The sequence below is a fragment of the Vibrio sp. T9 genome (assembly GCF_003123985.1).
In the GTDB taxonomy this organism is placed as follows: domain Bacteria; phylum Pseudomonadota; class Gammaproteobacteria; order Enterobacterales; family Vibrionaceae; genus Vibrio; species Vibrio diabolicus.
The window spans coordinates 57672-173014 of the sequence record NZ_NIGY01000008.1 but is presented as its reverse complement, the minus strand read 5'-3'; the positions used below and the strand labels follow the sequence as shown (position 1 = coordinate 173014).

The window sequence follows — 115343 nt, the reverse complement described above, 5'->3', positions numbered from 1 at the left end:
TCACGTCTAAAACTTCTTAGTTCCGACCTGTCACTACAAATCCGTAACAAGCCCTCTTTTGCTACCTAATGTTGTGCTATTTCGATTCAATAAGTCTCGATAAAAACCAATAACTCCCAATAAAAACGGACGCCTTGTTAAAGCCGCCCGTTTTATGTTGAATCCAAATTTATCCGTTATCAATAACACCGTGATTCAGCAATGACTCTACAATCTCATTGGAGCTAAGACCGTTGAAGTCTATCGATGTACCTAAGTTTTCCACCACAATGGTTTGCTGGACATTTGCATCCGTCGTAATGTTCAGAGAAACATTTTCTGTTGATGCGTCGTAATCGGCTTGAATGTGCGCAAGTAAATCATCAATACCCGCCGTTGGGTCATTCAAATCAGCGATCACGTCTTTGAGGTCAATGGTGTCCTCATTGACGCTAAAGTCAGTGATGGTGTCAATCGCACCATTATCCACCGTGTCTTCTGTCCATTTAAAGATATCGCTACCCGCACCACCAGTCAGAATATCAGAGCCTAGTCCGCCAATAAGCACGTCATCTCCATCTCCTCCTAGGATATAATCATCTCCCGTACCTGCTGCTAAAGTAATGCCTGCATCACTACCAATAAGATAGCTGTCTTCACTTTCAGCAGACTGATCAATATCTTGACTATTTAGCGTAACGTTTAGATTAATATCTAATGGCGTTGAATACGCTTGGTCACCATTTGATGCAGTAGAAACCGCAGTCAATGTAATATCGTAATCTCCCGGGATCGCATTATTGATGTGTAGCGTATCAATTTCATCTTCTGGAACAGTCCATGTTGTACCATCAAAGCTAATATTCGATGTTGTAGCTTCACTCGTGATCGTAGCTCCTCTTGGCACGCCTGTGAGCTCTAAGGCCAGTACTTCATCGACATCGGTCAACGCAGCCATAATACCCACCAGCGCGATGCCTTGACGGCTTGCACTTTGACTCGCACTAATTCTTTGAATGTAACTAAAGTTCTGATCAATGGCCAAGTTTGGTACGTCAGCGACAGGCGTTACGTTAATATCAAACGTTTCTGATGTTTGTAGTGAGGTACCCGTTAAGTTGTCATAGAAAATACCATTGTCATCAGCGGTAACGGTAAGCGCAATAGAATTGCTGTTCACATCACTGGCATCAATAAATACACCGACATCCGGATCCGTCGAAGCGAAAAGACTATTAAGCTGAGACAAGGTCCCCATCAGTACAGTTTCACCCGCTAAACCAACGCCTTGAGTAATGCCACTCCCAGCCGGGATAACGACACTTATATTACCCTCATCGATGCTGAGTGACACCGTCATGATTTCATTCTCATGAATACCTGCAAAATCAACATCGGTAATTTCGAAACCTGAGATTTTTTGATCCGATGACTCCATAATCGTATTTGTGACCATTGAGCCATCAATCTCCGGAGCATCGTTAATCGCCTGCACTGTCATCACGGCTGAGCCACTGACGGTCTTCGGATCCGAGACGCCATTGGTCATGCCATCATCCGTAATATCGTAATTAAAGCTTACATCCCCGTAAAAATCAGGAGCAGGTTCAAAGCTCCACTCCGTTGAGCTCAGTTGAGTAAGCGTCCCTGCTGCAGGGTCGACAAGCGTAACATTGCTAACGGTTAAATTGTCCGATTCAATATCAACCGCATTAACCAGCAAGTCCGCTGCGGTAACAATAACAGCACCGCTGTCTTCATCAATACTTGTCAGCGTCACTTCCGATGTTGTTGGCGCATCATTCACCTCTGTGACTTCAATTACAAATTGGCTGCTATTTGAATTGAGTGTTTCATCGACACCGCTAATCACAATCCCTTCGTTGCCTTGGTCATCGACAGAGATGTCGACATTGACGTTACCAAAGAAGTTAAGCGCTGGGTTAAACTCCACTAAACCATCAGCGATAGCGGCGTTAAGGTCAGATACGGTTCCTTTCAGTTCAATTGAACCCGTGCCGTCTCCAGAAACCGTCAATCCGTAATTGGCAATAATCGATGGATTGAGCGCCAAGTAACCGCTATCGACAGCAATATTCAAGACATACTCTGCGGTAGGATCATCAAGTACCGCATCCACATCCGAAATACCAAATGTATCCAGCAGGATAGCGTTGTCTTCTGGTGTTTCAACGTCAATGACATTCGCGAACTCCGGTCGATCATTCACCGCTTCAACATCAACAGCTACGTCAAACTCCTCGGCTGAACCTAAACTTTGGCGACCATCGAGCCCGGTATCAACCGCTTGCACTTTGAAATGCAGTGACCCACCCCATGAGTTATCGTTGCGATCACCAGAATTAAAGACCACTTGATCCAAATCTTGAGCATCGATTTCTAATACGAAGACGCCATTTCCTTGGTCAGTAAACACCGTTCCATCAGGTAATGAAACACTCGCCCCATCAGGGACATTTGAAATCTCAACTCTCAGCGTCTCTGGATCATTTTCCTGGTAGGTTGCGCCATCTCCGATGGACTCTTTGTTATCAACCACCAGCGCATTGACGTTGATAACAATATCTTCTCCCTCATTCCCCGCAGCTGAAGTATCAGGATTCACATCGACATCATCGCCAATAGGATTCACAACCAGCGTAAAGTTATTAGTTCGCTCTGTTGGTACTTGTAACAATTCTTCTTGGATGAACACGGTAATGCCAATCTCTGCCTCGCCACTGAAGTTTTTCGGCGGTTTGATTTGGATGTCACTCAAATCAACGGATGTCTGAGTAAGGTCTTTTAGCTGAATACTCCATTCTCCTCCGCCGTTGTTCTTAACAACATAATCAGAGGAATTGGATTGCACGACAAAATCATCAGGGATCCCTGTTAACTTGAGTGAAACGAAACTTTCAGAGCCATCATTATCGTTTAAGCTGATCGAAACCCCAGAGCCTGATTGATTCAACGAAATTAAAGTATCTTCGTCACCAACCACGGTAATTGGCTTCGTAGGATCGGCACCTGTAATCGTAATATCGTCCACCACTGGCGTAACTTCGAATGTCACGTCATCAGTAAAAGTTCTTATATCGATATTATCGCCAGGGTTATTTAGGATAGACTGATCAAATACAGCCTCGTCCGTGATCTCTCCTTCAATATTAATCTTGACGGTGTTTTGTCCCCCACCTACGGGATAATTCTCTTTCGGCTTAAACAGAACATTATCAAGCGCACCCGCTAAAATCTCAGCTTCATTAAACTCAATACTTGTCCCTAAGCTATTGCCATTTGCGTCAACAAACTCCCCCAGTGTTGTGTCATCGAGTGCTAACTTAATATTCGTTAGCGTTTCCTGACCACCTTGGATATTGTTATAACGGTCGGCAAAATCGACATTCAGATTAAGCTGGATTAAACCATCTTCATAACCCACACCATCCGCCGTTGGTACATCGTTATTTAGGTCATCAACGGGTTGTTTGTTCGCGTCTAAACCGAGAGTACCTGTGATATCCACTGTCACATTTGGTGTAACATCACCATCTAATGGCTGATCACCCGCCGAACTCGGAACATCTGCAATCGGTAAAACCTGAACTGGAATTCGCACGTTGTTTTCTTTTTCGTCGCCAGACTCTGTGTCTTTGGTGACAAACCTCACAGGCAATTCGAAATCACCAGCATAATCTTCTGCCAAGTGCATCGTTAAACCGTCCAAACCTGTGATATTGCCACTAGCATCAATATCTGCTTGGAAAACGTATTTACCATTGACAAAATCGATATCAGTGCCTGTTATCACCAAGCCTGGAGGAATACCGGGTGCGGATGGATCAATAACAACAGTCAAAACATCTTCCACACCATCCGCATTAATCGCATCGACTTTCGACGTCAATTGAGTGCCAAGGTCGATCGCATTATCTTCCGATGCTTCAATTTGGACGTCATCAGCCACCTGAATTTCAGCTGCAACACTTGTTTGCGGCGTGAGAACCGTCGGAAACTCAAGTGTCACGTCAGTTTCTCTTACTACTGTTGCGTCTTTTTCAACGGCATCTTCACCTAAATCGTTGACCTCGGCATAGATGGTTAACCCAATTTGAGATAGACCGCCGTTGTCACCATCATCGCTGTCGTCGTTTGGCGTTAAATCAAGACCCGAAGGCGCTTTAATCGAGAAGTTTTCTTCGTCAATGACTGTCCATCGACCGCCGCCTTCGTTCAATGCACCAACAATGACCAATTGATTGAGAATCTCAGGGTCGACATTGTGGAACTGAACAACAAGCTGAGTCACCACTTCATCTGAAGAGGCGTCAAACTCTTGGTATTTGATGATATTCGCACCAGACTCCCCACCCGTTGAAGTATTGATCGTAAAATCAATGTTCCCTTGACCGTCTGACTTCACGATGTCAGTGACAACGCCAGTGCTTTCAGTAACAAGCAAACGTGTCTGGGCGTCTAGCGATCCTGTTGTATTTTCTGGCTCAACGATTGGATTGACTTGGACATGCACCATGCCATTGATGGTTTTTTCTGCAATTCCCTGCCCTGGATTAGAAGCATCGACATATTCGTGGTCAATCTCTTTCACCGTCACCGTAGTATTCAAATCAAAGTCAGTACTAGAGTCTTGCTCTAATTGCACCTGGACATACCCGCTTTGAGAGATTCGAGCAGAAAAGTCTTGCTCCGACTCGTTCGCTAGTGGCGAAAGTGTTAATGTTCCAGAAACCAATGTTTGTGCTACGCCATCGACATAAACCGTGCTGCCTGGAGGAAATCCAGAAATCGTCACCTCACTAAAGAACTCGTCTGTATCAGGGCTTTGAGCCAACGTTGGCTTCCAATCAATATTAAAGCGTGTATCTTCATCACCTTCTGATTGAACCGTGTAGTTATCTTGCGCATCAATGACAGGAGCGACAATAATTCGGATCTCACCCGATGAGGTTCGACTGTGACCATCATTCTCTGTGACGATCGTCGTCGCTGTAATATGAATGTTCTCCGTCGATGACGCTTCCGGTTTAATAACAATTCCAGAATTAATATTCGCCGTGGTGATATTGGCTTCATAGATTGGCTGATTTTGCGCGTCATAGCCTACAAAGGTCAGATCGACGGATGCACCATCGCTATCAAATACCTCGACACCTGCCGGAATATTGGACAGCAGAACCGTAACCGACTCTGAGTGATCATTCGGGTTATCTGGTAACTCGCCAGAGATGACACTAAAGCCCAACTCTACTTGACCATTCTCATCGATATTAGTCTCAATACCTCTTACATTGCCGTCATTAAACTCATGCCAGATCCCTGATTTATCATTAAGCTCAATAAATGGTATGTCAGCTACGCCTTTCACACCGACGATCACTGTTTTGCTGCCTAGTGACAACATATCTTCGGCAACCCCACTAGATAACGATGCCGTATCTTTTACGATACCTTCAACGTTGAAAGTAAAGTCATCATTGCTGTGCAACGGAGGAAGCACTTCGACGTTGGCTAACTCAGATTCTGGCACTTCGTAATAGAGTACATTGCCGCTTGAATCGGTCACTTCCACTATTTGGCTTGGGTTTGCTGAATCAAGCCACACTAACGTAACGCCATCAATTGAGAAGTCAGAAATACGCACAAACAGTGCTTCAGAACCATCTAAATCCGCAGACGGCTTCATGGTAATCACTTCACTTAACTGAAGTGGATCATGATCCGTAACAGGATTGACGGTGTCTTGAGTTCGAGCGTTATCCTCAAAGACATTGATTCGGTTGACTGTAAAACTACCTGGGTCCGCGATTGGGTTAACATCAATGATGATAGTTTCTGTCTCTGAACGTGCCGTTTCCTTCCCTGATAACGGATTATTGTTTTCTGTTGTAATCGCGGTTACATCAATCTTGATTTCGCCCGAGAAATTATCGATTGGGTCAATTTGAACGTCACCAATTCGGCTGGCATCTACGAGATAAACACCACCAGTTTTTGGAATCGCGCTACCATCCGAATATACTAACTCTGCGTTATCTTCCCCTTGTGTAAAGATGAGCTCGTACACTATATCTTCAGGATTACTAGTATCCTGAGTTTCCGCCGTGATATTAAGTGCGACGTTGTTTCCGTCTTCATCGACAGAATAGTTGAACTCGCTGCTCGTCGTCCAAGTCGCAATATCTGCCACACTCTCAACTTGAATATTCAAATTACCATTAATAACGTGGTCAGCTGAGCCATTGTTCAGTATTTCAACGCGAATACGAGGATCAATACCTGAAACGTCAGTCGAGGTATGACGATCTGGGACAAAATACAAGTTATCTAAAGAGACCAGCTCGCCACTAAATGATTGCTCGACATTCGAGGCATCGAGAACAACCGTATCACCTACTGGTGTCAATTCAATGAAGTTCCCGCTGCCATCTCGGTAATAGAACGTACCGTTGTGCGTGCTTGCATCTCGAATAGTGATATCACCTAAGCTTTCGTTACGATCGATATCATGCAAATCGATAACCAAATCGACTTTCGCCGGCGTCACATCCAGCGTCGACAAGTTGTCCTGAGTATTTGCAGAGTCAACGCCCACAACGACACCATCACGCCCTTGGTCCTCGAACGCAGTAACGGTAGACGTGTCAATTTGCGCATTACGGTCTCTTATCGAGATATCCACATCGGCATCAGCAATGTCACCATCACCATCGGTTGCAACAACGTTGATGGTGAAATCAATCGAGTCGGTTTCTGTATGGTCAAGATCGTCATTCGGACGGAATGACACACGGCCATCAGTTCGAACAATCAGACGACCGATTTCAGTATCCACTCCGTCAAGAACCTTGTGAACGTACACAACTTGGTCACTGCCGTTCAAATCGACAGAATCGGAATCAACACCGTTTTGCTTAAAGTAAATGCCTGAATCATCAGCCGAAAATGAAGTTATTTGTGCGCCGTCAGCACCAAGATCGTCATCAGCTTCTACAGGGTCTTGGAATAAATAAACCGTGCGGCTGCCTTGCCCCTCAACACGCGAAATAGATGCATCGTACAAGGTTGGAACATCATCGGTAATCGTCACTGGTAAGTTAATACCGGCCGTATCGCCATCGACATCGGTCGCGAAGACTGGGAGATCAAGTATGAGTGTATCTTCGCCTTGGGTTGAGTGGTCTAGCGCCCCTTCAAGCGTAAACTTGTAAGAGCCGTCAGCGTTCAAAACTAGCGTGAACACTGAGTTACCATCAGGTGTTTGACCTTGATAAGTAAAGTTGTTGTTGCTTACCGCGGTTTGAACTAACGTCACCGCGAGGCCACCTGAAGTTACTCCTGGGATCGGGTTAGAAGTAAGATCCAACTGGTAAGAGACAACCGTATCTGCCCCTTCCACCGTATCGAAATTACCCGTTGCTTCTAGGCTGTCTTTATTGGTTGCCTGAGAGCCATTAGCAAGGTCATCCTCGTCAACAGCCAAAGGATCTGCTGATGTGATTTCAGGAATGTCATCAACAATGGTGATTGGAAGGTTCAATGATGATGACGTATCACCATCAAAATCTGTAACTGTAATTGGGATATCAATGACAAGGTTGTTTTCACCTTGAACAGCGTCATGGTCGATTGGTCCCAACAGTTCAAATTGGTAACTGTCGTTATTCGCATCAAGAGACAACGTGAAGATCTTAGTTGATGTGCCAGTGATCACCGCTTCGTAACTGGTTACACCACCAACCGAGCTCACCACATTCAACTCGATGCCGTTGCCGTTTGAAGTTAAGCCAGACACAACCGCATTGAGGTCAGAAACTTGGTAACTGACAATCTCATCCGCACCATCAACGACTTCAAATCCACCAGTTAATACCGTTGAATCGCCACTTGTCGTGTCTGAGCCACCAGCAAGGTCATCTTCATCGACTGTTTGTTGGCTAGAGTCTGTCAATTTCACAATCGCTGGAACATCGTCCACCACGGTGATCGGCAAGGTGATATTATTGGACACATCGCCGTCGAAATCGGTCGCGTTGACTGGGAAGTTGATGACTAACGAGTTTTCATCGTTACCCGCAGGATGATCAAGTGCACCCAACAGTTCAAATTCATAGCTGTCTGCTGAACCATTTAGCGTCAGTTTAAAGACGGTATCCGTCGTACCTTGTACATAGGCTCGGTACTCAATCACACCATTTGAATTTGAGAACTCAACCAATTCAAGCGGTTGACCACCTGAGGTAAGTCCAGAAACAGGCGACGTCAAGCTATCCAACTGGAAGCTAACGATAGAATCGGCACCATCCGTAACGTCAAAGTTGCCGCCAATGATATTGGATTCTGGCGTGTCGTCCGAACCTTGGCTTGGAATATCATCCTCATCCACAGACAAGGTACTACCAGAGCTAATAGCATCAATGGTTGGCTTGTCATCTACGATCGTCACTGGCAAGGTCGCAGTGATGGTATCGTTGTCGCCATCTGTAATCTTCACAGGTAGATTCAACAAAATCTCATCAGAGTTAACCGCGTGATCTAACTGACCAGATAACTCAAAGTCGTATTTACCATCTTGATGAAGTGTCAGCGTAAAAACAGTCACTCCGCTCGGAGTTTGTCCCACGTAAACAAGCGCGTCAGCAGTTGAAGCACTAACGTCTTGAGAAAGCGTGACGTCTTCCCCACCCGATTTCAGATTCGGGATAGGATTTGAGCTCAGATCCAATTCGAAAGCATCAATACCATCTGCGCTGGTTACTTCAAATTCACCCGATACCGTTAATGGCTCTTTAGTGCCATCAGAACCAAGAAGTAAGTCATCTTCGTCTACACGTAGACTTTCAATATTGGTAACAACTGGAACATCGTCCACAACGGTAATTGGCAATGTGAAGGCTGGTGAAGTATCACCATCATTATCTGTCGCCGTCACAGGGAGGTTAATAACAATCTCGTTTTGCTGATTACCATCTGGATGATCAAGCGGCTTCTGTAAATCGAACTCGTAGGTGTTGTTCGTTGCATCCAACGTCAGTTCGAACACCACTTCAGCAGGATTACCAGCGATACCTTGGTATACGTTCACGCCGTTTGCGCTAGAAGACAGAACTAAGCTGATAGCTTCACCATCTGAAGTCAGTGACGCAACAGGCGTGGTCAGGTCACTAAGCTGAATAGAAGCAACTTGGTCAGCACCTTCGGTGATATCAAAAGTACCTGAAATAACAGTATCTTCTGCACTTGCAGCATCAGTACCTGCTGGTAGGTCATCTTCATCAACGGTTTGTTCGCTGCCTGCTAGTAAACCATCAATGGTCGGAACATCATCCACAACCGTAATTGGTAAGGTGATGTCGTTCGACACGTCTCCATCAAAGTCAGTCGCGTTTATCGGCAAATTGATGACCAGTTCATTTTGGCCATCAGCATTTGGATGATCGAGAGGAGCCAGCAAATCGAACGTGTAGCTGTCATCAGAGGCATCGAGGGTCACACGGAATACTGGTGTCGTCGTGCCATCAATACGTGCTTCGTAAACTGAAACACCACCTGCGTTTGATACTTCAACCATAACCAATGATTGACCACCAGAGGCCAGGCCTTGTACTGGCGTCGTTAGGTCAGAAACGCCGTACTCCACAATGCCATCAGAGCCATCAGTCGCGATGAAGTTACCGGCAATGCTGTTCGCCTGCGTACCATCAGATCCCACTGTTGGGATATCGTCCTCGTCAACCGTTTGCACACTTGTTGCTTCGATGCCACCAAGCGTCGGCTTGTCATCAACGATCTTGACAGGAATTGTCTCAGCAGACGTGTCGCCATCAAAATCTGTTGCGATGATTGGGAAGTTGAGCGTTAACTCGTCGCTATCAACAGCATGGTCGATTGGCCCTTCAAGCGTGAAGTTGTAAGAGCCATCAGTATTCACCGCCAGCGTAAAGACTGCTTCTGTGCCTGCCGTTGCTTTGTAGGTAAAGCTGCCGTCGCCATTTGCGGTTTCAGTCAGCGTGACCGCCACGCCTTGTGATGTCAGACCATCCACTGGTGTTGCAGAAGCGTCGAGCTGATAGCTTACCACTCGGTCAGAGCCTTGTGTGGTGGTGAAGTTGCCATCGATTGAAATCGGGTCAGTTTGGTCTGAGCCAATCGTGCCTAAATCATCTTCATCAACGGTAATCGCATCGACATCGGTAATAGTTGGCTTATCATCGACGATGGTGACTGGGATCGTTTCTGTGGTGGTATCACCATCAAAATCTGTCGCGATGATTGGGAAGTTCAGCGTCAGCTCATCACTACCTGTTGCATGGTCAATTGGACCTTCAAGCGTGAAGTTGTAACTGCCGTCGCTGTTCACCGTCAAGGTAAATACGGCTTCTGATCCTGCGGTAGCGGTATAGGTAAAACTGCCATCCGCATTCGCGCTTTCCGTCATTGTCACCACTACCCCGTGTGAGGTTAAGCCATCAACAGGGTTAGAGGACGCGTCTAACTGATAACGCACAACATGATCAGAGCCCGTCGTGACAAAGTGACCATCAATCGACACGGACTCGTTTTGATCAGAGCCAATCGTCGCCAAGTCATCTTCATCCACGCTGATCGCATCAACATTAGTAATGCTTGGCTGATCATCAACAATAGTGACAGGCAGTATTTTAGTTGAAGTGTCGCCATCAAAGTCTGTTGCGATAATCGGGAAATCGATTTGTAGGCTGTCGCTATTCATCGCATGGTCTAGTGGACCTTGCAGAGTAAAGGTGTAGCTGCCATCTGGCTTCAGCACTAATTCAAATACGGCATTGCCATCTGCTGTGGCAGTGTAAGTAAAGCTACCATCACCGTTTGCCGTCTCAGCAAGCACAACAGGGTCACCTTGAGAAGTTAACCCTGCTAGAGGATCCGCGGTTGCATCAAGCTGGTATTTAACAACACTGTCCGAGCCTTCAGTTGTGCTGAAAGAACCCGACATAAACGCATCATCGTTTTGGTCTGAGCCAATTGTGGCGAGATCATCTTCGTCTACTGTCAGTGGAACAACGTTGTCGATGCTTGGAACGTCATCAGTAATCGTGACTGGAATGGTCGCCGTCGTCGTATCGCCATCAAAGTCTGTTGCAATGATTGGGAAGTTCAGAACTAATTCATCGCTGTTTAACGCGTGATCGACTGGCCCTTCCAGACGGAAGTTGTATGTTCCGTCAGCATTCACATTCATGGTGAAAACAGGATTGCCATCAGCGGTAGCCACGTAAGTAAAGCTGCCATCGGCATTCGCAGTCTCTACCAAAGTAACAGACTCACCTTGAGAAGTTAAACCTGCGACAGGATCAGAAGTTGAATCAAGTTGGTAGCTCACCACACGGTCTGAACCTTGGGTAGTGGTGAACGCGCCTTCCACAAACACTGCGTCGCTTTGGTCTGAGCCAATGCCTGATAAATCATCTTCGTCTACAGCCAGAGGCACAACATTATCGATGATTGGCGCATCATCCGCAATCGTAATTGGAATGGTTGCCGTGGTCGTATCACCATCAAAATCGGTGGCAACAATTGGGAAATCAATCGTTAGGCTGTCGCTATTAGCTGCATGGTCAATCGGGCCTTGAAGCGTAAAGTCATACGTACCATCAGTTGCGACGTTTAGGGTGAAAACAGGATTACCATCTGCGGTCGCGACATAGGTAAAGCTGCCGTCACCATTCGCGGTTTCAACTAAGGTAATCGCCTCGCCTTGAGACGTCAGGCCCGCAACAGGATCAGCGGTTGAATCCAGTTGATAGCTCACCACTCGGTCTGAGCCTTGAGTGGTGGTAAACGCGCCTTCAACAAACAGATCGCCGCCTGGGTCTGAACCCACACCGCTAAGGTCATCTTCATCGACACTTAACGCATCCACCGCTGTGATGGTCGGTACATCATCAACAATCGTGACTGGAATGGATTCAGTGACGGTGTCGCCATCAAAGTCGGTTGCGATAATTGGGAAGTTTAGTGTCAACTCATCACTATCAACCGCGTGATCAATTGGACCTTCTAACGTGAAGTTGTAAGAACCATCAGTGTTCACTGTCAGCGTAAAGACCGATTCAGTACCCGCTGTCGCCTCGTAAGTAAAGCTGCCATCACCATTTGCAGTTTCAGTTAGCGTGACCACTACACCTTGCGACGTTAAACCGTCAACTGGTGTTGATGAAGCATCGAGTTGGTAGCTCACCACACGGTCTGAGCCTTGCGTGGTGGTGAAGCTGCCATCAATAGAAATTAGATTACTTTGGTCTGAACCAATTGACGCTAGATCATCTTCATCAACCGTAATGGCATCTACGTCAGTGATAACTGGCTTATCGTCCACGATGGTGACAGGGATAGTCGCGTTTGTGGTGTCACCATCAAAGTCTGTTGCGATGATTGGAAAGTTGAGCGTTAACTCATCGCTATCGACAGCATGATCGATTGGGCCTTCAAGCGTAAAGTTATAGCTACCATCAGTATTCACTGTTAGCGTAAAGACCGCTTCAGTACCCGCTGTCGCCTCGTAAGTAAAGCTACCATCACCGTTTGCGGTTTCAGTTAATGTGACTGCCACGCCTTGAGATGTAAGGCCGTCAACTGGTGTTGCAGAAGCATCAAGCTGATAACTCACCACTCGGTCCGAGCCTTGTGTGGTGGTGAAGTTGCCATCGATTGAAATCGGGTCAGTCTGATCCGAACCAATCGTGCCTAAGTCATCTTCATCAACGGTAATCGCATCCACATCGGTAATGGTCGGTTTATCATCCACGATGGTGACTGGCAGTACAATTTGGCTTGTGTCACCATCGAAATCAGTAGCAATAACACTAAAATCAAGAGTTAAACTGTCGCTATTTGCCGCATGGTCGATTGGACCTTGCAGCTCAAAACTGTACGAGCCGTCGATATTCAAAATTAATGTGAAGACTGCGCTGCCATTTGCCGTTGCGCTGTAGGTGTAGCTGCCGTCTGCATTTTGCGTTTCGGCGATGGAGACGGTTTGCCCTTGAGATTGTAGGCCATTTAAAGGATCTGCATTTACATCCAACTGATACTGTACGACGCCATCAGAACCCTGAGTCGTCGTGAACTGATCTTCAACCAACGTTGGCTGTGATTGGTCGGAGCCGACCGAACTTAAGTCATCTTCATCGACGGTAAGAGCAACAACGTCGTTAATGGTTGGCACATCATCAGCAATGGTAACCGGTAGAACAAGTGAACTGGTGTCACCGTCAAAGTCCGTTGCGACAATAGTGAAGTCTAGAGTTAAGCTATCGCTACCCACAGCATGATCGATCGGGCCTTCAAGACTAAATGAATAAGAACCATCAGGGTTCACTTGTAAGGTGAAGATAGCGTCCCCTTCTGCCGTTGCAGAATAGGTAAAGCTGCCATCTGAGTTGACAGTTTCCGTCAGAGAGATAGATCGACCCTGTGATTCCAACCCATTGAGTGGATCAGTGCCGCTCTCTAATTGATAACTTACAACACGGTCTGAGCCCTGAGTCGTCGTGAAACTGCCTTGCGCGAGCACAGAATCGCTTTGATCGGAGCCGATGCTTGATAAATCGTCTTCATCGACGGCTAGCGCATCAACGCCATCAATCGTAGGAACGTCATCTTGAACTTGAATGACAATTTGCGCCGCTTCTGGTGTGTTCGAACCTTGGGTAATAGAGGAGCGATCGCCATCCGCATCTACCGCGTAAACTGGCAGTGAGAAAGTGAGCGCATCATCATTAGCACCCGTATGGTCGAGTTGTTCATACAAGTTGAATTGATATTCGCCCAATGCAGGGGCATCGATCGCCACATCAAATACGGTAATACGCACGCCATCCAGTTCGATGAAGCCTTCGTAAGTGCGCACGCCGTTACTCTCGGACGCGAGTTCCAGTTGAACAACCTGCCCTTGAGATTGGAGTTCTCCACCAACGTTAAACTCTGTAGGTTCCAACTCATAGTGGTCAATGATATCACTACCGACCGCTGTCGTGATCGACCCGGTACCACTTGTTACTGCCGCGCCTTCCTGTGAACCTTGGTCAACCCCCGCCTCGTCTAAAGACAATCCCGTCACGTTTTCAATCACTGGATTATCGCCATCAAGAATGGACATCGTAAAGGTATTGCTTGCCGTATCTTGGTCAAAGTCAACGATTGTGGTTGGTAAAGAGAGCTCAATCGTATCTTCACCGTTTGTTTGTTCTAACGGCTTAAATTGCTCAAATTGGTAGGTACCATCGGTGTTCAGACTGATGGTTAAGACGGTTTCATTCGAGCCAGCAATGGACAAGGTGATAGTACTGCCGTCTTCAGAGAGTACCGCTTCTGTCGCCTGATTATCACTTAGTAGGCCATCGAACTGACTAAGTCCTTCTTGATTAAACGTGACCGTTGCCAATTGATCACTACCAATATCAACAAAAGTGCCAGTGATTGGTGTAGAAGAAGATTCAACGTTTTCAAAAGTAACGTTTTGCGGCGAAGGATCATCGCCATCAATAACGGTTGTCGTAAAATCGATAGGCGCTTGAATGCTATTACCACCAATATCTGCGCCTGTAATGTCAAAAGCGATATTGATTTGATCACCGACGATAGATACTTGGCCATCAGCGATGGACGCCACATGGTCAATACCCTGGCTAATCGTGGTAACGACCTCTAACTCTAAATCACGGCCTAAAGATGTCGCTTCGATCTCGATACGAAGCACTTCGTTACCACCTTGAGTGCCGATAATGGCATTTTGCGCTTCGTCATAAACGAACGCCACTGGCTGACCACCAGAGGTAATGTCACTATTTAACTCGGTTAACAAAGACTCTAATGAGGACGTTTCAGGTACAAATGAAGCAGTATCAAGTGCGAGATCCCCTGCTTCAACCAGCACACTAGAAGAAATGGTTTGCGGGTAGCTAGATAGAGAAATTGAGCCTTCTATTACGCTAGATTGCAGTGACTGCCCACCATCAGAAAAAATCGTGACATTCAAACCGTCATCTTCGTCGCGATCATCTTCTCCGCTGCGAGTTGCAGACGTTTCAAAAAAAGTAGACGCGAGTACTTCCGGGTTATTATATTCAACCGTCACGTAGCCAGCATTGGCTGAGCCTTCAGCGCCAGCACCAGCAGCCGTTGCTTCCAAAATAGCAGTCGGGTCAGCACCATCTAAAATGGCCTGTTGGATAGCCGCGACATCATTAGCGTCAAAGTTAGCACCTTCGATAGATGTTGGATCGAAAGTAACCTGGCCATTCACTGGAGATTGCAGCAAGGTTTCTGGTTGTTCAAAAGAAGGTTCTGGAAGGCACGCGACACAATTAGCATCAACCAGATACAGCTCATTATGTATCTGTACATCAAGAGAAGCGTTATTTTCAGTAATGATCACTTCGCCAGATATTAACTCATCCCCCGCTTTTATAGACCTGACTTTTCCATCCAGACCTAAAACCAAGACTTCACCTTTAACAGCATTTACAATCGCGTTCTGCGGCACGGTTTGCGTACTCATCTGACCTCCGCTAATGGCCTACGTTTCCCATTAACCTTTTTAGATAGTTTTTAAATGATTTAGTGCGGCATACTGCACACCTTTAGACGATTAGACTAAGTATCAACTCATTAAACAATCGATAAATGGTGCACTAATGAGCAAAGTAAGTAAAACTTACTAGTAGTCACAGAAATGTGACACATGTCCTAACGCCGCAATATCGATTAATTATATGAAATTGATATCTTATTCCGTATAAGTGTAGTCGTTTTAAAAAAGAAGATAGATGAAAACGCTCAGCTAAACGCCAAACTACCGGTTGCAATCAATAATGGAAGAAAAGCAATAAGAATGTTGTATACACCTGAACGTGATGACAACTTAATCAATATTGGTGACGAGAAAAACGTGACGATTAAATATTGAATGACATAAATCGTTGGACAAAATATAACCATGAAAATGTGGCTCACAATATGAATTCCCGAGCACCACGAATTCGGCTTTGTCCTGATATACAGTAAAAAAAATACGAGCAAGCTAATAAGAAAATACATAAACATCACACTTGAAAATAATTATCATTTTCAATCATATGTAAATATTCCCCCACTTTCAATGATGTGAGAGCTATTAATACCATCGTTATTATCAATCAACACAATAAGTAAAATTATCAGTAATTCCCGTCCTAAACGTTTGCGTAATCGCTAACCTTCTCTTAACCTTGATTTGAGGCTTTTATCACGGTTTTTCCATTGATATAGTGCGTCCATACAACAAAAAAAGACCATTCGAGGCATGGAGCTTCCTCATTAATCTCAAGATGAGAAGAATTGGTACCGACAAAATTCGGCAGATTTTAAGAGGGTCAAAAAATGGACATGAATATGGTTGAGATTTTAGGTTATGCAGCTTCAATCATGGTCGCAATTTCGCTAACTATGAAAGATATTGTTAAGCTTCGTATCCTTAACTTTATTGGTTGTGCGCTATTTACTGCTTACGGACTAATGATTGATTCTTGGCCTGTAGTATTAACTAACGGCTTTATTGCTTGCGTTAATATCTACTTCCTAGCAAAAATGCAACAGGAAAAAAAAAGCCTAGAATCTAGAGCCTAAAAAGCAATAGCATTCGAACAATAAAAGCCCGCGAATGATAAGATCGCGGGCTTTTTGCTTTTTAATGCGCTCTCATTTTCTGCCCATTCATCAATAGCTCTAGCGAACCCAGTTAAGTGCTAATGTTTCTCGACGAGAGAACATGTCTACATGCGATGAGATTATCGCCTTCACTGTGCTCAGTTTCTCTTCTGAATCCGCCTCACAAATAATGGTCAAGCTAGACTCGCAAAGAGCAAACTCCGCTTTTCCCGTCGGGAATGTCACCAAACCGCTGTTTTCATTCCAAGTAGCAGGAACCTTTCGTCCAAAATGCCGACAAAGCGTCACTAAATATTTGTCAGCATGTTCGCTATCTATTCGGGTGCTTTCTTTAATCATGAATTTACTCGTGTTTTGAAGCGCCCCCTCTCGGGAGCCCTATTAGAATTGATAAGCAGCAGAAAGTTTGAAGTTGCGACCAGGCTCGTAGTCATCAAGCGTGAAGCCACGTGCAGTACCCGAACGAGACGCATGAGAGCTGTACAACTCGTCAAATACATTATCAATACCAAAGGTCACCGACAGTCCATCAATATCAGACGGCACCCATTGAGCATATAGATTATGTACATCATAGCTTGCTTTCTTTGGCTGACCATCAAAGACGTTGTCTTCCTCTAGAACAAACATTGAGTTCCACCCGAAGATCGTTTCTAAAGCGTCTGACTGGTAATCCAAAGTTAGAGCAATACTATCACCCATATCAATGCTACGCCCATTACCCCCAGCAACAGGGCCACCAGTATTCTTGTTTTTGGTGTCCGACTTAGAGTAAGAAAGTTTGCTGTTAAACTTGTCGTAGCCATAAGAAGCACTTGCCTCAAAGCCTTTAATCTCGACATCACCTAAGTTGTAAATCAGGTAAGTTTGAGTCGCGTTTTGGTACTGGTCTGCAATGTAATCATCAATTTCCGTTTGGAATGCCGTAATATTCGCTCCAAAGAAATGCTTATCAAAGGTTTTATCAAAACGGACACCACCCTGTGTGTTCAACCCCGTTTCTGGCTTTAGTCCATCCTCTAAAAATGCAACGTCTTGGTAAGCAATAAAGGTTTCCATCAGCTCAGGGCCTTTGAATAGAGAGCGTGCGCTCGCAAACAACGTCCAATCCTGAGTGACTGCCCATTCTACCGCTAGGGCCCAGGTCACATCATCATAGTTACTCGTCCCCGTTTCAGCTTCACGTTTGTAATCATCAAAACGCATACCTGCGGTAACAAAGAAAGCATCAGAGAAGAAGAACTGGTCTTCTACAAACAATGCGGTTGAAATGGCCGATTCATCCATGAACTTACGACTACCGTAGTAACTTGAAGATGTCTTATCCATGTAGTCGAAACCATAGGTGATTCGATTATCAAACTCACCTAACATAACATCCGACTGGAACTTACCATTCAAACCAAAGTTTTGGTTTTTAGCGGTGTTCTTCGATAAACGGTTCGAAGGCCAGCGAGGAGCCATAACGCTCTCATCCCGTTTAATTTCTGTCTCGGTATTATAAAGTGTGACGTTACCTTTATGCTGTTCGCCTCGCAGCTCGTAACTCAAGGTAACGGTATCTCGGTCATAATCCGTAGGAATAAGTAACGTGCTCGATAAGCCATTGTTCGCACTACCCGACATATCAGGACGCGGACTGTAATCACCACTGTCTCGGTACATGTCATAAGAGAGCTCAAAACGATGGATGTCGTTTAGTTCATACCCCAACTTAGCCAGAATGTTGTAAACATCACCCGCAGCGCCATAGGTTTTGTTGCCGTCACCATCTTCAAAGTCATCGCGCGTAACGTAATGGCCATAAACCATCGCATCAATGTTTTCGGACAAAAGCCCGTACAGTGTCAACGAGCCTTGTTGGTTGTCGTTGGATGCATAACCGCCATAAACACGAGCGCCAAACGTTTCATCGTAACGAAGTAAATCGCGAGCGTCTTTCGTTTCAAAATAAACCGAGCCGCCTAAGCCATTTTGAGTCACAGAGTTATTACCTACCTGGATATCGGCAGATTTGAGAATGTCAGGGTTTAGCGTCAAGTTACCAATGTGATGGAACATGCTCGCATGCTGAGAAGCACCATCAAGACGAATGTCCAAATCGGTTTCGCTCAAACCACGAATGGTAATACGTTGATTCACAGAGTGTGTTCCACCAACATCCACACCGGGAATATCGCGCAGTAAATCAGACATATGATCCGCTTGCTTCAGTGACATGTCGTCCGCAAACATCGACTCAGTATTGCTAGAAACTTTTGTTCCCCATACAACGACTTCTTCAAAATGTGACTCGGTATCTTGAGCTAAAACAGGGTTTGATAGCGCCATTCCCACTGCAAGGCAAAGGCTTGAAAGCTTGATAGATGAACAAGCAGGGCTTTCCATAACTTCATTCCTAAATATTAATGATAATAATTCTCAGGTATAATAAGCATGAGTTTTATAAATACAAAGGCGATTTGATTATGCGAAATCGCACAAGTGTTATGAGGAAGTGTCAAATGCGGGAAGTCACACCAAAACGAACTAGAATTGCCAAGATCGCTTTAACCCAAAAACTGGAAGCCACAGAAAAGCAGTGGATCGTCACGCAAGGTCAACCTTGTCAAACTCAACTGGCAGAAGGCAAATTCCTATCATATCAGTACAATGATCAAATCTTTATTCATGGTGGACGTTGCCTAGAGCTTGTTGATTCACATATTGTTTCTACTGCCCACGCCTCACTGTTGGTCACTATTCTTTTAGAAGGTAAGCTCTCGTTTGGCTATGACGATTTGCAATTTGATTTAGACGCAGGCGACGGCCCTAAAGGTGTCGTGGTGAACCTACTCAAACCTGCAAACTTTCGTCGCTCACTGCTCAAAGATAACCTCATTAATAAGATCAACATATTGGTTAAGCCCCAGTGGCTAGAGGCTCGCCTTGACCAAACCTGTCGTCATCGGTCCTTTTTTAACTCTCATCAGGCGTTTCATCCTCTAGAGCTTAATCAGGCGTTATGCGAACTAGCTGAAACGCTGACAAGCCGAGAATCACCACAAGAATTCCAAGATAAGTTGGAAGTTGAAAGCTTGATCTATCAAATTTTGCATCAAGCGACTGAGCAAATCCCCAAGAACTTCAGTGCTAATAAAAATAACCTTGAACGGCACACAGATGGTCGAATAGAGGATATTGTTAGCTATATAGAAACTCACCTTGAGCAAGAACTAGGCTTAGAAAAGTTGGCAAGCGTGTTTTCAATGAGTGTTTCAAACCTGCAGCGCCGATTTAAACAATCACTGAATATGACCGTAAATGGTTATATTCGCTTTCGTCGCCTTGAGATTGCGAGGCAACATTTGGAACGTGGCCTAGTGACGATCACGGAAGCTGCTTATGAAGCCGGATACCACCACCCTTCCAACTTCACCTGCGCTTTCAAAAAGGTATTTGGTGTACCACCGCATGAAGTGATAAAAGAGTAAAGAGGCCCTAGGTAACTAACTGTTATTTAGGAGTGTCTTATCTACAACATCGGTATATACTCGCCTTAAACGTTATGGAGGTTAAACATGAATATTGGTGCTGTTGCAAAGCTTACTGGGCTTTCATCTAAGTCGATTCGATTGTATGAAGACAAAGGGATCATATCTCCACCAGCGCGCAGCGACTCTGGCTATCGAGAATATTCAGATAATCATATTCAAGAGCTTAACTTAGTATCACGCGCAAAAAACGCTGGCTTTTCACTGCAAGAATGCAAAGAGTTTGTGCAGCTTGCCCATAATCCCAACCGAAAAAGCAGCGAAGTAAAAGCAAAAACCATGGATAAGCTGAGAGAGGTTGAAGAAAAAATCGCGCACCTTATGGAGATCAAAACGCAACTTGAAGGTTGGGTTTCTTCTTGTCCGGGAGACGCTGAAAGCCGATGCCCAATCATAGACGAGCTCACCAAGTAAACTCGCCTATCTATCCTCATTGAGGAATCGCTTTCATTAAGCCTTGAGGTTGGATTAGTGGTAAGTACACATGCGCTTGCCGTTTAATTCGATAATATTAAACGGCGTTTCGTAGATATCCTCTAGCGTAGACGCCTGAATCACCTCTTCCACCGCACCACTTGCCACAACTTTGCCTTGCTTAAGCGCCAATATGACATCCGAGTAGCACGCTGCGAAATTAATATCATGAATTACCACCACCATGGCTTTGTTCATGTCATGAGCTAACTGCTGCACGACTTTCATGATCTGAAGAGAGTGTTTGATATCTAGATTGTTAAGTGGTTCATCAAGAAAAACGTAGTCTGTATCTTGTGCAATCACCATGGCAATAAACGCAAGCTGTCGCTGACCACCACTTAATTCATCCAAATATTTGTCTTGTATACCTTGTAAATCTAGATAGTCGATCGCTTGTTCAATCACCGCATGATCTTCTTTGGTCAGATTTCCTTTGGAGTATGGGAAACGGCCAAAAGAGACCAACTCCTTCACGGTAAATCGCATGGTAATAGAGTTGGCTTGACGAAGTACCGCCAGCTTTTTCGCTAACTCTTTAGTGTCCCATTCCGCAATTTCCTTACAATCAATGATAACACCACCACCATCCCGCTCCGTTAAGCGCGAAGCCATAGATAACAGCGTGCTCTTTCCCGCGCCATTCGGGCCAATAATCGATGTTACCTTGCCCTTTTCAAACTGAGTATTGGCCTCATCAACTACTTTGTTTGAACCGAAGGCCTTCGTTAATTTGTCTATCACTATCATATTTATACAACTTTGTTTTTCAGTAGTAGGTATAAGAAATACGCACCACCAATAAAGTTAATAACGACACTCAACGTCGTCTCAAAACTGAACACGTTCTCGATAATCCATTGCCCAGCCAGTAACGAGCTGATGGAGAGAAACGAACAACCAACCAGTAGCGTTTTGTGTTGGTAACTTCGGAACATTTCTCGGCTTAAGTTGGTCACCAGCAAACCAAAGAACATAATTGGTCCCACTAGAGCCGTAGAAATAGCAATCAGAACCGCCGAGATAATGAATACATTTCGCGTCACCTTAGGTACGTCGACGCCCAAACTTTTCGCATTGTCTTGGTCGAGCCAAAACACATCTAAAGTGCGATGCATATTAAATAGCAACCAACATGCAAACACCAAAGCTGGTGCACTAAAGTAAACCAAATTCACTTTGACATTATTAAAGCTGGCGTAAAGTTTCGATTGAACGATTGCAAACGTATTTGGGTCCATCAGCAAAGAGAAAAATGACGCCGCATTGGAAAATAGCTGACCAAAGATCAAGCCGACCAATAGCAACGTAATCAAGTTCTTGCTTCCTTTAGAAAAGTAAAAACCAAACAACAATAACGAAAACGACACCATTACAATTACGGCAATCGCGAAATTGACGTACAAGTTAAGAACTAAAGTACTCAAACCACCAAAAATCAGCACGATCAAAATTTGCGTCAACACATACAACGCATCAAACCCCATGATACTAGGCGTTAAAATTCGGTTGTGAGTAATGGTTTGAAATACAAGTGAAGACTGAGCAATTGCCACACCCGCTAGCACTATCGCCAATACTTTAGGAACTCTACGAGATAAAAAATACTGGTAGTTGTCAGCCGTTAGCCCAATACCAATAAACAAACATGCAAAAAGTACCGCAATGCCACCTAGCAGTAGGATTTTCGTTGAATCACGCATGTTGCTTACCTCGCAACAACATAGCGATGAATACCACGCCACCCAATATGCTGATCACGATAGAGATTGGCATTTCATGAGGGAAGATAATCAAACGACTCACCAAGTCGCAACACAGCACTAAAGTCGCCCCATACATGGCAGTAAGCGGGATGTTCTTTTTGAGGTTATCACCATAAAAGTGACTAACGAGATTTGGCACAATCAGACCCAGGAATGGCAGTTGCCCAATAATCATCACGACACTTGCCGACATGATGGACACCAACAGCACGCCAATCGTCACAACCTGCTGATAATTTAACCCCAAGTTAACCGCAAAATCTTTTCCGATACCCACGGCTGAAATCCGTGCGGCAAAAAGATAGCTGAGAATAGCCATTGGTACCGCGATGTACAGCAGTTCAAAGTCACCACGTAAGATGTTGGCAAAATTCGCTACCGTCCACGCATTTAGACTTTGTAACGCATCGTATTTGTAAGCGATAAACGTGGTCATGGATTGGATGACATTGCCGAAAATAATTCCGACAAGAGGCACAAAAACCACACTCTTAAATTGAATGCGCTGAATAAAGAAAATAAACGCCAGCGTCCCGAACACCGAGATACCAAAGACAAGCCATAGGTGATTGTCGTTTCCAAAGAAAACCACGCTCAGTACGTAGCCCAGCATGGCGCATTCGATCGTACCGGTTGTAGAAGGTGCAGCAAATCGGTTCTGGCTGATTTGCTGCATAATAAGGCCTGCAATACTTAAGCCTGCACCAGCAAGCAGTATGGCGAATAAACGTGGTATACGGCTGGTAAAGAAAAGCTCTAACGCTTTCTCATCACCCGAAAATAACTGTTGGGGCGTCATGTTTGCCACCCCAACAAATAACGAAACCGTACTTAAAACCACAAGGGTTAGCAATAACTTTTTCAAAGTTAACCTCTGCTATCTTGGATTACAGTTCAACGGTTTGCTTGATCTCACTGACCATTTTTTCTGTTGCAGTCACACCAGACATCGACAAGTACCACGCGTCCACATCTAAATAAGTGATTTTGTGATTCTTATATGCGGCGGTTGCTTTGACTAAGTCGTTATCCATGGACTTACGAATATCGTTATCTGGCGTGCCTTTCAGCGAATTGCGGTCAACTACGAGTATATTTTTCGGGTTAGCTTCACGAATAAATTCATAAGAAATAATATCTCCGTGAGTGCCCGTTTTCACGTGTTCAACCGTTTCCAAGAAACCGAAATCGTTATAAATCACACCAAATCGCGATTGAGCTCCAAACGCACTGATGTTGTCACCCATGCTTAAAATCGTTAACGCATCATTGTTATTTGATTGATTGTAGTTACGGATTGCTTTGAATTGAGCATCTAGCGCTTCAATTTTCTGCTCTACTTTTTCTTCGATATCGAAGATTTTACCAATATTGCGCCACTGTGCTTGCGTACCTTCCCAGTAACCTTGATTCTCTTTCGCAGCAAAAACGACCGTAGGAGCAATTTCACTCAGCTCTTCATATTTCGCAGACGCTCGCGGACCAACCAATATCAAATCCGGTTTTTGCATGTAAATGGTTTCAAAGTCAGGTTCAAACAAACTACCCGCAGAGGTGTAGTTATCTTTGCTGTATTTTGAAAGGTAGCTAGGCAGATTAGAAGAGTTAGAGACTGCAACAGGATCGATACCAAAGTTGTCCAGCGCATCTAGCGGACCAAAGCCAATCACAACCACGCGCTCTGGTGATTGCTCTAGCTCGGTTTGCCCCATGTAATGGTCAATCACAACCTTAGCAGCGAAAGAAGGAGAAACAGTAAATAGCGACAGTATAGCCGCACCGACGAATTTTTTCATTTTGTTAAGCCTTAATGAGATCTATTATCATGCGCGTTCGCAATATAACGTTACTCTTTACTGCATTCAACAAAATTTAAGGTACTTTACATTAGTTACGCTTATTCGAGCTCCAACTATATCAAAGACTTATAAAAACCATTCATTGCAATATCTAGGTGTATCATTCATGCGCTTCGATAAATGCTTTGAGTGCAAGCTCATCAATAATCTCCAACCCGTTTTCCGTTTTTGCAATCAATCCCTTTTCAATCAAATCTTTAACTGCACGTCGATAAACACGACCAGAAGTACCAAATCGCTCAGCTTCTTGATTCACTTTGTCAAAGCCACCGAGCAATGTGTTGGTTTGATTACGGACGAAAAGATCATACGCAATATTATAAGTAATGGGATGCAATAACCGATTGGTATAGATATCCATAGAATCTTGATAATCTTCGGCCAACGCTGAAGCAAAGAACACCATCATTTCTGGATGCTTTTGTAGCGCTTCAGTTAGTTTTTGGATGCAGATGACATCAACCTGCATGTGCTCGTCTGCAATCACGTTCCATTGGCAAGGAGTCTGAGTGAAGTACTCCATTTCACCATAGATATGGTAGTCGCAGTTTGCCTCTCCTAATTGAAAGCGTCGCCCATTCGCGGCCAATATGCTCATTGAAACTCGACCTACCGGCACAACATATAAGTACTGAAGTTGCTCACCTTGACGGAGAATTTCTTCCCCAGCATCAAAGTAACGCGTACTAATTTGACACTGATAGATCATCTCACGAAAGGCAACGCTCTTTTTTTCAAGGTATGTTTTGAAGCGGCCAGTTGGATACGGGCTGATTTTCATTCTCTGCTCTCTCGGAAAAGTTACTGATAACTATCTCAGGTGGATTGTACCCCGTAACACCAAATAAAAAAGCGACAGTGGCCTGTCGCTTTACATTCATTGATTTATAAGAGTTACTGAAGTTAGTACGGACTATCTCTGAGCAATCAGCGCTTCTAACGCCGTCATTGCAGCAAGCTTCTCACCTTGCATCATTACTTTCGCTTCATCAACGTACTGGCCAACCCCTTCTTTCACATCTTGTTGATACAAAACGACGTTATTTAAGATCGAAGCCACATGAAGGCCACGTAATCGGCCAACGGCAAACAGAGCTGAGGTTTCCATATCGGCACCTAAGACGCCCTTCTTGTTCCAGTATTGGCATATCGCATCTTCGTCATCGGTATAGAAACTGTCGTGAGAACGTACCACACCGAAATGATAACGCGCCTCTTGTATTGACAGGTAACGCTCAACTTCCTTTAATAAGGAAAAGCTTGCGTACGCCGGATAAGCCGAATCCACATACGCTTTGGAGCCGCCTTCATCTCTTACCGCACCTTCGGCAATGATTAGCTCGCCAAGCTGAATGCCTGATTGCATCGCACCGGCCGATCCAACACGTACTACATGAGTGACACCGCACTGTTTTAGCTCTTCAACTGCGATGATCATCGATGGGGCGCCGATGCCTGTGCTGCATACTGAAACAGGCTGGTCTTTGTATTTGCCAGTAAAAACACGGTACTCGCGATTTTCCGAGATCATTTCTGCATCATCCAATAATGCGGCAATACGATTAGCTCGGTCTGGCTCACCACATACAATGACGAGAGGAGCGACTTGTGTTTCATCAACACCAATATGAGGTTGTTTCGCCATTTTTCGTTCCTTAAGCTGCAGCTTGAGCTAAGGTTTTATCGCCATTGCGCTTGGCGCTACGGGCCCATTCACGCGTACCATTGGCAGCAATGAACATCAAAATCGCATACTGAACAGACATCGCATAAACACCCTGTGTCGCGTAGATGCCAACACTGATGATGTTAATCACAACCCAAAGAATCCAGTTTTCCACATATTTACGTGTCATCAGAATTTGTGCAACAACAGAAAGTACTGTCATGGTTGCATCCCAAAACGGGAACGCATCAGGTTCAAGTACCGGATCAGCCAAACCTGCACCAAAGAGATTCAAGCTATCAACAGCAATGTTTGCTAATGCAAAGAAAAAAGGGTCGATGTAGATGGTTAACAACGCGATAGACACAACGCTAATAGAAGCAGTGGCGATGAGTTTCTGTTTGTTTAACCAGCGTACTTCCAGCGTTTCACCTTCCGCGTTTGGACGAGTCCACGCATACCAACCGTAAATGTTCGCACAGAAGAAAAACAGTTGAAGAAGTAATAATCCGTATAACTGAATTTGGAAAAAGATAACGGCAAAAAGAGTGACATTCAGCAAACCGAATAAGTAGTTGATGGTTTTTTCTTGGCTAGCAAACCAAATGCAAAGCAATCCAAAAACCGTACCGAAAGCTTCGATCCAACTCATTGCGTAACCGCCGCCAATTGGAATGTTAACCAGGGTGTTGTTTATATCGAGTAAGGCAAGTAGGTCCATGTCGATGTCCTTTATTATTTTGTTTGGGAATATGCCTATATTAGGGCGTGACACCTAACAAAAAGGAGGACATTTGTCCCCCTCTTGATGCACTCGATCATAATTCAGTTCAATATTTGCTTGAAAGCAATAAATGACTCAATTGAACCGCTTGAAAATTAACACGCCTAAGAATCCAAACCTAAATAGCGCTTTTTGAATGCGGAAGCTGATGCAAATAAAGCTGACGCCAAAAGTGTAATAACAAACCCAATTGCGTACTCGAATGCTTCATTCACCAAGAGCTGATAACAGCTCACAAAAAAAATCAGTATGACCGCAATAACATTAACTCGGTGAAACCAAGGATGCTTTACGGAGAACTTAGCGTAACCTTTTGATAACATTTAACTAATCCGCCAGACAACAATTAATATTTTTATTTATAATCAATGGTGATAGTAAGGCTTTATAGTATAAAGAGAAACGACTTTTTTGATTTTTTAGCTCAACATCACAGGTCATCTAGTGCTGCTTGACTTTAATATCTTGACACTTTTTCGTTCAACTAAGGTAGGTTCTAATTGCACGACTTGCGCTTCTGTTGATTTATCATCCAATTTTCGGACAAGCGTTTCCACGGCAGCTTGCCCAAGACGGTATTTAGGCTGGTGAATTGTGGTGAGTGATGGCGACATGAACTTCGCGATATGTATGTCATCGTAACCGATGATTGAAATCTGTTCCGGGACTTTAATATTGAGCTCATTTGCGGCGTTAATCACCCCCATCGCCATCATATCATTGGAAACGAAAATCGAGCTGGGTAAGGTGCCTCGCTGCGCCATTTTCATAAATGCTTGATATCCGCCTTCACATTCGAAGTCCGATTCAATGATCCAGTTGGCATTAAATTCCAAGCCTGCTTCGTTCATCGCACGTTTGTAACCTTCGTATCGCATTTGCGCTTGGTGTTTAATCAAAGGGCCAGTGATACATCCTATTTCTGTGTGGCCACAATCAATCAGGTATTTCGCCGCTAGGTAACCGCCACGAAGCGAGTTATCTTGAATTTTATCGCTCGTAAACAGCATCGGCCCCCAATCCATCACCACGACAGGGATATCAGGATAACGCTCAAATACATCGATACGCTCCCCTTCTAGCGAGGAGCACATCAAGATCAAACCATCGACACGCTTTTGCAAAAGCGTATTAATGGACTGGCGCATGCGTTCGTTGTCACCTTCGGTGTTACATAGAATGAGACTATAGCCTTTGTGATAGCAACTGCGTTCGACGCCTTTTACGACTTCGCCAAAGAATGGGTTAGTTGAGGTTGTCACTAGCATACCAATGGTTTTGGTACGATTGACTTTGAGGCTACGCGCCAAAGCTGATGGCGCATAGTAGTTGAGTTCTTTTGCGGCATTATTGACGCGTTCGGAGATCTCTTCACTCACAAAACGCGTCTTGTTAATAACATGGCTCACTGTTGAAGTGGAAACCCCTGCCAGTTTTGCGATGTCTTTCATCGTCGCCATGTTATTACTCCTAATTGATGAAGCGTTTAAGCCCTATTGTGCAGCGAGAAACGCGTCCACCTCTTCGCGAGTTGGGATCGACGTCTGCGCGCCAAAGCGGGTCACAGAAATTGCAGCCGCCGCATGTGCAAACTTAACTGCTGATTCTAAAGGTAAATCCTCTAACAGGCCAGTGACGAATGCCCCATTAAACGTATCCCCTGCTGCGGTGGTATCAGTCGCGTCAACACGGAACCCCGGGATGAGCTCACCTCTACCATTTTGACTTAACCAAACACCCTTCGCACCGAGAGTGATCATGACAATTTCGATACCTTTGCTATGAAGCACATTCGCCGCTTCTTGCGCGCTGTCATTATCCGTTACCGTTACCCCCGTCAACACTTCAGCTTCGGTTTCATTTGGTGTAATAACATCAATACAAGCAAGCAGTTCGTCTGACAGTTCACGAGCAGGGGCAGGGTTTAAAATGACGTTAGTTTTTGCATCTTTCGCCACTCGCGCGGCTTTCTCAATGCCGCACATCGGCGTTTCCAATTGCATCAGCAGGTAATCCGCTTGGCGAATGCGATCTAAATCTGGCTCAATCGCTTCTGCTGTCAATTTGGCATTCGCTTCTGCTGAAATACAAATGCTGTTTTCACCACTATCCGACACTTGAATCATCGCAATACCAGTTGGGCAGTTTGGTTGCATCTTCACACCTGTGATGTCGATGCCGTCCATATTGAAGTTTTCACGAATATTGATGCCGAACGAGTCATCGCCTACACAAGCAATAAAGCCAATATCAGCCTTGAGTCGAGCTGCAGCAACAGCTTGGTTGGCACCTTTGCCACCTGGGATAACTTGATAGTTGCGACCATGTAGCGTTTCGCCAGGGCGAGGGAAAGAAGGCACTTGAAGAACATGGTCAGCGTTTACACTACCTAACACCACTAACTTATTCATACGGTTATCCTCGGTTCTGAATGAACCCTTTTTTTGAAAAACTATTTTGGAAAATACATTAGATGACTTTAACTTCTCTTCCTAACGAAGGAGTCACGATAAAAAGTCAAAGGCATCTATACCCTGCATTTTTAAGTCTCTTGGGTATGTTTGCCCTCTCCTCCTAAACGACAGATATAAACGGAGGAGAGAGCAAAAATTAGGACGTTTTATTGAACGTCAGACTTATTTAGTCACTACTTTTAGTGGTACCGGAATGTATTCTTCTACTTTTTCACCTTTCAAGACTTTGTCAGCCGTTTCAACACCTAAAGCACCGATAAGATCTGGTTGCTGTGCGATGGTTGCTGCTAGCTTGCCACGGTTAACTGCGGCAATGCCGTCTTCCGTGCCATCAAAACCAACGATAACGACGTCTTTGCCAGAAGCTTGAACGGCGCGAAGTGCACCTAGCGCCATTTCATCATTCTGTGCGAACACCGCTTGTACATCAGGGTTAGCCGCGAGTAGGTTTTCCATCACGTTTAGGCCTTTAGTACGGTCAAAGTCTGCTGGCTGGCTGGCAAGAAGATCCATATCGCTCCCCTTCACGGCATTCATGAAACCTTCACCACGCTCGCGCGCCGCCGATGTGCCCGCAATACCTTCAAGCTGAATTACTTTTGCTTTTTCGCCAACTTTTTCCATGATGTAGTGGCCTGCCATTTCACCACCGATCACGTTGTCGGACGCGATGTGACTCACGACTTCACCACGGCTTGCGCCACGGTCTAGTGTCAATACAGGGATCTTAGAACGGTTCGCCATACGAATCGCATTAGACACAGCATCAGAATCCGTTGGGTTGATAAGAATAGCTTTTACGCCGCGAATACTTAAATCCTCGATGTTCGACAGTTCTTTGCTCGGGTCATTTTGCGAGTCCAGTACAATTAAGTCGTACCCCAATTCTTTCGCTTTAGCTTCCGCACCGTCTTTCATCGTTACGAAGAACGGGTTGTTTAGCGTCGAAACCACAATCGCCATCGTATCTTGGGCTTGTGCCGCTACTGATACAGTGGAAGAAAGAAGTGCAGCAGAGATAAGAGTTGCAAGTTTTTTCATCGTTCTAGTCCTTTGTGTAGGGTGAGCCAGCACACGCCCACTGGCTCGGTTTGTATTCAGGATTTAATGGTTATGGATTATTTGTTTTTGTTGTCTACCAGTACTGCGAGCAAGATAACCACTGCTTTGGCAATCATTTGGTAGTATGAGGAAACGTCTAGTAGGTTAAGAGCGTTGTTTAAGAAACCGATAATTAGCGCACCAATTAGCGTACCCATGATACGGCCTTTACCGCCCATCAAGCTGGTACCGCCAAGTACAACCGCAGCAATCGCATCTAACTCGTAACCCATACCTGCAGTTGGCTGAGCGGAAGATAGACGAGAAGTTACGATAATACCTGCAAGCGCTGCCAGCATACCGCAGATTGCGTATACACCAATCTTCACTCGGTCTACATTGATACCAGATAGACGAGTCGCTGATTCGTTGCCACCTAGTGCGTAAACATAGCGACCAAAGCGAGTGTGGTTAAGTAAGTACCAAGCCGCTGCGAACACGACCACCATTAACCAAACAGGTACTGGAATACCTAGCGCGTAGCCGGTACCAAACCATGCAAACGCATCAGCTGTGTCAGTAAAACCTGTCGAGATTGGACGACCTTCGGTGTACACCATAGTCACACCGCGTAGTAACGTCATGGTAACCAGCGTAGCGATAAAAGCCTGTACTTTGCCCTTCGCAATGATGATGCCGCTAATTGCACCTAACGCTGCACCTGCGACTAAAGCAGTCGGAACCGCCACCAGCACCGGGACTTCAAGCGCAATCATGCTTGCCGCAAAGGCACCGCATAACGCCAGTACGGAACCAACACTCAAGTCGATGCCTGCGGTTAAAATAACCAGTGTCATACCTACCGCGATAATGGCATTCACTGAGGTTTGACGAAGAATGTTGAGAATGTTGTCGACCGTAAAGAAGTTCGGGTTCAAAAATGAAACAACAACAATCAAAAAAATCAGTGCTATCAGTGATTTTTGCTCAATCAACCACTCTTTTGTGAACAACTTCTTGTTGCTAGCTTCGGTTGGTTTGCTCATGGTATTAGTACTCATGCTGCTTCCTCATTGATCTTTTTGCCTACGGCACAGGCGAGTAATTTTTCTTGATCGGCGTCTTTCGCATCGAATTCGCCAGTAATACGACCTTCATGCATAACCAGAATGCGGTCACTCATACCGAGCACTTCTGGCATCTCGGAAGACACCAAGATGATGCTCATGCCTTCGGCTTTGAACTTGTTGATGAGTTGATAAATTTCTTTTTTCGCACCGACATCGACGCCACGTGTTGGCTCATCGAGAATCAGAACTTTAGGTTTGGTCATTAACCCTTTCGCGATCGCCACTTTTTGCTGGTTACCGCCGGATAAGTTACCAATGATTTGGTCGCGCGTAGGGGTTTTGATATTAAATAGCTTGATAAAATCTTCCACGGCAATCACTTCATCGCTATGTTGGATTTGGAAGCCTTTAGTCAACTGATTGAGTGAACAAAGTGACATATTCTCCTTAACCGAGAGACCTAACACCAAGCCATCGCCTTTGCGGTCTTCAGAGATATAAGCGATGCCATTTGCTAAGCCATCTTGTGGGCTAACCGGGTTAATGGTTTTGTTATCGAGGTTGATAACACCATGCTCACTTGGCAACGCGCCGTAAATCACTTTCATCAGTTCGGTGCGGCCTGCCCCCATCAAACCAGAAATACCCAATATCTCACCGCGTTTCAGCGTGAAGCTCACATCGTGAACGCCAGAGCCAGTCAGGCCAATCACTTCAAGGCAAGTTTCGCCATGTCGCACATCAATACGTGGGTATTGCTCTTCTAACTTACGACCAACCATCATTTCGATCAGGCCGTCTTCATCAGTGTCTGCTACTTTGCATTCACCGATAAATTTACCGTCACGAAGCACGGTAATGTCGTCACAGATTTCAAAGATTTCTTTAAGACGGTGTGAGATATAAACAATGCCGCAGCCCTGCTCTCGAAGCTCGTTGATCACTTTAAATAGTGACTCCGTCTCGGTATCGGTCAGCGCGTCAGTTGGCTCATCCATAATAATGACTTTCGATTCAAACGAAAGCGCTTTCGCGATCTCCACCATTTGCTGTTCACCTAGGCTCAAATCACCAAGCAACGTTTTCGATGAGTGCTTTACGTTAAGGCGTTGAAGCAACTTGTCTGCTTCTTCATACATCTTGCCCCACTGAATACGCCCCATCGTGCCGGTAAATTCACGACCTAGATAGATGTTTTCAGCAATCGTTAGTTCAGGGATCAAGTTCAATTCTTGGTGAATGATGCTGATGCCCGCTTCCTGAGAGTCACGCGGCCCTTTAAACGCGGCAGGTTGGCCTTGATATTGGATGCTACCCGCATCCATGTGATAGATGCCAGTCAGCACCTTCATCAATGTTGACTTGCCTGCTCCATTTTCTCCCATGAGCGCCATGACACGGCCTGGGTAAACATTCAGGCTCGCTTTGTCCAGTGCTTTTACGCCCGGGAACGCTTTCTCAATGTCGCTCAGTTGTAGAATGGCTTGAGTCATAATCTGTCCTCAATATCTCTGGCTTAAAAAACCACGCCCGCTTGAAAGATAACGTTCGCGTATGGCGAGCATTCGCCAGTTCGAACGACAGCGCGGCTTTGTGCCGTGCGTGCTTTAAATGCTTCATGTGACACGTAGCTGATCTCGATAGATTTACCCGTTTCTTCGCTCTCTTTGCTCAGTTCGTTAAGCAATGCTTGATGCAAAACAGGGCTTACATCAGAAAACTCTTCCGCAATGATGACCCCTTCGATTTGCGACTCAGATAGAATCACGCGAACAGTATCAAGAAAACTTGGTACGCCATGCGTTAGCGCCAAATCAATTCGCTGTACATGCTCAGGGATTGGCAGGCCAGCGTCACATATCGTGATCTCATCGGTGTGGCCTAGCGTCGCCACCAAGTAAGAAATATCTGAGTTAATTAGGGTACTTTTTTTCATCTCATCGACCTTTCGGTTACACGTTCATACAACCATGAGCGCCTGTTTTAAAGTGTTTTCGTTATTAACAGAAAACTCATCGAAACGTTTCGATGAAATAATAATTCGTTGTAGTAATTTGACCAGAGTGAGATCGATAAGGTGTGAGAATGATCCGTAATTAGCGGGTCATCGAATAGTAAAAAGGTACATGAGTCACACTTTACCATCGAAACGTTTCGATGGCTGGCTTTATCTACACTTGAAGTGAGGTTTTTAAAGACAGTTGAAAAAGAGATACGTCCCATTACTGAGAAACACTCTAGTTAATGAGATGGAAACCTTACACATCATCACAGTTCTTGGATGGTTGTCTGATTTTGGAGAACGCTCACCTTACAATCTGGTTACAATTTGCAAAACACATCATCCGTTCAGTACCTTATATGGTATGCGACGTTTGTAGGGACACAAACGGAAACTAAAAGCCATAATGAAGTTAAGCAATCGAGTCATCTTGCTTGTCGCGCCAGTGATCTTATTAAGCGCGCTGGTATCAAGTTATATTATTTACAGCATTCAAAAAGTAACGCTCATCAAGCGAGAAGACAGCTATATCCAATTGCAAATGGAAAAGCTCGCTGGGCAGTTCCGACAAGCCAACATATTCCTCAATAGTTATGCATACACATTAAGCAAAAGTGATGTATTGCAAGACTACTTGGTGAATCATAGCAATCCGTATCGTGAGCGCGTGTTATTTAACCGACTCGATGAAACCGCAGATGTGTTAAGCCATGGCTATACAGGCGATGCAAGCATGGCGATTCTCGACGGGAAACAAAACCTTCTTTATTACACAGAAAATAAATACTACGAATCTTCAGGTGTAGTCGACCCTAAGGTATTGGATTACATCTCGCGAAGCTTTAGTACGAGAGAAGCGTTTAACCATACTGGCTTTATTTACAATTCCAGCGGGCAAAGTATTCTTCTGCAATACGAACTCATCGACAAACGAACAGGGACACAACCTCTAAGTTTTGATCCGCAAAATGTCTTTTTCGTGGTGGTATCGGTATCGCTCGAAGCCTTCAATGAAATCAAGCACGAAATCGAGTTCGACACGCATAGCGTGATAACTTTTGCCGACAAGCCTATTTATCTCGATATTCCTCTCGCTCAGACGATTGAACTATTGCCACACTTTTATGCGGTACTCTCCCCCGCTGAATATTTGATGTGGAATAAAGTCGATAAAGTGTGGCTAGAACTGGCCCTTTCCTTTGGTGTGGCGGCGTTTTGCACCATCACCTTAATTGTTTTGGTTTTGTATCGTTATGTATTACACCCCGTTTCTCGCCTCGATAAACAGCTACAAGAGCTGGAAACAAATCAACGCGGCAACATTGAAAAGCTAGAAACAAACGATGAAATAGGACGCTTATCCTCACGCTTTTTTGATATGTATGAAGAGCTCAACGTCATATATAAGAAGACAAAACGCCTGGCTGAAACGGATCACCTAACGCAACTCGCTAATCGCCATCGTTTCCATGAACTTGCAACTCGTGAACTCGTCTCCCCTTCGCAGCATTTGTGGGTCATTTATGTCGATCTCGATAACTTTAAGTACGTTAATGACAAATACGGGCATGAACTGGGAGACAACTTATTAAAGGTGTTTTCATCACACATCAAAAATGTCTGTCAAAAATTCTCGCACGACTACGATAGTCCCTGTTTTGCAGCAAGATTGTCTGGTGACGAATTTGCTATTTTATTGAGCTCAAATCAGGATGCACAACGCCTACCCGACTTGCTGGCCTCAGAGTTGCTAAAACCGATTAGCAATCTCAGTCCATCTTGGAGCAATTCATTCCCCGTGACTGCGAGCGTAGGTATCGCTCAGTACCCTCAAGACGGTACAGACGTCGCGAAATTACTCTCCAGTGCCGATGCGGCAATGTATCAAGCCAAACGAGCCGGGAAAAACCAGTACGCTTATTACTCAGCAGCTCTCAATGTTGAGTCTCAAAGACGCAGTCAGCTTGAGCGAGCGCTCAGAAAAAGCAACGTGGAAGAAGAGTTCCATCTCGTTTTTCAACCCTATATGAATAATCGGGACAACGAGATTGAAGGACTAGAGGTATTATTGCGCTGGGAAGCGGAAGGCATTGGTCCTGTGCCTCCGAAAGAGTTTATCCCAATCGCGGAACAGGCGGGCTTATTTGATAAAATTGATCGCTGGGTTTTCGCCAATGCAACTGCAGAATATCACCAATTAAGAAATATTTTTGGCAAAGACATTGTCCTTTCGATCAACCTCTCTTCAGCAGAGCTTAACTCCATCGAAATGGCGAATTATATTCATGACCAAGCAAGCAGAAACGGTGTGAAACCAGAATGTATTGAGTTAGAGATAACAGAAACCTTTGCCGCAGAACAACAAGGTACAGCATTACTTGATGAGCTGTCGAAGCGTGGCTATCGTCTCGCCATTGATGACTTTGGCTCTGGCTATACATCGCTGACTCAACTTGTTCAATATCCAGTTCAAAAGATCAAGTTTGACCGAGAGTTCCTCGTTACATTGATGAAAACCAACAACGGTCATGTGATCAAACCCATCATCGATCTATGCCACGCTCAAAATAAAACGGTCACCGCAGAAGGTATTGAGCACAATGTGATGCATGAATGGTTATCGTCCTACCGCTGTGACTATATGCAAGGCTATTTATTTGGTAAGCCAATGAGTAAGGAACAACTGAGTTTGTGGTGGCAATCCGCAAATGACGATAGCCGCTTCGATGGTTCCATAGTAGGTTCGATTACTGTTCAAGGGACATCTTATTAAAGATTAAGTACAGAAGCCATGTATGTGGCTGCTGTACTTATATAATATAGAAACAAGACTTTACCCTTAGTTTCAATAATATAATCAACCACATAAGTTCGTACGTTAATTTTTGGCATTATTATTTTTCGATGAAATCTCTCAGTTATTTAAATATTTAATCAAAACGATAGAATTACTTTTTGGTAAGTTTAGTTCAGATTTTATGTATTTAATTGAAAACAAGAGGAAATAAGTAAAAGCTGACAAAACTTACTTTTGTACTGCTAATCACCGGCTTAGATGATTCGTGTAGAAGCTCATTTGTCGGCTCCACTTAGACTTAGCTTTATCACTTGTGAACAAGAAATGCCCTTCTTCTCAGTATTTCTCTACCTTTCTTATCCATCTTGTTGTTTACCCACTCACTTAAAATGCACTAACACACATAACGAGTTGACGTTACGATTTGTTACGAGTCAAATCACAAATCTAAACGCAAGCTAAATAGACGTACAAAAAACAAACATATTGAAATAAAAAGAATTTCTAATCTAGAAAAAATAAAACGTCGTTTTTATAAATTCGCCATCTCACAAATATCCTTAAACACAGTTTTATTAATTACGCATATCAGATATTATTTATGCCGAAGTTTATCGAAACAATCGATTAACTTCATAATTTATTTGAGTTTCAAACAGTTAGTTTTTAACTTGAAAACTTATCGTTAACCCAATATTAAGTACCTAAGCGTACAATAAGAAACATTGGGAATAGAATTATATTGATGTGCATGTTGTTTTAACGAATGCATGAAGCAATCGGTAAATTTGTAACACCATAGAGTTTTATTTAGCCAAGATGAAAAAGTTAATTTTATTATTTATATGGACATTTCTGTCTGCCTCTCCTTTTGCCTTTGCAAAACAAGCAGATAACGAAGTCAAAAGTCACATACCACAGAATCAAATTGAACAAGTGTTCAAACAAGCAAAGTTAGATGACGTAGTAGACTTTAAATTGTTTCGTGACGCTTACATCGCGTACAAAAAAACACCCGATAGAAAGAAATCAGTACTAACCATCATCGACTATAGTAAACCATCGACTGAAAAACGCTTTTATGTGGTTGATTTAGATAAAAAGAAGCTTATCTACAATACTTATGTTTCTCACGGTGTGAACAGTGGAAAGAAAACAGCGACGCAGTTTTCAAACGTGGTGAACTCGCGTAAAACATCGCTGGGTACGTTTTTGACTGACACCACCTACTACGGATCAAATGGTTATTCACTTCGATTAGATGGTCTAAGCTCAGGGTTGAACGATAAAGCTCGCGAGCGTTATATCGTTGTGCACGGTGCCGACTATGCTAACCCTTCTTTTATCAAGAAGAATGGTTACCTTGGGCGCAGTTGGGGTTGCCCTGCACTGCCAAAGAAGTTGTCTCGTGAGATCATTGACACCATAAAAGGCGGCAGTGTTATTTACGCAAGCGCATAACCGGGGGCAACTCATGTGGGGAAGAATGCTCTATTTCTTCCCCAACAAATAATCGGATTGGCTCAAGCTTCCTTTTATCAAGACTCTCTTTACCTGTTTATCCAGTTTTCGCTTGCTTCAACGCTAAAATTATTTAGGTATTAGCTTATACCCAAATAACATCAGAAAACTCTGTTCATCCCTCTTCCATCTCGTTAGTATACGCTGAGTTGGTCAGACACCGATTTTCATTGTTATCATAGTGTCACTAAGATTCCGTAGTCATAGTATAGTGATAGTCTATGACGTTATATGTTTAGGGTTACTTCTTGCGTTATCTACACCGTATATTATTGATGCTTTCATTGTCCCTATTTTCAGGGTTCATCGCTGCCTCATATGCGCATACGTATCACCACACTAAACATTACACCTCTGAACGCTTACTTAAACTCGCGCAACAAGACGATTTTGAACTAGCACACAGCGAATTCCATACATTTGCCTCTCCAAGTTCTTGGGGCTCAGAAGGTTATTATCTGCACATAAAGCGCGAGTTGTTAGCGCTGGTTTCCTGCCGTCGAACATCCGCCACTGATGGTGTTTTATCATCTGATTTTACTCCTGATTATTTTTTACTTGTTGCTTTCTCTTCCCCACCACTATTGGAATTGGCGAAACAAGCATCTCGCTTACCTCTTGATGGTTATGGCGGGCTGATGAGTAAACGCTCTCTCTATCGACTCTCAGGAAGAAAAGAAGCCAATTTGATGTACGTCTTTACTCATGGTCGCAACGCCTTCCCTGTTGTTTAACTTTTTATGACATACAGAGAACACGGAAATGTAACGATGAGAACCAATACGCTCATTGTTACTAGAACCAATTTGAGGTCCATATAATGACAAAATTCGCTACGACTATCGCACTAGCATTACTATTTGCAACGGGCTCTGCCTTCGCTAACACAGAAGCAAAGCCAGAAGAAATGAGCAATGAGACTCTGCTAGAGTGTGCCAATGTTTCTAATGCACGTATTGCGGTTCCTGAACACAGAGCGATGTTCAGACACTACCTAATGTCTGAAAGAAACTATAGTTTCAGCCAGTTATCTTCTGCTGAGCTTGAATTTAAAGCAGCAGATAAGAATGAATCCGAAGTAGAAACTATCTACAAGTCTCAGTGTAAAGAGGTTGGCGAGTACCTATATAGCATTGGCTATTAAACTCGAAACCCTAACGACACTCAAAAAGAAAGGCGCATACATTGCGCCTTTCTTTTTACTGATAAAAACCAGCCGATTAGATGTCTAATCTGTATACAAGCTTAAAAGTGCAAATCAAAGTAAACTTACTGAGAAAACTCTGACACATCCTTGGATTTACAGAACGCTCGACGTGCTTTAACAAACAAGAAACTAAGCACCCCAATCACAAGAGTAATTATTGGGGCCGCCATTAATAGCATTGTGATCGTTTTGCTTATATTCTCTGGTAACAAGGGAAGTAATAAACCAAAACCGCATAATATCAGCGTCCATAAAATCGCACTCAGCCACGCAAAGTAATGGAATTTACTAATACCTTTCACTCGCAACCCCATCATTAATGGCAATAGGGAACGAACAACCGGAATAAACCGCGCACAAAAAAGCGCGATCAATCCATGTTTACTGAGTAATACGTCGACCTGTTCCAAACGCTTTTGAGGAACCGCGCTCACCCAGCCTTGGACCTTAGGTAAGCGATTTAGCCACTTGCCTTGTAAGTAAGCCGCCCAACTTCCCAATCCCGCACTAACAGCTATCACCAACATGATCATTATTGGATCAAGGACACCAACCGCCGCCAGCGTACCGGATAATACGACGACACTGTCGCATGGGAATGGCGCAGCAGGAATAAAACCACTTTCCAAAAAGATAAGCGCAGCAACAACAAAATAAACCAATCCTGCACCGCCTGGCGCCATTAACGCCGTAAAATCTTGATGCCAAAAGGCACTCAAGACCTGAATTATCGAATCAAACATAAACCGCTCCTAAGCATAACTAACCAAAAATTGTAAAAACATGGAATGTGTTAGCGAGCATGTATAAAGCGGTATATGAGATTCGATTCTTTCCTCGCACCGATTCTGTATTTAGAATGAGTAAAAATACTTTCAACACAACGACCTAAAGCCTCATTGCCGATGCGTTTTAGTAGCCCCATCGAGTGAATTGCCGAACGATGTGTCCACCAAACTACAGCAAGCGTTTCAAACCATTCGAGTTCTACATCGTCGTTCGAGCTCGTTTCCTTAGAATGGCTAACCCTCAATATATTCCGGCTGTTTAAACTCGGATAGTCTTGTTGTATTGGAGAGGCAGGGTGTTCTGAAAAGTGCTTCGACTTAGCGTCAACAGCAATATTCTGGTTATGAAATGAAAGAAAATTTGGGTATGAGTGCGCCATACTCATGCTCGGAGCCAACAAGCAGAAAAGTAGTCCGAGTAAAGCAATCAGAGTCGTACGCACAAAGGTAACCAAAACCAAAATAATAAGTTCTTTTAACCCTGTGCGTAACGATTGGCAATTAGTATTCTTAATCGTTAAGAATACTAATTATTTTTCACCGTAAGGGTAGTTTTCAAACATTTTCGCAATTTCTTCTTCAATCAGAGACTCTCTTTTCTCAGAGCTCATAGATTCAGATAGTTTCCTGCTTGAAACACCTTTCCACACAACCTGATTAGCCTTTGCATCAACAAGCTCTACCACCAGTTTGCCATACTTACGTTCTTTGTATCTTTCCGGGCTTGAAGTGATCACGCCAAAGCTATTCCAACCATAACCGAAACTCACCGAAGACCCAGAAGAGACAAGCTCGGACTCTTCGACGATATCATGATGAACGTAAAGGTCCCCTCCACTATTCACTTTAATTAGGCCCTTGTCTTCAAGCTGTTCAGCCAATCCTTGTTCAATACGTCGACCATCAATACTCGTAGGGGCTTCTGCTTGGGCACCGAAATCAAACGTTCTGTAAGCTGAAAAATCGGCTTGCTTATCAACATCCGTCGTTACGGTTGTACAAGCAGACACGAGCATCATCACCGCCCCTAATATCAAACCTTTCCACATGTTAAATCTCCTTTGGTTAAGCTGACTGTTTCAGCGGAATTACGCTAGTGCTATACATACGCTTCAGCAGTAAAAAGTAATCATTTCAATATCTAGTCTTGACCATGAAACGTGACTGTTCAATAAACGCGATTAACCTTTACACTGACAATCTTGAATCTCATCAATGCCTAAACGCTAGTAGACAGTGTGTTTGCCCCTAATTAGCAGCCATCGATTTTAGAAGCGGAATCGCTGACCCTCCTGAAAAACAGAGACAATGGACACTTTAACACCAAGGTGCTACTTTTTTAGGCATCTGACAAACAATTGATGAGAAAAGACTTTTCTTTTTCGTTCAGTGTGGCATATTACCTGAGTCCTATCGATGCGCGGGCATCGTATAATGGCTATTACCTCAGCCTTCCAAGCTGATGATGCGGGTTCGATTCCCGCTGCCCGCTCCAATCTCTTTTATCTCAATCTACTCAAAAGAATCCGATGGCGGAGCAAATAGACAGCGCCAACGTTGTTTCCACGTTAAATTTGGTCGTGTTACGTCATAAAACATATCTTTCCATTCTGCAAACGTCACACGAATGGGATTAAAGCTGTTTACAGGTTTAGAAATTCCATACCTAACGGTTTCCACTTCTGGTTCAAACGTTCCAAACATCCGATCCCAGATAATCAACACTCCCGCGTAATTTTTGTCGATGTACTGACGGTTTATACCATGATGAACACGATGATGAGATGGCGTGTTAAATACCCACTCTAGCGGTCCAAGCGAGCGAATTGATTGAGTATGAACAAAAAACTGTAAGCCCAGATTAAACAGCACAACGAAGACGACCCACTTAGGATCAAAGCCAACAATCACCAAAGGCAACCAGAAAATCCACATTCCCGCTAACGGATACATCAAGCTTTGACGAAACGCGGTGCTGAAATTCATTCTCTCCGAGCTGTGATGGACCACGTGCGCAGCCCACATCCAACGAATACGGTGGCTAGCTCGATGAAACCAGTAATAGAAAAAGTCTTGCAGAACGACAAGTAGCAAAAACGCTGAAACGCTCATTTCGATATCAAACAATCGCCAATCAAACCACCACAAATATAACTGAGCAATCAGTAAACCCGTGAGTATGTCTGTCGCTTGGTGTAAGCCCGCAAGCACAAAATTACATACAACTTCCGGAATATAATACATCGCGCTTTCAGGCAAACGTCCCCTTCGTTGTCCAAACCAGTACTCTGCAACCATACATAAAAAGAAAACAGGCGCCAAAATCATCAGAAGTAATTCAGGGCGTTCCATCAACTGTGTCCAATCCATTGTGTTTCTACCATTTTGCATAGTGATCTTCAGTCAGACCTATGACTTCTTCTAACTGATGTTTGATACCATTCCCATCAACGATGTAGCCAGAGAAATAGCCGATATATTGACGAAAATTGCTTTTGAGAAACCAAAAGTTCTTCTTTTCTGAACGTCGGTTTAAAGGCGTGAACACTAGGTCAATCCGTTTGTCTTCCGACGTTATATACCATCTTTGTCCTTCATCATTTCGTGAAAATTGAAACTGAACAGACTGTAAAAAATGCCGTTCACCATTAATCCAGAATACATTTTCACAGTAGCCCGTTTCATTGACACCCGCAGCTAAGTTCAGCCCCAATCGTCTGCCGCTTTCAAAGCAATTAATACTCGCCCAGCGCCAGCTTGTCTCCCGTCGCATGTACCCAGCGGAAAAGTCGTAACCAGCAGCCACTTCTGAGAGATCTTGTTCCTTTCCTAATATGAATAAATTGCCATCTACCGTTAACGCATTATGTTTCTGCGTATAAGTCCAACCCGCATAACCGGTTGGCGTACATAACATTAATGGCAAACTCATACTTTCTGGACGTAAGTAGAGATCAGCATTGACAGATTTCGTCACAAAGTGGACGTGCCAAATACCATTCTGAATAGAAAACTGAATACTTTTGTCAGCAAGATGGGCATGACTAGACCAACTGGAAGGCTGAGTTTGATAATCAATATTAAAAGGCTTTAACCACTGCTGCTCCACTAACTCATTATTTTGAATATCAAACAGATAGCAAAAACCAGATGCTAAATACCTAATATCCGCAATCGCAACCCCAATCACGTAGTTAGGTGTGACCAAATTAACGAACTGAAACTGCTTATAATCACAGTAACGGCGCCACTTAGACGCTGGCTTATCCATCTCATCAAGGTAGGTAAACTTATCTAACTGTAAAGATGTGGGAATCCCATCAAGATGGCCAAACACTGGTAGACCGTTTTGCTGAATAAACGAGTCCAGAGTCTTAAGCTCATGCATATTTTTATCTTTTTCGAGTCAACACGCTCAGATGTTAACACTACGTTAACAAAAACAATTTGCGTGACAGCACAACAATATCGACTAATTTGGCTTCTGCTCGCTATATGTGAAACCGATCACTCAACCATCCAATCATGTCACTCACTTAATCTTCCTCATCAATAGGAAATTGAGCGTTCTCATCCGCAGGAAAGACCATTATAGCCATTGAGAATTGGTCAAAATCACTATTTAATGGGAATAAATTCATATAAACTGATTGCTTATTCATATCAAGGAAGAGATCTATGTCACACATACACGATACTATTGTTGCGTTGCAACACAGTAGCCCGGCTCAAAAAGAGTTTTACCAAGCCGTAGAAGAAGTATTAACTTCTCTCGCTCCAGTCATAGAAAGCAATAATAAATATAAAGAACAAGCGATTATCCAAAGAATCGTAGAACCAGAACGTCAAATCATGTTTCGAGTTCCTTGGGTCGATGACGCAGGGAATGTGCAAGTAAACAAAGGCTACCGCGTCGAGTTTAACTCCGCGTTAGGTCCATACAAAGGCGGACTGAGGTTCCATCATTCAGTGAACGCGAGCATCATAAAGTTCCTCGGCTTTGAACAGATTTTTAAAAACGCGCTTACTGGCCTTCCAATTGGTGGCGGAAAAGGCGGTTCAAATTTCGATCCTAAAGGAAAATCTGACGGTGAAATCATGCGATTTTGCCAATCATTTATGAACGAGTTATACCGCCACATTGGTCCTGTTACCGATGTTCCTGCTGGCGATATCGGCGTCGGTGCGCGTGAAATTGGTTATATGTTTGGTCAATATAAGCGATTGACGGGCCGCTACGAAGGGGTACTTACAGGCAAGAGCCTTCTTTGGGGGGGCTCACTTGTTAGGAAAGAAGCAACGGGATATGGAACCGTATATTTTGCGGAATGCATGCTCAATGACCGTAATGATTCACTCAAAGGCAAAACTTGCCTCGTTTCTGGCGCAGGTAACGTCGCTATCTATGCAATTGAAAAGCTATACCACATGGGAGCAACCCCAGTAACATGCAGCGATTCTAGAGGCACGATCTATCATGAGCACGGTATTGACCTGCAGCTCCTCAAGCAACTTAAAGAAGTGAAAAGAGCAAGTTTAGAAGAGTATTTAGACACTTACCCTGAAGCAGAGTATACGCCGTTGGGTGACTATCCTAATGAAGGGCATGCTGTATGGCGATATCAAGCTGACGCCGCATTCCCTTGCGCGACCCAAAATGAACTAACGTCAAACGATGCTCTTGCTCTTATCGATAATGGGTGTGTTTTGATTAGTGAAGGCGCAAACATGCCAACCACTCGTGATGCGGCCAATATCATCGTGGATTCCGAAATGGCTTATGGGCCAGCGAAAGCAGCCAATGCAGGCGGCGTTGCAACCAGTCAACTTGAAATGGCACAAAATGCCAGCATGCAAAACTGGACCTTCGAGCAAGTCGATAGCCAGTTGCAGGCCATCATGAAAAACATCTTTATTAATGCAAACGAAACCAGTCGAGAGTTTGGTCAGCCTGGTAATTTAGTTTTAGGCGCAAACATTGCCGGCTTTAGAAGAGTCGCTGATGCGATGATCGAGCAAGGCATCGTTTAGTTCACAATAGCCAGCAGCCGGACTGCTGGCTTAACACTATTCGGCGATATACTTCGCTTTGACACAGAGTTTCATTTAATCCGCAATAAGCGTCGTCACTTCAGTTTTAACCGAATTGGCGATAAAACAATTCTCATGAGCCATGTGGTGCATTTTTTCTAATTGAGATCGTGTCGGTTTATCATCACCAGCAAATGTTATTTTAGGGTTTAGTGTTACCTTAGACACCCATTCTTTTCCATTTTCACCTTTTTTCAGCTCCCCTACTGCTTCATCTAGGTAGCGATCCACAACGTAACGTCGTTTCGCCGCAATAGAGAGAAAAACAAGCATGTGACAACTGGAAAGTGCCGCAACAAATGCTTCCTCCGGGTCAACGTTTTCTTCGACAGATAGCGGCAACGGCACTACGTGTGGAGATGGTGACGCAGGGACTTGCAACCCGCCATCAAACTTCCAAATGTGCGCCCGACTATACTGGTTATCACTGAATACTTCGTCAGCTTCGCGATGCCATTCGATTAAAGCGGAATGCTTACTCATTCTAACTCCCTAATTTTCTCATTGACGAATCAACACATCCATTCACGTCATAGTAAACCATAACGAAACAAGGTAAGGAACGTATGAACTCAGAGAGGTTACAAAATTTGTTGAGGATCGACGTTTTTTTTCTGTATGTCATCCAGAAGTCGATTAGCCTGATGGATGTTGACTTGTAATCGGTTGATTAGCATCTGTAACCGCTCAATTTCAGGAGTTTGCTTCGCTTTGAGCGTGTTTTCTAGCGCCTCCGTTTGTCCAGCTAAAATCGGCAAACCAAGGTTCAATGCCACACCTTTTGTTTTATGCAACGTGTCTTCTAGAGACGCGAAATCTTCAGCCATAAAATAATCAATAAGTTCATCAACCGATGATTCAAAATCGACAATAATACTTTTTAGTAGCTCATCTATCGCTTCCGGCGCTTCTTGCAAAGAAATGAGCATCTCTGAACTGGATAACTCTTCTTCTGTCAGCCGTAGCTTCTCTATTGGCTTGCGCTGCAACTGGAGAACGTTGTTGTCATTCGTTAATGGTAAATTCTCTTTTGGTTCGAGCCTCGTCGCAAACTGTTTAAGAGCGTCCGAAAAGCTCTCTTGTTGTAGCGGTTTTGTAAGCACATGATCCGCTCCGGCTTGAATAAAGCTATCATGCGCCTCACGAAAGACATCTGCCGTATACGCAAAGAGTAATGTTTTGATACCTAACTCTTGTCGAATCACACGCGTCGCTTCAACACCATTCATCTCAGGCATGTGATTGTCCATCAAAATCAGATCATATTCGTTATCTCTCGCCTTTTTAACCGCCACCAATCCGTTTTCAGCAACATCGACCTCATGTCCCAACTTTTCGCAAAACCCTTTCGCCACAATGGCGTTCACTCGATTATCTTCAGCAAGCAATATCTGCAAATTGTGTGTTTTCTTGCGCGTTTTGGGGGGCTCTTGTGCCTTTGGAAGTTCGCATTCAACCCAAGGAATGGGCAGTTCGACGATGAATTGACTTCCGACGCCCTCCACACTTTTCAAGGTAATCTTGCCATCCATCAAGCCAGTTAATTTTTTAACTATTGCCAAACCAAGCCCTGTACCTCCAAATTTTCGGGTAGTTGAAGAATCGGCTTGCTCAAACGAGTTGAAAACATGTTCTTGCTTGTCTAGCGCGATACCAATACCAGTATCACTCACAATCATCACCAAGCAATGATTTACCTTATCAAGTTCCGTTCTGATTAACACATGCCCTTCACTGGTAAACTTCACCGCGTTGCCAGCAAGATTAAACAAAATCTGTCGTAAACGTGCGCAGTCTCCGGTAAATTCAATGTATTCAGGCACTTCATTTTCCACGATCAATTCGATATTTTTTTCATCGATGAGCGGTTTTATTGCGCTACACACAGGAGAAATGACTTGGTCTAAATTGAACTTAGCCTGCTCAAATTCCAGTTTGTTTTCTTCAACTTTAGAGAAATCCAAAATATCGTTAAGAATCGTCATCAAGTGTTGGCCAGAATCAAGAATGACTTTCACGTACTCTTTAGTCGTCGGCTCTTTGGTTTCCTCTGCAATCATTTGAGAAAGGCCTAATACACCATTCATCGGCGTTCTTAATTCGTGACTCATTGCGGCGAGAAAACTTGATTTGGCTTTTGCTGCTCGCTCGGCTTTATTTCGAGCCTCCTCGATTTCGAGGTTCAATTGTTTCAAGTTGTACATTCGATATTGCGACTGATACAAAAATGCACTGACTAACAACATCACGGCAATAAAAACAAACAACCAAGTGAAACGCGCTTCACTTTGGGCAATATTGAGTAGCCGATGCTCCGCATCCTCGATAAAAACAAAGTATCCATGATCAAGCAGTTCATTCGTGAGTAGTTCTATCCTTTTATCGCTCGCTTGAAGCCGATCTAAGAAATTGGCTTCACTTTCACTCTCAACTACGTTTTGTGTCAAAAGCAGTTGGTTGAGAAACTCAAAATAGTGATGCCCACTCAACGTCTTTCCGGTATCGGTAGAAATATCTTGCTGATATAAGTTGAATAGCATTAATAACGCGTATTGATTCTCTACCTGAACGCCAATCAACATATCGAGCTTCAGCGTTGTATCAAGCACACGGTTTTTGAATAGATTGAGCGTATCCTCAACTTTTTTATGATTGGGCGTAACAAGGAACCAAACTGACTCCCTTGATGAATTTAGCAATTTCTCTGCAGCGACTTCTATATCCACTAAAGATGTCGTCAGTTCATAGTTCTTCCTATCTTCAACCGCATATCGATTCACGATAACATCGCGCTCTTCAATCAACTTGTGCCCAATATCCGTCAACTCCGCGTGGAATTCTTGTGCACTTTTTGAATTCACATGTGACATGTACGCCAATACACAACACGTCAGCATGGCAATAAAAAAGCAGAGATTAACCAGTTTGAATTTACTCATTTTCCAACACCTCTAAAATCACGGGTCTGGGTGCTGTCAAAGACTGTAAGAACGCTTCAATATCAGCGACACTTTCATCGCTCATCGTAATTCCGAGCTGCGTTTTCGCCATAATCTGTATCGCCTCGGATAACTGGTCAACTCGTCCGTTATGAAAATAAGGGCTTGTTAGGGCGACATTACGTAAACTGGCGACTCTAAAATAGAATTGTTCTTCACTTTCCGTCGTAATCAGGTGCCGTCCCGAATCCTCTACTACTGGCTTATCTTTGAAATAGGCGAACCTTTGTATCATCGCTCCGCCAATATTTTTGCCCTGATGACACTGTACGCAACCTGAAGACTGAAATGTTTTCCACCCCCTAATTTGCTGCTCACTGAGGACATGGGTGTAACCCAGTAAGTAGGCATCGAATGGAGCACCTGGAGTTTGGAGCCCTTCGACAAACTCCACAATGGCGGACTTAATATTGTTAATATTAATCGGTAGCTCACCATCACGACTAAATAGTGCTTGATAACGTTCGCTTCCTTTCACGTACTGCTCTATTGTTTGCCAGTTTGAGTCCATTTCTATTGGATTGTGGATTGGCCCATCAATCTGAGCCATCAAAGTGTTTTCGGTACCATCCCATAAAAAACGATAATTTAACGCTGCATTAAACACTGTGATGGAATTTCGAGTTCCATCACCTTTCACTCCTGTAGAGACGGGGGTATTTTCAGCGCCATTGGTTTGCAAGTTGTGGCACGTCGCACAACTGATGCTACCGTTTGAAGATAGCTGAGGATCACGAAAGAGATGCCAGCCAATTCTCGCCAGCTTAATATCTACGACAGGGTCACCTTCTATCGGCTGAACTAACGAAATATCACCTAGCACCTTAGCATTTCTTGCGATTGTTGCTTGGCTCAAAATGAGTGTCACAACAACTAATGTGATTATGCTGAATTGCCTCATCAACTGCATACCTTACACTTGCCATTAGTATGAAGTTAGTTGCATTTTTAGGTTTTTTCCATTAATGGAAAACGGTTACCAGAGCTGCACGTGGAGGGACTTTTATTTAAAGCTCAGATAAGGAGCAAATGACGAAGGCGAGTAACGAAGAATTGACTCGCTTCGTGGAGTTATGTGTGCATATTGAATTCTAGATTTAGCTTATAGAAGCCAGCAACCTTTGAACCCAAGTAATCTCACCATAGGAGATGAGATCGAAGATAGTAAAGAAAATGGCACAGATAATGGCCAGTTTGACCAAGCGTTGAACAATAAACATCATAATTACCCATCATTTTTTCGCAGTTTACTATTACAAAAGAAGTTTAGATACAGAAGAAAAACACTAGTTACACTAATAGACTGTTTTATAAAAAGATTTACACCTTAGCTAGCTGCACGATTAAACCGTAATTTGAGCGCGCGGTACTTTATTGAGCATTTTAATTGCAAACACGAAAATCTGGTAATTAGAGCAAACGTTTCACTTACCATATCAGCTCAGCAAATCCTTCATTTTATCTCTATAATTTGAATCTATATCAACAATTTCTGTTAGAACATGTCGTACACTTTCAGTGAATTAACATCTATAACTATTTTTTAATGAAAACACTTCGCTTGTTTAACTTGAATCTTCGCTATAAAACCGCCTTATACTTTTCATTAGGACTGCTGGGCATGGTCATCAGCTTCCTTTTTATTAGCCGTTATTTTTTCCTGTATAGCTTAGATGAGCTCGAAGACATGGAAATTAACCATGCGAATCAGCAAGCACTCGCTGTCATCGACATGATGGTGAGCCAGCAAGAGAGCGCCTCATACGATTGGGCGTACTGGGACGAAACATACGATCTGTTTGTTGATCGTGATATTGCGAAATATACCGAGCGAAACCTTTACACAGAAAGCATTGATGCGTTAAACCTCGATATGATGGCGTTTATCACGACTAATGGACAAACCCTGCTCTCCTTGACTCGTGAAGATAACCCCGACACTTCTTCAGAACTCACCGCTAAAATGGCGAATCAACCTACTCTTCAAGATTACATCAAGTCCATGAATCACAAGCTTGATATCCATAGAGAGAGCATCTCAGGGTTGTTTAAAATCAACGATACTATTTGGGGTCTTAGCCTCAGCCCAGTTAGAAATAGTGAAGGCGACCGCCCTTCTAACGGATGGATGCTTTGGGGAAGAAACCTATCTTTGCGCTTTCCTGGAGACTTTAAATCCATTTTAACTGCGGAAAACTCATTAGAGACACAGATGGTAAGTGAATCAGACAGTAGTCAGATGCGGGATATAGAGAAGACCTCGCGGTCAATAACAAAATGGGCCTCACTCTCTGATTTATCTGGTGAACCGATCGCATGGCTAAAAACGAAAACACAGCGAGAGCATTATGCCAAAGGTAATACGCTATTCATGTATCTGTTTGCAACGGTTGGCGTTGTAGCATCAATCATCGCTGCCGGCACCTACATCACGTTTAAAAATAAGGTCGCCACTCGCTTTAATCATTTTGCTGAAGGAATAAGCGAAATCGCCTCTCAATACCAACTTGAAGGGCTGCATTCTGTAAAAGTAGACGAATTAGAGTTAGCGACAAAACTGGTACAAAAGCTCTCTGAAAATACATCGTTAACCCAACTGCAATTGAAAGACTCGATGGAAAAGTTTGGTGCTCTGTACCATAGCTCCTCACTAGGCATGCTAATTGTTATTGATCGTAAAATTGTCGATGTAAACCAACGAGCGTTAGATCTGTTGAGCTACAGCAAATCGCAATTGATAGATCGTCCTCTAGACACCTTGTGCCCATCGGAGGACGATGAATGTCGAGTTGACGCAATGTTCAGAGAGCTGAAAAACGGTAAAACACAATTCGAAGCTCAAGTGCTCGATAGCAATACCGAAGAAATCGACTGTTTGATAGAAGCCACGCTCATTCAACATCATGGTCAGAGTGCACTGATGTTGTTGCTTCAGGATATGAGAGAGACAAAACAGCAAGCAGAAATGATCCAAAAACTCACCGACTTTGATCCGGTATCCGGTTTCTGTAATCGTCCTGTCATTCTCAATGCACTGCACGAGCTCGTAGAGACACGGCCAAACCATTTTTCGTTTGTGTACATTAACAGTAAGACTCTCAAGCAAATTGCAGGGGTATACGGTCACCTCATTTTTGATGAAGTGATTCAATACATCGCATCCGCAATACGCGAGCAATTAGGGGCATTCCAAATAGGCCGAATTAGTGAGCATGAATTTATCGTTTTGATTCCAGATATCGAGCACCACCAAAAAGCGATAGATGCTACCAATCGATTACTGAATCATTTGTCACATAAGGTCCAGCTCTCTGGGATCATGATGTCATTAGACAGTAAAGCGGTGATGATGGACCTAAACATTACTCACCAATCTGTCGAGCATTTGCTGCTTGCAGCACGTTTCTCATCACAATCCGCTAAGGGTCGTCACTCTCACGAAGTATTAGTCATTGATGAAGAACTATCAGAGCAAGCGGAAACGTCTATGGTGATCAATCGCGATTTAGAAAATGCCATTAGACAAGATGCGATTAAACCTTTTTTCCAGCCTATCGTGGATGCTAAAACCACTGAAGTCATTAGCTTTGAGGCACTTGCTCGTTGGCAACATCCAACATTAGGGATGATTTCACCAGAAGTATTTATTCCGATGGCAGAACAAGGAAAACTTATCGTCGAATTGGGAGAGTCCATTCTCAAACAATCGTGCGAATTTATCAGTCGGCTCAATGGAGTTCGTCATGCGCAAGGTCTGTCGATGTTAAGCGTGCATGTGAACTTAAGCGCGCAGCACTTTTATCATTCAGGACTGATGCCCTACCTAAAAAAAGTGATGGCTCAATACAACCTCTCTGCGGGCCAGCTTGTGCTTGAAATTACCGAAAGTATGTTGATGGGCGGAGAAATAGAATCAATCCAAAGCATTCAAGACATCAAGCGACTTGGTGTTGGACTCGCTTTGGATGATTTTGGTACTGGATACGCATCATTCAGTAGCGTATGTAATTTCCCATTGGATATTGTGAAGCTGGATAAATCTTATATCGACGAGATTGAAACCAATGACAGAGCGAAAACACTGGTAAGAAACATTGCCAACATGTCTCAAGAATTAGGGTTAACGATTGTCGCCGAAGGTGTTGAAACCGCGAGCCAAGTACGCAAGCTTAAAGTTTGGAATATTGATGAGTTGCAAGGGTTTTACTTCCACAAACCGATGCCTGCCGAGCAAGCACTCGTTCAATTTTCTCGCCACGTAAACAGTTAGTCTCTCTCCTCTAAGACACATTAGGAAGGCAAAGTGATTACCGTCACTTTGCCTTTTTGTTGAACCTTTTCACACCAGACGCCCCACGATTCGTGACTACCGATATTCATATTAAGGCCCGTAGCCTCAGATATGCCATGATAAATGCTGATATGACTAATTCGAGTGATCAATTACTTATTTGCACTAGTATTACTGCGTATATACTTGAATTAGGTTTTCAAAAAGTCCCTGTGACCGCACAAGGAGGACTGCATGAAACGACTATGGATATGGGTCTTACCTTTACTTTTGTTTGCTAGTCAAGCACTGGCCAATACTGTCTGGATTGTTCCCGTCAAAGGCGCTATAGGTCCTGCTACCAGCGACTATTTGTCTCGTGAGATAGAAGAGGCACAACTCAACGGTGTCAGTTTAGTGATCTTAGAGATGGACACTCCTGGCGGCTTAGACAGCGCAATGAGAGATATTATTCACGCAATTACCACCTCCTCCACTCCAATTGCAACTTGGGTTGGCCCGTCAGGATCTAGAGCGGCTAGCGCAGGGACGTACATTTTACTCGCCAGCCACGTTGCTGCCATGGCTGAAGCCACTAACCTTGGCGCGGCAACACCCGTCGCGTTAGGTGGTGCCCCTCAGCCCCCTTCATCGGATGATGGCAAAGATCAAAACGCGGAAGAAACGTCAGAAGGAACCAACGAAAGTTCAGAGAAAGTTCCTGCGAAAACCGCGATGGAGAAAAAGGTGATTAATGATGCTAGAGCCTATATTAAAGGCTTAGCAAAGCTTCATGGCCGAAATGCAGAGTGGGCAGAGAAAGCAGTGAGCGAAGCAGCGAGTTTGGACGCCACAGAGGCATTGGAATTAAACGTTATTGATTATATAGCCAACTCACCAGAGGATTTAGTCAAAGCCATTGATGGACAAACTGTTAAAGTTAATAATCGCGATGTGACATTGCCACTGGAAAATCCCGTATGGATTGAAAGAACACCCGATTGGCGAGCAGAAATGCTAGCCGTTATCACAAACCCAAACATCGCCTACATCCTGATGCTCATTGGTATCTACGGTTTGCTTCTTGAGTTTTACAACCCAGGCATTGGCTTACCCGGCGTGTTGGGTGGTATTTGTTTGCTCCTCGCCATGTATGCCTTACAAATGATGCCTGTGAACTACGCTGGGCTTGGTCTGCTGTTACTCGGAATTGCACTGATGATCGCGGAAGCATTCAGTCCGAGCTTTGGCATTTTGGGCTTAGGTGGTGTTGTCGCCTTTGTGCTCGGTTCCATATTCCTAATGGACAGTGAGTTGCCAGGATTTCAGATCGCCCTTCCTTTAATTTTCGGTATTTCTATCTTTTCTGTCGCGCTGATCGTGTTGACGGTCGGCCTGCTGCTCAAAATACGCCGACGACGTGTGACAACAGGTTTAGAAACTTACCCTGGGAAAATCGCTGTCGTGAGCGATGACTTTATCGATGGCGAAGGACGCGTTCAACTCGATGGTGCGCTATGGAGAGCCAAAACCAAAGACCATCAACAACTCAAACAAGGTGATCATGTCACCATTGTGAATGTGAAAGGGCTGACCTTAACCGTGATGCCTGATGACCGCCAAAATAAATAGGAGGCGCTTTATGATGCTCTATACTGTTGCGGTGATCGTGGTGCTGTTGTTCGCACTTGCGACCCAAATGTTTAAGGTTTTGAGAGAATATGAACGTGGGGTTGTATTCTTTCTTGGTCGCTTTCAAGAAGTAAAAGGCCCTGGCTTAATCATTCTTATCCCATTTATCCAACAAATGGTACGGGTGGATTTACGTACTGTCGTTTTGGATGTGCCGACACAAGACTTGATAACCAAAGATAACGTGTCTGTGCGCGTCAATGCGGTTGTTTATTTTCGCGTAGTCGATCCTCAAATGGCAATTAACAACATCGAAAGTTACAGCGATGCCACCAGCCAGTTAGCGCAAACCACGCTGCGATCAGTATTAGGACAACATGAACTGGATGAATTACTATCAGAGCGCGAGCGTCTCAATAAGGATTTACAATCCATCCTCGATCAACAGACTGATGACTGGGGCATCAAGATTGCCACGGTTGAAGTCAAACATGTTGATTTAAATGACAGCATGGTCAGAGCGCTAGCGCGTCAGGCTGAGGCAGAACGTAACCGTCGTGCGAAAATCATTCACGCTACCGGTGAGTTAGAAGCTTCTAATAAATTAAAAGAGGCAGCTCAAATGCTCAACGAAGCGCCGAATGCGCTGCAATTGCGTTACATGCAGACACTCACGGAAATCACGACAGACAAAACATCGACTATTATCTTCCCTATGCCGATCAACCTTGTCGAAGCCGTCAGTGATATCGCCGAAGCGGTAAAAAAGAATAACGAGACACAAGACAAATAAAAGCCATACTCAAGGAAGTAAGCTGTTTACACGTTACTTCCTTGCTTTAACTTGCTTGTTTTCGAAGAGCATTTAGTTTCTCTTTTAGTGTTTGGAGCACTCCCGCTTCATTACCGACAAACCTGTGTTAAAACAAGCTCTCCACGCTGTTTCGACATCATCGTCGTATTCAAAATCACACTCTTGAACCGTTTCGATAAGGCTTTCAAACCAAACATCAATATCCTGTGGTTCAATGCCAATATCGGAACTCGCATGCTTCTTACCATATTTCTCCACCATCTTGTGCGCCTCGTTAGAGGTATCGGCCATCATAAAAAACACGATAGATCCTCTAAGCATTCGCACCTGTTGGTGCATGTCGACACCATCAAACTTTTGTCTGAAGCTTGTACTTTTTGACCATAAATTCCTGTAAAACAAGTCGAAAAAGCCTTGGTTCGCGATACAACGTTCATAACTATCGTTGAAAACTTGAATCACGTTCATGTTGCTCTCCATCACCCTCTTAATATGAGTGTAATTTAATAATCATCAAAAGCATCTAAATGATGATGCCTAACCCTATGAAGCACGCCAATTTTCAATAAAAAGTAAAAAGTGATTCAAATAAACGCCCTCTTATCAATGAAAAAATATCCCGTATTATGAATCCATATTCGAGGTACGCATGGTTGTCGATGCTAAGCGCATCCTCATTTGTCACAAAAATAAAAAGGATACAAACGTGTCTCATCAAATCATTACTGATCTAAACAGCCGCTACACTGCTAAAAAATACGACGAAACTAAACGCGTTTCTCAAGAAGATATGGCAATCATCAAAGAAGCACTCCGTCTTTCAGCGTCTTCGATTAACTCGCAACCTTGGAAATTCATCGTGATTGAAAGTGATGAGGCCAAGCAACGTTTCCACGATACATTTGCAAATATGCACCAATTTAACCAGCCACATGCTAAAGCCGCGTCACATACGATTCTGTTTGCGTACGATCCAAACTTCACCAAAGAGAAGTTCGCGAAACGTGTGGATGCCGAAGTAACGTCTGGCCACCTACCGGCGGAAATGTACAACAACTTTATGGGCGCCTACGCTTTTGCCGATGCAAATACGGATGAAAATGGCTTTAACGGAAACTGGACAAAAGCACAAGTCTATTTAGCGCTAGGCAATCTACTACACACCTTGGCTCGTCTGGGTATTGACTCAACGCCGATGGAAGGTGTAGATCCAACACTGATTGGAGAAGTATTCAAAGAAGAATTAGAAGGCCATGTCTGTGAAGTTGCACTGGCGATTGGCTACCACAAAGACGGGGAAGATTATAATCATGGCCTACCAAAAGCTCGCCTTGCGATGGATGATGTAATTACGACTCTATAGTCGACCGTTTCCTTAGCTTAACTACTTAACTCATTGTTTAAAACCAAAAGAGCCGCACTAATGTGCGGCTCTTTTTTAGCTAGGCTTCAACTCTATTCTAACTTTATGCCACTTGCTCGGACTTAAAATTACCAAGCAATGCATCGTAAAGCTCGTTGTCGCTTAACACACCAACTAACTGATTGTCCTCCACCATAAGCAGAGGCTGATTGCTGCGCTGCTTAAGCTCAATCGCTTCTCGCATACTGATTTCCGGGCTAACCTGAACCAGAGAATTTTCGTTTACCTCATCAAGGTTCGAAGAATCGCTCTTCCATTGAACCAACGACTTATCTGTATCCGCTAAGCTTAAGCCTTTGCTCTCTTGGGTCACCCAAATATCTTTGTCAGGGCAAATCAGTACACGCTCATCTTCACGAACTAAGTCGTCACGCATCAAAGAGCGTCCCTTAAGTACGTTCAATGGATTAGTGTGGGCTACAAAGTCAGCCACATAATCGTTTTCTGGAGCAAGAATGATCTGCTCGGGCTTGCCGTGTTGAATCAACTTTCCTGATTCCATAATGGCGATGTTATTACCGATTTTTAGCGCTTCATCCAAGTCGTGGCTCACAAAAAGAATGGTTTTGTTTAACTTTTCTTGAAGCAGAATCAATTCATCTTGAAGCTGAGCACGAATCAATGGGTCAAGCGCTGAAAACGGCTCATCCATTAACAAGATATCTGTGTCCATCGCGAACGCTCGCGCTAGGCCAACACGCTGCTGCATACCACCAGAGAGCTCGTGTGGGAATTTCGTTTCCCACTCAGACAAACCGACCATTTCGAGCTGTTCACGCGCTTTTTTACGGCGCTCTGCTTTGCCAATGCCTTGCATTTCTAGACCAAACGCAACGTTATCTAATACCGTCAACCATGGCATCAATGCAAACTTCTGAAACACCATGGATACGCGGTGAGTACGAAGGTGACGCAGCTTCTGTTCGTCACAGTTAGAGAGCTCAACCATATCGTCGCCGTCTTTAATTTTCAGAGAACCACGAGAAATTTCGTTCAACCCGTTAACTGTTCGCAGCAAACTTGATTTACCCGAGCCTGAAAGCCCCATCAAAACACAGATCTCACCCTGTTTCACGTTCAGCGAAACATTATCAACCCCAACCACTTGGCCAGTTTCGTCGATGATTTCTTGTCGAGACTTGCCTTGGTCTAGCAGTGCTAACGCTTGTGACTGCTGCTGACCAAAAACCACATCAAGATTTTGAATAGTAATTGCGTCCATGATTAAGCCTCCTTCTGGTTTGGTGCTTTACACAAGCGGTCAAGAATGATGGCGACGAGTACAATCGCTAAACCCGCTTCAAAACCTTGCGAGATGTTTACGGTATTCAGTGCACGTACGACTGGCTTACCAAGTCCATCAGCACCAACAAGAGCCGCAATAACTACCATAGAAAGAGACAACATAATACATTGTGTAACACCGGCCATAATACTTGGTAATGCCGCAGGTAACTCTACCTTAAACAGCAACTTCATGCGGCTTGCACCAAATGCTTTGCCCGCTTCAAGTAACTCCTCCGGCACTTTAATAATACCGAGGTACGTCAATCGAATTGGCGCAGCGATAGCGAAAATGATGGTCGAGATTAGGCCAGGGACAATACCTAAGCCAAACAGAACCAAGGTTGGAATTAGGTAAACGAATGTCGGTACGGTCTGCATCAAATCGAGGATTGGTCGCAACAAGGTGTATAACCAAGGACGGTGTGCCGCCATAATGCCCAACGGCACGCCAATTAATACGGAAATCGTTGTCGCTGCAAACACAAGGACAAAGGTTTCCAGCATTTCTTGCCAGTAACCAAGGTTGAGAATTGCGAGCAAGGCCAACACGATGAATACAACAAGCGGAATGCTGCGGTGTAAGAACCAAGCAATTGCCGCCGTCATAATGATTGGCGCTGCAGGTGGCATCCATTTAAAAATGTCCACCACGAAAAGAATGATCGTTTCAAGTGTAATAGAGATTGCATCGAAGAAACCCGATGCATTGATGGTTAACCAATCGACGCCAGTTTCCATCCATTGGCCCAACGGTAGTTTGTTGTCCGTAATAAAATTCAAAATAAAACCTTTGTGTTAATGAAGCGGGCATGACTGCCCACTTTCTTTTTCAAAAAAACGCGCTTAAAAACTGCTTAATTAAGCGTTAGTTTTTAAATAGTTTGTAATTGCTGTTACTGCGTCTTGACCATCCACCGTCTTAACGCCTTCTAGCCACGCTTCAATTTGTTCTTGGTTTGCGTTCAACCATGCTTGCGCTGCTTTCGACGGTTTCTGCTTCTGGTTGAGAATCGCTTCCATCAATTCGTTTTCCATTTCTAGGTTGAATTCTAGGTTTTTCACTAGCTGACCTACATTTGGACACTCAGCAAGGTAGTTTTTACGTACGTTTGTGTACACATTCGCGCCGCCGTAGTTAGGGCCGAAGAAGTCGTCACCACCCGCTAGGTATTCCATTTCAACGTTGCTGTTCATTGGGTGCGGGGCCCAACCTAGGTACACAATCCATTGGTTGCGGCGCGCAGCACGTGATACTTGAGACACCATGCCAGCTTCACTGGATTCAACTAGGCTGAAGTCTTTTAGGCCGAATGCGTTGCTATCAATCATTGATTGAATTAAGCGGTTACCATCGTTACCTGGTTCAATGCCGTAAATGCGGTCTTTAAATTTGTCGGCATGTTTTACTAGGTCAGCGAAGTTGGTCACGCCTGCGTCATAAACGTACTTTGGAACCGCGAGTGTGTATTTTGCGCCGACGAGGTTCGCTCGTACGGTTTCAACGGTACCTGCATCACGGTATTTCGCGATGTCACCTTCCATTGTTGGCATCCAGTTACCTAGGAAAATGTCGATATCGCCATTGGCCATAGAAGAGTAAGTAACGGGTACCGATAGTAGATCGGTCTTCGTTTTGTACCCCAACCCTTTTAGCAGCTCAGATGTCACGGCGGTGGTCGCCGTAATGTCGGTCCAACCTACATCTGCAAAACGTACCGTTTCACATTGGTTGGCATAAGCGCCTGTTGCTAAAGTACTTAGTGCGATTGTTGAGAAGATTTTTGTCATCTTAGACATATTGAATTCCTTGTAATGATTACTGACTTTTTTCGTTTTTATGAGATCGAATCGAGATCTCTTTTTGGCGGATGCATTCGTTGCATCTCTTGCCAGTTCGGTGCAATCCAAACTGGTGCGTTGTTCGACGTTTCCAAGGCGTTATCCAAAATCATGTCCGCGGCGCGTTCTGCCACCATAATAGTTGGCGCATTTAAATTACCGTTCGGAATGGTTGGGAAAATAGAAGAGTCCACCACACGTAAGCCTTGAATACCGCGTACTTGGCATCGCTCATTCAAAACCGCTAATGGGTCATTGTCTGCGCCCATTTTGCAGGTACAAGATGGATGGTAAGCACTCTCGACATTCTGCTTCACCCATTCATCAATTTGCTCATCCGTTGTGATATTCAGACCCGGCTGGATCTCATCACCACGAAACTCATCCATGGCTGGCTGATTGAGGATCTCGCGAGTAAGGCGAATACAATCACGCCAATCCTGCTTATCTTGTTCAGTGGAAATGTAGTTAAACTCAATCTTCGGCTTATCATTCGGATTCGCAGATACAACTTCGACCGAGCCGCGACTTTCGGGCTTGTTAGGTCCAACATGCACTTGGAAACCATGACCGTCAAAAGCAGCTTGTCCGTCATAACGCATTGCCGCTGGCAAAAAGTGATATTGAATATTTGGCCACTTTAGTCCCTCACGAGAACGGATAAACGCACATGATTCAAAGTGGTTAGTAGCCCCAAGGCCTTTGCGAGTTAATATCCACTCAGTGCCAATCAAGCCCTTGCTCACCAAACCTAATTTGCTGTTGAGCGTGATAGGTTGCTTACAGTGATATTGGAAGTACACTTCTAAGTGATCTTGCAGGTTTTTACCTACCCCTTCCAACGGATGTTTCACCTCAATGCCCGCTTTTTCTAATACTGCTTTAGGGCCAATGCCTGAAAGTTGTAGTAGCTGCACCGAGCCTACCGAGCCAGCACTCGAAACCACTTCATGGTTCGCAAAACATTGCTGAACTGAACCTGACTTTTCGAATTCAACACCAACCGCTTTCTTGCCTTCTGCGCCTGTTTCTTCTAGTAAAACGCGATGAACCGTCACTCGCTTCATTAGGGTGAAGTTTTTGCGTTTTTTAGCACGGCTTAAGTATGCATTAGAAGTTGAAGCGCGTACACCTTTGTCAACGGTCATATGCATTGGGCCAAAGCCCTCTTGCTGATAACCGTTGTAATCTTTTGTTTCTGGGTATCCCGCTTCTTTACCTGCATCAATAAAAGCTTGGTACAGCGGATTGAGCTTCATATCGTTGCCGTTACATGTGCCGACTGGGCCATTATCGCCTCGGTATTCATCTGCGCCACCGACCCAAGACTCTGCTTTACGGAAATAAGGCAAACACGATTGATAATTCCAGCCTTTAGCTCCTTCCTCTTCCCACTGGTCAAAGTCACAAGCGTGTCCACGAACGTAAACCATGCCGTTGATCGACGAACTACCGCCCAGAACTTTCCCGCGAGGACAATGAAGTTGACGACCATCCAATCCTTGCTCTTCAACTGTCTCAAACTGCCACGCGTATTTTTCAGTGTTCATCGGGTAAGAAAGCGCCGTCGGCATTTGGATAAAAATACTTTTATCCGACCCACCCGCTTCGAGTAATAGGACCGAATATTGACCACTTTCACTTAAGCGATCCGCTAACACACAGCCGGCCGAACCCGCACCGACGATGATATAATCGTAGTGTTGTTGCATTTGATTCTCCTAGGAGTTAATACCAATCACAGTAGATAAGTGAACGAAATTAGCGTAGGAAAAATGCTTGAGAACAAGGCGGAAATTTTCGATAAGTAGTTAGCCTACAATCAAAATTGACAACGCAGTTATCGAGCATTTTAACAAGCTAAAGTGGTCAGTTATCTACTACGATTGGTATCATTTGTAAGGGCTTTCGAAGTCGCTTAGCTGAACCAGAACACTCTTCGTTTGTGTGTAATGCTTAAGGGTTTCGACTCCGTTTTCACGGCCAACACCTGATTGCTTGTAGCCGCCAACTGGCATTTCCGCAGGTGAGTCACCCCATGTGTTCACCCAACAAATACCCGCTTGAATTTGATGGATCACACGGTGCGCACGAGATAGGTTTTGAGTAAATACACCTGCCGCTAAGCCATAATCTGTGCCATTTGCACGCGCAATCACTTCCGACTCATCGCGGAATTTCAGAACTGACATTACCGGGCCAAAGATTTCTTGCTGAACGTGGCTCATGTCATCATCGCAATCGACAAATACGGTTGGAGCAACAAAGTTACCATTAGCTAAGCCATTCTCTGTTACTTTGTTGCCACCAGTCAGTAACGTCGCGCCACTCGCTTTCGCGGCTTCAATCGCTCCTAGTACTTTCGATTCATGATCTTTAGAGATCAGCGCGCCAATTTGCGTGTTCTCATCAAGCGGATCGCCGACAACTAACAACTCAGTGCGAGCTTTAAGTTGTGCGATGAAGTCATCATAAATACCTTCATGAACAAACACGCGTGTACCGTGCGTACAAACTTCACCTTGCGTGTAGAAGTTCGCCACCATGGCCGCAGAAACGGCATCGTTTAACTTTGCATCATCAAAAATAATCAGTGGAGACTTACCACCCAGCTCCATCGTTACTTGTTTTAGTGTCTTAGCGCTGTCACTCATGACGACTTTACCGGTGCCTGATTCGCCCGTGAACGATACTTTTGCGATGTCAGGATGCGCCGTTAGCATCTGCCCTACTCGGTAATCCCCTTGTACGACATTAAATACGCCATCTGGCATGCCCGCTTCTGAATAAATTTCTGCTAGCTTAAGCGCTGTTAATGGTGTTTCTTCTGATGGTTTGAAGATCATAGCGTTGCCCGCAGCCAGTGCTGGCGCCGATTTCCACATCGCTATTTGGATTGGATAATTCCAAGCGCCAATACCTGCGCAAATGCCCAATGGCTCGCGACGTGTGTAGAAAAACTGGTCTTCGCTGAGTGGCTGCTGTTCACCTTGCAAGCTTGGAGCAAGACCCGCATAGTACTCAAGAACATCGGCACCTGTTGTTATATCAACCGCGATAGCTTCTTGAATTGGCTTACCAGTATCTGCCACTTCTAATGCAGCCAGCTCGTCATTACGCTCACGTAAAATGGCAACGGCTTTGTGTAAAATACGGCTGCGCTCGATCGCAGTCATTGCTGACCATGCAGCAAAACCTTTCTTTGCCGACTCAATCGCCGCTTCGAGATCGTCTTGGTTCGCTTGTTTAATGTTGGCCAATGGCTCACCATTCGCCGGATTGTAAGTGGTGAAGTGCTCATCTGAACACCCGTTGTACATCGCACCATTGATATAGTGTGCTTTCATTTCCATTTTGAAGACCTGTGACTTTTATATTTTTTCAGAATAAAACGTAAGTTGTTTGTCGAGATAGTCGTTGATGATGATTCTCGCTCTTTCTGCATCAATGCCTTTCGGGTTGAGCGTTCCGCGCAGCCAAATACCATCAATAAGTGACGCAATACCATGAGCAACCAGTTCGGCCTGCTCTGCATTTAATAATGCTTTGAGTTCTTTTCTTAGGTGGGACAATAAACGTCGTTCATTGACACGCTGCAAACGCTTAAGCTGCTCGTCATGCATTGAGTACGACCAGAACGCTAGCCAAGTCTTAGCAACTTGGTTTTCTGCCTGATAGCCGACAAAGTTACCGTCAATGATGGCATTAATTCTTTGGTGATGAGCATCACTTGGCAGCTCACGTAACTTCTGCGTGATGGTGGACGAAAGCTGACGCAAGATTTCGCGCATCGTTTCCTCCAGCAATCCGTGCTTACCACCGAAATAGTGGTTGATAATCCCCGTTGATACTCCGGCTTCTTTGCTGATTAACGAAATACTCGCAGCGTGTAAACCGACTCTATCAATCACTGACATTGTCGCTTTCACCAGCTGTGGTTTTCTGATTTCAGGCATCCCCACCTTTGGCATTTTGCGTCCTTGTTATTTTTAATTGAACGGTTAGTTAAATATAAAATGCCTTAAAATTAGTTCGAACTCAAATCATTTTTTAAGAAAAAGGTTATTAACAAAGGAAGGAAAGTTGATGGTGTACGCAAAATTTCTATGCGATAACTTGTCGTAAAAGTCAAAGATGCGTTTAAAAATCCAAATAAAAACACAAACAAACCAATAGCTTATTTAAGTGTCAATTTTTAACACACCTTTCAGAGAATTGTTTTTCGTGCCACAAAAATCCACACCAGAAAAATTTTACATCGACCACTAATCATTTCACCTGTATCGGCTTTGTTTGTATAAAAAATAGACACACTCGTGTGTTATAGCTTCGTATACACAAGTGACATTAGTACTTTGAAAATGTGGGAGATAAAATGAGTAGATAATACTGAACGCTATGAGTATGTAATTCGATACTCTTAAGCGATTTTGAAGTAATCAGTAGGAAGGATGAGTTCAGGCTCACCGTTTGATGAGCCTGCATTCTTGATTTTATTAGGTCAGCTTGCGCCCTTTCACGCAGTTACGTCCATCCGCTTTAGCTTGATAAAGTAATTTATCTGCCTGATCACAGAGTGATTTAAAATTCATCTCACTATCTTCAGTCGTCACAACACCAAAACTACAGGTCACTCTCACTTCTTCATTCTGTTCCGTGACGAACCCATGTAAGGATAAAGCGCTACGTAATCGTTCAGCGGTAATGAGAGAGTCTTCATGATCGGTATTGGGCATCACAACAACAAACTCCTCACCACCAAAACGTGCAACAATGTCATTTTCACGCACCGTCTCTTCTAGCACTTTGGCAACGCCTGTTAGTACGGCATCACCGAACACATGTCCATAGGTATCATTTACCTGTTTAAAATAATCTACATCGATTAGCGCTAAACTTACCGGCCCCGACTGCGGCTTCTTTGGCACCATTTTCTGTTTATCGAGTTTGCTATCCACCCATTTGTTTAAAGCTAGGTAGCCGTACTTAACTTGCTCGACTTGCTCAGACACAAAATGCTGCACCTTTTCTTGCTTAGATTGAGGCGTCGGCTTTTCTTTGCGTTCACGTTTCGTCTCTACGGGTTTAGTGAACCAATCTTCTAAAAAACGGCGATTGAATAACCCTGTCAACGTATCTGTCTTTGCTAGGCGGCGCATTCTTAAACGTGATCGATTCACAACAAGGAATACCACTGCCATCATAAAGAGAACACCAATGAGTGCTAGTAGCGCTTCACCCAATAGATAAAAGGTACGACGGTTATTTTCCAGTTCCATACGCTGCAACACGTTGTTCCAGTTGAGATCTTCGTTCTCATATTCAAGTCGTTCCAACTCAAATAACGTCTGCTGGCGCTCAAGATTTTCAACTTCTCTTTGGTTGCTAAATTGGATGAATTTATCGTGATAGTTGCCGTAAGTTTTATACGCTAATTTAAAGTCATTGCTTCCCGCGTAGGCCATGGCAGCCACTTTGAGTAGTTCCATTTGCTGTTGCTTAACATATCGGCTCTCGATAATTTCCGGCAACATAGGCGCGATCATCGCTAGAAGTGTCTCAAACTGCTTCTGTTCTAGCATATATTCGGCTTGCAACAGCTTAAATGTCGCTAAGTAGGCGCTAGAGGTTTCTCTATATTGTAAGTTCTCCGCCAGCTTTAAGTGGCGAACCATCTTATTTTCTTGGTTCGTCTCACGGTATAAAGCAGCAAGCTCGAGGTTAACTCGAAACCTAAAGCGCCCGTCACCGATGATTTGCGCGAGCTTTAGCGCTCTCTGATACGATACAATCGCCTCTTCGTATTGGAACTGTGCCTTATGAAGCTTTGCTATCGTTAAGACGCTCAGCAGCTCATTGAACGACATGCGTCTATCCCTAAAATAACGGTACGCTTGTTCCAACAATGCTTCTGAACGGTCATAGCCCTGAATTTTGACCAGTACGTCACCAAGTTCTAGCGCCGCCCGTTCGACCAATCCTTGAACGCCAGAGGACTCAGCCGCATCCATTGACGACATAATTGCGGCATAGGATTTTTTAAACTCGCCCTGCTCATCGTAGTAACGTCCTTTTAGCAACAGGATCTCCGACTCGAGCTGCTTATCGCCATTTTCACGCGATGTTTCCAACAAGCTATCCAACGAAGACAGCGCGGTATCGATATCGCTCTTTCCGACCATAGTTCGCATCAGAATCAACTTAAACAAGAGATACTCATGGCTTTGTGGACGCACAAGTTCCAACCCTTTTTGTGCGACGTTTTGGCTCTCTTCCGCGCGCCCAAGTAGCTCTAGAACCGTGGACTTTGCAAGCCAATAACGTACCAGTAGCTCTGTTGGTTGATTTTGTAGTAGAGAGTCTTCTTCTAACGCCTCAATCAAAGCTAAAGAGCTCTGAGGTAATGCGTAAATTTGATTTTCAATGCCTTCTAGCGACTGTAAAAACTTACCTTCTTGTTCAACCTTTTCTGCGGATGCCTGAATAGAAAGACACAGACACCCCAATAGTAGTGGCATCGTCCTAAGCGAATGAAATAGTGACATTATTGCTCTTCCCTAATGGGTAGTTACTTCAGTGTAATAGAGAATTCTGGTTATTTTATTATTAAGGTAGCTGAAGGTTATTCAGCCAGCCTCATATTCCCATGTATTTTGCGCTGAATAATAAATCACCATCTTTAGATGTCGAAATGGTTTTCGGTCACAATATAATCAATAAGAGTATTTTTCATACCCCAAGAAGCAAAATCTCATCGATGAGACAAAAAATTGTCTTGATTGTGAATTAATGCATTTACATAAAAATTAACACGAGAGCACTTATTCACACCAAAAATACAAAAGAGTTGTAAATGTAATCGGTACAGCAGCCGTTACTAAAACATCCATTAATAATTATCGATAGAAACAATATAAGAAAGGAGGAAGGAAGCGGACAATCAAGCTCGCTCCCCTTTTTAATATGAGGAGGGGCTACATTCGCATTCCGCCATCGACTTCGAATACTCTTCCAGTCACGAACTCGTTGGTTAACACATATTTGATGGTCGATGAAATTTCGTCCGCAAGCCCTAAGCGTCCCACAGGAATCATTTTCACTAAACGCTCCATCGCTTCAGGTTTTATTTGGTCCGTCATGGCAGTCTTGATGACACCCGGAGCAATCGCTACTGAGCGAATTCCGAAACGCCCTAACTCTTTCGCCCACACCGTCGCCATGGTGGCTACCGCCGCCTTGGATGCAGAATAGTTAGTTTGACCAATATTCCCCGCACGCGCGACGCTAGATATGTTGATCAGAACGCCTTTGCTATCGGTGTTCAGCATTACCTTGCTCGCTTCGCGGCCACACAGAAAAGTACCTGTCACATTCACATCCATAACAGACTGAAATTGTTCCAGCGACATCGCATTAACCTGACCATCTTTAACTTTGATGAACATGCCATCGCGCATAACGCCTGCGTTATTGATCACGCCATTGAGCTGTTTGAAATCCGCTTCAATTTGCTCAAAAGCAGCGCACACTTCTTGTTCTTCCGTCACGTTCGCTACATAAAAACGAGTGGTGACGCCGAAAGATTCACACTCCGCTTTCGTTTCAGCCAGTTGGTCTGAATTGAGGTCGATAAGCGCAAGGTGAACACCGCTTTCCGCTAGCGACAGCGCCATTTGTTTACCAAGCCCCTGCCCGGCCCCCGTGATCGCAATAACCTTATTTGCTAGATCCATAAGCACTCCTTAGGCCTGATTTTGCTTTTGGTAGAACTCAAACAAGCTTGAAAAATCTTTTTGTCCGTTGCCCTGACCGTTGTGAAAATTAAACAGGTTACGAGCTAAGCTGCCCATTGGCGTTGATGTTTGACTGGCAACCGCCGCTTCCATCGCAAGACCGAGATCTTTCGCCATTAACTGGCTCATAAAGCCGCCCTGATAACCGTTGCTTGCAGGCGTATTTTCCATCACACCCGGGCACGGGTTGTAAAGCTCTAGCGCCCAGTTACGGCCTGAACTTTGCAGCATGATGTCTGACAACACTTTGGGATCAAGTCCGTTTTCCATGCCTAAATTGAGTGCTTCACAAGTGCCGCTCATCAAAATGCCCAACATCATGTTATTGCAGATCTTCGCCACCTGACCGGCTCCGGCATCACCTGCATGGAAAATGTTTTTGCCCATGTGGCTAAGCACCACCTTGGCTTGAACAAAGTTCTCTTGTGAGCCGCCAACAATGAAAGTCAACGTACCTGCCGCTGCGCCCGCAACGCCACCAGATACCGGTGCATCAACAAAGCTGATGCCAAGATGCAGCGCCTTTTCGCCAACCAAACGAGCGGTCGCTGGATCGATGGTCGAAGAGTCGATTAGCAGCGTTCCAGAATCTACGCTATCTAAGATCCCGCCTTGACCAAGATAAACACTTTGAACGTGTTGGCTAGCAGGTAGCATGGTGACCACCACGCTCGCACCTTGAACGGCTTGTTTTACCGAATCTGCACTCGACGCACCAAGCGCGGTAAGTTCTGCCACAGCGTTTGGATTCAAATCAAACACTTCGACGTTCAAGCCCGCTGTGAGTAGGTTCTTAGCCATAGGCGCACCCATGTTGCCAAGGCCAATAAATGCAATTTTATCCATGTCGTATTTCTTCCTTGTCTAAAGTGCCACAGTGGCAACCGAGGATGCGGTCAGTGGGTATTCTGCTGAATCAATTGGCGCGAAGAAGCGTTCCAAAACTTGTGGCGTTACGTCAGAAACCGTGCGATATTGCCAAGTCGGTTGATTGGTTTTATCAATAATCAACGCGCGAACCCCTTCTCTAAAATCACCTTCTAAACCACAACGTAGTGTTAGGTTAAATTCCATATCAAAACACGCTTTCAAAGAGAGGTTTTGATACTGCGTTAACTGCTGATAGGTAATATTGATCGACAACGGACTGCCATAGTTCAATGCTTTTTGCGCATTGACGAGCCACTTGTTATCAACGTCAGCACTGCTGATTGCGCGAACAATCGAATCTAAATCCCCCGAACAAAGCTGCTCAATCAATCCCGCATATGGCATCAACATCCCTTCGCTTGGCTCGTCCACTTGTACCGAACGCAGCGTATTGGCGATTTTTTCGTTGATGTTCGCTTCACCTTTCCAACTTATGGATGTAAGCAGATCCAACAGTGCTTGTTTGCTTTCTGGCTTTGCAATCCATTGGCTTAATCCCAACGCTTTCATGTCTGTCGCGTTAATTTGGCAAGCCGTCAAACTTAAGAAAAGTGCCAAATGTTTTGGTAACTGATTTAGGAAGTACGTCGCGCCTACGTCTGGGTAAAGGCCGATTTTAATCTCTGGCATCGCAAAGCGTGTGGTGGTTTCTGCTACGCGATGACTTGCGCCCATAAATAAGCCCACACCGCCGCCCATCAGATAACCATGCCCCCACGCGATGATCGGTTTTGGATAAGTGTGAATAAGATGATCACAGCGATATTCGAGGTCAAAGAAGGTCTCCATGGCTGAAAACGCAGAATCAAAATCTTGCTCTTTGTTTTCAAGTGCACGGTAGATCGCTTGAATATCGCCGCCAGCACAAAACGCTTTTTCACCCTTGGCATGCAAAAAGACCGCGACGATACTGTCGTCCATTTGCCATTCATTAAGCTGTTTGTACAACTGCTCAATCATCACGTAACTCAGCGCGTTGAGGGCGGCTGGATTATCAAGCTCCAGCACACCAATAACAGAGCCATCCGCGCACTCCAGTTTTGAAACATTTACTGTACCTGTCATTTGGCCTCCACTAGCTGTTTGTCCATTGTGGCTTACGCTTTTGCAAGAAGGCGTTCACACCCTCAGTCTGATCTTGTGTATTAAACAGCTGTAAGAACAGTTCACGCTCCAAGACCAATCCGGCCGCGTGAGTTTGGCTGCGTCGACCTTGAATAAGCGTTTTGCATGCAGACACGGATTTCGGCGATTGACCTGCGACGCGCTGTGCAAGTTCCATAGCCGCTTCCAGTGCTTTGCCTTTTGCAACCACTTCTTCGACTAAACCAATTTTTTCCGCTCGCTCGGCCGTTACACGTTCACCACACAGGATCATACGCTTCGCCCAACCTTCACCTACCAACGCGGTCAGGTTTTGCGTCCCACCTGCGCAAGGCAACAAGCCGACCGATGCTTCCGGAAGTGCCATTTGTACTTGTTCTTCTACGATACGAATGTCACACGCCATCGCCACTTCCAGACCGCCACCCATCGCATAGCCATTAATCGCTGCGATAGAAACCCCATCGAATGCAGACAGCGCTTCAAACGTTTCACCAAATGCCAACGCCATATCTGCTGCTTGTGATTTATCACCCGATGCAAAGTTGTTGAGATCCGCTCCAGCAGAAAAGAATTTCTCGCCTTCGCCCGTCAGTACCAACGCATAAATAGAGCGATCATTACTGAGTTCAGTCGCCAACTCTTTGAGCTGATTTAGGGATTCAAGCGTCCAAGTGTTCGCTGGCGGATTACTAATCGTGAGTTTGGCGATATGCGCTTCGCGCTCCAATTTGATTTGTGCCGTCATAATCTTTCAGTCCTTTTTAATTTCTTTAGGTAAGGCTGTGTCTCGCTTTCTAGAGCAGTTCAACGCCTTCCGTTAGTAATCGTCTTGCGACGATCAGACGCATGATTTCGTTGGTGCCTTCAAGAATTTGGTGAACACGAACGTCTCGGAAATGGCGCTCAACAGGATATTCTTTGATGTAGCCATAGCCGCCATGGATTTGCAGCGCCTGATCACACACCTTAAAACCCACATCCGTTGCAAAGCGTTTCGCCATTGCGCAGTAGGCGCTTTTTTCTGCGTGTTTCGCGTCCAGTTTGGCGGCGGCGAGTCGCACCATTTGACGCGCAGCGACCAGCTCAGTCGCCATATCAGCAAGCTTGAACTGCAACGCTTGAAATTGCGCCAGTGAACGGCCGAACTGTTTGCGTTCGTTCATGTATTGCTTTGCTTCGTTCAGTGCTTGTTGCGCAGTACCGACGGAACAAGTAGCGATATTGATTCGACCACCATCAAGGCCAAGCATGGCGAACTTAAAGCCTTCTCCCTCTTCACCCAACAGATAGTCAGCCGGAATGCGGACATTTTCGAAGGTAATCATGCGAGTTGGCTGGCAGTTCCAACCCATTTTGGCTTCTTTTTTACCGTAGCTAATGCCTTCGCAATCAGCAGGAACAACGAATGCAGAAACGCCACCCGCTCCTTCACCACACGAACGCGCCATCACGACGAGAACATCTGTATCACCCGCGCCCGAGATAAACACTTTTGCGCCATTCAAGACAAACTCATCACCATCACGCACTGCGCTAGTAGTTAGAGAAGCGGCGTCAGAGCCGGCATTAGGTTCGGTTAAACAGTAGGAAGCGAGCTTTTCACCCGAAATTAGATCCGCGCTAAATTGCTGCGCCACTTCGGCTTTCGCAAAGCTGGTGATCATCCACGTCGCCATGTTGTGAATGGTCATAAACGCAGTAGTCGCGGTACAACCCATAGCCAACTGCTCGAAAATGATCGCCGCATCCAAACGAGACAATCCCAAACCACCATGCTCTGGCGGCGTATAGATACTCAGAAAACCAAGTTCACCTGCTTGACGCAGTACGTCTTTAGGGAAATGATGGTTTTCATCCCACTCAGCCGCATGAGGCGCTAACATTTGGTCTGCAAACTGCTTTGCTACTTCGGCAAACGCGAGTTGATCTTCGTTTAATTCAAAATCCATCTTGAAGTCCTAAGGTCTAATTCGTTGCATTTATATCCGAGCCAAGCCCTCTAAAAGGATGAAGGGCTTGACTAGAGGTGTCGCTACTTCTGTGACTAGCTCAATTGAATGGTCATGTTTGGACCGCTTGGAATGTCATCTTCAAACCAACGCGCAGTGACAGTTTTCGTCTCGGTGTAGAAGCGAACCGCTTGTTTACCGTAAGCATGCAGGTCGCCGTAGAAGCTGCCTTTCCACCCCGTAAATGAGAAGAACGGCAATGGCACCGGAATCGGCACGTTGATGCCTACGTTACCTACTTCGATATTGTGTTGATACTTTCTCGCGGCAGCGCCGTTCGCCGTGAAAATAGACGTACCATTACCAAAGCGGTTTGCATTGATCAGTTCAATCGCTTCATCTAGGTCATCCACTTCCATAGTTAACAGTACAGGCCCGAAAATTTCTTCCTGATAAATCGACATGTCTGTGGTCACGTTGGTAAACAGTGTTGGCCCCACCCAGTTACCGTTCGGGAAGCCAGGTACTTGGCAATCTGTCCCGTCCAGAACACAATTCGCGCCTGACGCTTTGCCTTCATTAATCAGATTCACCACTCGCTGCTTCGCTTGAGGGCTAATCAGTGGGCCATAACCTGCGGTTTCATCGTCCCACGCGCCAGGTTGAACCTGAGCTAACGCCTCTTTAAGCTCTGGAATCCATTCTTTGGTTTCGCCGACAAATACCGCCACCGAAATCGCCATACAGCGTTGGCCTGCGGCACCGACTGACGCGCCAACTAGGTTATTGATGACTTGCTGTTTGTTTGCATCTGGCATGATGACCATGTGGTTCTTCGCACCCGCAAATGACTGCACGCGCTTTAGGTTGTCCGTACCCGTTTTGTAGATGTACTCACCAACTGGCACTGAGCCGACAAAAGAGATCGCACGAACGACTGGATCAGTCAGAATACGGTCGACTTGCTCTTTGGTGCCGTGGACAATTTGCAACACGCCTTTTGGTGCGCCAGCCTGTTCAAACAGCTCCGCCAATTTCATTGCAGTCAGCGGAACTTGTTCCGACGGCTTCAAAATAAAGGTGTTGCCGCAAGCGATCGCCATTGGGAACATCCACAATGGAATCATCGCAGGAAAGTTAAACGGAGTGAAGCCAGCACAAACACCGAGCGGTTGAATGTAAGAGTAACCATCAATATTGGTCGCGACATTCTCAACCGTTTCGCCCATCATTGAGCTACAAATGTTCGCCGCTTGTTCTACGACTTCAATCCCGCGCCAAATGTCACCCTTTGCATCCGCAAGAGTTTTGCCTGTCTCACTTGAAAGCAGTATCGCCAAATCATCGTGTTGCTCTTTTAGCAAGTGTTGGTAGCGCAGCATCAATCTCGCACGCTCCGGAGCGGCAACTTCTTTCCAACGCCTAAACGTCTCTGTTGCGCAGGCGATCGCCGCATTCATTTCCGATTCGGTGGCACAAGGCACTTGCGCAATCACTTCGTTGGTTGCCGGGTTGGTTACATCTAGCCATTGTTTTGAGTCGGAGATGGCGAATTCACCACCGATATACTGCTTTACTTGTTCTGTCATGATGACATCCTTGTATTTTTCAGCTTGTTACTGACTACTGTTATGTAAGTGAAACTTTGTTGAGAATGAATTAGCAGATTTCAATCGCGATGGCGGTAGCCTCGCCGCCACCAATACAAAGCGATGCAACGCCACGTTTACCACCAGTTTGTTTTAGCGCATGAATCAAAGTGACAAGGATTCGATTGCCACTTGCGCCTATTGGATGCCCCAGCGCACAAGCGCCGCCGCGAGGGTTCACTTTGCTCTCGTCCAATTCGAGTGCTTTCACCGCGTATTGAGCGACAACGGAAAAGGCTTCATTGATTTCCCAAAGGTCCACGTCTGATTTGTCCCAGCCCGTTTTTTCCAGCAGCGTTTCAATCGCGAATACGGGTGCGATGGTGAACTCATCAGGCTGTCTTGCATGCGTGCTGTACGCGACAATTTTGGCTAGAGGTTGAAGGTTTTCCTGACGGCCAAATTCACTATCAACCAATACCATTGCCGATGCACCATCAGAAATAGAACTGGAATTTGCTGCCGTTACGCCGCCATCTTTGGCAAACGCAGGTCGTAAGGTGGGAATTTTATTGACGTCGAGTTTGCTCGGTTGCTCATCGTCTACCACCAAGGTTTCGTCGCGTCGACTTTTTACGTTAACAGGCACGATCTCTTCTTTGAACAAACCTTGCTCAATCGCTTGCTGCGCACGAGTCACCGACTGCTGCGCCCAGATATCCATACTTTCACGGCTGAACTGATACTTTTGCGCGGTTTGTTCGGCAAAGACACCCATCAATTCGCCTTGGTAGGCATCCTGCAAACCGTCATAAAACATATGATCAAGCACTTGCTCATGGCCTAAGCGGAAACCATCACGCGCTTTCTTAAGTAGATAAGGAGAAGAGGACATGTTTTCCATACCGCCAGCGATAACCGCGTGCGCGTTACCAGATTGAATAAGATCATGTGCCAGCATGACGGTTTTCATACCCGAACCACAGACTTTATTCAGTGTCGTACAACCGATCGATTGTGGCATTTCTGCTTTAAGACTTGCTTGTCTTGCTGGCGCTTGCCCCACGCCAGCAGGTAAAACGCATCCCATTAACACTTCGTCTATTTTTTGCACATCGAGTTGGCTTTCGGCTAGTGCCCCTTGGATGGCCTTCGCACCGAGTTCCGTGACATCTGTTGAAGCTAATGCACCTTGAAAAGAGCCGATAGGCGTTCGCTTGGCGGCAACAATCCATGTTTCATTTTTCATTCCATTAACCTTTTGTTGACGTTTACGTCATAACTATACTAACATTTACGTTAACGTCAAGTTTGCGGTTATTGTTTGTTCGAGTGATTCTTTTATTTCGAGTAAATGCGAGTGATATCAAGGCTCAAGAGTGGATGTTGTTTATTTACTTTAACGTTAACGAATTGTATATTCGTATGAATGTTATACGAAAGTCGTAAGGTTAAGGAATGAACACATTTAAGATCAGCGAGCTCGCGAAAGAGTTCGACATTACTACCCGAAGTATTCGCTTCTACGAAGATTTAGGTCTCCTAACTCCGGAACGTAAAGGCAACACACGAATCTACAATGGTCGCGATCGAATTCGACTAAAACTGATTTTGCGAGGTAAGCGATTGGGCTTTTCTCTTGCAGATATCAAAGAGTTATTTGAACTCTACGATACCGATCAAAGTACTGAGCAGTTGAACTATATGATTCGGTTGATCGAAGAGAAGAAGGCAGCATTGCAACAGCAAGCAAACGACATTCAAGCGGTAATGATGGAGTTAAATGCTGCGCAGTTGCGATGCCAAAACACACTGAGATCCATGAAAGGCGAAAAAGTCACCTAACACCTCAACTCTGGGATGTAGGTGACGTAAAGGCAAGGACACGCAATGAAATCTACCTACTCTTCCCTGAACTTTGTTTATGACGAAAATACCGATTTGCTTCGCGAGCAAATCAATAGTTTTGCTGCAAGAGAAATTGCGCCGCTAGCGCAATCTATCGACCAATCTAACGACTTTCCAAACCATCTTTGGTCCAAACTGGGTGACATGGGTCTTTTAGGTGTGACCACCAGCGAAGAGTTTGGTGGTGCGAACATGGGTTATCTCGCCCACGTTATCGCTATGGAAGAAATCAGTCGAGCATCCGCTTCGGTTGCGTTAAGTTACGGCGCTCACTCCAATCTTTGTGTCAACCAAATCCACCGCAACGGCACACAAGCACAAAAAGAAAAATACCTACCAAAACTCATCTCCGGTGAACATATCGGTGCCCTTGCCATGAGTGAACCCGGTGCAGGCTCAGATGTGGTCTCTATGCAGCTTAAAGCGGAACGTAAAGGCGATATATTCCTGCTAAACGGCAACAAAATGTGGATCACCAACGGCCCAGATGCGCACACCTATGTTGTCTACGCCAAAACCGACCCAAGCCAGCACTCCAAAGGCATCACGGCCTTTATCGTAGAACGCGGATTCCCTGGATTTACTCAAGCACAAAAACTCGACAAGTTGGGCATGCGCGGCTCGAATACGTGTGAGCTGGTCTTCCAAAACTGCGAAGTCCCTGCGGACAATATTCTCGGCAAAGAAAACCAAGGCGTGAAAGTGTTGATGAAAGGTTTGGACTACGAACGCGTGGTGCTTGCCGGTGGCCCGCTTGGCATTATGCAGGCGTGTATGGATATCGTTGTGCCTTACATTCACGACCGTAAACAGTTTGGCAAATCCATCGGTGAATTCCAGCTAGTTCAAGCAAAAATTGCGGATATGTACACACAAATGAATGCCGCTAAAGCGTATGTTTACGCCGTCGCTGCCGCTTGTGATCGCGGTGAAACCACCCGTAAAGATTCTGCTGGCGCGATCCTCTACAGCGCAGAGCTGGCAACCAAGATGGCACTGGATGCGATTCAACTACTTGGCGGTAACGGCTACATCAACGAGTTTGATACTGGTCGTTTGTTGCGTGATGCCAAGCTGTATGAAATTGGTGCGGGCACTTCAGAAATTCGCCGCATGCTTATTGGTCGCGAATTGTTTAACGAAAGCGCCTAATCATCATACCTAGGCGCTCTGACTCTAAATAACTTCCTTATTCAACCTAAATCTTATTCAACATAGATAAAGACGGGTGGTGTCACCCGTCTACCGAATGGAGATCGGCTATTTATGGCTTGTTTGACGACCAAAATTAATACCCATTCAGAGCAGTATCAGGAAAACTACCGCTCTATGGCGTCGCTTGTAGATCAACTTTATACCGTGACTGCCCAAATAGAAGATGGTGGCGGTGAGAAAGCTAGAGAACATCAGCAGAAGAAAGGCAAACTTCCGGTACGTGAGCGCATTCTTGCCCTACTCGACCCTGGTTCGTCCTTTCTAGAAATTGGTCAGTTTGCTGGCTGGGATGTGTATCCTGATTACGTTCCATGTGCTGGTGTGGTCGCGGGTGTGGGTGTAATTGATGGCACCGAGTGCATGATCGTAGCCAACGACGTGACGGTAAAAGGCGGCAGTTACTACCCACTTACCGTAAAAAAGCACTTAAGAGCACAGGAAATTGCAGAAAAATGCCAACTGCCGTGTGTTTACTTAGTCGACTCTGGCGGCGCTAACCTACCCCGCCAAGATGAAGTATTTCCAGACAAAGACCATTTTGGCCGTATTTTCTATAACCAAGCTCGAATGTCAGCCAAGGGTATTCCGCAAATTGCGGTGGTCATGGGGCTATGTACCGCTGGCGGTGCTTACGTTCCTGCCATGTGTGACGTTTCCATCATCGTCAAAGAACAAGGTACGATCTTCTTAGCTGGCCCTCCTCTGGTAAAAGCAGCAACAGGCGAAGAAGTCAGCGCGGAAGATCTTGGTGGCGCAGACGTTCACTGCCGTACGTCTGGCGTAGCCGATTACTATGCTGAAAATGATCACCACGCGTTAGAACTGACAAGACAAGCTGTCTCTCAAATCAACCACTTGAAACCCGTTCAACTCAAGCAAAAAGCACCACAGGAACCACGCTTTACTGCGCAAGAGCTGTACGGCATCGTCGGAACCGATCTTAAAAAGCCGTTTGATGTCAAAGAGGTCATTGCCCGAATTGTTGATGATTCACAATTTGATGAATTTAAAGCCTTGTTCGGTGAAACCTTGGTCTGTGGCTTTGCTCATATTCACGGAATGCCGATTGGCATTGTCGCTAACAACGGTATTCTATTTTCGGAATCGGCGCAGAAAGGTGCGCATTTTATTGAGCTGTGCGCACAGCGTAAAATTCCTCTGCTTTTCTTGCAGAACATCACTGGCTTTATGGTCGGCCAAAAGTACGAAGCCGAAGGCATCGCTAAACATGGCGCGAAAATGGTAACTGCTGTTGCGTGTGCAGACGTGCCGAAGTTTACCGTGGTTATTGGTGGATCGTATGGCGCAGGAAACTACGGCATGTGTGGCCGCGCTTATGATCCAACCATGATGTGGATGTGGCCAAACGCACGTATTTCCGTAATGGGTGGAGAGCAAGCGGCTGGCGTGATGGCGCAAGTGACCCGCGATATCAAAACTCGCAAAGGCGAAAGCTGGAGCGAGGAGGAAGAAGAAGCGTTCAAACGTCCAATTGCGGAGCAATATCAGACTCAAAGCCATGCGTATTACGCCAGTGCTCGCCTGTGGGACGACGGCATTATTGATCCTGCAAAAACCCGTGATGTTGTGGGTATTGCTCTGTCTGCTGCGCTTAATGCGCCGATACCAGACAGCAAATTTGGCATCTTCCGTATGTAGTCAGATGCAAGGCAAGCCTTAACTCCTCGCTATCCACCGATGTTTATCCGAGTACTGGTTAGCGAGTATTGGAATATCAGACTGAAATGTCAGACAAAGGAAGTCACATGACCGGACTACTGCTTGAAAAAGACAGCAATGGCGTTGCCTGGTTGAGCCTGAATCGACCAGAAAAACACAACGCGTTTAATGACGAATTGATTGCCTCACTGATTGAGACACTAGAACAACTCGAAAAGGAAGATTCTCTCCGTGCACTGGTGTTAACTGCACAGGGAAAACACTTTTCTGCGGGTGCGGATCTTGGCTGGATGCAGTCAATGGCCACCAAAACCGAGAGTGAAAACCTTCAAGATGCACAGCAATTGGCGATGCTCCTGCATAAACTGGATACCTTTAGCAAGCCAACCATTGCCATGGTACATGGCGCAGTATTTGGCGGCGCACTCGGGCTTATCTGCTGCTGTGATATCGCCATCGGTACGCCTGAAAGCCGCTTCTGTTTGAGTGAAGTGAAACTCGGCTTATTGCCCGCGACCATCGGCCCCTATGTGATTCGAGCGATTGGACAACGACAAAGCCGACGCTACTTTTTAACCGCGGAACTGATTGATGCCGAGACTGCGCTTTCGATGAACATTGTTCATCAAATCGATCCCCAGCCAAAAGAGGCGGTCAATCGTATGGTTGAACACCTGCTTAATAATGGCCCACAAGCCATGCAGGCGGCGAAAGCACTTTGTTTGCGTTGTGATAACCAACCTATCGACCACTCATTAATTGAATACACCAGCCAAGCCATTGCAACCGCCCGCGTGTCCAGCGAAGGACAAGAAGGACTAAGTGCATTTTTTGAAAAGCGCGCCGCCAATTGGAGGAATCATGTTTAAAAGAATACTGATCGCAAACCGCGGTGAAATTGCCTGCCGAATCATTAAAACCGCAAAACACATGGCTATCGAAACGGTTGCTGTTTATTCCGAAGCGGATCGCAGCAGCTTACATGTAAAACAGGCGGATTTTGCCGAGTTTATTGGGCCGGCTCCGGCGAGTGAATCGTATCTTGATATCGATGCGATTATCGGCACTGCAAAAAAATGGCAAGCCGATGCTATCCACCCCGGGTATGGTTTTCTTTCCGAGAACCCAAAACTAGCCAAAGCGTGCAGCGAAAATGGCATTGTTTTTATTGGCCCTTCCACCAGCGCAATTGAAGCAATGGGTTCGAAGTCGCAAGCCAAAGCCATCATGTCTGAGGCGAACGTGCCCTTGGTTCCCGGCTATCACGGCACAGACAACAGCGTTGAGCACTTATTGGCTGAAGCAGAGAAAATCGGTTATCCAGTGATGCTTAAAGCAACCCAAGGGGGCGGCGGTAAAGGCATGCGAGTGGTCAATAGCGCAGCCGAAATGCTCTTGGCCATCGACGGTGCGCAGCGTGAAGCACTTTCAAGCTTTGGCGATAAGCAGCTTCTAATCGAAAAATGCATATTGCAGCCTCGCCACGTGGAAGTTCAGGTATTTGCTGACCAGCATGGCAACTGTGTCTATCTTTCTGATCGTGATTGTTCCATTCAGCGTCGTCATCAAAAAGTAGTCGAAGAAGCGCCAGCTCCCGGTCTTAGTGATGAACTGCGTAAACAAATGGGTAAAGCCGCGGTTCAGGCCGCTCAAGCGATCGACTATGTTGGCGCTGGCACGGTTGAGTTTTTGCTCGATAGCCGCGGTGAGTTCTACTTCATGGAGATGAATACCCGTCTGCAAGTTGAACACCCTGTCACTGAATTGATCACCGGCGTTGATTTGGTGGAGTGGCAATTAAAAGTCGCAGCAGGTGAGCATTTACCGATCTCGCAATCTGAAATCACCCACAACGGTCATTCAATCGAGCTACGAATTTACGCCGAAGATGCAGACAACGACTTTATGCCGTCGACGGGCCGCATTGATTACTTAAAAGAACCATTATCAGACAAGGATGTGCACCTAGCTTGTGTACGTGTTGATAGTGGTGTTGCTCAAGGCGATACCATCAGCGAATACTACGATCCGATGATCAGCAAACTGATCGTCTGGGGCCAAACACGTGATATCGCGCTAAAACAGCTTAAACAGGCGTTAACTCAATATCACGTACGTGGAGTAACGACAAACATTGGTTATCTGCACAGCATTATTTCGCAGCCAGCCTTTGCCAATATCGAACTTGATACCGACTTCCTGGTTAAACATCAGCAAGGCATTAGCGCGCAGCAAAATGTGTCAGATTCTATCTGGCTAGCGTTGGCAGCGGTCGCTCGCTGGAATGATCTCATTTCAAAATCAGACAGCTCAACGTTACCCGCGCCAACCAAACAAGGTTTTAGACTGTCGGTTGACAACGTTTATCGATTTAACTTCACGGATGCCAATGCCAACCATCAGGTACGTTTGCAACACTCATCGCAAGATACAGGATTTCAGCATCTTAATCACCTCAATGTCCGATGCGGCGAGGAGTTGCATCAGGTCATCCTGCTTGAAAGTGGCAACCAGTTTATCGTCGATATTGATAATGAGCGTTACACCTTTAATGCGCTTAGCGACGAACAAAAGACAACGCTGTTTTATCTTGGTCAGCAACGCACTTTCGCTCATCAACCAAGTTTTGAATCCGCAAAAGGTCAAGACGATGAACTTAGCCCAACCGCGCCACTGAACGGTGTGATATCGGCGGTCATGGTAAATAAGGGAGACAAAGTAGCGGCTGGTGATCCGTTGTTAGTGCTCGAAGCGATGAAGATGGAATACACCATTACCGCTCCGGTAGCAGCAACCGTTGATGAAGTGTTTTATCAGCACGGAGACCAAGTACAACACGGTTCCATCCTGCTGCATTTGGCTTCTACGCCAGAAAGTGGTTGTGCCGATAAGGAGCGCGAATATGCTACCAGCGAAGGTTAATATCGTCGAAGTCGGTGCTCGCGATGGCTTACAAAATGAAACGGCAGTGACGCTGGTCGATAAAATCCGTTTTATCAATCAGCTAAGCAACAGTGGTTTAAAACATATTGAAGCGGGTTCTTTCGTCTCACCTAAATGGGTGCCACAAATGGCCGACTCTGCTCAGGTGTTTGCTGGTATCACGCAAAAGCCAGATGTTGTTTACAGCGCGCTTACTCCCAACCTAGCAGGGTTAGAACGTGCGCTGGAAAGTGGTGTAAAGCAAATTGCAGTCTTTGGCTCCGCTTCTGAAGCGTTTAGCCAAAAGAACATTAACTGCAGCATTGCCGAAAGCCTCTCTCGTTTTGAGCCCGTTATCGAATTGGCGAACCAGCACAACATTCCTGTGCGCGGGTACTTGTCTTGCACTATGGTTTGTCCCTACGAGGGAGAAATAAAACCAGAGCAAGCTACCAAGGTCGCGAATGCGCTGTTTGATATGGGATGCTATGAAATATCTCTGGGCGATACTGTCGGTAAAGCAACGCCTAATCGCGTTATCACCATGCTGGATTCGCTGTTAACGCAACTGCCAAAAGACGCGCTCGCGGTACATTTTCATGACACCTATGGACAAGCTTTGGCCAATATTTACCAAGCCTTGTTAATGGGCATCAACACCATTGATAGTGCGGTTGCTGGTTTGGGCGGCTGCCCTTACGCCAAAGGTGCCAGTGGCAATGTTGCAACGGAAGATGTGCTTTATCTTTGTGAGCAACTTGGGATTGAAACGGGGATTGATCTCAACATCATCAATGAAGCGGGTTGGCAAATTTGCCATGCATTAGGTAAACGTCCGTCTTCCAAAGTAGCACTCGCTTTGGGTGACCCAAACAGCTTGTAAATTGCTCAACCCGCGATAAACAACTACAAACGAGCATGTTTAATAACATGCTCGTTTTCTTTGAGCCGATTTAATCTAACCGAAACACTAAACAGAAGCGTGCTTTTCCTCTGCAAGGGTGTGGCACCCCCACTTCGCGATCATATTAAGCAAATCACTTTTCTGAACTGGTTTTGTCAGGTAATCATCCATACCTAATGCGATACTTTTTTGTTGCTGCTCTTGCATCGCATGTGCAGAAAACGCGACGATTGGACACCAAGGAAACGCACCACTTTCCTGTAACTCACGAATGTCTTTTGTCACGCCAAAACCATCTTTGTTTGGCATAGAAATATCGGTAATCACCAAGTCCGGAGAAATCTGTTTATAAAGTTCAACGGCTTCAACACCATCTTCCGCCAACGTCAGTTTAACACCTGTGTCTTGCAACATTTTTTCAATCAATATTCGATTGATATGGCTGTCTTCTGCGACTAATAGGTGCAGGCTAGAAAAGTCAGGGTTCTCATCTGAGGAAAGTTCTCGACGCTTTTGTGTCTTAGTAGAAAACAGAGCTTGCAGTTTATGCTGCGTGACCGGTTGCGGCAATAAACGATCCCGCTCGCACGACCATGCCTGCCCTTCCTCCATCACGCAAGGTGCAAGGAACAGTACCCGTTTGGCGGCGGATTCTGTCGCATCAAGCTCATAGAGCGCATCTCTATCTTGAGCATTGTTTACACTCGCGAGGATACGATCAAAACCATCCAATTTTTTACCCAAAGACTGCGCAGTTGACCAATCGTTGGCATGAGTAACTTCAATGCCAATCTCTTGAGCTAAATGTATCAAGTGTTGCACGCGCGGTTGATAATCATCAATCAACAATAGTCGATTTGCACTCAGCTCTATCGGATCGGCAAGAAACTGACTTTGCTTAGGCAACTGCAAACTAAAGCTAAAACACGACCCTTTGCCAAAATCCGAATGCACACAAAGCTCGCCGTTGTACATGCTGATCAAACGCTTTGAGATTGCCAACCCCAAGCCTGTACCTTCATGGCGTCTTGTCGCGGAGGTATCGACCTGCTCAAACTTATCCATAATATGAGCCAATCGATCTTCGGGAATACCAATGCCCGTATCACTCACGGAAAAATCAAAACCGTGCTCACTTTCTCTGACTTTGAGTAGCACATGGCCTTCATCCGTGAATTTCACCGCATTACCGATCAAGTTAAGCAAGATTTGATTAATCCGACCTTTATCACCGACCACGACCGTATTCATGGCCAATGGCATATCAACCAACAACTTGAGGTTCTTTTTATCCGCCTGATAGGCACACAAAGCGGTGCAGCTCTCGACGAGTGAACGCAAGTCAAACTCCTCTTCAACTAACGTCAACTTGCCTGCTTCTACTTTGCTGTAGTCGAGGATGTCATTAATGATGGTCACAAGGTTGTTGGCAGATTTGTGCAGCAAGAGTAATAACTCCCTTGGCTCTCGACGGTTTTCGTTCTCAAGCAATATCTCGCTGATCCCCATGATCGCGTTCATTGGGGTGCGAATCTCATGGCTCATGTTCGCCAAAAATTCCGATTTGGCTTGCATCGCCTTTTTCGATTTATCTAAAGCAGACGACAGACGCCTCTCCATCCTGCGCCTGTCGGTGATGTCACGCTCTACCGCAATAAAACGTAACAGCCCGCCATCTTCATCAAACACAGGAGAGAGCTCCAACTCGACCCAATATGGGTGCTTCGACTTGGTATAGTTGAGTATTTCAACCCTAATAGGAGAGTGATTACGGACACTTTTTGAGAGCAATGCTACCGTATTTGGGTCTGTGTCTGGCCCTTGGAGTAACTCGCCCGGCGATTTGCCAATAACTTCTTCCAACGTATATTCGGTTAGCTGTTCAAACGCAGGGTTTACCCATGCAATAGTGCCGTCAGGGTGAGTAATGATGATGGTATCACGCGCATGTTCAGCAACCTCAGCAAGCTGCGATATTTTGGCCGATAACTGTTGCTGGGTTTGATGCTCTTGCTGAAGTTTAGTTTGCGCTTGCGCTAAAGAGCGTGACATTTGGTTAAACGCTTCGCCAACACGTGTAACTTCGTCATTGCCTGAAATCGAAATTTGCGAACCCGGACCTTGCTGTGAAACCTTGATTACCCCAGTACGAAGAAGCTCGAGCCGCTTCATCAAATAGCTACCGAGAGCATACGAAAACATGGCCACCAGCGACATTTCAATAAAGGCGATAACCAAACTTGCTTGAGTCGCAAATGAAAGAACTTGATGTACATGTTCAACATTCACACCCATTTCAACCTTACCGAAAGTCTGCTCTCCAAGAGTAATCTCTTGCGCAACATCGTAAACTCCATCGGTCACATCAAACGGTCTCACACCAGTATCAACACCGCTGTAATCCCCCTGTAGCGTCAGCTCGACGCCATCTTGGTTAACAATACGAATATAAGCCAGCTCGCGCTCACTCACGACAGAGCGAGCAAAACTGTCTAGATAGGCTAAGTCCGTCGCAATCACCGCATCTCTCGACGCCTGAGCAAATACACTCACCAAGTGTTGGCTCCCAACCTCGAGGCTAGTCTCGTTGGAACTTTCCAACCAATTAAGCCCACTAATGATGAGTACACCGAGCGCAAGGGCCTCAATAAGAGCAATGCCAAGTATCGTTTTCGAACGCAGCGTCATAGGGCAACCATTTATCTTGAGATTCCCAATTGAACAACATCTTGCCAATCTTGGTCTTGTGCAAGCTGTAACCCGTCAATGTTGAGTAAAGTAAAACTCTCCTGTGCTTTTGGATCATCATTAAGTTGCGAAATTGCCTTTCGTAAGGCAAGAGTAATCTCTTCATCGACATTATTTGAAACCGCAATAGCATGAGGCGTATAACCAGCAGTTGTATAAATGATGCTAAGTTGGTCTTTTATTTCACTCGGTAAGCTCTCAAAGGTACGCTTCACGCCACCACCAGCAATGTACAAACCTTTAAGTACCCCCAAATAGACTGAGTCGTGCGAACCGACGTATTTAGGCGTAAACTTGATGCCTTTCTGCGCCAACTCTGATTGTGTGATGATAGAAGCAGCAAATGCTCGTGGAGCAGGAAAAGCGATGGTCTTTTCTTGCAGCTCATCAAGGGAAACCGACTTCCCTCGCCTTGCTACAATAATGCCTGTGATCCGCTTATTTTTCGCTCTTGCTAACGCCGTATAACCTGGGTTTTGATTCACCAACGTAAAGTGATATGGGTTCATGTATGCAATGTCGTAGGCTCCAGCCATCAAGCGAGCTTCGAATGTGGGAATATCACGTGCCGTGGCAAACTTAATCTCAACGCCAGCAAGATCTCCCCAGCGTTGCAGTAATGGCTGCCATTGTTGCACTAGTTTGGTCGCCGACTGTTGCGGTACGACACCAAAAACAATGGAAGGTTGAGCAACGACAGAAGGTGACCATATGCATAACACCGTAAGCAACGTAAATATTCGCTTGTGAAGCCGCCAAATCAACGTCTTTAATTGGGAGTTCAACAAAATCATCTCCTTATGTTTGTCTTTCGTTAAAGATAGATAGCTATCTGAAAGATTGCGAATTATCGGATTAAATTGCCTCGTGTCTCAGATACCATTTATACTCAAATGAACACCTAAAACAGGAGCAGGTAAATGCTTATTACATTTCGTTGCCATAGCCACTCGAACGTCACTATGTTTGGCGATATTGCGATAAAGATGATCAAAATGATGGGGCATAGTGGCTCAGTACCAGGGTCAATTTCCGCTCAAGACATCCCTGATGCTCTATCTAGATTGACCTCCGCTCTCGCAGCACAAGAAGCGATAGAGAAGAACAACAGTCAAGCAATGGAAGAAGATGAGGAGCAAGAGGAACAAACGGTCAGTTTAGGACGCAGAGCATTTCCACTTATTGAGCTTTTAAAATCGGCTATTAAAGAAGAGTGTGAAGTGATGTGGGACAGCCAATAAATGCTCCAAATCAAGCTGTGGAGAGGAAAGCAACATCCAATCTATACTTTCCTCCCCTGCTAAAAGGAACTTACCCAATTCACTTCACTTCTCTATTTGAATGACTCTTAACGAGTGCTTACTCAAAACTAACCTATTGAATATAAATCAGTGATAAACATCTGATTTCATAATAAAAATCTCCTATTGACTGAAACACTCACTTATCATTGTGGCCTCAACTGCAAACCATTAATGGAATGATTGTTATGTCAGAACTGACTCGGATGCGCTCTGGAGAAACTTATAATTGCCTGGATGAAGAACTAAAGCTAATGCGCGCCAAAACTGCGCAGCTTGTCTTCCAATTTAACCACGAGCCAAACCCAGGTATCCGTAGGCAACTATTGGCGGAAATGGGCGTCCAATTAGAAAACAGCGCCTGTATGGAGCCACCGCTTCAACTTACCTACGGTTGTCACTTGTCCATCGGGGAAAACACCTACATCAACTGGGATGTCATTATTCTGGACAATGGGCAGGTTGAGATTGGCGCGAACGTCATGATTGGGCCTAGAGTGCAAATTTACACAGCCGCTCATTCACTGGATACACAAAGACGCTTAGCCGGAGATGAGATCGCCAAACCGGTAAAAATTGGCAATAACGTTTGGATTGGTGGGGGCGCAATCATACTGCCAGGCGTGAGCATTGGCGATGAGGCCGTCGTCGGCGCTGGCTCTGTCATAACCAAAGACGTTGCGCCGGGCGATCGAGTTGCCGGAAATCCGGCGCGCTCCATTAAACCAAAAAACTGAAGAAAGTCGCTATTTCGCCAAATGACAGCGAATAATGTTGGCAAGCAGCTTGAGAGCATGGACGTATTTGTCATTAAGCTCAAAAGAAGCGTTAAGACGAATACAGTGATCGTATTGTTCTGTCAGGCTGAACATCTTTCCCGGTGCGATGCTGATATTATCTTTTAGCGCTTCTCGATATATCTGCAAGGCGTCGATATGCTTGGGAAGCTCTAACCAAATAAAGTACCCGCCGCTTTGGCTTAACACTTTGACTTCTTCAGGTAACAGCTCACTAAGCTGATCCGTCATCTTACTTTTGCGTTCAAACAGCTTTTTCCGTAACTGCTTCAAATGCGATTCATAATTGCGGCTTGTTAAATAGTGCACCAATGTCATTTGCACTGGTGCACTCGTCGCTAATGTACTCATTAGCTGTAACTTTTGTACCTCTAGCGCCCGCTTTCCCGCCGCAACCCACCCAATACGTAGCCCTGCGATTAATGATTTTGAAAACGAGGAGCACAACATGGTATTGCCCATGTCATCAAACATTCTTAGTGGGTAGACCAAGTCATTCCCTGCATGCAGTTCGCTGTACACATCATCTTCAATCACTGGCACGTTATATCGCTGTGTCAGCTCAATCAGCTTTTGTTTTTTCTCGTTGGAGAGCGTAAAACCCAGAGGATTTTGGAAGTTCGACATCAGCCAACATGCTTTCACATCGTGTGTTTGCAGCGCTCGTTCCAATGAATCTAGGTCAATACCCGTGACTGGGTCTGTTCTTACTGAGAGCGCTTTCAAACCTAACCGCTCTAAGGATTGCAATGCGCCATAGAATGCAGGCGACTCCACAACCACCCAATCTCCCGGTCTTGTGCAGGCTTGCAAACTGAGCGTTAACGCCTCCAGCGCGCCTGCCGTAATGACAATTTCATCGGGTGAAATTTCAATGCCTTTCGCAGCATAACGCTTCGCGATGATGGTGCGTAATTGTTCGTTTCCCGGCGGTAAGTTATCAAAGGTGGTGGAAATCGGCATATTGCGAGCGGCTGCGCTCATCGCCCGGTTCACGTGATAGCGTGGATACAAACTTGGGTCTGGATAGGCAAAGCCAAAATTGATCATGGATGGATTTTTACTCGCCTGCAGAACATCAAAGATAAACTCATTGATGTCTACCTGCTCTGTCCACGAAACCGCGGCTGGCGCTTGGGGTTCATTTGAACTCTTAATATTGGGAGCGACTCGATAACCAGAGCGCGGCTCTGACGTCACCCAGCCTTGAGATTCCAGAATTTGATAGGCATGCAACACCGTCATCAAACTTAAACCCGAGTGTTCAGATTGGCGACGCAGCGAAGGCAGCTTGTCACCCGGATGCCATATCCCCGATTTTATCTGCCTTTTAAGCTGTTCCACTAACTCTTGATACTTCGCCACACGCGAATCCCCCTCCATAAAGCTGAATTCAAAATAATAACACTTCAATATTTAATCTGTTATAGGTTTATAGTCACTGTCTGTACCTACTTCCCTCATTCCGCTCCTTTTAAAATAGCTCTCTCATAAAACTTAAAAGATCAAAGGAAGTTTAATGTTTGGCCTCGACGCATTTATGCTTGCACGGATACAGTTCGCCTTTACGGTATCCTTTCATATTATTTTCCCCGCTATCACCATAGGTCTGGCCACCTATCTCGCCGTGCTGGAAGGCTTATGGCTAAAAACACGTAATCCCGATTACCAAAAGCTCTATCACTTCTGGTCGAAAATTTTTGCGGTTAACTTTGGGATGGGCGTTGTATCTGGCCTTGTCATGGCCTATCAATTCGGCACCAACTGGAGTGGTTTCTCCGACTTCGCTGGTTCTATCACTGGCCCATTACTGACTTATGAAGTGTTAACGGCTTTCTTTCTCGAAGCTGGATTTCTTGGCGTGATGCTGTTTGGTTGGCGTCGCGTCGGCGAAAAGCTGCACTTTTTTGCAACCTCGATGGTGGCGTTAGGCACGATCATTTCGACCTTCTGGATTCTCGCCTCCAACAGTTGGATGCAAACGCCACAAGGTTATGAAATTGTTGACGGACGCGTGGTGCCAACCGACTGGTTTGCTATCGTTTTCAATCCTTCATTTCCTTATCGTTTGGCGCACATGAGCGTCGCGGCTTTCGTCAGTTCAGCACTCTTTGTAGGCGCGTCAGCCGCTTGGCATTTATTGAGAGACAATCAATCGACTGCGGTAAAAACGATGTTTTCGATGTCGCTCGGGATCTTAGTGTTCCTTGCGCCACTCCAAGCCGTGATTGGCGATGTACACGGGTTAAACACTCTCGAACACCAGCCCGCCAAAATCGCTGCCATCGAAGGACATTGGGATAACAGAGATGGCAAACCAACCCCATTGATATTGTTCGGCATGCCAAACATGGAACAAGAACGCACAGACTATGCCTTAGAAATTCCTGTTCTAGGAAGTTTGATCCTACGCCACAGTTTAACTGAGCCAATCCCAGCGCTGAAAGACTTCCCGAAAGAGGAACGACCGAACTCACCTATCGTCTTTTGGTCATTTCGAATCATGGTCGGGCTAGGACTTCTGATGATTTTTCAAAGCTTCTACAGCATGTGGTTACGAAAAAAGAACACGCTTTATACCTCGCGTTGGTTCCTCAAGTTTTCATTATTTATGGGGCCATCTGGTCTTATCGCAATACTCGCTGGCTGGTTTACGACAGAGGTTGGTCGGCAACCTTGGGTCGTGTATGGCGTACAAAAAACGCGTGATGCGGTTTCTGCACACGGAGACCTACAAATGAGCATCAGCCTGCTGTGTTTCCTTGTTGTATACAGCTTGGTATTTGGTTTTGGTTATTACTACATGATCCACCAAATCAAGAAAGGCCCCGATGCAATCGAACACGATGAGCACGACATGACGACCGTTTCGGGCCGCATCTAGAATTTGTCACAAAGTTAAGGTAGATAATATGCATTTTGATTTATCCGTGATTTGGTTCGCGATCATCGTTTTTGCCACTTTGATGTACATCATCATGGATGGCTTCGATTTAGGTATTGGAATACTGATGCCCTTCATCAAGGATGAAAAACAAAAAGACGTCATGGTCAACAGTGTCGCGCCTGTTTGGGACGGTAACGAAACTTGGATTGTACTTGGAGGCGCATCTCTATTTGGCGCTTTTCCGATGGCTTACGCGGTAATTATTGAAGCGCTAACCATCCCTTTGACGTTGATGTTGATTGCTTTGATCTTTCGTGGCGTAGCATTTGAGTTTCGCTTTAAAGCATTGGAAAACCACTTAAAGTTCTGGGACCGCTCTTTTATGGTCGGCTCTATTTTAACCACGTTTTTCCAAGGCATCGTTGTCGGCGCGGTAATTCAGGGCTTTGCGGTGGAAAACCGCGTTTTCGTAGGTAGCCAACTAGACTGGCTCACCCCTTTTCCCATCTTTTGTGGTTTGGGTTTAGTCGCAACGTACGCGCTGCTTGGTAGCACATGGCTCATCATGAAAACGGAAGGTGCACTGCAAAACACGATGTACCGCTTCACTAACAAAACACTACTGGCGATGATCTCCGCATTAGTCATTGTGAGCGCTTGGACCCCACTTGCTTACCCTTCCATTGCGGAAAGGTGGTTTTCTCTGCCTAATTTGTTCTACTTATTGCCCGTACCTGTCATTACTGGGCTGGTATGTTTGAAGATTGCCGACTCCGTTAAAAAGCGAAAAGAGCGCAGCCCTTTCGTGATGGCATTGGTGATCGTGATTCTCGGGTTCGCTGGGCTTGGCATCAGTATCTGGCCAAATATCATTCCTCCTAGCATATCAATATGGGAAGCAGCGGCTCCTGCAAGCAGTCAGCGCTTTATGCTCGTTGGAGCGGTGATCATCATCCCGATCATTCTGGCTTACACCTTTTGGAGTTATTACGTCTTCTCCGGAAAAGTGAAAGAAGACGTAGCGTACCATTAACGAGTTGGCAAGGAGTCAGTATGAAAATCAAAAATTGGTGTCGCCAGTGGGCGTGGATGGTTGGGATCTGGGCGGCCAGTGTACTCGCTCTGGGGTTCGTATCAATGCTGTTTCGCGTCATGATGACCGCTGCAGGGTTAAAATCTTAGCTCGGCACTTTTTAGTCAATAAAAAATGGATGCCTCTAGATCTTGTGTAAGAGCTAGAGGCGTTTACATTCAAGTCCGAATTTTCACGTGTGCAGACAATACGATAGTAGATTCAGAACCGCGAGCCACTTCAAAATAGCCACCAGCGCGAGATAGCTGGCGAGCCATCAGTTTTTCTTTGCCCAGCTTTTCAAACCAATAAGGTGCCAATGAGCACTGAGCCGAACCTGTGGCAAGATCTTCTGAAATACCGATTTTAGGTGCAAAGTAACGCAGCACATAGCCACTATCAGAGCTTTGAGCCGTCACGATGACTGCATGAAACTCATCAATTTTAATCAGCTCATCAAAGTTAGGCTTATAGTGAGCAACATCATCTTCGGATTCGAGAACAACAACCAAATCACGCGTTGTAAAAGCATCTACGGGGCGATTTGAGAAGCCTGAAATATCCAAGGGGATGGAATGAGGCTTAGCTTGCCAACTTGGCATCACGATCTTGTACATTCCATCCAGTTCAGTAACGGTAACATGACCATACTGACTTTGTAGAATGACCTCGTTCTTATGATAGTTGGAAATGATTGCAGCGCCTGCGCCCAAACTTCCGTGTCCGCATAGGTTGATCTCTCCTTCTAGGCTAAACCAGCGAATGTGGTAGTCGCTGCCAGACTGAACCACAAATGATGTGACAGGTTGAGCGACCTGATGAGTGATTTGAAGTAACTCAGAATCACTCAGCCAGTGATTTAGTTCGACAACACCACAAGGGTTACCTTGAGCCAACTCATCACAAAATACATCATATATTTGCGCTTTAATCATCCACCATCCTTGCGGTTTAACGCCGTTATGCATCTATCTTGGCTAGTTCAACCGTAAAACCCATGTTTTGTAACCGTCTACTGTGATGACGCAGGTTTACTTTTGAAAAAAATGGCAAGTGCACTTCACCTTTCTTCTTGTTTCTTAGGGTTGATTATATCGGCCTCTTCGTAGCCTTCTTTGATCAAATATGCAACGACATTAAGCTTCATTTCATCCCTCACCACTCCTACACATAAGCAACTAACATCTCATCAAAGTTCTCCATATGGTATGACATCTGTCATAAATATTACCAATCGTAATGAATAGCTTTATCCTATTAAATCCACTAAATGGCTTTCATTAAACTCTGATAGCTTTTGCAGCTTTAGACTGGCTTCATTAAACTCTTGATAGAACTTATCAGGTTGAGGTATAATGACTGTTTTTATGTTTGCTCGTGTTGCCGCAAGCATACCCGAATAAGAGTCTTCAAAGGCAATACAGTTACTTGAATCTACACCTAGTTTATTGATTGTTGAAAGGTAGACATCTGGCTCTGGCTTACCCTGCTCTACATCGTCTGACGATGATATCGCGTCAAAGTAACTGGCAATACCGAGTTTGTTCAAAATGGTGGGAATGAGTTGATAAGGTGAATTAGTAGACAGCCCTATCTTAAACCCTTTTTCCTTAAGCAATTTGAGTGTTTCTGTAACACCCTCTAATTCGCATCCTTTTTCAACTATTAATGCCTCCACTTTATCCACAACAGCATTCTCTACTTCGTCTAGGCTCTTTTCTTGCCAAGGATTACGTTCATACCAAAACCTTGTTACTTCACCTGTCGTCATCGTCGCAGTCTGCTTTGATAATACTTCGGTCACTTGAACGCCAACTGATGAAAACACCTGCCTTTCCGCTTCCTTCCACAAAGGTTCTGAATCAATCAGCAACCCGTCCATATCAAAGACCGCAGCGTATATCATTGGTACATCCTCAGTAAGTTCTATTCGTTGAGTAAGGTTTGTCTGTTCAACCAAAGCAAAGCATAGCTTTGCATATAACGAGGGAGAGTATCACATTTGCCTGTGGCTATCAGAGCCTGTTCGATGACTCATCTTTAAACCTCAACATGACCGATGTTCATGGCTACTTTCAACGCTTGTTTATTGAGATTAGATGCCTCCCAAGCAACAACAACACGACTAGTGAGAGGGATATCATCAATCTCGGCGACTGTCGCAGAATCATCGAGATGTTCAGCCAGTGAACGCGGAACGAGAGCAATACCTAACCCAGCCTGCGCCATGGCAATCGTCGTACGAAGTTGCGGTGCTGCAAACTGTGATTCGAGTCTTACTCCTGCGTCGGCAAAAAGTGTGCTCATGCCATCAAACAATGCGGGTCCAGTCTCTCGTGGAAACAGTAAAATTTTATGGCCTCTCAACTGTTTCATCTGGATACAGGGATACTTTGCCAGCTCGTGCCCCGCCGGAATCACAGCGACAAACGGGTCGTTAAACAACACCTTGTGCTCAAAAGGCTCACTGGCATAACAGGGCAGGCGCATGATTGCGAGATCAAGTTGTTTGCTTTTTAACTGAGCGGCAAGCTCTGGCATTGACAGTTCCGCCGTCTGTAAGTGAACTCCATCCTCTTGAATTCGCCCCACCCTCTCTAATACCTTAATGCAGGTTGATGTTGACGTTGCGAACCCGATTTTAACCTGCGTATTTTCACCACGGGCAATCTGTCGAGCTTTTGCTTTAGCGCGTTCCACATCAGCAAGAATATTTACCGCATCAGTATAAAAGACTTGGCCAGCATGGGTCAGTTCTACCCCTCTAGACAAGCGCTTAAATAGGTCCACACCAAGCTCGTGCTCTAACTTTTTGATTTGTTGACTTAAAGGAGGTTGCGCAATCCCTAACTGTTCAGCGGCTCGGGTAAAGTGACGAGTCTCGGCGACCGCGACAAAATACTTCAGGTAGCGAAATTCCATATATTTTCCATATCAAAATAAATCTTTTTTATATTGGATTTAGCACCGTGTAGAAGTCAATCTAAATATACTCTTCATTGCATAACTGGTCTTACTCATGCGTGGATTTTATAACCCTCTATGTGCTTGTTCGCTTGAAGTAGCGAAAGAATTTTCTGAATACCATCACGTTACCGGAGATGGTGAGATTTATCAGACTTCGTTAATGAGTGCTTTGATCGCTGGTGTTTACGAAGGCTCAACAACCATAGAAGAACTGCTGAAACATGGGGATTTTGGTTTAGGTACGTTCAATGAATTGGATGGTGAGTTGATTGCTTTTGATAAGGAAGTTTTTCAACTCAAGTCGGATGGCTCCGCAAACCCGGCAGACCTAGCGCAAAAAACGCCCTTTGCTGTCATGACTTTTTTTAAGCCTGATATCGAGCTGCCACTGACATCGCGCATGTCACGTCATGAAGTCCATAGCCTCATAGACGACATGGTTCCAAGTGACAACCTATTTTGCGCAGTGCGCATTGATGGCGTTTTCGATTCAGTTCGTACTCGCACCGTACCTAAACAAACACGCCCTTATCGGCCAATGCTTGAAGTGGTCAAAGAACAACCAACATTCCGCTTCACGCATAAGCAAGGCGTGGTCGCTGGCTTTCGTAGTCCTAAATATACGACTGGCATCAATGTACCCGGCTATCACGAACACTTTATTACCGATGACCGCCAAGGAGGTGGTCATATTCAGGATTACAGCATTTCGTCAGGATTTCTCCAGATTGGCAAAGTCTCGCGGCTAGTGATTGATACACCAGTATCGACAGACTTTCTCAACGCCAATTTGGCTCCGGAAGATATAAATACCGCTATAGAAAAGGCGGAAAAGTAACAAAGTCAGGCAAATAATAAGGACAACAAATGCAATCCAAACCTTCAAATAAAAATGGAGCTCAGTTGATCGCTCAACAGCTAGAGTCTCTCGGCATTAAGTACATTTTCGGTATTCCCGGTGCAAAAATCGATCGACTGTTCGATGCGATTGAAGACACTAACATCCAAATGATTCCTGTACGTCACGAGGCTAACGGCGCATTTATGGCGGGCGTTATGGGAAGACTAACCGGCAAAGCAGGCGTCACAATGGTTACGTCAGGCCCTGGCTGTGGAAATCTAGTTACGGGGGTGGCAACAGCAAACTCCGAAGGCGATCCGCTGATTGCTATCGGTGGTGCGGTGAAACGAACTGACCAGCAAAAACAAACACACCAGAGCATGGATACCGTCAGTATTTTTCGCTCTATAACCAAGTTCAGTGCTGAAGTGCAGCATGTGGACGCCGCAAGCGAGATCATGGCGAACGCATTTCGTATCGCAGAGTCAGGTCGTCCTGGGGCTTGCTTTTTGAGTCTCCCCCAAGATGTTTTATCCGAGCAAACCCAAACGGACATTATTGTCCCCTCGCCTTACACACAGCCTGGTTGCGCAGACATCGCAGCAATCGAAGAAGCGGTCAGTCGAATCAGTAAAGCAAAGCGCTGTGTGGTTTTACTTGGCCTTCACGCGAGCCGCAGCCAAAACGCTGCTGCTATCGCCCGATTTCTTCAAAATACGCAGCTACCCGTTGTCGGCACTTACCAAGCCGCCGGCACGGTAGACATCAACTACTATCACCACTTTGCTGGTCGTGTTGGTTTATTTAACAACCAACCCGGCGATGTTTTACTGCGTGATGCCGATTTAATTCTCACCATCGGCTTTAGCCCAATAGAGTATGACCCTGAGCTTTGGAACAGCCACCGCAACCCAGTGATTCACCTCGATATTGAACCAGCAGAATACCAACTTAATTATCAGCCTTGTGTTGAAATCGTCGGAAATATTGCGCAGTCATTAGACAAGATGGGCAGCTATATCTCTGAATATGCGCGCCTTTCCCCAACGGCACTTTCAGTACTGGAAGAGGTAGCACTGCAACGGCAAGTGATCAAAACCTATCCCAATGTCTATAACAAGCAAGGATTTCATCCACTGGCACTGATTAAAGCCATGCAATCTATCATCACACCAGATACCACGCTATGTCTTGATATGGGGAGCTTCCACATCTGGATCGCTCGTTACTTAAGTTGTTTTCGAGCTCGCCAAATGCTGGTGTCTAACGGCCAACAAACGATGGGCGTTGCACTGCCATGGGCCATTGGTGCCAGCCTACTAAAACCTGGTAGTAAAGTGGTATCGATATCGGGAGACGGCGGTTTTATGCAATCGAGCATGGAGTTAGAAACCGCGGTTAGACTGAACTGCAATATCGTCCATATTGTGTGGGTTGATAACGCCTACAACATGGTAGAAATGCAAGAGATCAACAAATATCAGCGCTGCTCTGGTGTGAAATTTGGACCAATTGATTTCAAGGCGTACGCCGAATCATTTGGCGCGAAAGGCTTCGCAGTGACTAGTCAACACGAATTGCTACCGGCATTGAATAAAGCCATGGACGTTGAAGGACCAGCAGTGGTGGCTATCCCCGTAGATTACAGCGACAACGACAAACTGATGTTGCCGCGCACAGAGAAAAATCAAGATCCCGTTTTTGTAAGTTTCGAAGGAGAAATCGCATGAGAGGATTAAAAAATAAAGTCGCACTCGTCACTGGTTCTGCCAATGGTATTGGTTTGGCCATCGCAAAACGTTTGTATGAAGAAGGCGCAAACGTCGCTCTTGCCGATTGGAATGAAGAGCAGTTGGCAAACGCTGTTGAGGGCTTTGATAAACAGCGCGTGTCTGCGCATTCCATTGATGTTTCTGATCCAGACAAAGTCGCAGCACTGATTTCTGATGTTGTTACCCGTTTCGGTAAACTGGATATTTTAGTAAACAATGCTGGCGTACATGTCCCAGGATCCGTGATTGAAGGTAGTGTGGAAGACTGGAAGAAGATCTCTGGTGTAAACATTGACGGCGTCGTTTATTGCGCGAAGTTTGCGTTACCTGAACTCTTAAAAACGAAAGGTTGTATGGTGAATACCGCGTCCGTTTCCGGTTTGGGTGGTGACTGGGGTGCCGCATTCTATTGTGCGAGTAAAGGCGCTGTGGTCAATCTGACTAGAGCGATGGCATTGGACCATGGTGCGGATGGGGTAAGAATTAACGCCGTATGCCCCAGCTTAGTAAAAACCAACATGACGAACGGCTGGCCGCAGGAAATCCGCGATAAATTCAATGAGCGCATTGCGCTCGGCCGAGCCGCCGAACCTGAAGAAATTGCGTCCGTCGTGACTTTCTTGGCAAGTGATGACGCATCTTTCATTAATGGCGTAAACCTACCTGTAGACGGCGGTGCCACCGCATCAGATGGTCAACCTAAAATAGTATAAGCATTAACACTGACTGAGCAGAATTTTTAACTGTAAGGTATCCACGCCAAAAAAGAGCCGAGTTTGTACTCGGCTCTTGTGTGTCTGTTCTTAAGCCTGCGACGTTGCTAAACCTGCCGACGCGCCGCCTAATAACACATGATTAAATTCCATTCGAGATTCTTGGGCTTGTTCAGACAGTTCTTGCTTCTTCTGTTGAGCCAACTCAAGCGCTTCGGTTAGTTGCTGTAGCTCTGCTTGCATCTCTTCTGGTAAATGATGGTCCGAAAACCCAGATTCACAGCTATGTTCTAAGGCAAATGCGCGAATTCTCTTACGCATGCTCATCAGGGCTGCCATTGCTTCGCGCTCTTCTTCAGCCGCCTGTTGAGCTAAGTCTTTAAAGCGCTCAAATTTCGCCAAAGCCATTCCCTCTGTTGACCAAGGGTCAATTTCCGGCAGTTCTTCAATGTTAATGGTTGGCTCTTCGTATTCTGCTTGATGTTTAATATCTAGGCTCGCAGCGCGAACAAAGGACACCATCAACATCACCGAGATAACTAACAACGGTAAACCGCCCACGATCGCAGCGGTTTGTAATGTCGATAAACCTCCCATGAACATTAGGACGGTTGGCAGAAAAGACAAAGTAAACGCCCAGAACAAACGGTTCCAGCGCATCGGTTCTTCCGTCACATCATTTTGAACCACAGACGCAAGAATGTACGAGATAGAGTCAAACGACGTCGCCGTAAAAATGATACACAACAGTGTAAAAACACCAATAACGATTGGCCCTAACGGCAGTGTATCTAACGTTGCAAAAATTGCCGCCGGTGCGCCCGATTCGTTGAGGATTGCGATGACATCAAGCTCACCCGTCAATTGCAACGATAAACCATAGTTACCTAAAACAATGAAGAATAAGAAACAACCTAAAGAACCGTAAAATATAGAACCTACGACCATCTGTTTGATCGTTCTTCCACGCGAGATACGCGCAACAAACAATCCCATACAAGGAGCAAAGACTAACCACCATGCCCAGTAGAAAATAGTCCAGTCTTGCGGGAAGTGTGTATCTGTAAACTCACCATAACCACCAAACGGCTCCGCCCAGGTAGCCATAACAAAGAAGTTAGACAACATACGACCAATAGAATCTAAGCCTGTTTCTAACATGAACACGGTTGGCCCAACGGCGAGTACAAAGAGTAACAAGCCCATCGCACCCCAGAAGTTAATGTTACTAAGGAATTTGATCCCCTTCTCAAGCCCTGCATACGCGGAGTAACCAAAAATCGCAGTACAGAGAAGTAATACAGCCACTTGGCTGAAGGTATTGTTTGGAAGACCGAAGATATGATGTAGACCACCGTTGATAAGAGGCGCAGCTAAGCCAAGCGTAGTCGCCGCGCCACCCAACATACCAAAAATAAACAGCACATCAATAAACTTACCAATACCGCCGTTTGCGCGCTTTTCTCCTAATACAGGCATTAACGCACTAGAGATTTTCAAAACAGGTTGTTTGCGTACATAAAAGAAGTAAGCAATAGGCAGAGCAGGAATAAGGTAAATTGACCAAGCGATCGGTCCCCAGTGAAACAGACCATAAGTCGCGGCCCAGCGAATGGCTTCTTCACTGCCTGCTTCCAACTGAAATGGTGGTGATTGATAGTAGTATGCCCACTCGATACACCCCCAATACAGAATACTTGCGCCAATACCTCCACAAAATAGCATTGCAGCCCATGAGGCGTTACCAAATTCTGGTTGCTCGTCGGCTTCACCAAGTTTGATTTGGCCAAGATCGCTGAACACGGTGTAAATCATAAAACACATTGCTGCGATACCCAGTGCGAGGTATAACACACCAAGCTTATCGGTCATGAAAAATTTGGCCGAAGCTATCCAATCCGCACCTTGTGTGGGAAATAAAATTAAAGGTATAACGACGCTGAGTAAAAGAAAGAGTGAGCCTAAGAAGGTAGGCTTATCGATGAGAGAAAATGATTTATCCATATTATATATCCTTATGTTTTCAAAGGACATGATCTACATTTCTCACAACTTCGCCAATTCACAACACTTATCGTTACCACAAGAATAATTGTCTTTAAAATATGCATTATGTGACGCTGATTTTGTATTCATTATTTGATGCCATAGCGTTTAAATACGGCAACTTTTCTGCCACACCATCCAGCGCTCTCTACCTTTAAAAACCTCAACACTGTTTGCCACCACTGAGGATTCCACAAGCTTAAACGTCGGTTCTAGATAACCCTTCAACTCCCCACTTCGCAAACAAAATGGAGGGAAGCGAGAGTGGTAATCATCATCTATAACGAAATAACCAATTAACAAACCGCCTCTTGGCAGCAATTTATCCACCATAGCAAAGTAATCTGGCCACTGGTCTCTCGGTAGTGCAGCGAGAAAGGATTGATTTTGGCGCAACATGGATGGATGCCGACCTCGCAGCTCCTGCCAATGACGGTGCTTGGAAAACGTTCAATGCTAAGGTGAAGTTCCCTCAAGCGGGTTACTACGAAGTGTGGGCGAAAGCAACTGACGATCAAGGTGTCAGCCAGCCTTTTGCCATCGCATGGAATCCGAAAGGTTACCTCACAACACTTTCCACCGCATCGCATTGATTGTACGAAGCTAAAGAGTCAGTAGCAGAATAGTGAGAACTTAGGGGACATAACAAGGTGAGAACAAAACAACCATCAGAGCGGGTACTCCCGCTCGCTTTCACCCTTTTGGCTTAGTTGAGCGACCCTGTCCTTGCGAGTAACGACGAGTTGATTGCAGCAGGCGAGCAGCAAGCCATGGTTTGTAAAGCTTGCCATCAGTTTGAGCCGAATGGCGTAACGGTGGTTGGCCCGCCCTTATGGGGGCTAGCAGAGCGCAATATCGCCAGTTTTGAGGGCTTCAATTACAGCAACGGAATTAGACAACATCAAGGAAAATGGGACGCAGAAAAGTTGGACGCATTTTTATCCGCTCCGAATGACTTCGCGCCAGGGACCAACATGACCTTCCCTAGCGTAACAGATCCCGGTGCGCGCGCGGCTATCATTGCATGGCTTGCAACGAAAAACCCGACACCACCCAATTGGAATATGACGTCATCAGGATTAGAGGTTAAATCGCCAGGTGATGGGATATTAAGGCCGGGAGAGAATATGGAGCTCGTCGCGGCAGTCTGCTCAGCCTGTCATTCGTTACACATGGTCACACAACAAGGACTAAGCCGCCAACGATGGGATGAAACCTTAGATTGGATGATTGAAGAGCAAGGGATGGATGAACTGCCGGGTGATGATCGCGAAGCCATTCTGAAATACCTTTCGACCTATTATGGGGGTAGCTCCCGCCTTTAAAACTAACGCTTATTGATATTTTACATACGTATTCTTTCTATGTGAGCATCCCCTCTACAGGAATAGAGTGAAGTAACCTCTGTTATTTCATAGTACGTATCGATGAGGTTTAAGAGATTGAAGGCAGAAGAGTTTTTTGACAACCATTACCTTTCTATTTGGGTTTTTCTTGTTGGCGTGGCAGTCATTACCTTGATTATGATGGGAGGCGGCATGGCAGTAACGTTGCTGGCAATATTGATTGACCAGTCGTCTGAGCACTTAACAACTGATGCTTTCTTGGCTCTAAACTTTTCTTTTGCTGGGGTCATGACTCTACTGCTTGTTATCCCAAACATGATGATTGTTAGAGGCAAACCTAAAGCGGCAGAAATCAACTTAATCAATATTTACTTTCAGTTCCTTGTTTACGCTCTTGGCCTATTCCTTCTTGAAGATGAACATAAACTTTTTTTTGTTAGTTTTGTACTTTTTCCTATTACCGCTCTCTGGCTCATGGCATCGACCAAATATCATACATTTGTGACTTACTTTTCAGCGATTAAAAAAGAGCCAGAAAGTTTCCGCGAATACTTCTTCAAAAAGATTAAAAGCGACTAACACTTCTGCCACACCATCCAATACTCCTTACCTTTAAATACATCCACACTATTTGTAACGGTTGAAGATTCAATAAGTGTAAACGTTGGTTCAAAATATTGCGCCAACTCCCCACTTCGCAAACAAAATGGAGGGAAGCGAGAGTGGTAATCATCATCTATAACGAAATAACCAATTAACAAACCGCCTCTTGGCAGTAATTTATCCACCATAGCAAAGTAATCTGGCCACTGGTCTCTCGGTAGTGCAGCGAGAAAGGCACGCTCGTAAATCACATCAAATGAATGCGTAGAGTCAGCGTTAAATACATCCCCCAGCACGACTTTATCTTTGTGCTTGCCTAACATCGATTGCGCCATTTTTACTGCTTGTTGGCTGTAATCCATCGCGATCACATCATGCCCATATTGAATAAAAGAGCTGAGTTCATAAGCAGCACCACAGCCAGGGATAAATACAGACTGACCGCTATGAAGCGCGTTTTCTAGGTAAGCTTTTAGCTCTTGAGGTGTGGTTTTGGCATCCCACGGCATGGTGCCTTGGGTAAACAAATTATCCCAAAACTGTTGATTGATGGTCGGTGCCTGCTTCATTTATCGCCCTCTTGATTGTACTGGCACAAAAAGAAAGGGATACGCAGCACAATGTGGTATCCCCTCTCCTAGCCTTTGATTTTTACGTTGTTAGCTTTTTATAACTGCGGTTTACAATGACGGATTAACTGCGCAGGTCATTAATTAACGGCTGCTCAGCCTGGTTCGGCACGAACTGGATATTGCCTTTCAGTTTGGTGACAGACTGGAGTGTCGCTTGAATGTCCTCTGCCGATACGTGAGCATCATGACAGCAGAAAGTAATGGTATCGTTGAAGAGATCACGCTCAATTTTCAAGGAGCCTTTAATATCGTGGCGACGACAGACTTCTTGGATCTGATGCGGATAAACAAACAGGCCTTTCACTTTCACCGCTGAGTCCGCACGCCCCATCCAGCCTTTAATTCGCGCATTCGTGCGTGGCGAATCCGAGCCCGTTTCTAGGTATGCCGATAAATCTCCCGTTGCGTAGCGAATCAGCGGAAACTTCTCATCGAGCGATGTCACGACCACTTCGCCGACTTCTCCCGGTTGTACAGGAATGCCATCAGGATTAACGATTTCAACGATAATATCTTCGGCAATCACCAAGCCTTGCTCACCAGACACTTGATAAGCAATCAAACCAAGCTCAGCACTTGCGTAGGCTTGAGAGACTGCAATGCCTTTGTCCTCAAACATCTGTTGCATGTCTGCGGTGACCGCTTCACCAGAGACCAGCGCTTTGGTAAAACTCGGCGACTCACCGTATTGTTCTTGGTACTTTTGTAACAACGTCAGCAAGTAAGAAGGCGTGCCCGTATAACCCGTTGGCTGAAGCTGTTTAATCGCTTCAATTTGTGCCTCGGTATTCCCGACACCCGCCGGAAATACCGCGCAGCCACAAGCTCTTGCGCCACCATCCATAATAAATCCACCAGGCGAGAAATGATAAGAGAGCGTGTTATGCACTAAATCGCCCGCACTAAATCCAGCCGCGTGAAACGCGCGCCCCATACGCCAGAAATCCATCTCATCCGTTTGTGCCTCATACAACGGCCCCGGTGATTGGAATACACGCGCCATCTGACCAATCGCAACACTATTTAAACCACCAAACGGCGGTTTAAGTTGCTGCTGGTTTGGCATATTGAATTTGCGCGTAATTGGAAACTGGGTAAGCCCTTCACGATTATTCGCCAATGTAGGATCTAACTCAGCAAAATGCGTCGCATAATGTTCGCTGTTGGCTTTTGCATTTTCAATCAACGTTGGCAGACGTTGAAACAGCGATTCTTCTCGTGCCTGCGGAGACAAAGACTCTTTCGCATCAAATAGTTCGTTCATCCTTGCTCCTTATAACCAACGCTTACGACGTTTGTAAGATTTCAGATTCTTGAAGCTCTTGCGATCTTCATCGCCGCCGCCAAGGTAGAACTCTTTCACATCTTCATTGTTTAGCAGTTCGTGCTTGCTGCCATCCAGTACGATTTTGCCTGATTCCATGATGTAACCGTAATCGGCCGCTTGAAGGGCAAAGTTGGCATTCTGCTCAACCAAAAGCATGGTAATGCCTTGATCTTTATTAATCTTGTTAATAATGCTGAACACCTCCTTCACCAACAGCGGCGAAAGCCCCATCGAAGGTTCATCCAACAAGATCATTTTTGGACGAGCCATCAGTGCACGACCAATCGCTAGCATTTGCTGCTCACCACCTGACAAATAACCCGCTAGACCGGTGCGCTCTTTAAGGCGAGGGAAATAATCAAACACCATTTCGATGTCTTGCTCGACTTCGTTGTCCGTACGCGTGTAAGCCCCTAAGCGAAGATTTTCTATTACCGTCATGTCTTCAACAATTCGGCGCCCTTCCATAACTTGGAAGATGCCCGAACGGACGATCTCTTCCGGGCTTTTGTTGTCTATGCGCTCGCCCATGAAGTTGATTTCACCGCGCGTCACTTCACCATCTTCGGTTTTCAACAAACCAGAAATAGCTTTTAACGTCGTGGATTTACCCGCACCGTTGGCGCCCAGTAAGGTCACAATCTGCCCTTTTGGAACTTCTAAGCTCACACCGCGAAGTACTAGTATTACTTCGTCGTAGACGACTTCAATGTTGTTCACTGAAAGCAGTATTTCTGCCGGTTCGATATTCGTTGCTAATTCAGCCATCAAGCTACTCCTTGCTAGGGTGAGAGTGTCCTCTCACCCATCCTTATTTTCAGTAAGCTTTGTTATTAATAAGTCGTCGATTAGTAACCTAGCCAATCGTCACGACGTGACAATGTCACTTGAGACACTTTCTTTATATCTACTGCGCCGCCGTTGTTGTTACCCATAAACACGTTCACGGTTGTTGTGCCACGGTGATCTTCCGGTTTCCAGTTCGCAGGTACACAAACACCTTCTAAGCCTTGTGGGACCCAGTTGTCATGGACATACATGCCCTTCTTGATGTTTTCACCCGTGATGCCACCGTTGTCTTTCGCCCACTCCATCGCTTCTTTCATGTAGAACGCAGAACAAATGCCGCGAATGTAGTGGTGAGTTCTAAACTCGCCAGGCTCTGATTCAGACTGCTTAGAAATCTCACGAACCAGTTTCATGCCTTCGTTATCGTCTCCCCAAAACGCCGTCATGCCAGGAAAAACATAATCTTTAAGGCCATCGCCCGCCGCTTCAAGTACTGGTTTGTCACCGCCCCAAATGTTCGCCATGTACTGGAACTCTGTACCAACCGTATTACAAGACTTCACGAGTGAGATTACCGAGCTACCGATATTGGCAATGTAACCGTAGTTGGTGCCAGACTCTTTGAGTGACAGACATTGTGCTTTGAAATCACCCGGTTTGAGTGACACAACGACTGGGTTTTGTACCTCAAAACCAAGCTCTTCAGCATATTCTGCACACGCTTCTTTTGGCGCATTCGGGAATGGGTGGTTATCGCCAATATGGGTAAATTTCGGCGCACCTTGGTTGCCCTTTGATTCCCAATCTTCTTTCGCCCACTTCACTAGTGCACGACACGCATCTGAGTACGACGCACCATAGAAGAAGTTATAAGGCGCTGGTTTCGCGGTTTTTGGGTTCTTGCCGGTTGGGTCCGTTAAGTGACCTGAATAAGAGGCAGAGAACACTGGCACTTTGTCTTTGGTCACAAACGAGATGAGTGCTTCGGTATCTGCCGTGCCCCAACCTTGTAGCGCAACCATGTCTTTACGCGCCACCCAACGTTTGTAGTTGGAAATGGCTACTGGCACTTTATACGCCATGTCTACCGTTTCAAATTCGAGCTCAGTACCGTTAATGCCACCGTTTTGGTTGATCCAGCGTAATGCGTCTCGCACGCCAGAACCATAAGGCTTACTCACGTAGGCTGTTGGTCCAGAAAAGTCGACCAATTGCCCGACGAATACAGAGTCTTTTGCCCAAGTTGCGGTAGTAAACAGTGCCGAAGATAGCACCAACGTTGTCGCTAAATGTCCTTTGTTCATAACTCGTTGTCCTTGTTATTGAGGTATATTCCACTTAATTCCACGTTAATATGAGAACGGATAGTGTTTCCAATATGCTCGAATCTGTTGCCAGCGATGCGATAACCCTTGAGGTTCGAAAATAAGGAACAGCATGATGACCAAGCCGATCGCCATTTCTTTGAAGTAAGCAAGCCCGTCAACGAACGAAGTGTTATTGCTAAACGCAGCCAACCCCGTCACGCCAAACTCCAATACTTCTGGCAGTAATACGATAAATATCGTGCCCATCAATGTGCCTTTGACTGAACCCAAGCCACCAATGATGATCATTGCCAAGAACTGGATAGACATCATGATGGTGAAACCTTCTGCTGATACAAAACCTAGATAATGGCCGTAGAGTGCGCCCCCGATCCCTGCATAGAACGCACACACACCAAATGAGAGCAGACGATATTTGGTTAGGTTGATGCCCATGATTTCTGCCGACAGGTAGTGATCTCGTACCGAGACAAACGCGCGACCATCACGAGAACGGATCAAGTTCGATGCCCACATGTACATAAAGATCAACGCAAACAGAGCAATGTAGAAGAAGCTTTCATCGGTCGTAAACTCAAAGCCAAACAGATTGATAGGGTTTGCACCAGCACCATATGAGCCGCCACTGAACCAGTCTGCACGAGCAAAGAAGTCCTCTAAAATAAACTGCGCAGCCAAAGTCGCAATCGCGAGATATAAGCCTTTAATTCGCGCAGCTGGCAGACCAAACAGCATCCCGACAATCATGGTTAAGTAACCCGCAAGCGGAATCGCAAACACGACTGGAATGTTGAACTGGTTATTTAGCCAAGCCGATGCAAAGGCGCCAAAGCCAAAGAACGCACCGTGACCTAGGGAAATTTGTCCGGTAAAACCAACCAGAATGTTTAAACCCAGCGCCGCGATACCGAGATACGCAATCTGAATAAACAGGTTAAGAAAATAGATATCCAATACCAAAGGCGCAGCCAACATGGCGATCACACCTGCAATCGCTAGGCTTCTAATGGTTTTGGTTTCAAAAATTGGCGTATCACTTTTGTATGTGGTTCGAAAATCCCCACATGGGCGCATGCTAAGTTGAGCCATGTTATTTCTCCTTAAATACGCTCGATATCTTTGGTACCAAACAGGCCGTATGGCTTGAAGGCAAGAATGATTAACAGCACATAGAATGGTGCGATGTTGTATAAGTTACCCACTTGCAGGTATTGGCTATCAAAAAACTCAGCCAAGTTTTCTAGCACCCCGATGGTGATACCACCGACAATTGCGCCGACTACAGAATCTAAGCCACCTAAAATAACGGCTGGGAAGACTTTGATACCGATGATGGATAGCGCGTCAGATACGCCGTTTACGATCCCGATAACAATCCCTGCTGTTGCAGATACCATTGCCGAAATAGCCCAACTAATGGCGAACACTTTCTTGATGGAAATGCCAAGACTCTGGGCTACTTGCTGGTTAAATGCCGTTGCGCGCATTGCCAGACCCATTTTGCTGAATTTGAAGAACCAGTAGAACGCGCCCATGATGAGCATCGAGAAGATCAAACTCAGAATGTAAGCGAACTCAACGTTCAAACCACCGATATTCACCACATTTGTTTCGAACACTTGCGGATACGACACAGCTGAGACACCAAATATCCATTTCATCAATGCTTGGAAGAACATAGACAGACCGATGGTCACCATGATCACAGAGATAATCGGTTCACCAATTAACGGCCTGAGCACAATGGTTTGCACCGCAATACCGAACACCATCATGAACGCGAGCGTGAGTAAAAAGCCGATAAAAAATGGCAGTTGCAGATGAACAAGCGCCGCCCAACATACCCACGCGCCAATCAGCAAGAACTCACCCTGAGCGAAGTTGACCACCTGGGTCGATTTGTATATCAGTACAAAGCACATGGCGACCACGCCATACAACATGCCAACGATCACGCCATTAATGACGAGTTGCAGTAATAAATCCGTATTCACTATGCGATCCTCCGTTGTTCGCTATCCACCAGTGTTGGCTCATGTTCAATAAGCGTTTCAATAACTAGCGACGTTTGAATGCGTGTTTTGGTGCCATCCTGATAAGTGATCACTGTATCGACATCGACTTTTGGATCGTCGCTGTAGATGGTTTCGATGATGTCTCCGTATTTCTCTGCAACCACACCACGGCGTACTTTACGTGTGCGAGTTAGCTCTCCATCGTCGGCATCTAGCTCTTTGTAAAGTAAAATGAATTTGCTGATCTTCTGTGCATCAGGTAGGGATTCGTTCACTTTCAGTACTTCTTCACGAATGGCTTGATACACTTCTGGTTGAGCAGATAAGTTGGTGTAGTTAGTGAATGCTAAGCCTCGCTGCTCTGCCCACTTCGCAACAATCGCGTAGCGAATACAGATGATGGCGGATAGCCAAGGTCGACCTTTGCCCACCACTACGGCTTCTGCAATAAACGGCGAGAACTTGAGTTTGTTTTCAATGAACTGCGGAGAGTAGCGGTCGCCATGGCTGGTTTCCGACATATCTTTCAGACGATCAATCACCACCAAGTGGCCAGAGTCTTTAAAATAGCCCGCATCGCCTGTGTGCATCCAACCATCTTGAACATCTTCATCATATGCTGCTTGGTTGTTTAAGTAGCCAGTAAACATGCCTGTACTTTTCGCGATGATTTCACCAACGCCATTGCTGTCCGGGTTGATGACTTTCACATCTGCATTATCAAACGCAACACCAACGGAATCGTAATCCACATCATCCGCTTGGTGCACAGTGTATGCGCCACACATTTCGGTTTGACCGTAAAGCTGCTTGAGTGGTACGCCGATCGCTTGCAGATAACGGAAAGTATCCGGTCCCATCGCCGCACCACCCGTCGCAGCAGATGCTAGATTCGAGAAACCTAAGCGGTCACGCAGAGCACGTAGCAAAATCCATTCAGCGAGTTTTGAACGTTTACCCTGCTCCAACGCTTTATTCGCTAAGCTCATGCCCAGTTTGTACATCTTCTGCTTAAACGGTGTGGAATCCATCATTCGTGCAGACACGTCTGCCACAATGTTTTCCCACACTCGCGGCGCAAGCAGCACGAAGTTCGGGCCAATTTCGCGCAAGTCAGACATCATGGTTTCTTGTTCTTCCACGAAGTTGACGATTTGACGCGAAATCAACGCCTGACCAACCACATACACCTGCTCCATAATCCAAGGCAAAGGCAGAACAGAAACATAATTGTCGCCTGGGGAGCGCGGGTCGGCACGCAGATAAGCCGCACAGTGATCTAAGAAAGTGCCGCTGTGTAGCTGAGCCAACTTTGGTTTGGAAGTCGTACCCGACGTGGTACAAAGAATCGAAAGATCGCTGCCTTTGGTTGTCTCAACCATATTGAGATATTTATCGGGATCCGCTTTGTCGATCAGTTGACCTTTTTTATAGACCTGCTCAACATCAATCAGTCGTGGGTCGTCGTACTTGCGCATTCCACGCGGGTCACAATAGATAATGAATTCTACGCTTGGGATCTCATCACCGAGCTCAAGTAGCTTATCGCATTGCTCCTCATCTTCCGCAACCACGACTTTTGCTTTGGCATAATTGATGAGGTACGCCACTTCTTCGTGCATGGAATCTTGATAGATGCCCAGCGAGAAGCCTTTAATCGCATGGGCAGCCAACTCGCCCCATACCCATTCCGGGCGGTTATCACCCAGCAAACCAACAACGTCTTGCTCACCAACACCTAAGTCTTTGAGTGCGAGCGCCATCCACTTCACTCGGTTTTCATAATCTTGCCAAGTGAACTCTCGCCAAATACCAAACTCCTTTTCACGCATTGCGACTTGCTCGGGCCAGTGCTTGGCGTTGTGCTGCAATACTTTTGGAAAGGTATCTAAGCGGGTTATATCTGCCCAATCATTATGTTGCTGTGCCATTATGCACTCTCCTCTAATGTCGGTAGCTCTTCGCCTAAGTACGCTTGTTTCACATGCGGGTTGGCCATCACTTCTTCTGGCTCGCCCATAGCAATGTGTTTACCAAAATCCAACACCAATACGCGGTTAGAGATATCCATCACCACGCCCATATCGTGCTCGATCATGATGATGGTGATGTCTAACTCTTCGTTTAAATCCATGATGTAACGCGCCATGTCTTCCTTTTCTTCCAAGTTCATGCCTGCCATCGGTTCATCAAGCAGCAACAACTTAGGTTTTAAGGCAATGGCACGAGCAAGTTCTACACGTTTACGTAAACCGTAAGAAAGTGTGCCAGCGGTGGCTTTGCGAATGTGCTGGATTTCTAGAAAATCGATCACGTCTTCCACGTACTTGCGGTGCGCCATCTCTTCTTTCTGTGCGTTAGAGAACCAATACAGTGGCCCCGTGACGAAGTTGTTTTTTAGTAGGTGATGTCGGCCAACCATAATGTTGTCGAGTACCGACATATGAGAAAAGAGCGCTAAGTTTTGGAAGGTTCTTCCCAACCCTAACTCAGCTCGTTGGCTAGGTGTTCGTTTGGTTACATCATCTCCAGCGAAGATTACAGAGCCTTTGTTTGGTGTGTATCGACCAGAGATGCAATTGAGCATTGAGGTTTTACCTGCACCGTTTGGACCAATGATTGAAAAGATTTCCTTTTCATTCACATGGAAGCTCACGTCAGTTAGAGCTTTCACCCCACCAAAAGCCAATGAAATATCGTTTACCTGCAACAGAGGCGATTCCGATACCATAGTTGATCTCCCTTTCGTTATTTAAGTGCGTTCCATTGAGCACTATTTGATCAAACCTAACTTTGATACTGGTAACCGCTTTTACACCTATGCATCAACTTTGTATTCAGTTTACGTAAACGTCAATTTAAAATCAGAATAGTGCTTGAAAGATTAAGTTGCAATCGAGTTCATCGAGAAAGATTTGAACTAACGCAAACTTTAAGTAAATAAATTGTTAATAAAAATTATTCTCAGACGACTACATATTCGGATAGTTAGGGCCACCACCACCTTCCGGCGGTGTCCAGGTAATATTTTGACTTGGATCTTTGATGTCGCAGGTCTTACAGTGGATACAGTTCGCCGCATTTATTTGCAGCTCTGGCTGCTGATCCCCCTGTACGATTTCATAAACGCCAGCCGGGCAATAGCGCTGTGCTGGCTCTGCATATAACTCAAGATTCTGCTCGATGGGAATGCGCTGGTTCGCCAAACGTAAGTGGCACGGCTGATCTTCCTCATGGAAGATATTGGATAGATAAACAGAAGAAAGGCGATCGAAACTTAACACGCCATCAGGCTTCGGATAGACAATTTCATCACTGTTTTCCGCCAATAACAGAGACTGGTGATCGGGCTTATTACAGCGGATATGCCACTTAGCTTTACCTTTTAACACGTTATGTTCCAGCAGCGCTAAGCCACCGCCCAGCCAGGATCCAAAGCGGTGAATGCCACTTGAGAAGTTACGTGCTTGATAAAGCTCTTCATACAGCCAAGACTGTTTGAAATGCTTTTGATAATCAGCAGTAACAGACTGACTCTCAAGGGCTTCACATACTGCTTCAGCGGCAAGCATGCCAGATTTCATTGCGGTGTGCGTGCCTTTGATTTTAGCGCCGTTAATCGTTCCTGCATCACAGCCAATCAACAAGCCACCAGCAAACTGTTGCGTGGGAAGCGAATGGAAACCGCCCTTGGTGATCGCTCTTGCGCCATAACTAATGCGTTTACCATTTTTGAGGTATTGCTCAATCAACGGGTGATGTTTAAAACGCTGAAATTCATCGAATGGACTCAAGTGCGGATTCTTATAATTCAAGTCAACAATCAACCCGACGGCAACTTGGTTTCCCTCTAAATGGTAGAGGTAACTGCCACCTGTGGCTTCGTTTGATAACGGCCAACCTAATCCGTGCACTACTAAACCTTGCTGATGCTGCTCTGATGGGATTTCCCACAGCTCTTTAAAACCGATAGCGTAATGTTGAGGCGTTTTCTCTTCATCAAGATTAAATCGGTTAATCAACTGCTTACCAATATGACCCCGCGCGCCTTCAGCAAATAAAGTAAACTTCGCGCGCAGTTCAATACCAGGTTCGAAATTTCCTTTTTGTTCACCATTTTTGTCTAACCCCATGTCTCCCGTGACCACACCACAAACACGACTATCTTCACCGATGATCGCTTGACTGGCGGTAAAACCTGGGTAGATCTCCACCCCTAAGTTCTCAGCCTGCAACGCCATCCATCGGCATAGACTGCCCAAACTTATTATGTAATTACCTTTGTTATGTAACGTATTAGGCACCGCCCAAGAAGGTAGTTCATGACCATTGATTTCATTGCCTAGATAGTAGGTTTTATCTTGGTTTACTTTGGTATTGAGCGGTGCGCCCTTCTCTTCCCAGTCGGGAAACAGTTCATCCAAACTGCGCGTTTCAAACACCGCACCCGATAAAATATGCGCTCCAACTTCAGAGCCTTTTTCTACCACGCAAACAGAGAGGTCTTGTTCTTTTTCTGCTGCTAATTGTTTGATTCGGCATGCCGCAGACAAACCTGCGGGACCAGCGCCTACAATCAGAACATCAAATTCCATGCAGTCTCTTTCCATGATTGCATTCCTTTTTCTTTGCATGTTGCCAACTTGTTAAGCAACAATATATTTAAAGTTGACGCAAACGTAAAGGTAAATTAACATCATTTTAAAGACGTCATCACATCGTCTTCACTGTAAACACATAGTCTTCACTGTAAAAAGGAATCTAACGTGAAAATACTAGTGCCAATCAAAAGGGTCATTGATCCCTACGTTAAAGTTCGTGTGAAAGCGGACCATAGCGATGTTGAAACCAATAACGTCAAGATGACGATTAATCCATTTTGCGAAATAGCCGTTGAAGAAGCCGTACGACTAAAAGAGCAAGGTATTGCAGATGAAGTCATCGTTGTCAGTGCTGGCGGTAGCCAATGTCAGGAGCAACTACGTACTGCGCTTGCGTTAGGTGCTGATCGCGCTATTCATGTCGATACTGAAGACAAAATAGAGCCATTGGTCGTCGCTAAGCTGCTCAAAGCTCTGGTTGAGCAAGAACAAGCACAGCTTGTGATTACGGGTAAACAATCCATTGATACGGACAACAACCAAGTGGCTCAGATGCTTGCAGCCCTACTTGACTGGCCTCAAGCAACTTTCGCTTCCGACGTTAAGATAGAAGATCAAAAAGTTCAGGTCGTGAGAGAAGTGGATGGCGGCTTGATGACGGTCGCGATGAACTTACCTGCTGTGATCAGTACTGACTTACGCCTGAATGAACCGCGTTTTGCCTCTTTGCCTAATATCATGAAAGCCAAGCGCAAGCCGTTAGATACAATCACACCTGACAGTCTGGGTGTTGAAGTGGTATTTAGCCAAACTATTCAAGAAGTCACACCACCAGCGCAGAGAAAAGGTGGCATCAAGGTTGAATCTGTCTCAGAGCTTCTCGATAAGCTGCGTAACGAAGCGAAGGTGATTTCATGAAGAACTTAATCATAGCGGAACATGACAATAACCAATTACATGCAGACACACTCAAAGTGGTTAATGCAGCAAGACAAGTCAGCCAAGACAATGTTTTGATCGTAGTGGGCCACCAGTGTGAAGAAGTCGCTCAGCAAGCCTGTCGGGTTGATGGTATATCAAATGTAATTTGTGTCGATGATGAACAACTTAAGCATCAATTTGCCGAGAGTATCGCACCTATTGTAGTGAGTATTGCTGAAGGTTTTGACGCAATCTGGGCTAGCTCATCATCAAAAGGGAAGGATCTTGCACCGCGAATAGCAGCGAAGTTCGGCGTTGGGCAAATCTCCGATATTGTCCAAGTTATCGATGAAAACACTTTTATCCGCCCTATTTACGCAGGAAACGCATTTGCAAAAGTGACCACCAGCGACAAGGTCCGCGTCGTCACCGTGCGAGCATCTGCGTTTGAGCCGGTTGCTTGTCACAATCAAGCTGATAGAGAGCATCAGCAGGTCACTATCTCAGAGCCAATGGTTGAATTGGTTTCTGTCGATAAAACCGTGTCAGAGCGTCCTGAATTAAGCGCGGCAGAGGTGGTTGTGTCAGGTGGACGCGGGGTCGGTAGCAAAGAGAACTTCGCGTTGATCGAACAAGTTGCCGATAAACTAGGTGCTGCCATTGGCGCTTCTCGCGCGGCGGTTGATGCCGGGTTTGTTGCCAACGATTTACAAGTGGGTCAAACCGGTAAAATCGTTGCGCCTAAGCTTTATATTGCGGTCGGGATCTCCGGAGCAATCCAACACCTTGCAGGAATGAAAGAGTCCAAAGTGATTGTCGCGATCAACAAAGATCCTGAATCTCCTATCTTTGAAGTTGCCGACTATGGATTGGTTGGTGATTTATTTGAGGTACTACCTCAGCTTGCCGAACAACTTTAAACAATCAGATAAGGGGCGAACACTGCTATATTCGCCCCTTTATTTTGTTTTGGTCATATTCAAAAAGAATTGAAATTAGAGGGACCTATGCAAAATTCTGCACCTATTTGGTCACCATCTGCTGAGCGCATCAGCAATAGCAACTTGCTACGATTTATCGAGACGGTTAATGCGCACCAAACCGAAGATATCTCAATCAATAATTACACGTCTTTACACCAGTGGTCCATTGACCACAATGACGAATTTTGGCGACATACCTGGCATTTCTGTAACGTCATTGGAAATATTGGCTCGCAAGTCAAAAGCCTTGGAGCTCCCAAGTGGACACAGACAGATTCTACTCAGAGCCATGTAAATAGGGACACTGTATGGTTTGCTGACGCCACGCTTAACTACGCAGAGAACCTCCTATCTCAGGCCGAACAAACACCTGAGCGTGAGTTTATCGTTTTTACTAATGAACGCGGTGAACACAGGCAGCTCACTGGTACACAGTTGCTCGAACAAGTGTCTGTCGTTCAGCAATGGCTACTCAATTGTGGTGTTGGCAAAGGCGATGTCGTTGCGGGTTATTTGCCCTACCTTCCAGAAACCGTTATTGCCATGCTGGCCACCACCAGTCTTGGTGCCATTTGGACTTCAACCTCGCCTGATTTTGGTATCGATAGCGTCGTAGAGCGTTTTGGCCAGGTCAAGCCGAAAGTTCTTTTTTGCTGTGATGGCTACCAGTTCGGAGGCAAAGCTTTCGATATGGCAGAGAAAAACATCACTCTTAGCAGCAAGTTAAGCAACGTACCAGAAAGCCCTTCAATTAGCGTATGCCAAATCGAATATATACAAAACGCTAAGAGTGCTAGCACTTCTGACTTTGTGTATTGGTCTGATATTACTCACCACTTTTCTCCAAAACCAGTTCAATATCAATCAACACTGTTTAATGACCCGTTATTCATTTTGTATTCTTCTGGCACAACGGGGCAACCAAAGTGTATTGTTCATTCCGTGGGCGGAACCCTGCTCAATCACCTCAAAGAACACCAACTACATTGCGATATCAAACCACAAGACAAGGTTTTCTACTACACAACATGTGGCTGGATGATGTGGAACTGGCATGTTTCAGCACTTGCGAGTGGTGCTACCTTAGTGATTTACGATGGTAGTCCGGTTTACCCTGATCACTCCGTCTTATGGCGATTAGCGGAAGAACATAACGTGTCACTGTTTGGTACGTCAGCGAAATACTTAGAGGCACTGGAGCATGCGAGCTACTCTCCCAAGTCAGAACATGACCTGAAGTCACTCAAAACTCTGTGCTCAACTGGTTCGGTGCTTTACCCAGAACAATTTAATTATGTCTATCAGCACATCAAGCAGGACTTGCATCTCGCTTCTATCGCTGGCGGCACGGATATTTGCGGATGCTTTGTACTTGGAAACCCTATCTCACTAGTTTACAAAGGTGAATGCCAAGGTTCAGGGCTTGGAATCGACGTGCGTGTTTTGGACGACGAGGGAAAAACCATTACACAGCAACGCGGCGAACTGACTTGCAATAACTCACTACCTAACTTCCCTATTGGGTTTTGGCACGACAACGGCGAACGCTATCACAACGCTTATTGGAGCAAGTTTACCGATATCTGGCACCACGGCGACGATGTGATGCAAACCGAACATGGCGGCTTTATTTTTTATGGCCGTAGTGACGCAACCTTAAATCCAGGCGGCGTACGAATCGGCACCGCCGAGATCTATCAGCAAGTGAACACGTTACCCGAGGTTGAAGACTCCATCGCTGTCGGCAAGTTAAACCAGCAGTCTGAAGAAATCTGGTTACTAGTAAAACTCGCTCACGAGGTCGAGTTAACCCAACAACTCACCGATTCAATTCGCGAAACACTAAAAACAAAATGTTCACCACGCCATGTGCCACGCCAAATTTTTGCTATCAGTGATATTCCTAAAACGCGATCAGGCAAACTCGTTGAACTAGCCGTGAAACAATTGGTGAACGGGCAAGCTGTAAAAAATATTGGTGCCATTGCTAACCCAGAAGTGCTGGAAGAAATTAGCCAGCTTAATCAATAGTGACAATTGGTTAAACAAGAAAAACTTAATCATTACGCCAAATTTTGTAGCCGACCTCTCGCATTGCTCTTCCGAGCAGGTGGGAGGCGATTGGTGCCGTGAGAACGATAAACAACATCGTACCGATAACTCGGGAGATCACGGTGACTTCAGGAATTGAGAAGGCAACTGCTAGTAGTAAGCAACTAACTCCGACGGTACCGGCTTTGGTTGCGGCATGCATTCGGGTATATAAATCTGGCAACCGCAACACACCTAAACTAGCGCTTAGAATCAATAACGTCCCTAAACATAAAAACAGCCCAATCAACACATCCATTATTCTTTCTCCTTCCTTTTAACGATCAAACGCGCAAATGCGATTGTGCCAAGAAATGCGACCAAACCTAATGTAATGGCGATATCTAACAAGGCATCCTCACCACTGTCTAAGGTGTAAACCGTAATAAAACCGATGGTGATAAATGAAATCAAATCTAACGCCACAACTCGGTCAGCCAGCGTTGGTCCTAAAATTAAACGGAAGAAAGCCATAACAAAACTGAGTAATAGCCCTGCATAGGCAAAAGTGACACTTATTTGCAGCCAACTATCCACGCG

Annotated in this window: 90 protein-coding genes, 1 tRNA gene and 2 pseudogenes (2 of these 93 cut by a window edge); 34 read left to right on the top strand and 59 right to left on the bottom strand. The window is 45.2% G+C overall.

Going from position 1 to position 115343, the window contains the following annotated elements:
* Positions 1-10: the end of a hypothetical protein gene (locus CBX98_RS17500; protein WP_109169884.1), read on the top strand. Its footprint begins 293 nt before the window's first position; 10 of the gene's 303 nt are visible here — the last part of the coding sequence; its start codon lies beyond the left edge, outside the window; its stop codon occupies positions 8-10.
* 159 nt (positions 11-169) lie between these two features.
* Here the strand turns inward: CBX98_RS17500 and CBX98_RS17495 are convergent, their stop codons facing one another.
* Positions 170-15541: a retention module-containing protein gene (locus CBX98_RS17495; protein WP_109169883.1), complete on the bottom strand. Its 15372-nt coding sequence runs from the start codon at positions 15539-15541 to the stop codon at positions 170-172.
* An 860-nt stretch (positions 15542-16401) separates the two neighbouring features.
* Between CBX98_RS17495 and CBX98_RS17490 the strand changes: the two genes are divergently transcribed.
* Positions 16402-16647, top strand: a complete 246-nt coding sequence (locus CBX98_RS17490) for a YgjV family protein (protein WP_005397186.1) — start codon at positions 16402-16404, stop codon at positions 16645-16647.
* A 99-nt stretch (positions 16648-16746) separates the two neighbouring features.
* On the opposite strand, the gene CBX98_RS17485 is transcribed toward CBX98_RS17490, so the two are convergent.
* Together CBX98_RS17485 and CBX98_RS17480 are read right to left on the bottom strand one after the other, a co-directional pair.
* A complete protein-coding gene (locus CBX98_RS17485; RefSeq protein ID WP_046875989.1) occupies positions 16747-17028 on the bottom strand; it encodes a DUF2218 domain-containing protein in 282 nt (93 codons plus the stop codon).
* A 42-nt stretch (positions 17029-17070) separates the two neighbouring features.
* A complete protein-coding gene (locus tag CBX98_RS17480; protein ID WP_109169882.1) occupies positions 17071-19077 on the bottom strand; it encodes a TonB-dependent siderophore receptor in 2007 nt (668 codons plus the stop codon).
* Positions 19078-19193: 116 nt separating this feature from the next.
* Here CBX98_RS17480 and CBX98_RS17475 point away from each other — a divergent pair, with 116 nt between their 5' ends.
* Together CBX98_RS17475 and cueR are read left to right on the top strand one after the other, a co-directional pair.
* Positions 19194-20162, top strand: a complete 969-nt coding sequence (locus tag CBX98_RS17475; protein WP_242446595.1) for an AraC family transcriptional regulator — start codon at positions 19194-19196, stop codon at positions 20160-20162.
* Between the two features lie 87 nt (positions 20163-20249).
* Positions 20250-20636: a Cu(I)-responsive transcriptional regulator gene (gene cueR, locus CBX98_RS17470; RefSeq protein WP_109169880.1), complete on the top strand. Its 387-nt coding sequence runs from the start codon at positions 20250-20252 to the stop codon at positions 20634-20636.
* 54 nt (positions 20637-20690) lie between these two features.
* On the opposite strand, the gene vctC is transcribed toward cueR, so the two are convergent.
* From vctC to rbsD, 13 genes are all read right to left on the bottom strand, one after another.
* The gene (gene vctC / locus CBX98_RS17465; RefSeq protein ID WP_109169879.1) at positions 20691-21446 is read right to left on the bottom strand and encodes an iron chelate ABC transporter ATP-binding protein VctC; all 756 of its coding nucleotides are present in this window, start codon (positions 21444-21446) and stop codon (positions 20691-20693) included.
* Positions 21447-21448: 2 nt separating this feature from the next.
* Positions 21449-22399 carry an iron chelate uptake ABC transporter permease subunit VctG gene (gene vctG / locus CBX98_RS17460; RefSeq protein ID WP_109169878.1) on the bottom strand — a complete coding sequence of 317 codons (951 nt, stop codon included), beginning with the start codon at positions 22397-22399 and terminating at the stop codon, positions 21449-21451.
* Positions 22392-23327 carry an iron chelate uptake ABC transporter permease subunit VctD gene (gene vctD / locus CBX98_RS17455; RefSeq protein ID WP_109169877.1) on the bottom strand — a complete coding sequence of 312 codons (936 nt, stop codon included), beginning with the start codon at positions 23325-23327 and terminating at the stop codon, positions 22392-22394. Before vctD ends, vctG begins: the two co-directional genes overlap by 8 nt.
* 22 nt (positions 23328-23349) lie before the next feature.
* Positions 23350-24258, bottom strand: coding sequence for a siderophore ABC transporter substrate-binding protein (locus CBX98_RS17450; protein ID WP_109169876.1), 909 nt, complete (start codon positions 24256-24258; stop codon positions 23350-23352).
* Positions 24259-24421: 163 nt separating this feature from the next.
* Positions 24422-25102: a Crp/Fnr family transcriptional regulator gene (locus CBX98_RS17445; protein ID WP_006741007.1), complete on the bottom strand. Its 681-nt coding sequence runs from the start codon at positions 25100-25102 to the stop codon at positions 24422-24424.
* A gap of 132 nt (positions 25103-25234) precedes the next feature.
* Positions 25235-25966, bottom strand: a complete 732-nt coding sequence (locus CBX98_RS17440; protein WP_109169875.1) for a nucleoside phosphorylase — start codon at positions 25964-25966, stop codon at positions 25235-25237.
* Positions 25967-25976: 10 nt separating this feature from the next.
* Entirely contained in the window at positions 25977-26708 is a 732-nt protein-coding gene (gene pnuC, locus CBX98_RS17435; protein WP_005397168.1) for a nicotinamide riboside transporter PnuC, read from the bottom strand.
* 500 nt (positions 26709-27208) lie between these two features.
* Entirely contained in the window at positions 27209-28231 is a 1023-nt protein-coding gene (locus tag CBX98_RS17425) for a substrate-binding domain-containing protein (protein ID WP_005397164.1), read from the bottom strand.
* A 33-nt stretch (positions 28232-28264) separates the two neighbouring features.
* Positions 28265-29182 (bottom strand): ribokinase, encoded by a 918-nt coding sequence (gene rbsK, locus CBX98_RS17420; RefSeq protein WP_109169874.1) that lies wholly within the window; start codon positions 29180-29182, stop codon positions 28265-28267.
* 225 nt (positions 29183-29407) lie between these two features.
* On the bottom strand, positions 29408-30286 hold the full coding sequence (gene rbsB, locus CBX98_RS17415) for a ribose ABC transporter substrate-binding protein RbsB (RefSeq protein WP_005397160.1): 879 nt from the start codon (positions 30284-30286) through the stop codon (positions 29408-29410).
* A gap of 77 nt (positions 30287-30363) precedes the next feature.
* Positions 30364-31347, bottom strand: a complete 984-nt coding sequence (gene rbsC / locus CBX98_RS17410) for a ribose ABC transporter permease (RefSeq protein WP_006741011.1) — start codon at positions 31345-31347, stop codon at positions 30364-30366.
* Entirely contained in the window at positions 31344-32849 is a 1506-nt protein-coding gene (gene rbsA, locus CBX98_RS17405) for a ribose ABC transporter ATP-binding protein RbsA (protein WP_104972464.1), read from the bottom strand. The genes rbsC and rbsA overlap by 4 nt, the downstream gene beginning before the upstream one ends.
* Positions 32850-32872: 23 nt before the next feature.
* Positions 32873-33292, bottom strand: a complete 420-nt coding sequence (gene rbsD / locus CBX98_RS17400) for a D-ribose pyranase (protein ID WP_005397153.1) — start codon at positions 33290-33292, stop codon at positions 32873-32875.
* A gap of 472 nt (positions 33293-33764) precedes the next feature.
* On the opposite strand from rbsD, the gene CBX98_RS17395 reads away from it, so the two are divergent.
* From CBX98_RS17395 to CBX98_RS17380, 4 genes are all read left to right on the top strand, one after another.
* Positions 33765-36131, top strand: coding sequence for an EAL domain-containing protein (locus CBX98_RS17395; RefSeq protein WP_109169873.1), 2367 nt, complete (start codon positions 33765-33767; stop codon positions 36129-36131).
* A gap of 843 nt (positions 36132-36974) precedes the next feature.
* Positions 36975-37616 (top strand): murein L,D-transpeptidase catalytic domain family protein, encoded by a 642-nt coding sequence (locus CBX98_RS17390; protein ID WP_109169872.1) that lies wholly within the window; start codon positions 36975-36977, stop codon positions 37614-37616.
* 335 nt (positions 37617-37951) lie between these two features.
* Entirely contained in the window at positions 37952-38410 is a 459-nt protein-coding gene (locus CBX98_RS17385; RefSeq protein ID WP_005397143.1) for a hypothetical protein, read from the top strand.
* A gap of 86 nt (positions 38411-38496) precedes the next feature.
* On the top strand, positions 38497-38820 hold the full coding sequence (locus tag CBX98_RS17380; protein ID WP_046875977.1) for a hypothetical protein: 324 nt from the start codon (positions 38497-38499) through the stop codon (positions 38818-38820).
* Between the two features lie 125 nt (positions 38821-38945).
* Here the strand turns inward: CBX98_RS17380 and CBX98_RS17375 are convergent, their stop codons facing one another.
* Entirely contained in the window at positions 38946-39626 is a 681-nt protein-coding gene (locus CBX98_RS17375; RefSeq protein WP_053807828.1) for a DedA family protein, read from the bottom strand.
* A gap of 575 nt (positions 39627-40201) precedes the next feature.
* Positions 40202-40720, bottom strand: coding sequence for a DUF4136 domain-containing protein (locus CBX98_RS17365; protein WP_005397138.1), 519 nt, complete (start codon positions 40718-40720; stop codon positions 40202-40204).
* A 371-nt stretch (positions 40721-41091) separates the two neighbouring features.
* Here CBX98_RS17365 and CBX98_RS17360 point away from each other — a divergent pair.
* Positions 41092-41166, top strand: a tRNA-Gly gene (locus CBX98_RS17360).
* Between the two features lie 17 nt (positions 41167-41183).
* On the opposite strand, the gene CBX98_RS17355 is transcribed toward CBX98_RS17360, so the two are convergent.
* Both CBX98_RS17355 and CBX98_RS17350 read right to left on the bottom strand, forming a co-directional pair.
* Complete coding sequence (locus CBX98_RS17355) at positions 41184-42041, bottom strand: sterol desaturase family protein (protein ID WP_172605985.1); 858 nt, start codon at positions 42039-42041, stop codon at positions 41184-41186.
* A 7-nt stretch (positions 42042-42048) separates the two neighbouring features.
* On the bottom strand, positions 42049-43059 hold the full coding sequence (locus CBX98_RS17350; RefSeq protein WP_109169870.1) for a DUF2804 domain-containing protein: 1011 nt from the start codon (positions 43057-43059) through the stop codon (positions 42049-42051).
* A gap of 290 nt (positions 43060-43349) precedes the next feature.
* Between CBX98_RS17350 and gdhA the strand changes: the two genes are divergently transcribed.
* Positions 43350-44702 (top strand): NADP-specific glutamate dehydrogenase, encoded by a 1353-nt coding sequence (gene gdhA / locus CBX98_RS17345; protein ID WP_048624940.1) that lies wholly within the window; start codon positions 43350-43352, stop codon positions 44700-44702.
* 75 nt (positions 44703-44777) lie between these two features.
* On the opposite strand, the gene CBX98_RS17340 is transcribed toward gdhA, so the two are convergent.
* From CBX98_RS17340 to CBX98_RS17330, 3 genes are all read right to left on the bottom strand, one after another.
* A complete protein-coding gene (locus CBX98_RS17340) occupies positions 44778-45245 on the bottom strand; it encodes an OsmC family protein (protein ID WP_109169869.1) in 468 nt (155 codons plus the stop codon).
* 98 nt (positions 45246-45343) lie between these two features.
* Positions 45344-47701, bottom strand: coding sequence for an ATP-binding protein (locus tag CBX98_RS17335; protein WP_109169868.1), 2358 nt, complete (start codon positions 47699-47701; stop codon positions 45344-45346).
* Complete coding sequence (locus tag CBX98_RS17330) at positions 47694-48662, bottom strand: cytochrome c peroxidase (protein ID WP_172605996.1); 969 nt, start codon at positions 48660-48662, stop codon at positions 47694-47696. Before CBX98_RS17330 ends, CBX98_RS17335 begins: the two co-directional genes overlap by 8 nt.
* Positions 48663-49382: 720 nt before the next feature.
* On the opposite strand from CBX98_RS17330, the gene CBX98_RS17325 reads away from it, so the two are divergent.
* The 3 genes from CBX98_RS17325 to CBX98_RS17315 all read left to right on the top strand — a co-directional run bounded on the left by CBX98_RS17325 (position 49383) and on the right by CBX98_RS17315 (position 54456).
* The gene (locus tag CBX98_RS17325; protein WP_242446594.1) at positions 49383-52031 is read left to right on the top strand and encodes an EAL domain-containing protein; all 2649 of its coding nucleotides are present in this window, start codon (positions 49383-49385) and stop codon (positions 52029-52031) included.
* Between the two features lie 255 nt (positions 52032-52286).
* Complete coding sequence (locus CBX98_RS17320) at positions 52287-53663, top strand: nodulation protein NfeD (protein WP_109169865.1); 1377 nt, start codon at positions 52287-52289, stop codon at positions 53661-53663.
* Between the two features lie 10 nt (positions 53664-53673).
* Entirely contained in the window at positions 53674-54456 is a 783-nt protein-coding gene (locus CBX98_RS17315; protein ID WP_109169864.1) for a slipin family protein, read from the top strand.
* Positions 54457-54540: 84 nt separating this feature from the next.
* Here CBX98_RS17315 and CBX98_RS17310 read toward each other — a convergent pair whose 3' ends face one another.
* Positions 54541-54945 carry a globin gene (locus CBX98_RS17310; protein WP_046875967.1) on the bottom strand — a complete coding sequence of 135 codons (405 nt, stop codon included), beginning with the start codon at positions 54943-54945 and terminating at the stop codon, positions 54541-54543.
* A 238-nt stretch (positions 54946-55183) separates the two neighbouring features.
* Here CBX98_RS17310 and CBX98_RS17305 point away from each other — a divergent pair, with 238 nt between their 5' ends.
* The gene (locus CBX98_RS17305) at positions 55184-55840 is read left to right on the top strand and encodes an NAD(P)H-dependent oxidoreductase (RefSeq protein ID WP_031780265.1); all 657 of its coding nucleotides are present in this window, start codon (positions 55184-55186) and stop codon (positions 55838-55840) included.
* A 103-nt stretch (positions 55841-55943) separates the two neighbouring features.
* Here the strand turns inward: CBX98_RS17305 and choV are convergent, their stop codons facing one another.
* The 14 genes from choV to CBX98_RS17235 form a co-directional block, all read right to left on the bottom strand.
* Complete coding sequence (gene choV, locus CBX98_RS17300; RefSeq protein WP_006741028.1) at positions 55944-57122, bottom strand: choline ABC transporter ATP-binding protein; 1179 nt, start codon at positions 57120-57122, stop codon at positions 55944-55946.
* Between the two features lie 2 nt (positions 57123-57124).
* A complete protein-coding gene (gene choW, locus CBX98_RS17295; RefSeq protein WP_005392552.1) occupies positions 57125-57967 on the bottom strand; it encodes a choline ABC transporter permease subunit in 843 nt (280 codons plus the stop codon).
* A 78-nt stretch (positions 57968-58045) separates the two neighbouring features.
* Positions 58046-58984, bottom strand: coding sequence for a choline ABC transporter substrate-binding protein (locus CBX98_RS17290; protein ID WP_005392553.1), 939 nt, complete (start codon positions 58982-58984; stop codon positions 58046-58048).
* 38 nt (positions 58985-59022) lie between these two features.
* The gene (gene betA, locus CBX98_RS17285) at positions 59023-60738 is read right to left on the bottom strand and encodes a choline dehydrogenase (RefSeq protein ID WP_109169863.1); all 1716 of its coding nucleotides are present in this window, start codon (positions 60736-60738) and stop codon (positions 59023-59025) included.
* 180 nt (positions 60739-60918) lie between these two features.
* The gene (betB, locus tag CBX98_RS17280; protein ID WP_109169862.1) at positions 60919-62379 is read right to left on the bottom strand and encodes a betaine-aldehyde dehydrogenase; all 1461 of its coding nucleotides are present in this window, start codon (positions 62377-62379) and stop codon (positions 60919-60921) included.
* 18 nt (positions 62380-62397) lie between these two features.
* On the bottom strand, positions 62398-62997 hold the full coding sequence (gene betI / locus CBX98_RS17275; protein WP_109169861.1) for a transcriptional regulator BetI: 600 nt from the start codon (positions 62995-62997) through the stop codon (positions 62398-62400).
* Positions 62998-63522: 525 nt separating this feature from the next.
* Entirely contained in the window at positions 63523-65571 is a 2049-nt protein-coding gene (locus CBX98_RS17270) for a tetratricopeptide repeat-containing diguanylate cyclase (RefSeq protein ID WP_109169860.1), read from the bottom strand.
* A gap of 429 nt (positions 65572-66000) precedes the next feature.
* Entirely contained in the window at positions 66001-66759 is a 759-nt protein-coding gene (locus tag CBX98_RS17265) for an SDR family oxidoreductase (RefSeq protein ID WP_104972454.1), read from the bottom strand.
* Positions 66760-66768: 9 nt separating this feature from the next.
* Positions 66769-67665 carry a 3-hydroxyisobutyrate dehydrogenase gene (gene mmsB, locus CBX98_RS17260; RefSeq protein ID WP_109169859.1) on the bottom strand — a complete coding sequence of 299 codons (897 nt, stop codon included), beginning with the start codon at positions 67663-67665 and terminating at the stop codon, positions 66769-66771.
* An 18-nt stretch (positions 67666-67683) separates the two neighbouring features.
* On the bottom strand, positions 67684-68814 hold the full coding sequence (locus CBX98_RS17255; protein WP_109169858.1) for an enoyl-CoA hydratase/isomerase family protein: 1131 nt from the start codon (positions 68812-68814) through the stop codon (positions 67684-67686).
* 10 nt (positions 68815-68824) lie between these two features.
* On the bottom strand, positions 68825-69601 hold the full coding sequence (locus CBX98_RS17250) for an enoyl-CoA hydratase (protein WP_109169857.1): 777 nt from the start codon (positions 69599-69601) through the stop codon (positions 68825-68827).
* 49 nt (positions 69602-69650) lie between these two features.
* A complete protein-coding gene (locus tag CBX98_RS17245) occupies positions 69651-70805 on the bottom strand; it encodes an acyl-CoA dehydrogenase family protein (RefSeq protein ID WP_109169856.1) in 1155 nt (384 codons plus the stop codon).
* Between the two features lie 95 nt (positions 70806-70900).
* Positions 70901-72394 (bottom strand): CoA-acylating methylmalonate-semialdehyde dehydrogenase, encoded by a 1494-nt coding sequence (locus tag CBX98_RS17240; RefSeq protein WP_109169855.1) that lies wholly within the window; start codon positions 72392-72394, stop codon positions 70901-70903.
* 70 nt (positions 72395-72464) lie between these two features.
* Entirely contained in the window at positions 72465-73643 is a 1179-nt protein-coding gene (locus tag CBX98_RS17235) for a thiolase family protein (RefSeq protein ID WP_109169854.1), read from the bottom strand.
* A gap of 209 nt (positions 73644-73852) precedes the next feature.
* On the opposite strand from CBX98_RS17235, the gene CBX98_RS17230 reads away from it, so the two are divergent.
* From CBX98_RS17230 to CBX98_RS17205, 6 genes are all read left to right on the top strand, one after another.
* Positions 73853-74239: a MerR family DNA-binding transcriptional regulator gene (locus CBX98_RS17230; protein ID WP_005373242.1), complete on the top strand. Its 387-nt coding sequence runs from the start codon at positions 73853-73855 to the stop codon at positions 74237-74239.
* A 45-nt stretch (positions 74240-74284) separates the two neighbouring features.
* On the top strand, positions 74285-75454 hold the full coding sequence (locus tag CBX98_RS17225) for an isovaleryl-CoA dehydrogenase (RefSeq protein ID WP_109169853.1): 1170 nt from the start codon (positions 74285-74287) through the stop codon (positions 75452-75454).
* 114 nt (positions 75455-75568) lie between these two features.
* Positions 75569-77176 (top strand): carboxyl transferase domain-containing protein, encoded by a 1608-nt coding sequence (locus CBX98_RS17220; protein ID WP_109169852.1) that lies wholly within the window; start codon positions 75569-75571, stop codon positions 77174-77176.
* A gap of 107 nt (positions 77177-77283) precedes the next feature.
* Positions 77284-78066: an enoyl-CoA hydratase-related protein gene (locus tag CBX98_RS17215; RefSeq protein WP_172605984.1), complete on the top strand. Its 783-nt coding sequence runs from the start codon at positions 77284-77286 to the stop codon at positions 78064-78066.
* A complete protein-coding gene (locus CBX98_RS17210) occupies positions 78059-80119 on the top strand; it encodes an acetyl/propionyl/methylcrotonyl-CoA carboxylase subunit alpha (RefSeq protein ID WP_172605983.1) in 2061 nt (686 codons plus the stop codon). Before CBX98_RS17215 ends, CBX98_RS17210 begins: the two co-directional genes overlap by 8 nt.
* Entirely contained in the window at positions 80100-81002 is a 903-nt protein-coding gene (locus tag CBX98_RS17205) for a hydroxymethylglutaryl-CoA lyase (RefSeq protein ID WP_172605982.1), read from the top strand. Before CBX98_RS17210 ends, CBX98_RS17205 begins: the two co-directional genes overlap by 20 nt.
* 87 nt (positions 81003-81089) lie before the next feature.
* Here CBX98_RS17205 and CBX98_RS17200 read toward each other — a convergent pair whose 3' ends face one another.
* Together CBX98_RS17200 and CBX98_RS17195 are read right to left on the bottom strand one after the other, a co-directional pair.
* Positions 81090-83711 (bottom strand): ATP-binding protein, encoded by a 2622-nt coding sequence (locus tag CBX98_RS17200; RefSeq protein ID WP_109169848.1) that lies wholly within the window; start codon positions 83709-83711, stop codon positions 81090-81092.
* 11 nt (positions 83712-83722) lie between these two features.
* Positions 83723-84559, bottom strand: coding sequence for a phosphate/phosphite/phosphonate ABC transporter substrate-binding protein (locus CBX98_RS17195; protein WP_172605981.1), 837 nt, complete (start codon positions 84557-84559; stop codon positions 83723-83725).
* Positions 84560-84691: 132 nt separating this feature from the next.
* On the opposite strand from CBX98_RS17195, the gene CBX98_RS17190 reads away from it, so the two are divergent.
* Together CBX98_RS17190 and CBX98_RS17185 are read left to right on the top strand one after the other, a co-directional pair.
* Positions 84692-85012 carry a DUF1840 domain-containing protein gene (locus CBX98_RS17190; RefSeq protein WP_005392576.1) on the top strand — a complete coding sequence of 107 codons (321 nt, stop codon included), beginning with the start codon at positions 84692-84694 and terminating at the stop codon, positions 85010-85012.
* A 248-nt stretch (positions 85013-85260) separates the two neighbouring features.
* Positions 85261-85809, top strand: a complete 549-nt coding sequence (locus CBX98_RS17185) for a sugar O-acetyltransferase (RefSeq protein WP_109169846.1) — start codon at positions 85261-85263, stop codon at positions 85807-85809.
* Between the two features lie 9 nt (positions 85810-85818).
* Here the strand turns inward: CBX98_RS17185 and CBX98_RS17180 are convergent, their stop codons facing one another.
* Positions 85819-87252: a PLP-dependent aminotransferase family protein gene (locus CBX98_RS17180; RefSeq protein WP_172605995.1), complete on the bottom strand. Its 1434-nt coding sequence runs from the start codon at positions 87250-87252 to the stop codon at positions 85819-85821.
* A gap of 136 nt (positions 87253-87388) precedes the next feature.
* On the opposite strand from CBX98_RS17180, the gene CBX98_RS17175 reads away from it, so the two are divergent.
* The 3 genes from CBX98_RS17175 to CBX98_RS17165 are packed head-to-tail and all read left to right on the top strand — an operon-like array spanning position 87389 to position 89938.
* Positions 87389-88753, top strand: a complete 1365-nt coding sequence (locus CBX98_RS17175; RefSeq protein WP_109169844.1) for a cytochrome ubiquinol oxidase subunit I — start codon at positions 87389-87391, stop codon at positions 88751-88753.
* A 28-nt stretch (positions 88754-88781) separates the two neighbouring features.
* Positions 88782-89789 (top strand): cytochrome d ubiquinol oxidase subunit II, encoded by a 1008-nt coding sequence (gene cydB, locus CBX98_RS17170; protein WP_109169843.1) that lies wholly within the window; start codon positions 88782-88784, stop codon positions 89787-89789.
* Between the two features lie 20 nt (positions 89790-89809).
* The gene (locus tag CBX98_RS17165; RefSeq protein ID WP_015313385.1) at positions 89810-89938 is read left to right on the top strand and encodes a DUF2474 domain-containing protein; all 129 of its coding nucleotides are present in this window, start codon (positions 89810-89812) and stop codon (positions 89936-89938) included.
* A 69-nt stretch (positions 89939-90007) separates the two neighbouring features.
* Here CBX98_RS17165 and CBX98_RS17160 read toward each other — a convergent pair whose 3' ends face one another.
* The 4 genes and pseudogenes from CBX98_RS17160 to CBX98_RS17145 form a co-directional block, all read right to left on the bottom strand.
* A complete protein-coding gene (locus CBX98_RS17160; protein WP_109169842.1) occupies positions 90008-90763 on the bottom strand; it encodes a PhzF family phenazine biosynthesis protein in 756 nt (251 codons plus the stop codon).
* A 25-nt stretch (positions 90764-90788) separates the two neighbouring features.
* Positions 90789-90896 (bottom strand): annotated as a pseudogene (locus tag CBX98_RS17155) (TIGR04141 family sporadically distributed protein); the annotation flags it as partial.
* Positions 90897-91077: 181 nt separating this feature from the next.
* Entirely contained in the window at positions 91078-91734 is a 657-nt protein-coding gene (gene hxpB / locus CBX98_RS17150; RefSeq protein ID WP_109169841.1) for a hexitol phosphatase HxpB, read from the bottom strand.
* Between the two features lie 134 nt (positions 91735-91868).
* Positions 91869-92750 carry a LysR family transcriptional regulator gene (locus CBX98_RS17145; RefSeq protein WP_109169840.1) on the bottom strand — a complete coding sequence of 294 codons (882 nt, stop codon included), beginning with the start codon at positions 92748-92750 and terminating at the stop codon, positions 91869-91871.
* Positions 92751-92847: 97 nt separating this feature from the next.
* On the opposite strand from CBX98_RS17145, the gene budA reads away from it, so the two are divergent.
* The 3 genes from budA to CBX98_RS17130 are packed head-to-tail and all read left to right on the top strand — an operon-like array spanning position 92848 to position 96121.
* Positions 92848-93633 carry an acetolactate decarboxylase gene (gene budA, locus CBX98_RS17140; RefSeq protein WP_005373273.1) on the top strand — a complete coding sequence of 262 codons (786 nt, stop codon included), beginning with the start codon at positions 92848-92850 and terminating at the stop codon, positions 93631-93633.
* A gap of 29 nt (positions 93634-93662) precedes the next feature.
* A complete protein-coding gene (gene alsS / locus CBX98_RS17135; protein ID WP_109169839.1) occupies positions 93663-95366 on the top strand; it encodes an acetolactate synthase AlsS in 1704 nt (567 codons plus the stop codon).
* A complete protein-coding gene (locus CBX98_RS17130; protein WP_109169838.1) occupies positions 95363-96121 on the top strand; it encodes an SDR family oxidoreductase in 759 nt (252 codons plus the stop codon). Before alsS ends, CBX98_RS17130 begins: the two co-directional genes overlap by 4 nt.
* A 90-nt stretch (positions 96122-96211) precedes the next feature.
* On the opposite strand, the gene CBX98_RS17125 is transcribed toward CBX98_RS17130, so the two are convergent.
* Positions 96212-98125: a BCCT family transporter gene (locus CBX98_RS17125; protein ID WP_109169837.1), complete on the bottom strand. Its 1914-nt coding sequence runs from the start codon at positions 98123-98125 to the stop codon at positions 96212-96214.
* Positions 98126-98275: 150 nt separating this feature from the next.
* Complete coding sequence (locus tag CBX98_RS17120; RefSeq protein WP_109169970.1) at positions 98276-98566, bottom strand: hypothetical protein; 291 nt, start codon at positions 98564-98566, stop codon at positions 98276-98278.
* Here CBX98_RS17120 and CBX98_RS17115 point away from each other — a divergent pair.
* From CBX98_RS17115 to CBX98_RS17105, 3 genes and pseudogenes are all read left to right on the top strand, one after another.
* Positions 98545-98774, top strand: a pseudogene (locus CBX98_RS17115) (molybdopterin containing oxidoreductase); the annotation flags it as partial. The gene CBX98_RS17120 and the pseudogene CBX98_RS17115 sit on opposite strands and share 22 nt — an antisense overlap.
* A gap of 103 nt (positions 98775-98877) precedes the next feature.
* Positions 98878-99492 carry a c-type cytochrome gene (locus CBX98_RS17110; RefSeq protein WP_109169836.1) on the top strand — a complete coding sequence of 205 codons (615 nt, stop codon included), beginning with the start codon at positions 98878-98880 and terminating at the stop codon, positions 99490-99492.
* A 117-nt stretch (positions 99493-99609) separates the two neighbouring features.
* On the top strand, positions 99610-100092 hold the full coding sequence (locus tag CBX98_RS17105; protein WP_109169835.1) for a hypothetical protein: 483 nt from the start codon (positions 99610-99612) through the stop codon (positions 100090-100092).
* Here CBX98_RS17105 and CBX98_RS17100 read toward each other — a convergent pair.
* The 9 genes from CBX98_RS17100 to CBX98_RS17055 all read right to left on the bottom strand — a co-directional run bounded on the left by CBX98_RS17100 (position 100089) and on the right by CBX98_RS17055 (position 110817).
* Positions 100089-100685 carry a methyltransferase domain-containing protein gene (locus CBX98_RS17100; protein ID WP_109169834.1) on the bottom strand — a complete coding sequence of 199 codons (597 nt, stop codon included), beginning with the start codon at positions 100683-100685 and terminating at the stop codon, positions 100089-100091. The genes CBX98_RS17105 and CBX98_RS17100 overlap by 4 nt on opposite strands.
* Before the next feature lie 124 nt (positions 100686-100809).
* Complete coding sequence (locus tag CBX98_RS17095) at positions 100810-102012, bottom strand: AMP-binding protein (RefSeq protein WP_109169833.1); 1203 nt, start codon at positions 102010-102012, stop codon at positions 100810-100812.
* A gap of 9 nt (positions 102013-102021) precedes the next feature.
* Positions 102022-102843: an ABC transporter ATP-binding protein gene (locus tag CBX98_RS17090; protein WP_005392594.1), complete on the bottom strand. Its 822-nt coding sequence runs from the start codon at positions 102841-102843 to the stop codon at positions 102022-102024.
* Positions 102844-102923: 80 nt separating this feature from the next.
* Positions 102924-104168 carry an ABC transporter substrate-binding protein gene (locus CBX98_RS17085; RefSeq protein ID WP_006741059.1) on the bottom strand — a complete coding sequence of 415 codons (1245 nt, stop codon included), beginning with the start codon at positions 104166-104168 and terminating at the stop codon, positions 102924-102926.
* Between the two features lie 45 nt (positions 104169-104213).
* A complete protein-coding gene (locus CBX98_RS17080; RefSeq protein WP_006741060.1) occupies positions 104214-105281 on the bottom strand; it encodes a branched-chain amino acid ABC transporter permease in 1068 nt (355 codons plus the stop codon).
* An 11-nt stretch (positions 105282-105292) separates the two neighbouring features.
* Positions 105293-106186, bottom strand: coding sequence for a branched-chain amino acid ABC transporter permease (locus CBX98_RS17075; RefSeq protein WP_005392598.1), 894 nt, complete (start codon positions 106184-106186; stop codon positions 105293-105295).
* A complete protein-coding gene (locus CBX98_RS17070) occupies positions 106186-108138 on the bottom strand; it encodes a long-chain fatty acid--CoA ligase (RefSeq protein WP_109169832.1) in 1953 nt (650 codons plus the stop codon). The genes CBX98_RS17075 and CBX98_RS17070 overlap by 1 nt, the downstream gene beginning before the upstream one ends.
* Positions 108138-108938, bottom strand: a complete 801-nt coding sequence (locus CBX98_RS17065) for an ABC transporter ATP-binding protein (RefSeq protein ID WP_005392600.1) — start codon at positions 108936-108938, stop codon at positions 108138-108140. Before CBX98_RS17065 ends, CBX98_RS17070 begins: the two co-directional genes overlap by 1 nt.
* Positions 108939-109179: 241 nt before the next feature.
* Positions 109180-110817: an electron transfer flavoprotein-ubiquinone oxidoreductase gene (locus tag CBX98_RS17055; RefSeq protein WP_109169831.1), complete on the bottom strand. Its 1638-nt coding sequence runs from the start codon at positions 110815-110817 to the stop codon at positions 109180-109182.
* A gap of 156 nt (positions 110818-110973) precedes the next feature.
* Between CBX98_RS17055 and CBX98_RS17050 the strand changes: the two genes are divergently transcribed.
* The 3 genes from CBX98_RS17050 (at position 110974) to CBX98_RS17040 (ending at position 114743) form a co-directional block, all read left to right on the top strand.
* A complete protein-coding gene (locus tag CBX98_RS17050) occupies positions 110974-111726 on the top strand; it encodes an electron transfer flavoprotein subunit beta/FixA family protein (protein ID WP_005386149.1) in 753 nt (250 codons plus the stop codon).
* The gene (locus CBX98_RS17045; protein WP_109169830.1) at positions 111723-112649 is read left to right on the top strand and encodes an FAD-binding protein; all 927 of its coding nucleotides are present in this window, start codon (positions 111723-111725) and stop codon (positions 112647-112649) included. The genes CBX98_RS17050 and CBX98_RS17045 overlap by 4 nt, the downstream gene beginning before the upstream one ends.
* Positions 112650-112736: 87 nt before the next feature.
* A complete protein-coding gene (locus CBX98_RS17040) occupies positions 112737-114743 on the top strand; it encodes an acetoacetate--CoA ligase (protein WP_109169829.1) in 2007 nt (668 codons plus the stop codon).
* Positions 114744-114768: 25 nt separating this feature from the next.
* Here CBX98_RS17040 and mnhG read toward each other — a convergent pair whose 3' ends face one another.
* The 3 genes in view from mnhG to CBX98_RS17025 are tightly spaced (each overlapping or abutting the next) and all read right to left on the bottom strand, a layout consistent with a single transcriptional unit that may run on beyond the window.
* Positions 114769-115062 (bottom strand): monovalent cation/H(+) antiporter subunit G, encoded by a 294-nt coding sequence (gene mnhG, locus CBX98_RS17035; protein WP_109169828.1) that lies wholly within the window; start codon positions 115060-115062, stop codon positions 114769-114771.
* Complete coding sequence (locus CBX98_RS17030) at positions 115062-115340, bottom strand: cation:proton antiporter (protein WP_005392606.1); 279 nt, start codon at positions 115338-115340, stop codon at positions 115062-115064. The genes mnhG and CBX98_RS17030 overlap by 1 nt, the downstream gene beginning before the upstream one ends.
* Positions 115333-115343, bottom strand: the final stretch of a protein-coding gene (locus CBX98_RS17025; RefSeq protein ID WP_109169827.1) for a Na+/H+ antiporter subunit E. 466 nt of this gene lie beyond the right edge of the window; the window shows 11 of its 477 coding nt (coding positions 467-477); its start codon lies off the right edge, out of view; its stop codon occupies positions 115333-115335. The genes CBX98_RS17030 and CBX98_RS17025 overlap by 8 nt, the downstream gene beginning before the upstream one ends.

Excerpts from the sequence above, each read along its gene's own strand:
- pnuC (WP_005397168.1), bottom strand. The coding sequence starts at position 26,708 with ATGGACCTACTTGCCTTACTCGATATAAACAACACCCTGGTTAACATT.
- CBX98_RS17125 (WP_109169837.1), bottom strand. The coding sequence starts at position 98,125 with ATGGATAAATCATTTTCTCTCATCGATAAGCCTACCTTCTTAGGCTCA.
- CBX98_RS17255 (WP_109169858.1), bottom strand. The coding sequence starts at position 68,814 with ATGACAGGTACAGTAAATGTTTCAAAACTGGAGTGCGCGGATGGCTCT.
- vctG (WP_109169878.1), bottom strand. The coding sequence starts at position 22,399 with ATGCGTGATTCAACGAAAATCCTACTGCTAGGTGGCATTGCGGTACTT.
- CBX98_RS17095 (WP_109169833.1), bottom strand. The coding sequence starts at position 102,012 with ATGAACGAACTATTTGATGCGAAAGAGTCTTTGTCTCCGCAGGCACGA.
- CBX98_RS17390 (WP_109169872.1), top strand. The coding sequence starts at position 36,975 with ATGAAAAAGTTAATTTTATTATTTATATGGACATTTCTGTCTGCCTCT.
- CBX98_RS17185 (WP_109169846.1), top strand. The coding sequence starts at position 85,261 with ATGTCAGAACTGACTCGGATGCGCTCTGGAGAAACTTATAATTGCCTG.
- rbsB (WP_005397160.1), bottom strand. The coding sequence starts at position 30,286 with ATGAAAAAACTTGCAACTCTTATCTCTGCTGCACTTCTTTCTTCCACT.
- CBX98_RS17440 (WP_109169875.1), bottom strand. The coding sequence starts at position 25,966 with ATGGCGAAACAACCTCATATTGGTGTTGATGAAACACAAGTCGCTCCT.
- CBX98_RS17395 (WP_109169873.1), top strand. The coding sequence starts at position 33,765 with ATGAAGTTAAGCAATCGAGTCATCTTGCTTGTCGCGCCAGTGATCTTA.
- gdhA (WP_048624940.1), top strand. The coding sequence starts at position 43,350 with ATGTCACACATACACGATACTATTGTTGCGTTGCAACACAGTAGCCCG.
- CBX98_RS17320 (WP_109169865.1), top strand. The coding sequence starts at position 52,287 with ATGAAACGACTATGGATATGGGTCTTACCTTTACTTTTGTTTGCTAGT.
- CBX98_RS17270 (WP_109169860.1), bottom strand. The coding sequence starts at position 65,571 with ATGTCACTATTTCATTCGCTTAGGACGATGCCACTACTATTGGGGTGT.
- CBX98_RS17480 (WP_109169882.1), bottom strand. The coding sequence starts at position 19,077 with ATGGAAAGCCCTGCTTGTTCATCTATCAAGCTTTCAAGCCTTTGCCTT.
- rbsC (WP_006741011.1), bottom strand. The coding sequence starts at position 31,347 with ATGAGTACTAATACCATGAGCAAACCAACCGAAGCTAGCAACAAGAAG.
- CBX98_RS17490 (WP_005397186.1), top strand. The coding sequence starts at position 16,402 with ATGGACATGAATATGGTTGAGATTTTAGGTTATGCAGCTTCAATCATG.
- CBX98_RS17180 (WP_172605995.1), bottom strand. The coding sequence starts at position 87,252 with ATGGAGGGGGATTCGCGTGTGGCGAAGTATCAAGAGTTAGTGGAACAG.
- CBX98_RS17080 (WP_006741060.1), bottom strand. The coding sequence starts at position 105,281 with ATGGCTCAACTTAGCATGCGCCCATGTGGGGATTTTCGAACCACATAC.
- CBX98_RS17240 (WP_109169855.1), bottom strand. The coding sequence starts at position 72,394 with ATGACAGAACAAGTAAAGCAGTATATCGGTGGTGAATTCGCCATCTCC.
- CBX98_RS17160 (WP_109169842.1), bottom strand. The coding sequence starts at position 90,763 with ATGATTAAAGCGCAAATATATGATGTATTTTGTGATGAGTTGGCTCAA.
- CBX98_RS17205 (WP_172605982.1), top strand. The coding sequence starts at position 80,100 with ATGCTACCAGCGAAGGTTAATATCGTCGAAGTCGGTGCTCGCGATGGC.
- CBX98_RS17225 (WP_109169853.1), top strand. The coding sequence starts at position 74,285 with ATGAAATCTACCTACTCTTCCCTGAACTTTGTTTATGACGAAAATACC.
- CBX98_RS17310 (WP_046875967.1), bottom strand. The coding sequence starts at position 54,945 with ATGAACGTGATTCAAGTTTTCAACGATAGTTATGAACGTTGTATCGCG.
- CBX98_RS17045 (WP_109169830.1), top strand. The coding sequence starts at position 111,723 with ATGAAGAACTTAATCATAGCGGAACATGACAATAACCAATTACATGCA.
- CBX98_RS17120 (WP_109169970.1), bottom strand. The coding sequence starts at position 98,566 with ATGTTGCGCCAAAATCAATCCTTTCTCGCTGCACTACCGAGAGACCAG.
- CBX98_RS17340 (WP_109169869.1), bottom strand. The coding sequence starts at position 45,245 with ATGAGTAAGCATTCCGCTTTAATCGAATGGCATCGCGAAGCTGACGAA.
- CBX98_RS17145 (WP_109169840.1), bottom strand. The coding sequence starts at position 92,750 with ATGGAATTTCGCTACCTGAAGTATTTTGTCGCGGTCGCCGAGACTCGT.
- CBX98_RS17210 (WP_172605983.1), top strand. The coding sequence starts at position 78,059 with ATGTTTAAAAGAATACTGATCGCAAACCGCGGTGAAATTGCCTGCCGA.
- CBX98_RS17485 (WP_046875989.1), bottom strand. The coding sequence starts at position 17,028 with ATGATTAAAGAAAGCACCCGAATAGATAGCGAACATGCTGACAAATAT.
- CBX98_RS17495 (WP_109169883.1), bottom strand. The coding sequence starts at position 15,541 with ATGAGTACGCAAACCGTGCCGCAGAACGCGATTGTAAATGCTGTTAAA.
- CBX98_RS17065 (WP_005392600.1), bottom strand. The coding sequence starts at position 108,938 with ATGGTATCGGAATCGCCTCTGTTGCAGGTAAACGATATTTCATTGGCT.
- CBX98_RS17090 (WP_005392594.1), bottom strand. The coding sequence starts at position 102,843 with ATGGCTGAATTAGCAACGAATATCGAACCGGCAGAAATACTGCTTTCA.
- CBX98_RS17380 (WP_046875977.1), top strand. The coding sequence starts at position 38,497 with ATGACAAAATTCGCTACGACTATCGCACTAGCATTACTATTTGCAACG.
- CBX98_RS17055 (WP_109169831.1), bottom strand. The coding sequence starts at position 110,817 with ATGGAAAGAGACTGCATGGAATTTGATGTTCTGATTGTAGGCGCTGGT.
- CBX98_RS17330 (WP_172605996.1), bottom strand. The coding sequence starts at position 48,662 with ATGAGGCAATTCAGCATAATCACATTAGTTGTTGTGACACTCATTTTG.
- CBX98_RS17100 (WP_109169834.1), bottom strand. The coding sequence starts at position 100,685 with ATGAAGCAGGCACCGACCATCAATCAACAGTTTTGGGATAATTTGTTT.
- betA (WP_109169863.1), bottom strand. The coding sequence starts at position 60,738 with ATGCAACAACACTACGATTATATCATCGTCGGTGCGGGTTCGGCCGGC.
- CBX98_RS17175 (WP_109169844.1), top strand. The coding sequence starts at position 87,389 with ATGTTTGGCCTCGACGCATTTATGCTTGCACGGATACAGTTCGCCTTT.
- CBX98_RS17475 (WP_242446595.1), top strand. The coding sequence starts at position 19,194 with ATGCGGGAAGTCACACCAAAACGAACTAGAATTGCCAAGATCGCTTTA.
- CBX98_RS17040 (WP_109169829.1), top strand. The coding sequence starts at position 112,737 with ATGCAAAATTCTGCACCTATTTGGTCACCATCTGCTGAGCGCATCAGC.
- CBX98_RS17230 (WP_005373242.1), top strand. The coding sequence starts at position 73,853 with ATGAACACATTTAAGATCAGCGAGCTCGCGAAAGAGTTCGACATTACT.
- CBX98_RS17335 (WP_109169868.1), bottom strand. The coding sequence starts at position 47,701 with ATGAGTAAATTCAAACTGGTTAATCTCTGCTTTTTTATTGCCATGCTG.
- rbsD (WP_005397153.1), bottom strand. The coding sequence starts at position 33,292 with ATGAAAAAAAGTACCCTAATTAACTCAGATATTTCTTACTTGGTGGCG.
- rbsA (WP_104972464.1), bottom strand. The coding sequence starts at position 32,849 with ATGACTCAAGCCATTCTACAACTGAGCGACATTGAGAAAGCGTTCCCG.
- cueR (WP_109169880.1), top strand. The coding sequence starts at position 20,250 with ATGAATATTGGTGCTGTTGCAAAGCTTACTGGGCTTTCATCTAAGTCG.
- CBX98_RS17355 (WP_172605985.1), bottom strand. The coding sequence starts at position 42,041 with ATGGATTGGACACAGTTGATGGAACGCCCTGAATTACTTCTGATGATT.
- CBX98_RS17325 (WP_242446594.1), top strand. The coding sequence starts at position 49,383 with ATGGTCATCAGCTTCCTTTTTATTAGCCGTTATTTTTTCCTGTATAGC.
- CBX98_RS17290 (WP_005392553.1), bottom strand. The coding sequence starts at position 58,984 with ATGTCTAAGATGACAAAAATCTTCTCAACAATCGCACTAAGTACTTTA.
- cydB (WP_109169843.1), top strand. The coding sequence starts at position 88,782 with ATGCATTTTGATTTATCCGTGATTTGGTTCGCGATCATCGTTTTTGCC.
- alsS (WP_109169839.1), top strand. The coding sequence starts at position 93,663 with ATGCAATCCAAACCTTCAAATAAAAATGGAGCTCAGTTGATCGCTCAA.
- CBX98_RS17425 (WP_005397164.1), bottom strand. The coding sequence starts at position 28,231 with ATGGCGACGATGAAAGACATCGCAAAACTGGCAGGGGTTTCCACTTCA.
- CBX98_RS17315 (WP_109169864.1), top strand. The coding sequence starts at position 53,674 with ATGATGCTCTATACTGTTGCGGTGATCGTGGTGCTGTTGTTCGCACTT.
- CBX98_RS17165 (WP_015313385.1), top strand. The coding sequence starts at position 89,810 with ATGAAAATCAAAAATTGGTGTCGCCAGTGGGCGTGGATGGTTGGGATC.
- CBX98_RS17200 (WP_109169848.1), bottom strand. The coding sequence starts at position 83,711 with ATGACGCTGCGTTCGAAAACGATACTTGGCATTGCTCTTATTGAGGCC.
- choV (WP_006741028.1), bottom strand. The coding sequence starts at position 57,122 with ATGGACGCAATTACTATTCAAAATCTTGATGTGGTTTTTGGTCAGCAG.
- CBX98_RS17375 (WP_053807828.1), bottom strand. The coding sequence starts at position 39,626 with ATGTTTGATTCGATAATTCAGGTCTTGAGTGCCTTTTGGCATCAAGAT.
- CBX98_RS17085 (WP_006741059.1), bottom strand. The coding sequence starts at position 104,168 with ATGAACAAAGGACATTTAGCGACAACGTTGGTGCTATCTTCGGCACTG.
- CBX98_RS17190 (WP_005392576.1), top strand. The coding sequence starts at position 84,692 with ATGCTTATTACATTTCGTTGCCATAGCCACTCGAACGTCACTATGTTT.
- vctC (WP_109169879.1), bottom strand. The coding sequence starts at position 21,446 with ATGATAGTGATAGACAAATTAACGAAGGCCTTCGGTTCAAACAAAGTA.
- betI (WP_109169861.1), bottom strand. The coding sequence starts at position 62,997 with ATGCCAAAGGTGGGGATGCCTGAAATCAGAAAACCACAGCTGGTGAAA.
- CBX98_RS17250 (WP_109169857.1), bottom strand. The coding sequence starts at position 69,601 with ATGACGGCACAAATCAAATTGGAGCGCGAAGCGCATATCGCCAAACTC.
- budA (WP_005373273.1), top strand. The coding sequence starts at position 92,848 with ATGCGTGGATTTTATAACCCTCTATGTGCTTGTTCGCTTGAAGTAGCG.
- mnhG (WP_109169828.1), bottom strand. The coding sequence starts at position 115,062 with ATGGATGTGTTGATTGGGCTGTTTTTATGTTTAGGGACGTTATTGATT.
- CBX98_RS17445 (WP_006741007.1), bottom strand. The coding sequence starts at position 25,102 with ATGAAAATCAGCCCGTATCCAACTGGCCGCTTCAAAACATACCTTGAA.
- CBX98_RS17235 (WP_109169854.1), bottom strand. The coding sequence starts at position 73,643 with ATGAAAAATGAAACATGGATTGTTGCCGCCAAGCGAACGCCTATCGGC.
- CBX98_RS17265 (WP_104972454.1), bottom strand. The coding sequence starts at position 66,759 with ATGGATCTAGCAAATAAGGTTATTGCGATCACGGGGGCCGGGCAGGGG.
- CBX98_RS17070 (WP_109169832.1), bottom strand. The coding sequence starts at position 108,138 with ATGGCACAGCAACATAATGATTGGGCAGATATAACCCGCTTAGATACC.
- CBX98_RS17130 (WP_109169838.1), top strand. The coding sequence starts at position 95,363 with ATGAGAGGATTAAAAAATAAAGTCGCACTCGTCACTGGTTCTGCCAAT.
- CBX98_RS17365 (WP_005397138.1), bottom strand. The coding sequence starts at position 40,720 with ATGTGGAAAGGTTTGATATTAGGGGCGGTGATGATGCTCGTGTCTGCT.
- CBX98_RS17220 (WP_109169852.1), top strand. The coding sequence starts at position 75,569 with ATGGCTTGTTTGACGACCAAAATTAATACCCATTCAGAGCAGTATCAG.
- CBX98_RS17385 (WP_005397143.1), top strand. The coding sequence starts at position 37,952 with ATGCTTTCATTGTCCCTATTTTCAGGGTTCATCGCTGCCTCATATGCG.
- betB (WP_109169862.1), bottom strand. The coding sequence starts at position 62,379 with ATGGAAATGAAAGCACACTATATCAATGGTGCGATGTACAACGGGTGT.
- CBX98_RS17215 (WP_172605984.1), top strand. The coding sequence starts at position 77,284 with ATGACCGGACTACTGCTTGAAAAAGACAGCAATGGCGTTGCCTGGTTG.
- CBX98_RS17245 (WP_109169856.1), bottom strand. The coding sequence starts at position 70,805 with ATGGATTTTGAATTAAACGAAGATCAACTCGCGTTTGCCGAAGTAGCA.
- CBX98_RS17450 (WP_109169876.1), bottom strand. The coding sequence starts at position 24,258 with ATGAAAAAATTCGTCGGTGCGGCTATACTGTCGCTATTTACTGTTTCT.
- mmsB (WP_109169859.1), bottom strand. The coding sequence starts at position 67,665 with ATGGATAAAATTGCATTTATTGGCCTTGGCAACATGGGTGCGCCTATG.
- CBX98_RS17350 (WP_109169870.1), bottom strand. The coding sequence starts at position 43,059 with ATGCATGAGCTTAAGACTCTGGACTCGTTTATTCAGCAAAACGGTCTA.
- hxpB (WP_109169841.1), bottom strand. The coding sequence starts at position 91,734 with ATGATATACGCTGCGGTCTTTGATATGGACGGGTTGCTGATTGATTCA.
- rbsK (WP_109169874.1), bottom strand. The coding sequence starts at position 29,182 with ATGAATAAGTTAGTGGTGTTAGGTAGTGTAAACGCTGACCATGTTCTT.